At 62.9% G+C, this 88,008-nt stretch carries 84 protein-coding genes and 2 pseudogenes (1 of these 86 only partly in view); 46 read left to right on the forward strand and 40 right to left on the reverse strand.

Annotation, left to right across the window (positions count from 1 at the left end; all coding sequences use genetic code 11):
* The 5 genes from NKH19_RS13285 to NKH19_RS13305 all read left to right on the forward strand — a co-directional run.
* Nucleotides 1–953: the 3' portion of an acetylornithine deacetylase/succinyl-diaminopimelate desuccinylase family protein gene (locus tag NKH19_RS13285; protein WP_352867560.1), read on the forward strand. 328 nt of this gene lie to the left of the window's left edge; 953 of the gene's 1,281 nt are visible here — the last part of the coding sequence; its start codon lies beyond the left edge, outside the window; its stop codon occupies nucleotides 951–953.
* Nucleotides 954–1,115: 162 nt separating this feature from the next.
* Nucleotides 1,116–2,594, forward strand: a complete 1,479-nt coding sequence (locus tag NKH19_RS13290; RefSeq protein ID WP_352867557.1) for an ABC transporter substrate-binding protein — start codon at nucleotides 1,116–1,118, stop codon at nucleotides 2,592–2,594.
* 247 nt (nucleotides 2,595–2,841) lie between these two features.
* Nucleotides 2,842–3,789 carry an ABC transporter permease gene (locus NKH19_RS13295; RefSeq protein ID WP_352867556.1) on the forward strand — a complete coding sequence of 316 codons (948 nt, stop codon included), beginning with the start codon at nucleotides 2,842–2,844 and terminating at the stop codon, nucleotides 3,787–3,789.
* Nucleotides 3,786–4,655, forward strand: a complete 870-nt coding sequence (locus NKH19_RS13300) for an ABC transporter permease (RefSeq protein ID WP_352867554.1) — start codon at nucleotides 3,786–3,788, stop codon at nucleotides 4,653–4,655. The genes NKH19_RS13295 and NKH19_RS13300 overlap by 4 nt, the downstream gene beginning before the upstream one ends.
* On the forward strand, nucleotides 4,652–6,274 hold the full coding sequence (locus NKH19_RS13305; protein WP_352867553.1) for an ABC transporter ATP-binding protein: 1,623 nt from the start codon (nucleotides 4,652–4,654) through the stop codon (nucleotides 6,272–6,274). Before NKH19_RS13300 ends, NKH19_RS13305 begins: the two co-directional genes overlap by 4 nt.
* A 15-nt stretch (nucleotides 6,275–6,289) precedes the next feature.
* Here NKH19_RS13305 and NKH19_RS13310 read toward each other — a convergent pair whose 3' ends face one another.
* On the reverse strand, nucleotides 6,290–6,721 hold the full coding sequence (locus NKH19_RS13310) for a TerB family tellurite resistance protein (protein ID WP_352867686.1): 432 nt from the start codon (nucleotides 6,719–6,721) through the stop codon (nucleotides 6,290–6,292).
* A 116-nt stretch (nucleotides 6,722–6,837) separates the two neighbouring features.
* Between NKH19_RS13310 and NKH19_RS13315 the strand changes: the two genes are divergently transcribed.
* Together NKH19_RS13315 and NKH19_RS13320 are read left to right on the forward strand one after the other, a co-directional pair.
* The gene (locus NKH19_RS13315; protein WP_352867551.1) at nucleotides 6,838–7,623 is read left to right on the forward strand and encodes a TSUP family transporter; all 786 of its coding nucleotides are present in this window, start codon (nucleotides 6,838–6,840) and stop codon (nucleotides 7,621–7,623) included.
* A 53-nt stretch (nucleotides 7,624–7,676) separates the two neighbouring features.
* Entirely contained in the window at nucleotides 7,677–7,847 is a 171-nt protein-coding gene (locus NKH19_RS13320; RefSeq protein ID WP_023757712.1) for a hypothetical protein, read from the forward strand.
* Between the two features lie 239 nt (nucleotides 7,848–8,086).
* Here NKH19_RS13320 and NKH19_RS13325 read toward each other — a convergent pair whose 3' ends face one another.
* Together NKH19_RS13325 and NKH19_RS13330 are read right to left on the reverse strand one after the other, a co-directional pair.
* Nucleotides 8,087–9,562, reverse strand: a complete 1,476-nt coding sequence (locus tag NKH19_RS13325; RefSeq protein WP_352867549.1) for a cobyric acid synthase — start codon at nucleotides 9,560–9,562, stop codon at nucleotides 8,087–8,089.
* On the reverse strand, nucleotides 9,562–10,176 hold the full coding sequence (locus NKH19_RS13330) for a dimethylsulfonioproprionate lyase family protein (protein ID WP_352867547.1): 615 nt from the start codon (nucleotides 10,174–10,176) through the stop codon (nucleotides 9,562–9,564). Before NKH19_RS13330 ends, NKH19_RS13325 begins: the two co-directional genes overlap by 1 nt.
* Before the next feature lie 161 nt (nucleotides 10,177–10,337).
* Between NKH19_RS13330 and NKH19_RS13335 the strand changes: the two genes are divergently transcribed.
* From NKH19_RS13335 to mmsB, 3 genes are all read left to right on the forward strand, one after another.
* Nucleotides 10,338–11,507 (forward strand): isobutyryl-CoA dehydrogenase, encoded by a 1,170-nt coding sequence (locus NKH19_RS13335; protein ID WP_352867546.1) that lies wholly within the window; start codon nucleotides 10,338–10,340, stop codon nucleotides 11,505–11,507.
* A gap of 29 nt (nucleotides 11,508–11,536) precedes the next feature.
* Nucleotides 11,537–11,905 (forward strand): four helix bundle protein, encoded by a 369-nt coding sequence (locus tag NKH19_RS13340; RefSeq protein ID WP_352867543.1) that lies wholly within the window; start codon nucleotides 11,537–11,539, stop codon nucleotides 11,903–11,905.
* Nucleotides 11,906–11,978: 73 nt separating this feature from the next.
* Nucleotides 11,979–12,863, forward strand: coding sequence for a 3-hydroxyisobutyrate dehydrogenase (gene mmsB, locus NKH19_RS13345; protein ID WP_352867540.1), 885 nt, complete (start codon nucleotides 11,979–11,981; stop codon nucleotides 12,861–12,863).
* 303 nt (nucleotides 12,864–13,166) lie between these two features.
* Here mmsB and NKH19_RS13350 read toward each other — a convergent pair whose 3' ends face one another.
* The 6 genes from NKH19_RS13350 to NKH19_RS13375 all read right to left on the reverse strand — a co-directional run bounded on the left by NKH19_RS13350 (nucleotide 13,167) and on the right by NKH19_RS13375 (nucleotide 19,780).
* Nucleotides 13,167–13,811, reverse strand: coding sequence for a cytochrome c oxidase assembly factor Coa1 family protein (locus tag NKH19_RS13350; RefSeq protein WP_352654976.1), 645 nt, complete (start codon nucleotides 13,809–13,811; stop codon nucleotides 13,167–13,169).
* An 82-nt stretch (nucleotides 13,812–13,893) separates the two neighbouring features.
* Nucleotides 13,894–14,259 carry a hypothetical protein gene (locus NKH19_RS13355; RefSeq protein WP_352867538.1) on the reverse strand — a complete coding sequence of 122 codons (366 nt, stop codon included), beginning with the start codon at nucleotides 14,257–14,259 and terminating at the stop codon, nucleotides 13,894–13,896.
* 142 nt (nucleotides 14,260–14,401) lie between these two features.
* On the reverse strand, nucleotides 14,402–15,781 hold the full coding sequence (locus tag NKH19_RS13360) for an aspartate aminotransferase family protein (protein WP_352867536.1): 1,380 nt from the start codon (nucleotides 15,779–15,781) through the stop codon (nucleotides 14,402–14,404).
* Nucleotides 15,782–16,029: 248 nt separating this feature from the next.
* Entirely contained in the window at nucleotides 16,030–18,099 is a 2,070-nt protein-coding gene (locus NKH19_RS13365; protein ID WP_352867535.1) for a prolyl oligopeptidase family serine peptidase, read from the reverse strand.
* A gap of 70 nt (nucleotides 18,100–18,169) precedes the next feature.
* Nucleotides 18,170–19,339, reverse strand: a complete 1,170-nt coding sequence (locus tag NKH19_RS13370; RefSeq protein ID WP_352867534.1) for an MFS transporter — start codon at nucleotides 19,337–19,339, stop codon at nucleotides 18,170–18,172.
* Nucleotides 19,340–19,435: 96 nt separating this feature from the next.
* Entirely contained in the window at nucleotides 19,436–19,780 is a 345-nt protein-coding gene (locus NKH19_RS13375) for a hypothetical protein (protein ID WP_352867533.1), read from the reverse strand.
* A gap of 212 nt (nucleotides 19,781–19,992) precedes the next feature.
* Here NKH19_RS13375 and NKH19_RS13380 point away from each other — a divergent pair, with 212 nt between their 5' ends.
* From NKH19_RS13380 to NKH19_RS13390, 3 genes are all read left to right on the forward strand, one after another.
* Nucleotides 19,993–21,570 carry a trimethylamine methyltransferase family protein gene (locus NKH19_RS13380; RefSeq protein WP_352867531.1) on the forward strand — a complete coding sequence of 526 codons (1,578 nt, stop codon included), beginning with the start codon at nucleotides 19,993–19,995 and terminating at the stop codon, nucleotides 21,568–21,570.
* Between the two features lie 133 nt (nucleotides 21,571–21,703).
* On the forward strand, nucleotides 21,704–24,286 hold the full coding sequence (locus tag NKH19_RS13385; protein WP_352867530.1) for a GcvT family protein: 2,583 nt from the start codon (nucleotides 21,704–21,706) through the stop codon (nucleotides 24,284–24,286).
* 9 nt (nucleotides 24,287–24,295) lie between these two features.
* Nucleotides 24,296–25,651 (forward strand): M24 family metallopeptidase, encoded by a 1,356-nt coding sequence (locus NKH19_RS13390; RefSeq protein WP_352867528.1) that lies wholly within the window; start codon nucleotides 24,296–24,298, stop codon nucleotides 25,649–25,651.
* On the opposite strand, the gene NKH19_RS13395 is transcribed toward NKH19_RS13390, so the two are convergent.
* Together NKH19_RS13395 and NKH19_RS13400 are read right to left on the reverse strand one after the other, a co-directional pair.
* A complete protein-coding gene (locus NKH19_RS13395) occupies nucleotides 25,616–26,443 on the reverse strand; it encodes a phosphate/phosphite/phosphonate ABC transporter substrate-binding protein (RefSeq protein WP_352867527.1) in 828 nt (275 codons plus the stop codon). The two genes, NKH19_RS13390 and NKH19_RS13395, sit on opposite strands and share 36 nt — an antisense overlap.
* An 83-nt stretch (nucleotides 26,444–26,526) precedes the next feature.
* A complete protein-coding gene (locus NKH19_RS13400; protein WP_352867526.1) occupies nucleotides 26,527–27,537 on the reverse strand; it encodes a fatty acid desaturase in 1,011 nt (336 codons plus the stop codon).
* Nucleotides 27,538–27,766: 229 nt separating this feature from the next.
* Here NKH19_RS13400 and NKH19_RS13405 point away from each other — a divergent pair, with 229 nt between their 5' ends.
* Nucleotides 27,767–28,624, forward strand: coding sequence for a helix-turn-helix domain-containing protein (locus tag NKH19_RS13405; RefSeq protein WP_352867524.1), 858 nt, complete (start codon nucleotides 27,767–27,769; stop codon nucleotides 28,622–28,624).
* A gap of 118 nt (nucleotides 28,625–28,742) precedes the next feature.
* On the forward strand, nucleotides 28,743–29,765 hold the full coding sequence (bmt, locus tag NKH19_RS13410) for a betaine--homocysteine S-methyltransferase (RefSeq protein WP_352867684.1): 1,023 nt from the start codon (nucleotides 28,743–28,745) through the stop codon (nucleotides 29,763–29,765).
* A gap of 14 nt (nucleotides 29,766–29,779) precedes the next feature.
* On the opposite strand, the gene NKH19_RS13415 is transcribed toward bmt, so the two are convergent.
* The 3 genes from NKH19_RS13415 to NKH19_RS13425 all read right to left on the reverse strand — a co-directional run bounded on the left by NKH19_RS13415 (nucleotide 29,780) and on the right by NKH19_RS13425 (nucleotide 33,009).
* The gene (locus NKH19_RS13415; RefSeq protein WP_352867523.1) at nucleotides 29,780–30,049 is read right to left on the reverse strand and encodes a hypothetical protein; all 270 of its coding nucleotides are present in this window, start codon (nucleotides 30,047–30,049) and stop codon (nucleotides 29,780–29,782) included.
* 210 nt (nucleotides 30,050–30,259) lie between these two features.
* Nucleotides 30,260–32,446 (reverse strand): vWA domain-containing protein, encoded by a 2,187-nt coding sequence (locus NKH19_RS13420; RefSeq protein WP_352867521.1) that lies wholly within the window; start codon nucleotides 32,444–32,446, stop codon nucleotides 30,260–30,262.
* A 2-nt stretch (nucleotides 32,447–32,448) separates the two neighbouring features.
* Nucleotides 32,449–33,009: an RNA polymerase sigma factor gene (locus NKH19_RS13425; protein WP_352867681.1), complete on the reverse strand. Its 561-nt coding sequence runs from the start codon at nucleotides 33,007–33,009 to the stop codon at nucleotides 32,449–32,451.
* A gap of 157 nt (nucleotides 33,010–33,166) precedes the next feature.
* On the opposite strand from NKH19_RS13425, the gene NKH19_RS13430 reads away from it, so the two are divergent.
* From NKH19_RS13430 to NKH19_RS13455, 6 genes are read left to right on the forward strand one after another with little or no spacing between them, the layout of a single operon-like run.
* Complete coding sequence (locus NKH19_RS13430; RefSeq protein ID WP_023757734.1) at nucleotides 33,167–33,490, forward strand: ArsR/SmtB family transcription factor; 324 nt, start codon at nucleotides 33,167–33,169, stop codon at nucleotides 33,488–33,490.
* Entirely contained in the window at nucleotides 33,487–33,897 is a 411-nt protein-coding gene (locus NKH19_RS13435; protein ID WP_352867520.1) for an SRPBCC family protein, read from the forward strand. Before NKH19_RS13430 ends, NKH19_RS13435 begins: the two co-directional genes overlap by 4 nt.
* Before the next feature lie 50 nt (nucleotides 33,898–33,947).
* On the forward strand, nucleotides 33,948–34,169 hold the full coding sequence (locus tag NKH19_RS13440) for a hypothetical protein (RefSeq protein WP_352867517.1): 222 nt from the start codon (nucleotides 33,948–33,950) through the stop codon (nucleotides 34,167–34,169).
* Between the two features lie 11 nt (nucleotides 34,170–34,180).
* Complete coding sequence (locus NKH19_RS13445; RefSeq protein ID WP_352867516.1) at nucleotides 34,181–34,624, forward strand: DUF1801 domain-containing protein; 444 nt, start codon at nucleotides 34,181–34,183, stop codon at nucleotides 34,622–34,624.
* A gap of 29 nt (nucleotides 34,625–34,653) precedes the next feature.
* On the forward strand, nucleotides 34,654–35,046 hold the full coding sequence (locus NKH19_RS13450; protein WP_352867515.1) for a VOC family protein: 393 nt from the start codon (nucleotides 34,654–34,656) through the stop codon (nucleotides 35,044–35,046).
* Nucleotides 35,047–35,087: 41 nt separating this feature from the next.
* Nucleotides 35,088–35,495 carry a DUF1801 domain-containing protein gene (locus NKH19_RS13455; protein WP_352867514.1) on the forward strand — a complete coding sequence of 136 codons (408 nt, stop codon included), beginning with the start codon at nucleotides 35,088–35,090 and terminating at the stop codon, nucleotides 35,493–35,495.
* A 6-nt stretch (nucleotides 35,496–35,501) separates the two neighbouring features.
* On the opposite strand, the gene NKH19_RS13460 is transcribed toward NKH19_RS13455, so the two are convergent.
* Nucleotides 35,502–36,680: a BaiN/RdsA family NAD(P)/FAD-dependent oxidoreductase gene (locus NKH19_RS13460; RefSeq protein WP_352982257.1), complete on the reverse strand. Its 1,179-nt coding sequence runs from the start codon at nucleotides 36,678–36,680 to the stop codon at nucleotides 35,502–35,504.
* 185 nt (nucleotides 36,681–36,865) lie between these two features.
* On the reverse strand, nucleotides 36,866–37,453 hold the full coding sequence (locus NKH19_RS13465; RefSeq protein ID WP_352867510.1) for a TetR/AcrR family transcriptional regulator: 588 nt from the start codon (nucleotides 37,451–37,453) through the stop codon (nucleotides 36,866–36,868).
* Between the two features lie 140 nt (nucleotides 37,454–37,593).
* On the opposite strand from NKH19_RS13465, the gene NKH19_RS13470 reads away from it, so the two are divergent.
* Nucleotides 37,594–38,151 carry a DUF308 domain-containing protein gene (locus NKH19_RS13470; protein WP_352867509.1) on the forward strand — a complete coding sequence of 186 codons (558 nt, stop codon included), beginning with the start codon at nucleotides 37,594–37,596 and terminating at the stop codon, nucleotides 38,149–38,151.
* Nucleotides 38,152–38,328: 177 nt separating this feature from the next.
* Here NKH19_RS13470 and NKH19_RS13475 read toward each other — a convergent pair whose 3' ends face one another.
* The 3 genes from NKH19_RS13475 to NKH19_RS13485 form a co-directional block, all read right to left on the reverse strand.
* Complete coding sequence (locus tag NKH19_RS13475) at nucleotides 38,329–39,066, reverse strand: dienelactone hydrolase family protein (protein ID WP_352867507.1); 738 nt, start codon at nucleotides 39,064–39,066, stop codon at nucleotides 38,329–38,331.
* Between the two features lie 107 nt (nucleotides 39,067–39,173).
* A complete protein-coding gene (locus NKH19_RS13480) occupies nucleotides 39,174–39,863 on the reverse strand; it encodes a hypothetical protein (protein ID WP_352867505.1) in 690 nt (229 codons plus the stop codon).
* An 89-nt stretch (nucleotides 39,864–39,952) separates the two neighbouring features.
* Entirely contained in the window at nucleotides 39,953–41,527 is a 1,575-nt protein-coding gene (locus NKH19_RS13485; RefSeq protein ID WP_352867503.1) for a trimethylamine methyltransferase family protein, read from the reverse strand.
* A gap of 275 nt (nucleotides 41,528–41,802) precedes the next feature.
* Here NKH19_RS13485 and NKH19_RS13490 point away from each other — a divergent pair, with 275 nt between their 5' ends.
* Nucleotides 41,803–42,501 carry a cobalamin B12-binding domain-containing protein gene (locus NKH19_RS13490; RefSeq protein ID WP_126069400.1) on the forward strand — a complete coding sequence of 233 codons (699 nt, stop codon included), beginning with the start codon at nucleotides 41,803–41,805 and terminating at the stop codon, nucleotides 42,499–42,501.
* Nucleotides 42,502–42,591: 90 nt separating this feature from the next.
* Here NKH19_RS13490 and NKH19_RS33545 read toward each other — a convergent pair whose 3' ends face one another.
* Nucleotides 42,592–42,732, reverse strand: coding sequence for an EncA/B family entericidin (locus tag NKH19_RS33545; protein WP_502910928.1), 141 nt, complete (start codon nucleotides 42,730–42,732; stop codon nucleotides 42,592–42,594).
* A 63-nt stretch (nucleotides 42,733–42,795) separates the two neighbouring features.
* Here NKH19_RS33545 and NKH19_RS13500 point away from each other — a divergent pair, with 63 nt between their 5' ends.
* Nucleotides 42,796–43,428, forward strand: a complete 633-nt coding sequence (locus tag NKH19_RS13500; RefSeq protein WP_352867499.1) for a DUF1638 domain-containing protein — start codon at nucleotides 42,796–42,798, stop codon at nucleotides 43,426–43,428.
* Here the strand turns inward: NKH19_RS13500 and NKH19_RS13505 are convergent.
* Both NKH19_RS13505 and NKH19_RS13510 read right to left on the reverse strand, forming a co-directional pair.
* The gene (locus NKH19_RS13505; protein ID WP_352867497.1) at nucleotides 43,425–43,796 is read right to left on the reverse strand and encodes an NAD-dependent epimerase/dehydratase family protein; all 372 of its coding nucleotides are present in this window, start codon (nucleotides 43,794–43,796) and stop codon (nucleotides 43,425–43,427) included. The two genes, NKH19_RS13500 and NKH19_RS13505, sit on opposite strands and share 4 nt — an antisense overlap.
* Nucleotides 43,730–44,335, reverse strand: coding sequence for an NAD-dependent epimerase/dehydratase family protein (locus NKH19_RS13510; RefSeq protein WP_352867495.1), 606 nt, complete (start codon nucleotides 44,333–44,335; stop codon nucleotides 43,730–43,732). Before NKH19_RS13510 ends, NKH19_RS13505 begins: the two co-directional genes overlap by 67 nt.
* A gap of 114 nt (nucleotides 44,336–44,449) precedes the next feature.
* Here NKH19_RS13510 and NKH19_RS13515 point away from each other — a divergent pair, with 114 nt between their 5' ends.
* From NKH19_RS13515 to NKH19_RS13555, 9 genes are all read left to right on the forward strand, one after another.
* Nucleotides 44,450–45,025, forward strand: coding sequence for a DUF4893 domain-containing protein (locus NKH19_RS13515; protein ID WP_352867493.1), 576 nt, complete (start codon nucleotides 44,450–44,452; stop codon nucleotides 45,023–45,025).
* A gap of 94 nt (nucleotides 45,026–45,119) precedes the next feature.
* Nucleotides 45,120–45,899, forward strand: coding sequence for a formyl transferase (locus tag NKH19_RS13520; protein ID WP_352867492.1), 780 nt, complete (start codon nucleotides 45,120–45,122; stop codon nucleotides 45,897–45,899).
* A 304-nt stretch (nucleotides 45,900–46,203) separates the two neighbouring features.
* The gene (locus tag NKH19_RS13525) at nucleotides 46,204–46,506 is read left to right on the forward strand and encodes a virulence factor (RefSeq protein ID WP_027034742.1); all 303 of its coding nucleotides are present in this window, start codon (nucleotides 46,204–46,206) and stop codon (nucleotides 46,504–46,506) included.
* Nucleotides 46,499–47,110, forward strand: coding sequence for a methylenetetrahydrofolate reductase C-terminal domain-containing protein (locus NKH19_RS13530; protein ID WP_352867490.1), 612 nt, complete (start codon nucleotides 46,499–46,501; stop codon nucleotides 47,108–47,110). The genes NKH19_RS13525 and NKH19_RS13530 overlap by 8 nt, the downstream gene beginning before the upstream one ends.
* On the forward strand, nucleotides 47,107–48,198 hold the full coding sequence (locus NKH19_RS13535; protein WP_352867487.1) for a methylenetetrahydrofolate reductase: 1,092 nt from the start codon (nucleotides 47,107–47,109) through the stop codon (nucleotides 48,196–48,198). Before NKH19_RS13530 ends, NKH19_RS13535 begins: the two co-directional genes overlap by 4 nt.
* An 81-nt stretch (nucleotides 48,199–48,279) precedes the next feature.
* The gene (locus NKH19_RS13540) at nucleotides 48,280–49,254 is read left to right on the forward strand and encodes a methyltetrahydrofolate cobalamin methyltransferase (RefSeq protein WP_352867486.1); all 975 of its coding nucleotides are present in this window, start codon (nucleotides 48,280–48,282) and stop codon (nucleotides 49,252–49,254) included.
* Nucleotides 49,255–49,264: 10 nt separating this feature from the next.
* Nucleotides 49,265–51,358 (forward strand): ASKHA domain-containing protein, encoded by a 2,094-nt coding sequence (locus NKH19_RS13545; protein ID WP_352867483.1) that lies wholly within the window; start codon nucleotides 49,265–49,267, stop codon nucleotides 51,356–51,358.
* A 186-nt stretch (nucleotides 51,359–51,544) separates the two neighbouring features.
* Nucleotides 51,545–51,730, forward strand: a complete 186-nt coding sequence (locus NKH19_RS13550) for a hypothetical protein (protein WP_352867481.1) — start codon at nucleotides 51,545–51,547, stop codon at nucleotides 51,728–51,730.
* Between the two features lie 234 nt (nucleotides 51,731–51,964).
* Nucleotides 51,965–52,918 (forward strand): alpha/beta hydrolase, encoded by a 954-nt coding sequence (locus tag NKH19_RS13555; protein ID WP_352867478.1) that lies wholly within the window; start codon nucleotides 51,965–51,967, stop codon nucleotides 52,916–52,918.
* Between the two features lie 34 nt (nucleotides 52,919–52,952).
* On the opposite strand, the gene NKH19_RS13560 is transcribed toward NKH19_RS13555, so the two are convergent.
* The gene (locus NKH19_RS13560) at nucleotides 52,953–53,852 is read right to left on the reverse strand and encodes a LysR substrate-binding domain-containing protein (protein ID WP_352867476.1); all 900 of its coding nucleotides are present in this window, start codon (nucleotides 53,850–53,852) and stop codon (nucleotides 52,953–52,955) included.
* Nucleotides 53,853–54,071: 219 nt separating this feature from the next.
* On the opposite strand from NKH19_RS13560, the gene NKH19_RS13565 reads away from it, so the two are divergent.
* From NKH19_RS13565 to NKH19_RS13580, 4 genes are all read left to right on the forward strand, one after another.
* Complete coding sequence (locus tag NKH19_RS13565; protein WP_032930657.1) at nucleotides 54,072–54,257, forward strand: hypothetical protein; 186 nt, start codon at nucleotides 54,072–54,074, stop codon at nucleotides 54,255–54,257.
* Nucleotides 54,258–54,595: 338 nt separating this feature from the next.
* A complete protein-coding gene (locus NKH19_RS13570; RefSeq protein WP_013531161.1) occupies nucleotides 54,596–54,730 on the forward strand; it encodes a hypothetical protein in 135 nt (44 codons plus the stop codon).
* 344 nt (nucleotides 54,731–55,074) lie between these two features.
* Complete coding sequence (locus NKH19_RS13575; RefSeq protein WP_352867678.1) at nucleotides 55,075–56,013, forward strand: GlxA family transcriptional regulator; 939 nt, start codon at nucleotides 55,075–55,077, stop codon at nucleotides 56,011–56,013.
* On the forward strand, nucleotides 55,941–56,198 hold the full coding sequence (locus NKH19_RS13580; RefSeq protein ID WP_352867473.1) for a type II toxin -antitoxin system TacA 1-like antitoxin: 258 nt from the start codon (nucleotides 55,941–55,943) through the stop codon (nucleotides 56,196–56,198). The genes NKH19_RS13575 and NKH19_RS13580 overlap by 73 nt, the downstream gene beginning before the upstream one ends.
* Nucleotides 56,199–56,208: 10 nt before the next feature.
* On the opposite strand, the gene NKH19_RS13585 is transcribed toward NKH19_RS13580, so the two are convergent.
* The 15 genes and pseudogenes from NKH19_RS13585 to NKH19_RS13655 form a co-directional block, all read right to left on the reverse strand.
* Complete coding sequence (locus NKH19_RS13585; RefSeq protein ID WP_352867471.1) at nucleotides 56,209–56,991, reverse strand: ABC transporter ATP-binding protein; 783 nt, start codon at nucleotides 56,989–56,991, stop codon at nucleotides 56,209–56,211.
* A pseudogene (locus tag NKH19_RS13590) lies at nucleotides 56,988–57,759 on the reverse strand (ABC transporter permease). The gene NKH19_RS13585 and the pseudogene NKH19_RS13590 overlap by 4 nt, the downstream one beginning before the upstream one ends.
* An 85-nt stretch (nucleotides 57,760–57,844) precedes the next feature.
* Nucleotides 57,845–58,795, reverse strand: coding sequence for an ABC transporter substrate-binding protein (locus NKH19_RS13595; protein WP_352867466.1), 951 nt, complete (start codon nucleotides 58,793–58,795; stop codon nucleotides 57,845–57,847).
* 162 nt (nucleotides 58,796–58,957) lie between these two features.
* Nucleotides 58,958–59,302, reverse strand: a complete 345-nt coding sequence (locus NKH19_RS13600) for a peptidase inhibitor family I36 protein (protein WP_352867463.1) — start codon at nucleotides 59,300–59,302, stop codon at nucleotides 58,958–58,960.
* 156 nt (nucleotides 59,303–59,458) lie between these two features.
* Entirely contained in the window at nucleotides 59,459–60,307 is an 849-nt protein-coding gene (locus NKH19_RS13605; RefSeq protein WP_352867461.1) for a DUF1194 domain-containing protein, read from the reverse strand.
* A gap of 88 nt (nucleotides 60,308–60,395) precedes the next feature.
* On the reverse strand, nucleotides 60,396–62,957 hold the full coding sequence (locus NKH19_RS13610) for a GcvT family protein (protein ID WP_352867459.1): 2,562 nt from the start codon (nucleotides 62,955–62,957) through the stop codon (nucleotides 60,396–60,398).
* Nucleotides 62,958–63,231: 274 nt separating this feature from the next.
* Nucleotides 63,232–63,405, reverse strand: a complete 174-nt coding sequence (locus tag NKH19_RS13615) for a hypothetical protein (protein ID WP_352867457.1) — start codon at nucleotides 63,403–63,405, stop codon at nucleotides 63,232–63,234.
* Entirely contained in the window at nucleotides 63,402–64,634 is a 1,233-nt protein-coding gene (locus NKH19_RS13620; protein WP_352867454.1) for a hypothetical protein, read from the reverse strand. Before NKH19_RS13620 ends, NKH19_RS13615 begins: the two co-directional genes overlap by 4 nt.
* A 23-nt stretch (nucleotides 64,635–64,657) precedes the next feature.
* Entirely contained in the window at nucleotides 64,658–66,088 is a 1,431-nt protein-coding gene (locus tag NKH19_RS13625; protein WP_352867675.1) for an aspartate aminotransferase family protein, read from the reverse strand.
* 104 nt (nucleotides 66,089–66,192) lie between these two features.
* On the reverse strand, nucleotides 66,193–67,200 hold the full coding sequence (locus NKH19_RS13630) for an NAD-dependent epimerase/dehydratase family protein (RefSeq protein ID WP_352867451.1): 1,008 nt from the start codon (nucleotides 67,198–67,200) through the stop codon (nucleotides 66,193–66,195).
* On the reverse strand, nucleotides 67,197–67,631 hold the full coding sequence (locus NKH19_RS13635) for an EamA family transporter (protein WP_352867448.1): 435 nt from the start codon (nucleotides 67,629–67,631) through the stop codon (nucleotides 67,197–67,199). The genes NKH19_RS13630 and NKH19_RS13635 overlap by 4 nt, the downstream gene beginning before the upstream one ends.
* A gap of 126 nt (nucleotides 67,632–67,757) precedes the next feature.
* Nucleotides 67,758–69,110, reverse strand: coding sequence for an FAD-binding oxidoreductase (locus NKH19_RS13640; RefSeq protein ID WP_352867445.1), 1,353 nt, complete (start codon nucleotides 69,108–69,110; stop codon nucleotides 67,758–67,760).
* A 2-nt stretch (nucleotides 69,111–69,112) separates the two neighbouring features.
* The gene (locus tag NKH19_RS13645; RefSeq protein WP_352867442.1) at nucleotides 69,113–70,546 is read right to left on the reverse strand and encodes a UbiA family prenyltransferase; all 1,434 of its coding nucleotides are present in this window, start codon (nucleotides 70,544–70,546) and stop codon (nucleotides 69,113–69,115) included.
* 227 nt (nucleotides 70,547–70,773) lie between these two features.
* Nucleotides 70,774–71,037: a hypothetical protein gene (locus tag NKH19_RS13650; protein WP_352867440.1), complete on the reverse strand. Its 264-nt coding sequence runs from the start codon at nucleotides 71,035–71,037 to the stop codon at nucleotides 70,774–70,776.
* 154 nt (nucleotides 71,038–71,191) lie between these two features.
* Nucleotides 71,192–73,681, reverse strand: a complete 2,490-nt coding sequence (locus NKH19_RS13655) for a mechanosensitive ion channel family protein (RefSeq protein ID WP_352867438.1) — start codon at nucleotides 73,679–73,681, stop codon at nucleotides 71,192–71,194.
* Nucleotides 73,682–73,888: 207 nt separating this feature from the next.
* Here NKH19_RS13655 and NKH19_RS13660 point away from each other — a divergent pair, with 207 nt between their 5' ends.
* From NKH19_RS13660 to NKH19_RS13675, 4 genes are read left to right on the forward strand one after another with little or no spacing between them, the layout of a single operon-like run.
* Entirely contained in the window at nucleotides 73,889–75,148 is a 1,260-nt protein-coding gene (locus tag NKH19_RS13660) for a sarcosine oxidase subunit beta (RefSeq protein ID WP_352867436.1), read from the forward strand.
* 9 nt (nucleotides 75,149–75,157) lie between these two features.
* A complete protein-coding gene (locus NKH19_RS13665; RefSeq protein WP_352867434.1) occupies nucleotides 75,158–75,469 on the forward strand; it encodes a sarcosine oxidase subunit delta in 312 nt (103 codons plus the stop codon).
* Nucleotides 75,466–78,459 (forward strand): sarcosine oxidase subunit alpha, encoded by a 2,994-nt coding sequence (locus tag NKH19_RS13670; protein ID WP_352982265.1) that lies wholly within the window; start codon nucleotides 75,466–75,468, stop codon nucleotides 78,457–78,459. The genes NKH19_RS13665 and NKH19_RS13670 overlap by 4 nt, the downstream gene beginning before the upstream one ends.
* Nucleotides 78,452–79,039 carry a sarcosine oxidase subunit gamma gene (locus tag NKH19_RS13675; RefSeq protein WP_352867429.1) on the forward strand — a complete coding sequence of 196 codons (588 nt, stop codon included), beginning with the start codon at nucleotides 78,452–78,454 and terminating at the stop codon, nucleotides 79,037–79,039. The genes NKH19_RS13670 and NKH19_RS13675 overlap by 8 nt, the downstream gene beginning before the upstream one ends.
* 162 nt (nucleotides 79,040–79,201) lie before the next feature.
* On the opposite strand, the gene NKH19_RS13680 is transcribed toward NKH19_RS13675, so the two are convergent.
* Nucleotides 79,202–79,906 carry a nitroreductase gene (locus NKH19_RS13680; protein ID WP_352867427.1) on the reverse strand — a complete coding sequence of 235 codons (705 nt, stop codon included), beginning with the start codon at nucleotides 79,904–79,906 and terminating at the stop codon, nucleotides 79,202–79,204.
* Between the two features lie 178 nt (nucleotides 79,907–80,084).
* On the opposite strand from NKH19_RS13680, the gene NKH19_RS13685 reads away from it, so the two are divergent.
* From NKH19_RS13685 to NKH19_RS13705, 5 genes are read left to right on the forward strand one after another with little or no spacing between them, the layout of a single operon-like run.
* Nucleotides 80,085–80,672, forward strand: coding sequence for a helix-turn-helix domain-containing protein (locus NKH19_RS13685; RefSeq protein ID WP_502910932.1), 588 nt, complete (start codon nucleotides 80,085–80,087; stop codon nucleotides 80,670–80,672).
* A gap of 21 nt (nucleotides 80,673–80,693) precedes the next feature.
* Nucleotides 80,694–83,147: a GcvT family protein gene (locus tag NKH19_RS13690; RefSeq protein ID WP_352867423.1), complete on the forward strand. Its 2,454-nt coding sequence runs from the start codon at nucleotides 80,694–80,696 to the stop codon at nucleotides 83,145–83,147.
* On the forward strand, nucleotides 83,144–84,049 hold the full coding sequence (locus NKH19_RS13695; RefSeq protein ID WP_352867421.1) for a homocysteine S-methyltransferase family protein: 906 nt from the start codon (nucleotides 83,144–83,146) through the stop codon (nucleotides 84,047–84,049). The genes NKH19_RS13690 and NKH19_RS13695 overlap by 4 nt, the downstream gene beginning before the upstream one ends.
* Nucleotides 84,042–85,223 (forward strand): pyridoxal phosphate-dependent aminotransferase, encoded by a 1,182-nt coding sequence (locus NKH19_RS13700; RefSeq protein ID WP_352867418.1) that lies wholly within the window; start codon nucleotides 84,042–84,044, stop codon nucleotides 85,221–85,223. Before NKH19_RS13695 ends, NKH19_RS13700 begins: the two co-directional genes overlap by 8 nt.
* Nucleotides 85,220–87,670 carry a GcvT family protein gene (locus tag NKH19_RS13705; protein ID WP_352867415.1) on the forward strand — a complete coding sequence of 817 codons (2,451 nt, stop codon included), beginning with the start codon at nucleotides 85,220–85,222 and terminating at the stop codon, nucleotides 87,668–87,670. The genes NKH19_RS13700 and NKH19_RS13705 overlap by 4 nt, the downstream gene beginning before the upstream one ends.
* 150 nt (nucleotides 87,671–87,820) lie before the next feature.
* Here NKH19_RS13705 and NKH19_RS13710 read toward each other — a convergent pair.
* A pseudogene (locus NKH19_RS13710) lies at nucleotides 87,821–88,008 on the reverse strand (hypothetical protein); the annotation flags it as partial.

An 88,008-nucleotide genomic window follows, 5' to 3' on the forward strand; every position in this document is an offset into this window, starting at 1 on the left:
TCGTCAGGGACGGCAAGGTTTATGGCCGCGGCGCCTGCGACATGAAGGGCGGTCTTGCCGCCTCGATCATCGCCGCCGAAGCCTTCCTGGAAGTGTTTCCCGACTTTCCCGGCGCCATCGAAATATCCGGCACCGTCGACGAGGAGTCCGGCGGCTTCGGCGGCGTCGCCCATCTGGCCAGGCTCGGCTATTTCTCGAAACCCAGGGTCGACCACGTCATCATTCCCGAGCCGCTGAACAAGGACCGCATCTGCCTCGGTCATCGCGGCGTCTGGTGGGCGGAGATCGAGACCAAGGGCGAGATCGCGCACGGCTCGATGCCGTTTCTCGGCGACAATGCTGTACGCCATATGGGTGCCGTGCTCAGGGCATTCGAGGACGAACTGTTCCCTGCGCTCGACCGCAAGATGACGCGCATGCCGGTCGTGCCCGAAGGAGCAAAACGCTCGACCATGAACATCAATTCGATCCATGGCGGCCAGACGGAGGATTTCCGGCCCGGCCTGCCCTCGCCCAACGTGCCCGATTCCTGCCGGCTGACCATCGATCGTCGCTTCCTGCTCGAGGAAGATCTCGATACCGTCAAAGGTGAAGTAACCGGCATTCTCGACCGCCTGAAGCGCGAGCGGAACAAATTCGACTATGAAATCCGCGACCTGATGGAAGTGCTGCCGCTGATGACGGAGCGCGACGCGCCGGTGGTCAAGGCGGTGGCGCAAGGCATCATGGCGGTCTTCGACCGCGAACCCGACTACGTCATTTCGCCAGGCACCTACGACCAGAAGCACATTGCCCGCATCGGCCATATCTACGATTGCATCGCCTATGGCCCAGGCATTCTCGACCTAGCCCACCGGCCGGACGAATGGGTCGGGATATCGGACATGGTGGAATCGGCCAAGGTGATGGCGATCGGGCTCAACGTGCTGTTGCGCGGCACAGCCACGGGATAGCCCCACATCGCGACAAGCTTCGACCTGCCGATAGGGCTGTCAGGACAAAAACATTCCCAGCTACGGCAACGGGCAGAACGAAACGCAATTTACTCCGCGGCAAAATCACGCTTCTATCGCCCGGGTTTGAGCACGTGTCTGAAACGCATGGGGAGTTGCACGATGAAATTGTGGAAAACCATTCTGGCCGCGACGATCCTTGCACTAGCCGCTGACTGTCAGGCGTTTGCCGCGCGAACCGACCTCGTCATCGGCATCCCGCTCGAACCCCCGCATCTCGATCCGACCGCGGGTGCCGCCGCGGCGATCGACGAGGTTCTTTACGCCAACGTGTTCGAGGGCCTGACCCGCATCGGGCCGAATGGCGAGGTGCTGCCGGATCTGGCCGAAAGCTGGACCATTTCCGATGATGGCAAGGTCTACACCTTCAAGCTGCACACCGGCGTGAAATTCCACGACGGTACCGACTTCGATGCCAGTGACGTGAAATTCTCGCTCGACCGCGCCCGCGCCGACAATTCGGTCAATGCGCAAAAGGGCCTGTTCGCGGCTATCGACACGGTCGAAATCGTCGACCCGGCAACGGTCAAGGTCACGCTGAAGAACCCGCAGGGCTCCTTCCTCTACAATATGGGCTGGGGCGACGCGGTGATCGTGGCGCCTGAGACAGCCGACACCAACAAGGAGAAGCCGATCGGCACCGGCCCGTTCAAATTCCAGGGCTGGGCCAAGGGATCCTCGATCACCCTGGTCAAATCGGACAATTACTGGGGCACGCCGGCGTCCCTCGACAAGGCCGAATTCCGCATCGTGCCGGATGCCGCGGCCTATGTGCCGGCACTGCTCTCGGGCGACATCCAGGCTTTCCCGTTCTTCGACGCCGACAGCGTCGCGCAGGTCAAGGACGACCCGCGCTTCAAGGTGGTGATCGGCGCGACCGAGGGCGAAACCATCCTGTCGATCAACAACAAGAAGCCACCCTTCGACAAATTGCAGGTGAGACAGGCGATCTCCTATGCGCTCGACCGCAAGGCGATCATCGACGGCGCCTCCGCCAGCCTCGGCGTGCCGATCGGCTCGCACATGTCGCCCGCCAACAAGGACTATGTCGATCTCACCGGCCGCTATCCGCATGATGTCGCCAAGGCAAAGGAACTGCTGAAGGAAGCGGGGCTGGAGAACGGCTTCAAGGCAACGCTGAAATTGCCGCCGCCCTCTTACGCGCGGCTTGGCGGCGAGATCATCGCCTCCGAGCTTCGCGACATCGGCATCGACCTCGAAATCATTCCTGTCGAATGGGCGCAGTGGCTGGATCAGGTATTCACCAAGAAGGACTACGACCTGACCATCGTCTCCCACACCGAACCCAACGACATCGATATCTATTCGCGCAAGGATTATTACTTCAACTACGACAACCCGGCCTTCGACAAGGTGATCGCCGATCTGAACCTCACCTCCGGCGAGGCCAAGCGCAAGGAATTGCTGGGACAGGCACAGAAGATCCTGGCCGACGACGCCGTGGTCGGTTTCCTCTACGAATTGCCGAAGGTCGGAGTATGGGACGCCAAGCTGCAAGGGCTGTGGGAAAACGCGCCCATCCAGGCGAACGACCTGACCAAGGTGAAGTGGTCGGATTGAAGACTCAGGCTGCCTGGCGGAATTTGCGCTCCGTCACACCCCCCTCTGCCCTGCCGGGCATCTCCCCCGCAAGGGGGGAGATCGGCAGTTTCTGCGTCGCCGACAACCATGCCATTTCGGCGATTGGCGAGAGCGTAAATGAGAGCTCAATCTCCCCCCTTGCGGGGGAGATGTCCGGCAGGACAGAGGGGGGTGGGCGGGAACGGAACCTTCGCCCGGTGGGCAAAACAACAGTGCCTCACCTTCCATGACCGCCTACCTCCTCAAGCGCCTCGCCATTGCGCTCGCCACGCTGTTGCTGGCTTCCATGGTGGTGTTCGCCGTGCTGGAGATCCTGCCCGGCGATCCGGCACGGCTGATGCTGGGCATGAACGCCAGTGCCGATCAGGTCGAATTGCTGCGCAACCAGATGGGCCTCAACGCGCCGCTGGCCTGGCGCTATCTCCACTGGGTCGGCGGCCTGCTCAGTCTCGATTTCGGACGCTCCTACACCTATTCGGTGCCGGTCATCGATCTGGTGCGCGAGCGGCTTGCCGTCTCGCTGCCGCTGGCGCTGATTGCGCTTGCGCTCTCCACCATGATCGCCATTCCCGTCGGCCTGTTTTCCGCCAGCCGGCGTGGACGCGCCGGTGATACGATTTCCATGGGCGCCGCCCAGCTTGGCGTCGCCGTGCCGAATTTTTGGTTCGCGCTGATGCTGATCTATGTCTTCGCCGTCTGGCTGCGGCTGGTTCCGGCCGGCGGCTTTCCCGGCTGGAGTGCCGGCATCTGGCTGGCGCTGAAATCGCTACTACTGCCGGCAGTGGCTCTCGCCTTGCCGCAAGCCGCGATCCTGGCGCGCGTCACCCGCTCGGCGCTGATCGAGGTGCTGAACGAGGATTATGTCCGCACCGCCCGCGCCAAGGGTCTGCCCTATCGCGCCGTGCTGTGGCGGCACGCGCTGCGCAACGCCATGATCCCCGTGCTGACCATCCTGGGCCTGCAATTCGCCTTCCTGCTTGCTGGCACCATCATCATCGAGAATGTCTTTTACCTGCCCGGCCTCGGCCGGCTGGTGTTCCAGGCGATCACCCAGCGCGACCTGATCGTCGTCGAATGCGTCGTCATGCTGCTGGTCGCCGCCGTCATTACCGTCAACCTCCTCGTCGACCTTTCCTATGCGGTCGTCGATCCGCGCCTGAGAAGCCGGCAATGACGCTCCATATCGACATCCCCGAGGAGACGCTCGGCAGCATCCTGGCCAAGGCATTCAGGAATACCGCCTTCGTTGCCGGTTTCGTCATCACCTTGCTGATCCTGGCAATGGCCATCGTCTCCTATGGCTGGACGCCCTACGACGTCACGAAGCTGGTGATATCGGACAAGACACAGGCACCCTCGCTGGCGCACTGGTTCGGCACCGACCATTTCGGTCGCGACATCCTGTCGATGGTCATGGTCGGCGCCCGCAATTCGATTGCCGTGGCGTTGGTCGCTGTCGGCATCGGCATGGGGGTCGGCGTACCGCTCGGCGCCTTTGCCGCGGCACGCGGCGGCCTCGTCGACGAGGCGCTGATGCGGCTGAACGATCTCGTCTTCGCCTTCCCGGCGCTGCTGTCGGCGATCATGATAACCGCCATCTTCGGGCCGGGCGCCGTCAACGCCATCATCGCCATCGGCATCTTCAACATCCCGGTCTTTGCCCGTGTCGCCCGTGCCGGCGCACTGGCGATATGGCCGCGCGAGTTCATTCTTGCCGCGCGCGCCGCCGGCAAGAGCAGCACGCAGATATCAATCGAACATGTGCTGCCCAACATCGCCACGCTGCTCCTGGTGCAAGGCACCATCCAGTTCGCGCTGGGCATCCTGGCGGAGGCCGGGCTTTCCTACCTGGGCCTCGGCGCCCAGCCGCCAATGCCGAGTTGGGGCCGCATGTTGTTCGACGCACAGACCCGCATGGTGGTGGCGCCATGGATGGCAATCTTTCCCGGCATGGCGATCGTTGTCACCGTGCTGGGGCTGAACCTCCTGGGCGACGGCATCGCCGACATCCTCGATCCGAAATCGCGGCGGCAGCGATGAGCCTGCTCGACATCGAGAACCTGTCGCTGACCATCGGCGACACACCGATCCTCAAGGGCATGGAACTTTCCGTCGCGCCCGGCGAGGTGACGGGGCTGGTCGGCGAATCCGGTTCGGGCAAGTCGATGACCGCGCTGACGGTGATGCAGCTTCTGCCCCATGCCGCGCGCGCCACCGGACGCGTCTCGTTCGACGGCATCGACCTCCTCGCGGCAACCGAGGACCAGATGTGCGCGCTGCGCGGCGACGACATCGGCATGGTGTTCCAGGAGCCGATGACGGCACTCAATCCGGTCAAGACCATCGGCGAACAGGTCGCGGAAGGCATTCGCTGGCACACCAAGGCAAGCCGCGCCGAGGCCGAAGACCGGGCGCGAAAAATGCTCGACCGGGTCGGCTTGCCGCAAGCGAAATTCCCAATGTCGCGCTATCCGCACGAACTGTCGGGCGGCCAGCGCCAGCGCGTTGTCATCGCCATCGCCTGCGCGCTGAAGCCGAAGCTGCTGATCGCCGACGAGCCGACCACGGCGCTCGACGTGGTGCTGCAGGCGCAGATACTCGACCTCCTGCGCGACCTCGTCGCTGAAAGCCGCATGGGGCTGCTGCTGATCTCGCACGACCTTGCCGTGGTGACTGAGATGGCCGACCGCATCACCATCCTGCGCCGCGGCGAGGTCATGGAAACCGGCGACACGGCCCGCACGCTGTCCGAACAGCTTCACCCCTACACACGGCAGCTGGCGCAGGCCTCGATGCATGTTCCGGCGCGCGCGAGGCCGCATGGTATCGAGACGGGCCGACCTTTGCTCCAGGTCGAGGGCGTGACCCGCGACTATGCCGGCCGGCGCACCTCGTTGTTCAGGCGCGCGCCTGATATCCGCGCCGTCGACGATGTGTCCTTGTCGATGGCGCCGGGTCAATCGGTGGCGTTGGTCGGCCGCTCCGGCTGCGGCAAGTCAACGCTTGCCCGGATGATCCTGGCACTGGACCAGCCAAGCTCGGGCACGATCCGGTTTCGCGGCGAGACCATCACCGGTAAAAGCGAGACAGAGCTGAAGCCGGCCCGGCGTAACATGCAGGTTGTCTTCCAGGATCCCTATGGCTCCTTCGACCCGCGTCAGAAGGTCGAAAAGCTGGTCGCGGAACCATTGCATGTACAGGACAAGAAGCCGACGCGCGCCGAGCGCCGCGAAATGGTGGCGCATGCGCTGCACGAAGTCGGGCTCGACCAGCGCGACATGGACAAATACCCGCATGAGTTTTCCGGCGGCCAGCGTCAGCGCCTATCGATCGCCCGCGCCATAATCACCCGCCCGAAACTGGTCGTCGCCGACGAGCCGGTCTCGGCGCTCGATGTCTCGATCCGCGCCCAGATCCTCGACCTGTTCGCCGAGCTCAACCAGAAGCTCGGCATCGCCTATCTCTTCATCACCCACGACCTGACCGTCGCCCGCGCCATCACGGACGAGGTGCTGGTCATGCATGACGGCAAGATCGTCGAGCGCGGCAAGACGAACGAGGTGCTCGATCACCCGCAGTCCGAGGCGGCCAAGGCGCTTGTCAGTGCCGCTCCTGATCTGCACCGGGCTATCGCTCGGCGAATGCAGGAACAGGGGTGAGCGGCCGGCTCGCCCCTACTCTTCCGGCTTCACCGCATCGACCGGGCTGATATCGAGCAGGTCGAGCGTGCGGCGCAGCAGGCGCACCTCGCTCTCGGCCAGCTGCGAATCCGCCTTGGCGATCTCAGCCATATGGCGGGCCAATTGCTTGCGCCGCTCGATGTCGAGATCTCGAAACAGTGCAATCGCCTGCGAGCCATTGGTCTCGTAGCCGAACTCGTTGAGATATTCGATGACGGCGTCGATGCTGGTTTCGGCAATGCCGAAGGCGTCCTTGCAGATGCGCCGGAAAGCAACCATCTCGCTCTCGCTGACCGACCCGTCGGCTAGGATCATGCGAAACAGCATCAGCAGTTCCGCCGACAGGACTGGATCGTCCGCCACCTTGCGCACGCCCGGGTCGCCATCGAAGATCTGACGTATCTGGTCCAGCAATGCGAACGCCATCATGGTCCCTTTCCGATTCCTCTTCATAGAGGTAGCGCGGAATCGGTCTTGCGCAAACAGGGCGGTCGTGGTCGAACGCCTGATATTTCAGCCGGCCGGACACCTCCATACATCACATGATCGAGCTTAGCATCCAGACCGTCGCCATGCTCGCCTTCGCCGCCTTTGCCGCGGGCTTTGTCGATTCGATCGCCGGCGGCGGCGGGCTGATCACCGTGCCGGCGCTGCTGCTTGCCGGCTTCACACCGGTCCAGGCGCTCGCCACCAACAAATTGCAAGGCATGTTCGGCTCGGGCTCGGCGACCATCCACTACGCGTCGAAGGGTCATGTCGACCTGCGCCGGCAATTGCCGTCGGCCCTGCTCGCGCTTGTCGGAAGCGCCATCGGTGCCTTGCTGGCAACGATCGTGCCCGGTGACATTCTGCGGGCTGCCCTGCCCATCGTGCTAATCGCCATCGCGCTCTACTTCGCGTTCAAGCCCAACATGAACGATGTCGATCGTGCCGAGCGCCTGTCACCGTTCCTGTTCGGACTGACCCTGGTGCCCGCCATTGGCTTCTACGACGGGCTGTTCGGACCAGGCGCCGGCTCCTTCTACATGCTGGCCTTCGTGGCACTTGCCGGCTACGGCGTGCTCAAGGCGACGGCGCACACCAAACTGCTCAACTTCGCCTCCAACATCGGCGGCTTCATCGTCTTCGCCGCGGTCGGCGTCGTCTATTGGAAGATCGGCCTGATGATGGGCATTGCCCAGTTCCTCGGCGCCCGCGTCGGCGCCAGCCTGGCCATGCGCATCGGCGCAAGACTGATCAAGCCGCTGCTGGTGATCGTGTGCCTCGCACTGGCGGTGAAGCTGCTGGCCGACCCGGCGAACCCGCTGCGTGCCATGATTGGTGTGTGATCACGTGCACTGATAGACTGTCGCTGTTCGAATCATGTTGCGAGGAGCCAGACATGAATCTTAGCGCACCTACCCAGATCGTTTTTATCATTTCAGTTGTAATCGCCATCATCGGCGTTCTCGCCGCGCTTGGCATTCTTGCGTTTATTCCACTCGCATCGGTGTGGATTGTGCTTATCGCTTTCATCGTGCTTGCCGGCGGCTGCTTGATGCGCGGCGCCTGACATATTCCCTTGAAGTGGGGACGAGAGCGCCCGGCCAAAGCCGGGCGCTTTTGATTCCAGTAGAGATGCAACCCCCAGCAAGAGCAGGACCGATCCGTCCCCGGGCGGTTCCCGCGCAGTGCAGCGGAGCAGAATTCTGTAGCGCAGCAACGCTTTGAAGTCGCGGCATGGAACATCGGGTCTGCGCCGCGTCGCTACCCTCCTTGCTCCGCCCGTGAATGACGAAGTGATGGGCGGATCTAACGCGCCAGCGCAAAGATCGCGTCGCAGTCGAGATGGGTCTCCAACTCGGCCGCGACCTCGTCCAAGGCCCGCTCGACCTCGGCGCGATAGTCGATGCCGCCGCCCTTTATGCCGAGGCTTTCGAGGAATTTCCCGCGAAAGGCATCCGCGCCAAACAGCCCGTGCATATACGTGCCCATCACCTTGCCGTCGGCGGAAACAGCCCCGTCCTCGATGCCATTGATGACTGCGGACGGCCGTAGCGTATCCGAACCGGTGGTGCGGCCGAGATGGATTTCGTAGCCTTCGAGCGGCAGGTCGAATTGTACCGAGCGGGCACTGACATTGCGCACCGTCTTCTCCGGTTCCATCACCGTTTCGATGTCGAGCAAGCTGAGCCCTTCGGCCTCGGTGACGCTGCCTTCGATGCCGTCGGGATCCCGCACGGTACGGCCGAGCATCTGGAAGCCGCCGCAAATGCCGACGACATGGCCGCCGCGCTTGCGATGGGCAAGAAGGTCGCGATCCCAACCGTTCTCGCGGAACTTCAGGAGATCGCCGATCGTCGACTTGGAGCCTGGAATGACCACCAGCCCGGCATCGGCGGGCAGCGGTCTTCCCGGCGGCACGAACACCACCTCGACCCGCGGTTCGGCCTTGAGCGGGTCGAGATCGTCGAAATTGGCGATGCGGCCAAGCATCGGCACGGCCACCTTCAGCGCGCGGGTCTCGCCGGACGCCAGACGTTCCAGCACGACCGAATCCTCCGAAGGCAGCCGTGCCGCTGCCTTGAGCCACGGCACGACACCAAAACAGCGCCATCCCGTGAATTTCTCGATCGACCTGATACCGTCGTCGAACAGCGAAACGTCACCGCGAAACTTGTTGATGAGATAGCCGACGATCATGCGCCGGTCCTCTTCCGGAAGGATCAGATGCGTGCCGGCAACCGACGCGATGACGCCGCCGCGATCGATGTCGCCGACCAGCACTACCGGCACATCGGCGCGCGTGGCAAAGCCCATATTGGCGATGTCGCGGGTGCGAAGGTTGATCTCGGCCGGCGAGCCGGCGCCCTCGACGATGACGAGATCGGCGCCCTCGCCGACCTTGCCCCAGGAGTCCAGCACCGCGTCCATCAGCCGGCCCTTCAGCGCCTGGTAGTCGCGCGCCCGCGCTTCGCCGAACACCTTACCCTGCACGATGACCTGCGCGCCGACATCGGTCTGCGGCTTGAGCAGCACCGGGTTCATATGGACCGATGGCGCGACGCCGCAAGCGATCGCCTGCAGCCATTGCGCGCGGCCGATCTCGCCGCCGCGGGCATTGTTGTCATCCGGAATGTCGGCGACGGCGGCATTGTTCGACATGTTCTGCGGCTTGAACGGCCGCACCTTCAACCCACGCTTTTTTGCCGCGCGGCACAGGCCGGCGACCAGCACCGTCTTGCCGACATCCGAGCCCGTGCCTTGCAGCATGATCGCCCTGGCCATCAGCCCCTGCCCTGCGCCACGGTTCCGGTGATGTTCGATTTCTGCGCCAGCGGCCCGCCGCGCCAGATGTAGAGCGCCAGCAACGGCTCCCTGCCGGTGCGCATGGCGTGGTTGACGTTGGAAGCGTGGTGGACCACCTCGCCGGCCGTACGCATGCAAAACCCGCTCTCGCCCATCCGCCATTCGGCGCCGCCGGTCAGCGGAATGTAGATTTCCTCGGCGACGTGATGGTGGTCGGGATAGACGATATCGGGCCCCAGGATCAGCAGGCCGGCGGCGACCTCGTCATTGGCGAAGTGGCCACGCGTGCCGAACACTTCCAGCCAGCCGTAATTGTCGATGAACTCCGCTCCGAAATCCGCCTCGCTGTAGGTCTGCCCCCAGCGGAAATCAAATCGACGCTCGGCAAGCAATTGCACCAGCGGCTTGGCATCCGGCGGCGCCAGTTCGGCGGCACGATCGAGATGGCGCAGGCAGGCAAGCGGATGCGGCTCCAGCGTGCGGGCGGGCATCTCCCAGGCGATGCGCGCCACGGTATCGCGCACCAGAGCGCTATCCACGGAAGCGAGATAGGCGCGGAAGCGTCCCAGCAGTTCATCGAATTTTGTCGTCACATCTTGCTCCGGACATGCATTGGTGCACAGCCGCTCCCCAAATGGGCGGGTTGATGGGGTCGGGTTGCGCGGCGGCATCATTGGTCTAGATTGGTGCGCGCGCAAAGCCAAAAACGACAGGCCAGCGAGGTAGCAGCTGGCCAGCACATAGGGAGCACGCCATGGACGCCGCGGTCGATGCGAGCACCAGCCAATTCGAACTCAATGAAGAGCAGCGTGCCATTCAGGAGATGGCGCAGGCCTTCGCCGCCGACCGCGTCGCACCGAATGCGCTCGACTGGGACCGCAACAAGCATTTCCCGGCCGACGTGATCCGCGAGACCGGACCTCTCGGGCTCGGCGGCATCTATATCAGGGACGATGTCGGGGGTTCGGCACTTGGCCGGCTCGATGCCGTGCTGATTTTTGAGGCGCTGTCGCATGCCGATCCGGCTTTTTCGTCCTTCATCTCGATCCACAACATGGTGGCGTCGATGATCGACCGTTTCGGCAATGACGAACAGCGCCAGCGCTTCCTGCCGAAGCTCACCTCGATGGAATGGCTGGCGAGCTACTGCCTGACCGAGCCCGGCTCCGGCTCCGATGCCGCGGCGCTCAAGACGCGCGCGGTGAAGAGCGGCGGCGACTATGTCCTCAACGGCACCAAGCAGTTCATCTCGGGCGCCGGCGACAGCGATGTCTACGCCGTCATGGTGCGCACCGGCACGGAGGGGCCGAAAGGCATTTCCACCATCGTCGTGCCGAAAGATGCACCAGGCCTCTCCTTCGGCGCCAACGAGCACAAGATGGGCTGGCATATGCAGTCGACCCGCCAGGTCATCTTCGAGGATTGCAAGGTGCCGGCGGAAAATCTGCTGTCCGGCGAAGGCGCCGGCTTCGGCATCGCCATGGCCGGGCTCGATGGCGGCCGGTTGAACATTGCCGCCTGTTCGCTTGGCGGCGCGCAGTCGGCGCTCGACAAGGCGCTCGCCTACACCGCCGAGCGCAAGGCTTTCGGCTCGAAGATCAACCAGTTCCAGGCTTTGCAGTTCAAGTTGGCCGACATGGAGACCGAGCTGCAGGCGGCACGTATTTTCCTTTATGCCGCCGCCTCGAAACTGGACCGCAAGGCGCCGGATGCCGGCAAATGGTCGGCGATGGCCAAGCGTTTCGTCACCGACACCGGTTTCAATGTCGCCAACGACGCGTTGCAACTGCTCGGCGGTTACGGCTACCTGCACGACTACGGCATCGAGAAGCTGGTGCGGGACCTGCGGGTGCACCAGATCCTCGAAGGCACCAACGAGATCATGCGCGTCATCATCGCGCGGGCATTAATTGGAAGGCAGTAGGCAGTAGGCAGTAGGCAGTAGGCAGTGAGATGACCGGCAAGATCAATTCGTACAAGGATCTTATCGTATGGCAGCAGGCGATGGATCTGGCTGTCGCCACCTATTCCTTGAGCAAGACATGGCCAAAAGAGGAGTTGTATGGGCTGACCAGCCAAATCCGCCGTTCAGCGACCTCTATCCCTGCAAACATCGCCGAAGGTTATGGTCGAGACAATAGAGGCTCTTATCAGCAGTTTCTCCGGATAGCCCAAGGCTCGCTGAAGGAGTTCGAGACACATCTCCAGCTCGCCGAACGCATTGGGCTTGCCACGCATGATCAAGCTAATCATTTGCTGACATCCACCGAGGGCATTGGCAAAATGCTTCGCCAACTCATTGTCAGACTTACGCCGGAATAGACAGCCCTACTGCCTACTGCCTACTGCCTACTGCCTACTGCCTACTGCCTACTGCCTATCTCGGAGCACCACTATGACCACCATCGCCTTTATCGGCCTCGGCAACATGGGCAATCCAATGGCCGCCAATCTGGTCAAGGCTGGACATCAAGTGCATGGCTTCGACCTGATGCCGGAGAATTTGACCGTCGCGCGCGAGCATGGCGTCGTCGTCATGGCCAATGCACCGGCCGCGGTGAAGCATGCCGACGTGGTGATCACCATGCTACCGGCCGGCAAGCACGTGCTGTCGGTCTATGAGGACATAGTGCCCAAGGCGAAAAAGGGCGCGTTGTTTATCGATTCCTCGACCATCGACGTCGAATCGGCGCGCAAGGCGCACGCCCTTGCCGCCAAACACGGCCTGCTGTCCATCGATGCGCCCGTCTCGGGCGGCACCGGGGGTGCCGCGGCCGGCACGCTGACCTTCATGGCCGGAGGCTCCGGCGATGCCTTCGCCGCCGCCGAGCCGGTTCTCAAGCCGATGGCCGGCCGCATCGTCCATTGCGGCGGCGACGGCGCCGGCCAGGCGGCAAAGATCTGCAACAACATGATCCTCGGCATCTCGATGATCGGTGTCGCCGAAGCCTTCGTTCTGGCGGAAAAGCTCGGCCTCTCGCACCAAGCACTGTTCGACGTCGCCTCGACCTCGTCGGGGCAATGCTGGTCCCTGACCACCTATTGCCCGGTGCCCGGCCCGGTGCCGACTTCGCCCGCCAACAGGGACTACAACCCAGGATTTGCAGCCGCACTGATGCTGAAAGACCTGAAATTGTCCCAGGAAGCCGCGCAAAGCGCCGGCGCGGTGACGCCGCTTGGCGCCGAGGCAGCCCAACTCTATGCCTTGTTCAACGCCCAGGGACATGGCGGCGCCGATTTCTCCGGCATAATTAATTTTCTGCGCGGTAACTCAGCGTAACCAACGGATTTGGCACGCTTTTTCCGACTTCTTTCTGCAGAAAGAATGTAAATTTAGATTTGCTTAAGCTCTCGATAACTCTGCGGTAACGATGTCCCTATAAAACGGATTTCGAGGCGGACATATCGCATCCGCCCGGCGCTCCGGATCAGGTCTCGCGTACCGGAGCCCGTAAGTTTCGACAAGTGCCTGTAGGTTTCGCAAAGTGTTTGAGTAGCGAAGCGCCATGCGTATCTGGCAAAGCCGCGTTCCCGATGGAGCGCGGTTTTTGCGTTTCCGCCGGTTTATCCGCGCAGTCTGGTTTTATATTCCGATTGCCGCATTCGGGATCGGGACATGATCTTCGTTGATCAGCACGATCGGTGCATCGGCTCCCTCGAGCCTGACGACCAGCAGGCGCAGGCCCCACATGCCGGCGGTGCGGACAGCGGTTGAGTAGGCGGTGCCCTTGCCCTTGGCGCCGTGGACCGGAATGCTGAACTGGGCGTCACCAGCCCCATTCGCATTCACATTAAGATGGCCGCCGACCCAGAAACTGTCGGTCACATCATCACCGAGGGCGGCCTTGACGCGGTCGTCGGCGCGGAGCCTGTCCATCGTCATGTGATAGGCATCGCTGCCTTTCAGGACGTAGGGGATGCTGCCGACCATCGTCGCACAGCCGCCGATCCCGACCACCCACACGACAAGGCCGGCGATTGCCCAGTTGCGTTGCGTCTTGCGAAACTGTTCCGCGTCGCGCCAGGCGCGGTTCCGCCATGCCCAGCGACTGCCGCGCGCGCCCAGCACGATGATCATGATGATGTTGACCAATGGGATCAGCGCCAGCAGCGCGATGAACGTGCTGTTGCCGATACCCCAGATCCAGTTGAGGAAGAAGGCGCCCCAGTTCCAGCGGTCGAGTTCGGCTGGAATTTCAGCCGGCTGGTTGAGCGGTTGTCCGGCCATCGTGTCCCCCTTCGGTAACTGTACCGACTGGTTCTAGCGCATGCGCTGCTTGATGCGCAAAATCAAAGTTCTGCAACGTCAGTCAGGTCTTGTCGGACAGCCGGCGAAAGTTCGCCTTCACGGCACGGCTCGCCGGCTTCAGCGCGGCGCTGATCGAGCGTTCCGCCGCAACGCCGTTGAACAGAGACGGGGTGCGACCGGAATATATCTCCGGCCAGAACCGCGATGCCGACTGCAGGAAAGACATTTGCGCCGCGAACGCGCCTTCGGCCATCGCGACGGTCTTCTCGTTCACCGCACGCGCCGTCTCCGTATTCCATGGCTGGCTGCTCCCGCCATCCATCGCCATCAACGGCAGCCGCATCATCGCCACCAGAGGCGCCAGCATCAGGTCACCGCCGATGCTGGCCGCGTCTTGCGTCCGTCGGCTGTTGCCGGTCTTTCTCATGAAAACAAACCCCTTGTCGCGGCCGAATCAGCCGCTGCCCCACACATTACGCGCTGGGGATGGAAATTCGTTCCCTTATCGCTTGATCAAGTTGTCGAGGCCGGGCGCTCCCGCCGAGGAACGCCCGGTCGGGGCTCGAGCCCTACCGCTTGCGCAGATCGGCTTGCGCCAGATCCAGCGCCTTCGAGATACGGTCGCAAGCCATATCGATCGTATCGCGGGTCCAGATCAGCGGCGGCGACAGGATCATCGTGTCGCCGGTGGCTCGCAGCATCATGCCGTTCGCGATCGCATGGTCGCGCACGGTCACCGCCGCACTTCCCGCCGGCCGGAAGCGCTCCTTGGTCGCCTTGTCCTTGACGATCTCGATCGCCCCCATCAGCCCGATCGAACGCACCTCGCCGACGAGATCATGCCCGGCAACGCGCTCCTGCAACGCCTTTGCGAAATAGGGGCCGGTATCGTTCCGGACGCGGTCGACCAGCCCTTCCCGCTCGATGATCTCGAGGTTCTTCAGCGCCACGGCGCAGGCCACCGGGTGACCGGAATAGGTGTAGCCGTGATTGAACTCGCCGCCCTTCTCGACCAGCGTCGAGGCGATACGGTCGCCGACCAGCAATGCCGACAGCGGCTGATAGCCCGAGGTCAGCGCCTTGGCCGTGGTGATCGTGTCCGGCTCGATGCCGAGCGTCTGCGCGGCGAACCACTCGCCGGTGCGGCCATAGCCGGTGATGACCTCGTCCAGCATCAGAAGGACATCGTATTTGCGGCAGATGCGCTGCACCTCCGGCCAGTAGCTGGCCGGCGGTATCTTCACGCCGCCCGCTCCCATGACCGGTTCGCCGATGAAGGCAGCAACCTTGTCGGCGCCGGCTTCGAGGATCGCATCCTCGACGGCCTTTGCCGCGCGCAGGCCGAAATCATGATCGCTCTCGCCAGGCAACGCCAGCTCATAGGCATAGGGCATCATGACATGGACGATGTTGGGCACGGCGCCGCCGAGCTGCTTGTGCATGGGATCCATGCCGCCGAGCGAGGTGCCGGCAACGGTCGAGCCGTGATAGGCCATCTTGCGCGAAATGATGCGGTTCTTCTCCGGCCTGCCTTCCAGCACCCAATAGTGGCGGACAAGGCGCAGCGCCGTGTCGTTGGCTTCCGAGCCGGAGGAGCCGTAGAACACCTGGCTGACGTTCTTCGGTGCGATTTCCGCCAGCTTCTTGGACAGCAGCACGGGCGTCGGCGTCGAGCATTTGAAGAAGGAGTTGTAGTAAGGCAATTCCTTCATCTGGACATAGGCGGCCTCGGCCAGCTCGTCACGCCCATAGCCGACGTTGACGCACCACAGCCCGGCCATGCCGTCAAGGATTTCAGCCCCTTCGGAATCGTAGATGAATGGTCCGTTGGCGTGGGTGATGATGCGCGAGCCGGCCTCGCGCAGTTCCTTGTGATCGGTGAACGGATGGAGATGATGCGCGGCATCGATCTGCTGAAGCTGCTTCAGCGAATAATTCTGATAGGTCATGGATGTGATCTTTCCTCTGGATTCTATCCGGCCCAAGCCGGGGCGAATGCATCAGAGGCAAGCAGGCGGCGAATAACCGATGCGGGCGCACAGCCGCAAAAGCTCGGCGCGCAGCGTGCGCGATGACGGTGTCACCGCGATCCGGAATGCACGAGCTGATAGCCTAGCGAGAGCCATGGCAGACACCTTAGAGCAAAGGGCGGTCGAGGTGAACCACTCCTTTGCTCAGGCGGCGCCATGGAAAGAGGTCAGGCTTCGCCGCTCAACGCCCTTTGTAGAAACACATATTTCATCGCGGTCTGCGCCGCCTGCGGCCGGCGGTCGCCGCGACCGCCATGGCCGCCTTCTGTCTCCTCGAAGAACATCGTCTTGGCATGACCGGCTTCCTGCAGACGCGCGGCCATCTTGCGCGCATGGCCGGGATGGACCCGGTCATCGGCGGTCGAGGTGGTCAGCAGAACCGGCGGATAGGCGGCACCGGCATCGACATGCTGGTAGGGCGAATAGGCGGAAAGCCACTTCGCGTCTTCCGGTTTCGACGGATCGCCATACTCGGCCATCCAGGAGGCACCGGGCGGCAATTCGGTGTAGCGCAGCATGTCGAGGAGTGGCACCTCGATGATGACGGCACCGAAAAGTTCGGGGCGCTGCGTCAAGGAAACGCCGGTCAGCAAGCCGCCATTCGAGCCGCCCTGGATGCCGAGCGAGGCTGCTGTCGCAATCCCGCGTCGAACGACATCCTGCGCAACCGCGGCGAAATCGTCGAAGCCATTCTGGCGATTGCCCTTGAGCGCCGCCTGATGCCAGGCCGGGCCGAACTCGCCGCCGCCGCGGATGCAGGCCTGCACATAGGCGTTGCCCTTCTCCAGCCACAGCCTGCCGCGCACGCCGGCATAGCCAGGCAGCAACGGCACTTCGAAGCCCCCATAGCCATAGAGCAGCGTCGGCACCGGACCTTTCTGGTCGCGCCGCCTGACGACGAAATAGGGGATCATCGTGCCGTCCTTCGAGCGCGCCTCGAACTGTTCCGAGATCAGCGGCGAGGCATCGAAACGCGCCGGCTGCGATTTCACGGTGGCCAGCGTCTCGCCATTGTCGTCCGACCAGATGATCGAGCTCGGCGTCAGGAAATCGGTGAAGGAGAAGGAAACGCTCGAGCCGAACTGTTCGGCATGGCTGATGCCGACATTGCCGTTTTCGGGCAACGCGACCGGTTTCAGCGACCAGCCTCGATCGGTCCGCTCGCAGACGACGACCTTGCCGCGCACATTGTCCATCAGGTTGATGAACAGCCGGTCCTGCGTGCGGGCAATGCCGGCGATGGAAACGCGATACGCCGGCTCGAACAAAGTCTCCACCGGGCCGAGCGCGTCGGTCTTGACCCAGTGCGCCAGATCCAGCGAATAGAGGCCGTCAGGCTTGCACAACGTGCCGTCGGGCGCCGTCCACGGGCTGCGCAAGCCGAAGACGAGCTGATCCCTGAAGATCGCGGTGTCGGTCATGTCGTCCGGCAAAGGCAGACGTCTGTTTTCACCGGAAGGCAGCCGGAGGAAGATGTGCGAAGCGAAGAAATTCAGCGTCCGGGCCAGGATCAAATAGCGCTTGTCGCCGTCGAACTCGACAGCTGCGCCAACGGCCAGATCCTCTTTCTGCGCCTCGAAGATCGGTGTCGCGTCTTCGAGCTTCGTGCCGCGCTTCCAGAGCTTGACCACGCGCGGATAACCGGACTCAGTCTTGTCGGCTTCCTCGAAGGCCGCCGAAACGATGACCATGTCCTTGTCCAGCCAGCTGAAACCCGACTTGGATGCGGGCGCGCGAAACCCATCTTCTACAAAGGATTTGGTTTCGATGTCGAACTCGCGCATCTCGCTGGCGTCCCCGCCATCGGGCGACATCGAGACAAGGCAGCGACTGAAGTCCGGATAGAGCCGGCTGGCGCCGCTGAACACCCATTTGATCCCCTCCTTCGCCGCAAGCTGGTCGAAGTCGATGATCGTTTCCCAGTCGGGCTTCTCGGTCTTGTAGGACGCGACCGTCGTGCGACGCCAGAGGCCGAGCAAATTGGTCTTGTCCTGCCAAAAATTGTAGACATGGCCTTTGAGTGCGGCGCCGACCGCGATGTTGTCCTCGGCCGTCATCAGGTCGAGCGCGGTCTGGAACGACGCCTGATAGGATGGATCACCCTGCAGCTCGCCAACCGTGACCTCGTTCTGGCGATGCACCCAGTCGAGCGACTGCGTGGCTGTCCTGTCCTCCAGCCAGAGGAAGGGATCGTTGGTCTCGGTGGCGGATCTTGGTTTTTGGCTGGGCTTGGTCATGAGGTCTCCGATAAACGCGTCGCTTTTGGCATTGCCAACATCGATATGCCATGTCCGATATTCAATATGTTCAACGCACGATTGAGGCTTTCCGCCGGCCAGCCAGGCTCGCGATCGCCAGCGCCAGGCACATCAGGCCGAGCGTGATCGGCAGCCCGCCGGCGCCCAGAATATCCATGGCGCCGCCCGCCAGCGGCGGCACGGCGATGCCGCCGACGCCCCACATCAAGGAGAACGCTGCGTTGCCGGCGACCAGTGTCGAGCCTGTGAAGCGCTCGCCGAGCTCGATGATCGACATCGTGTAGATGCCGTAGGAAACAGCACCCCAGATGAAGATCATCGGCCAGACCAGCGGCGTCTCGATGAGCGGCGGCAAAAGCGCGCAGCCGAGCACCGTCAAGGCAACACAGACAAGCCGCACCAGGCGCGCGGAAAGCCTTTCCGCCAGCAAGCCAAGCGGCACCTGCATGGCGATGTTGCCGGCAATCATCACCGACAGCAGCGCCGACATGCGGGTTTCAGTGATGCCGTGATGGGTGCCATAGACCGGCAGCAAGGCCAGCGCCCCCTGTTCAAAGCCGGCGGCCACGATGACGGCAAACAAAAGCAGCCAGGCCAGCGGCACGAAGCCAAGCACCGAAACCTGGTTCCCCGCCTCGTCGACCTTTGGCAGGCGCTGCAGCACCGAGGCCAGGCAGATGCCGCACAGCACGAAGGCGAAAATGCCGACGAGGAAGGGCGGCCAGCCTTCCGTGCCGACGGCAAGCAAGCACAGCGGCCCGGCCGCGAAACCGGCCGAGATGATCGTCGAATAAACACCCATGACGCGGCCGCGCCGCGTCGGCGGCGCCAGCGCGATCACCCAGATCTCGCTCAGCACATAGAGCGGATTGGTCACCACGCCGATCAGGAAGCGCAGCGGAAACCAGAGATAGACGTTCTGCGTCCAGCCGATCAGCGCCAGCACGATTGCCGACAGAGCAGCACAAATGAGCGCCGTGCGCCCTGCCCCGAACCGCCGCGCCAGCGCCGGGATCAGCGGCGACGACACGATGAAGCCGATCGGCGTCATCGCCGCAGACAGGCCGATCATCGCCGGCGAAACGCCCTGACGCTGCAGGATGAAGCTCAGCAGCGGATAGGACAGCCCCTGCGCGATGGCGAACACCGAGACGGTCGCGATCACCCCCGTGATCGCCGCCCACTGCATCGTCTCGTCGTTCGATTCCGCCAGGTTCATTGTGCGCACCGCTATCGGGGTTGCAGGATTAGCGACTGCGTCATCTGGTGGTAAGTCCCCTGGCGGGAGAAAACTGCTTGCTCCAGACAATGCCTGTCAGGAGGCTCGGCCTGTCAGGAGGCTCGGCGCCCGGACGAGCGATACAGCGCGAACATCACCGGCACCGCGTCGAGGCCGGCGGTAACGACCGGCAGTCCGAGCGGAAAGGCCGAGCGGGATCTGCAGCGGGATGTTGCCCAGCGAAAGCGCCATCATCAGCGAGGCCAGTACGGCTTGCGCCAGGCCGTAACTGGCGCCGAAGACCGGGATCAGCGCATAGGTGCTCTGCTGGACCGCGGCCGAGATCAGCACGGCAAGCAGCAGCGCCGGCGCCAGCTTGGCAAACCCGATAAGGCCGCTGGCCGTCATCCTCGAAACGGGTGAGCTTTGATGAGACGGCATGCAGGATCACCGCACAGAGCGTAAAGCCGGCGACAGCGACAAGAAAGGCCGGCCAGCGAAATCCGCTTGCGCCAACGGGGCAATGCAATCGGGGCCGCGCAACTGCCGTTCCGGTATGTCGCTTCCCTCGCCCTAGTGGTCGCCGCCTCCGCAATGGCTGGACAGCCGCCGGTCCATTATGCCGCCCGCTATCGCATCGTACGAGGACCACCATGACCGCCGCCCTACAACCAGCAGAACCGGCATTGGCCACCGATCGCGCCCGTCGCGGTGGCCGCGCCGGAAAGCGCGCCGGCGGCTCGGCCGCGTTCGAGCAGCCGGCTTTCCGCCAGCTGAAAAACCCGCTGACGCCGACCAGGCTGGTCTCCGACGACGAGCTGGAATCGATCCACCTCGCTTCGTTGCGCGTGCTGCGGGAAATCGGCGTCGACGTGCTGCATGACGAAGCCCGCCGCATCATGAAAGCGCATGGCGCCGACGTGCGCGATGGCAGCGAGCGGGTGCGCTTCGACAGCGACATGATCCTGGAACTGGTGTCGCATTGCCCGTCGGAGTTCACCATCCATGCCCGCAACCCCGCGCACAATGTGCGCTTTGGCGGCAATAATGTGATCATCTCGATGATGGCGTCGGCGCCCAATTGCTCCGACATCGATCGTGGCCGCCGGCCTGGCAATCAGCAGGACTACCGCAATTTCCTCAAGCTCGCGCAGATGCACAATATCCTGAACTGCACGGGCGGCTATCCGGTCGAGCCGACCGATATCCATCCATCCGTCCGCCATCTCGAATGCATCCGCGATCTCAGCGTGCTCACCGACAAGGTGTTCCACATCTATTCGCTCGGCAAGGAGCGCAATGTCGACGGCATCGAGATCGCCAGGATCGCGCGCGGCATCAGCCACGAGCAGCTGCTCGAAGAGCCGTCCGTTTTCACCATCATCAACACCAATTCGCCGCTCAAGCTCGATGTGCCGATGATGGAAGGCATCATCCAGATGTCGAGCAAGGGCCAGGTCGTGGTCGTGACGCCGTTTACCCTATCGGGTGCCATGGCGCCGGTCACCATCGCCGGCGCGCTGGTGCAGCAAAACGCCGAAGCACTTGCCGGCATCGCCTTCGCGCAGATGGTGCGCAAGGGCGCGCCCGTCGGCTATGGAGGCTTCACCTCCAATGTCGACATGAAGTCCGGTTCACCGGCCTTCGGCACGCCGGAATACATGAAGGCGCAGCTCGTTGGTGGCCAGCTTGCCCGCCGCTACAACATACCCTACCGCACCTCCAACACCTGCGCCGCCAACACGGTCGACGCGCAGTCGGCCTACGAAAGCGTGTTCTCGCTGTGGGGCGCCATCCAGGGCGGCGGCAATCTGATGATGCACGCCGCCGGCTGGCTCGAAGGGGGCCTGCGCTGCTCCTACGAGAAGACCATTCTGGACATCGACCTGCTGCAGATGGTGGCCGAATTCCTGACCCCGCTCGACCTTTCCGAGGAGGCGCTCGGCTTCGACGCCATCCAGTCCGTCGGCCCTGGCGGCCATTTCTTCGGCACCCAGCACACGCAGGACCGCTACAAGACCGCCTTCTACTCGCCGATCCTGTCCGACTGGCGCAATTACGAGACCTGGGCGGAAGCCGGCTCGCCGACAGCGCTCGAAAAGGCCAACAAAGTCTGGAAGGAACGGCTTGCGTCCTACGAAGAGCCCTACATGGATCCGGCCATCCGCGAGGAACTCAACGCCTTCGTCGCCAAGCGGCGGTCCGAAGGCGGCGCGCCAACCGATTTTTGATCATTGCCTTGATGAATAGCCGACCCCCACTCCGTCGAGCTTCGCTCGACACCTCTTCCCCGATCGACGGGGTTGAGGAAGGGTGCACACCGCGCCCACTCGATTCAATTCCTTCAAAAACGGACCTATCTTGATGAAATCTCATGTAAAAGCGGTTGTCATCGGCGGCGGCGTCGTTGGCTGCTCGGTTCTCTATCACCTGGCCAAGGCTGGCTGGACCGACATCATGCTGATCGAGCGCTCGGAGCTAACCTCCGGCTCGTCCTGGCACGCGGCGGGCGGCTTCCACACGCTGAACGGCGACCCCAATGTCGCCAAGCTGCAGGCCTATACGGTGCAGCTCTACAAGGAGATCGAGGAAATATCAGGCCAATCCTGCTCGCTTCACCTGACCGGCGGCGTGATGATGGCCGATACGCCGGAACGAATGGACTTCCTGCGCCTTGCCCACGCCAAGGGCCGCTATCTTGGCATGGACACCGAGCTGATCACCCCGTCCGAAGCCAAGGCGATGTTCCCGCTGATGGACGAGACCAATTTCGTCGGTGCCATGTGGGATCCGGTCGAAGGCCATCTCGACCCGTCCGGCACGACCATTGCCTACTCCAAGGCGGCGAAGAAGCTCGGCGCCGAGATCGTGCTGCGCAACCGCGTTGTCGAACTGACGCAGGAGGTCGACGGCACCTGGAATGTCGTCACCGAACAGGGCACGGTGAAGGCCGAGCATGTCGTCAACTGCGGCGGCCTGTGGGCGCGCGAGATCGGCCGCATGGTCGGCGTCGAACTGCCGGTGCTGGCCATGGAGCATATGTATCTCCTGACCGAGCCGATGCCGGAGGTCGAGGAATTCAACAAATCGACCGGGCGCGAAATGATCGGCGTGCTCGACTTCAAGGGCGAGATCTACACCCGCCAGGAGCGCAACGGCATCCTGCTCGGCACCTATGAAAAGGCCTGCAAGCCGTGGTCGCCGATCAACACGCCGTGGGATTTCGGCCACGAACTGCTGCCGCCGGACCTCGACCGCATCGCGCCGTCGCTGGAAATCGGTTTCAAGCATTTCCCCGGCATCGAGAAGGCCGGCATCAAGCAGATCATCAACGGCCCCTTCACCTTCGCGCTCGACGGCAACCCGCTGGTCGGCCCGGTGCAGGGCCTGACCAATTTCTGGTGCGCCTGCGCGGTCATGGCCGGCTTCAGCCAGGGCGGCGGCGTCGGCCTCGCTTTGTCGAACTGGATGGTGCATGGCGATCCCGGCTTCGACGTCTGGGGCATGGATGTCACCCGCTTCGGCGAATGGGCCGGCCTGCGCTACACCAACGCCAAGGTGCGTGAAAACTATTCGCGGCGCTTCTCCATCCGCTTCCCCAATGAGGAACTGCCGGCGGCGCGCCCCGCACAGACGACGCCGCTCTACGACACCATGCTAGCCAACAACGCCGTCATGGGCGACTCCTGGGGCCTCGAGACACCGCTGTGGTTCGCACCGAAAGGCAAGGAGCCCAGGGATATCGTCTCCTTCCATCGCTCCAACTATTTTGGGCCGGTCGGCGAGGAAGTGCGCGCCACGCGGGAGCGCGTCGGCGTCACCGAGATCGCCAACTTCGCCAAATACGAAGTGTCTGGGCTAGCGGCTGAGGATTTCCTCAACCGGTTGATGACCAACCGCATGCCGAAGACCGGCCGCATCGTGCTGACGCCGATGCTCAACGAATTCGGCAAGCTGATCGGCGACTTCACCATCGCCAAGGCCGCCCCCAGGGGTGGAGAAGACCGCTTCATGATCTGGGGTTCGTCGGCCGCGCAGAAATACCACATGCGCTGGTTCGAAAAACATCTGCCGAAGGATGGATCGGTGCGCATCCACCGCTTCGACCAGACATTGGTCGGCCTTTCGATCGCCGGACCGAAATCGCGTGACCTGCTGCAAAAGCTGGTCGACGTCGACATCTCGACAAAAGCCTTCCGCTTCATGGATTTCCGCGAAATGGCGGTCGGCGGCGCACCTTGTCTCGTCAACCGCATCACCTACACGGGCGACCTCGGCTACGAGATCTGGATGGCGCCTGCCTATCAGCGCCTGGTCTACCAGGCGATCAAGGACGCCGGCAAGGAATTCGGTCTCGTCGATTTCGGTATGCGCGCTCTGCTCTCCATGCGCCTGGAAAAGAACTTCCCGACCTGGTTCCGCGAGCTGCGGCCGATCTACGGGCCGTTCGAAGGCGCGATGGACCGCTTCATCAAGCTCGAGAAGAACGATTTCATCGGCCGAGAGGCTGCCGCCAAGGAGCACGCCGAGGGACCGAAACTGCGCCGCGTCTCCTTCATCGTCGATGCAGCCGATGCCGACGTCATGGGCGACGAGCCGATCTGGGCCAAGGTCAGCAAGGACTATGGCACGGTTGAAAAGCCGCATGGCTATGGCGCGCCGCGCTTCGACACGGGCGGCAAGGAGATACGCGGCTCCAAGGCCGCCGAAGGCGCTTCGGCTGTACGTGGCATCGTAGACGGCGACTGGCGCGTGGTCGGCTGGGTTACGTCGGGCGGCTATGCCCACTATGTGCAGAAGTCGATGGCGCAAGGCTATGTACCAGCAGCACTTGCCGAGGACGAAAGTGCCGGACTGTTCGAGATCGAGATCCTCGGACACCGGCGTCCGGCCCGCATCAATGTCGAAGCACCATTCGATCCGAGCGGCGAGAAGATGCGGACCTGAGGTTCGACCATGGACAGCGCGGGGCCAAAGGGCAGCTTTGGCCGGCATCGCAAGATCATGCCGTTCGAGCCGGGCTCGATCGAGGCGCTGCGCGACGCCTCCCGCCAGAAGGCGGCTTCGCTCAACCAGCATGTTCTGGGCTATGGCGCGCAGGCGGAAGCCGAATGGGCCGCGGCGGGCATTGCCGCTCCCGACCTGCCGGCGATGCGAAAATACCGGCTGGAGCGCATCCGCGCCGAGCTGAAGCGCCGCGGCTATGCCGGTGCCCTGCTCTACGACCCCGTCAACATCCGCTACGCCACCGACAGCACCAACATGCAGCTGTGGGTGGCGCACAATCCGACACGGCATTGCTTCGTCGCCACCGACGGACCGGTGATACTGTTCGACTATTTCTCCTGCGAACACCTGTCCGATCATTCCGGCGTCGTCGACGAGGTGCGGCCGGCGGTGTCGTGGATGTATCTCTATAGCGGCGAGCTTACGGAGCAAAAGGTCCGCCGCTGGGCCGCCGGCATCGCCGATCTGGTCAGGGAACATGGCGGCGGAAACAGCCGCATCGCCGTCGATCACATCAACCCTGAAGGCGTCGAGGAACTGGCACGCCTTGGTGTTTCGATCGGCAATGGCGAAGCGGTGATGGAGAATGCGCGGCTGATCAAGTCGCCGGACGAAATCCTCGCCATGCGCCGCGCCATCGTCGCGTGCGAAGCAGCGATGGGCGAGATGGAACAGGCCCTGAAGCCTGGCATTTCCGAAAATGAGCTATGGGCCGAACTGCATCGCGGCAACATCGCGCGCGGCGGCGAATGGATCGAGACCCGGCTGCTGACGTCAGGGCCGCGCACCAATCCATGGTTCCAGGAATGCTCGTCTCGAAAGATCGAGGCCGGTGACCTCGTCGCCTTCGACACCGACCTGATCGGCCCCTACGGCTTCTGCGCCGACCTGTCGCGCACCTGGCTGTGCGGCGACGCAAAACCGTCTGACGAGCAGCGAGAGCTGTTCCGCATCGCCGCCGACCAGATCGCGCACAACACGGCATTGATGCAACCGGGCATCTCGTTCCGCGACCTCGTCGAACGCTCGGCGGTGCCGCCGGGTGACTGCTTCCCGACGCGCTATGGCGTGCTCTATCATGGCGTCGGCCTGGCCGATGAATACCCGACCTTGCCGCATGCCTGCGACTGGACATCAGATACGCCGGACGGCGTGCTGGAACCGGGAATGGTGTTGTGTGTGGAAAGTTACATCGGCAGGCTTGGCGGGCGCGAAGGCGTCAAGATCGAGGAACAGATCCTGATCACCGCGGCCGGCAACGAGCAGCTTTCAACCTATCCGCTTGACGAGCGGCTGCTCGGCTAGGCCGGCAAGGACCTCGCGCAGCGCGGTTACCGTCTTTTCCGGCGTCGTTGCGGCGGTGATGTAGGGCAGGCCCTTGCGCCGTCCCGTCCAGCCAACGACCCTTACTTTCCGAGCTGCCGGCTCGAAGCGCTGCGCCAGCACCCAGCTCTCGCAGTCGATGGCCGCGACATCGGCCTTGCCCTCGGCAATCGCGACGATCGAGGAACGGTGCCCGCCGCTTTCGCTGCGCGAGGCAAAGAGGTCAAGGCTCTCGCCCATTGCCTCCAGGTCGCGCGTCAGTCCGATCAGGCCGGACATGGAATCGAGATTGTTGAAGGTGAAGCGCCTGCCACGGATGCGATCGAGCGGGATCAGCGGGCTGCCGTCATCTGGCGAGGCAACCGACGGCGCGCCATCCGCCAGCATAACGATGGCGCTGGAGTAGAGCTCACCCTGCCCGCCTTCATAGGCGTCGTAGCTCGGCTGGCCGACCACTTGCACATGCCTGGACAGACCTAGTTCCATCGGCCCCCAGCAGGTCTGCGAGAAAAGCAGCGCCGGATGCAGCCACAATTTGAGAAAGTCGAGTTCGTCCGGCGACAATGTCGCCCGATCGGATGCAATCAGTTTTCCCTGGGCATCGTGAATGCCGCCCGGCACCGGCGGCAGGTCACCATTGCGGCGCGCGATGGTTTGCGGCGCGTCGATACCCTTTTGCCGGAAGGCATCGCGCAGCAGCGCCCATTGCGCGTCGACGTCATCGCGCACTTCAGGCCAGTCATACATCGGCAACGCCGCAACCAATTCGCTCATGTCGGAATTCGACCGCTATGCCCGGGATTGAAGGGAACCGACCGCAGCCAGTCTAGCACGCAGCACCTGCCTGCCACAAAAACTCATTCCTTGGGCGGCTCCGCGGGAACCGGCGCACTGCCAAGCCCGCTGATGCTGCGCGCCCTGACGCGTGGCTTGAACGCCCTGCCGGGCTCCGCTTGGCGCCGCAGCACCGGGTGCACGACCGGCTCCTTCGCCTTGAACGCATAGGCTTTGATCAGCGCGAAATAGTTCGGATAGGCATAGCCATTGTTCATCCGCAGCCATTCCTCACGGCGGTCACGAAACAGGTTGGGCAGCTTGTACCAGGCTACTGTCGGGCTCTTGTGGTGGACGAAGTGCAGATTGTTGTTGAGGAACAGGAACGACAGCGGCGAGCGCTCGACGATCACCGTGCGGCCTTCCGGATGTTCCGACCATTGATGCTCGGCGAAAGTACGGATCGAGATCAGCGACTGGCCGAGCCAGACCGGCACCAGAATGTAAAGCCACAGCGGGATGCCGAAGCCGGACTGGACGATCGGCACCACGATGGCAAGGCCGATCGCATGCAACAGCCAGGCCTTGCGGATCGCCTTGTCGCCGGCGATCATCTGCTTGGCGTCGTCGATGAAGAAGCCGATGCAGGACAGCCAGGGGCCGAGCACGAACCGGCCGGCCATGGTGTTGTTGATCTTGAGCACGAATTTCATCGTCGGCGGCAGCTCGTGATGCTGCCACAGCGCCTGGTAATAGCTTTCCGGATCGTCCAGCGGATCGGTCAACCGCTCGTCGGCGTGGTGGCGCAGATGGATGGTCTTGAAGCGGCGGAACGGCCAGACCAGGCCGATCGGCAGGAAGACGAAGGCTTCGTTGACCCGCGCGTTGCGCGTCGGATGTCCGTGCAGCGCTTCGTGCATGATCGAGGATTGCAGCGCGGCGGTGAAGGCGAGGACGGCGAGCGCCAGGATGGGGTAGGATGGCCAGAGCAGGAAACCGGTGGCGAGCCAAGTTGCGTAACAGAAGAAGGCGAGTACCACGGTCGGCCACTCGATGGCCGGTACTCTGTGTCGCCTGATGCTCTTGCTCGTCATGCTATCGACCACTGCCCCTCAGTCGCCGGAGCCCCAATTGGTTCCTGACAGCATTGTGTCAGGAGAATTGATTCCTCTCAACGAGACAAAGTGCACAAACTGTTGCGATTGCGCATTTTTGACCGCACATGTTATACATTGTAAACAGACTTAGGGATTTATTTACGCCTGAGAAGCACGTGAAGACGCTTCAGCGCAAATTTTTCCTCAATCGGACCGGAGCACCGATATGGACAAGCGCGACCTGTCGACCATCTTCCGCGAGCGCCTGAAAATGCTCTTGACACGCTCCGACCTCAACCAGTCGGCCTTCGCGACGGCGGTCGGCATCGACCGCTCGGCGCTGTCGCAGCTGCTGTCGGGCGCCTCGACCCGCCTGCCCCGCGCCGAAACGCTGCTCAATATCGCCGCCGAGTTCAAGGTGTCGCTCGACTGGCTTCTCGGCCTCAGCCAGGATGAGGGCCTCACCGGCGAAATCCGCGAGAGCCTTGAGATCGAGGAGGCACCGGACGGGTTCGACCGCACGCTGCTGGCCAAATGGCACGCCGAGGCCGCCGGCACCAAGATCCGCTACGTGCCCGCCGGCATTCCCGATCTTCTGCGCACCGAGGCGCTGATCGAGTATGAGGCGGGCATCGCCAACAAGAGCCGCCTGGCGCAGGCCGGCGAAACACAATACCGCATCGACTACAACAGGCGGCCGGAAACCGACATGGAAGTCTGCATGCCACGCCACACGCTGGAGATCTTTGCACGCGGGCTGGGCGTCTGGGATCGTTTCCCGGAAGCCGACCGCCGCGCCCAACTCCTGCACATGGCGACGCTGCTCGACGACCTCTATCCAACCTTCCGGCTGTTTCTCTATGACGGGCGGATGCGCTATTCGATCCCCTACACCATCTTCGGACCCTATCGCGCCGCCATCTATGTCGGCGACATGTATCTGGTGCTCAACGCCACCCAGCCGATCCAGACGCTGATCCAGCATTTCGACAATCTGATCCGCGCCGCCGACATCAACGCGCACGAGGCGGCAGGCTTCGCGCACAGACTGGCCGGCATGTCGTTCCCAACAGGCACTGTCTGAGCTTGGGCGATCACGATCCTTTGGGCGGGCGGGGTGCCGCCGCCACTGCTATTTCATTGACTACACATAAAGACTTCTTTATATCCTTATTCGAATTCGAAACATGAAAGCCAATCCGATGACGACCACCAACCCAATCGACGCGCTGCTGGCTGAAAAGGGCGTGCTGCTGGCCGATGGCGCCACCGGCACCAATCTGTTCGCCATGGGTCTGGAGGCCGGTGAGGCACCCGAGCTGCTGAATGAGACGGCGCCCGACACCATCACCAGCCTGCACCAGAATTTCGTCGATGCCGGCGCCGACATCATCCTCACCAACTCGTTCGGCGGCACCCGTCACCGCTTGAAGCTGCACCATGCGCAGGACCGCGCGCATGCGCTGAACAAGCGCGCCGCCGAGCTCGCCCGTGCCGTCGCCGACAAGGCCGGCCGCAAGGTGATCGTCGCCGGCTCGGTCGGCCCGACCGGCGAATTGCTGGTGCCGCTTGGCGCCATGACCTATGACGAGGCGGTCGACGCCTTCGCCGAGCAGATCGAGGGCCTCAAGGCCGGTGGCGCCGAAGTTGCCTGGATCGAGACGATGTCGGCTCCCGACGAGATCCGCGCCGCGGCCGAGGCTGCCATACGCGTCGGCCTCCCCTACACCTACACCGGTTCCTTCGACACCGCCGGCCGCACCATGATGGGCCTGCTGCCGAAGGATATCCACGGCGTCACCGACGGACTTTCGCAGGCACCGCTCGGTGTCGGCGCCAATTGCGGTGTCGGCGCCTCCGATATCCTGGCCTCACTGCTCGATATGACCGAAGCGAAGCCGGAGGCGACGGTTATCGTCAAGGGCAATTGCGGCATTCCCGAATTCCGCGGCACCGAAATCCACTATTCCGGCACGCCCGAACTGATGGCCGACTATGTGCGCCTCGCCGTCGATGGCGGCGCCAAGATTATCGGCGGCTGCTGCGGCACCTCGTTCCAGCACCTTGCCGCGATGCGCAAGGCGCTCGACGCCCACACCAAGGCGGATCGTCCGACTGTTGCCGCGATCGTCGAGCGCATCGGTCCGATGCGCAACAAGGTGGCGACGGAAAACACCGCCGAGACCAGCGAAGCCCGCCGCGAGCGCCGCCGCGGCCGGGCCTGACCCATGGTTTTCGACTATTCGCTGTTGTCGGCGTAGCTCGACTGCGCCGACTTGAAGTCGACCACATTGTCGCCGCGCATCGTCATCAGCGCGCCGGATGAAACCGGATCGGTTATCTGCTCCAGCATGATGCGGAAGCGGTCGTTGGTCAGCGCCGACATGGCGGTGTCGCGCGCCTGCGCGACATCGTCGCTGATGCGCCTTGATTCGGATGATGGGGCTGATGAAACCGCGGAGGCGTCGCGTGCTGGCGGTATCGAGTTGACGATAGTCCTGATCTGCAATTCCGGCTCCTCAAGCCCCGTAGACATGTCCCGTGTAGCAAGGAGGGGGTTGCGATCCAGTACCGGAAATGCGGCGCAATTTAACGACCCGGGAAATTGCAAAAAAGGCCGGCAAGGGAATGAATCCCTCGCCGGCCTGCCTCACCCGCCCGTAGGTCGGCTTCCCCTATCAGAACGATCCCATCTGAAAGAAACCGGCCGTTATCACCACTACCGGTTACCGCCCAGCGCCGAGGCAAGGCGCACAAGCGAGAGGAACTCGGACCTGTACCCAAACGGGTCGGCTCCTCGAGCGGCAGTGGCGATCTCCATGATCTTGTCATAACCGAACTTCGCGGTCGCATCCTCGTCGCGCAGCTTCTGGCCGAAGGCCGCGACCGCGACGGAGAAACGCTGGTCGGTGCTGGCCTGGTCGAACGACGAAATCTCATTGGCCGAGGTCACCGGTGTGGTGATCAGCTTCGAGACGTCCTCGTTGGGCAGCTTGTAGCGGATCTTGACGAAGGCATATTCGTCCGCATTGGCGACACCGCCATTGTTGACCGACGCCTGGCCATAGCGCAGCGGATCGATCTGTTCCCCGCCGCCGCCCTTGGGTGTGATCTCGTAGATCGCGGTGACCGAGTGGCCCGAGCCGATATCGCCGGCATCGACGCGGTCATTGTTGAAATCCTCGCGGTTCAAGGCGCGGGTCTCGTAGCCGATCAAGCGGTATTCGGAGACCTTGTTCGGGTTGAACTCGACCTGGATCTTCACGTCCTTGGCGATGGTGAACAGCGTCGAAGAGGCATCCTCGACCAGCACTTTCTCGGCCTCGGCCAGCGTGTCGATATAGGCGGCGGTGCCGTTGCCGTTCTGGGCAATGGTCTGCATCATCTGGTCGTTCAAATTGCCTCGGCCGAAACCGAACACCGACAGGAAGACACCGGTCTTGCGCTCGCTCTCGATCAGCCGCTTCAGATCATCGTCATCGCTTTGGCCGACATTGAAGTCGCCGTCGGTGGCGAGCATCACCCGGTTGACGCCGTCCTTGACGAAGGATTTCTGCGCCAACCTGTAGGCTTCATTGATACCCGCCTCGCCGGCCGTGCTGCCGCCTGGCCTCAAATTGTCGATGGCACTGAGAATCTTGTCCTTTTCGGACGCCTTAGTCGGCTCCAGGACCGTACCGGCATCACCGGCATAGGTGACGATCGAGATGGTGTCGTCCGCCTTCAGCTTGCTGACCAGCAGCCGGAATGCCGACTTGAGCAGCGGCAGCTTGTCCGGCTCGTCCATCGAGCCCGAGACGTCGATCAGGAAGACCAGATTGGCCTTCGGCTGCTCGGCCGGCTTGACGTCAAATCCCTTGATGGCGACGTGCATCAGCCTGGTGTGCGTGTTCCACGGCGTCGGCATGACGCTGACGGTCGAGTTGAACGGCGTCGAGGCCGAATCCGGCCCCTTCCAGTCATAGGGGAAGTAGTTGATCATCTCCTCGACGCGCACCGTATCGGCCTGAGGCAGGGTGCCCTGTTTCAGCGAACCGCGCACAAAGGAATAGGAAGCCGTGTCGACATCGATCGAGAAGGTCGAGACCGGATCCTCGAGCGCGGCATGCACCGGATTGGTCTTGAAGTCCTCGACGCGGTCGCGGTTTTCCTGTTGCGGCTGCATCTGGTCGGCCGGCAAGGTCGACGGCTGCGGCACCATCAGCTTGGACTCGGCCCCTTGGACGCGACTGGCCCGCGCGGCATGGGGCGCGCTCGGCATTAGGCCAGCACTCTCCCGCGAAACCTCGCCGCTGGGCGCAGGCGCCGGCCTGGGAGCTGGCAAAGTTCCATACTCTGTCTCTTTGCCACTATAGGTCTTTAGGTCAAACCTCGACGACACGGTGGGAGTCGCCGACGCGTTCGGTTGTGCCGCACCGCCGGTAACGGTCGATTCGGATTTCGGCGGCGATGCCGGCGCCACGAGCGCATCGGTGGCATCGCGGCTTTCCACATCGGCGTCGGCCTTCTTGTCCTTCGCCAATTCGGTGGGAGCCGGCTTCGGCTCGGCGGTGGTCGGCTTCAGGGTCGCCGGCTTGTCGGCCAGCGTCTCGCTGATCTTCTCGTCGCCGCCGAATTTAGGCGGCTGCTCCCTCAGCATATGGAAGGTGGCGTATCCGGCGATCGGCAGGGCGACGAGCCCGGCAAGGGCCGGCGTGGCAATGAGTTTCTTTTGCATGATCTCGCTCCAGAGCTTTTGTGCTCGCTCTGTGAGACGAAGCCCGCCAACCGATCCTTGGGTGACGGCAGAAATATTTTCCTGATCATAGGCGCGCAGGGCGGCCTCAAAAGCACGTGCCTTCGCGCTCCCGCCCGGCGCCGGTGCCGCGATGTCGCGCAGTTTCTTGAGTTCGTTGTCGTCGACCATGGTCACACTTCCCCGGCCGTGCGCATCAGCGTCTTCAGCCGTTTCTTCGCTTCATGGATGTGCCAGGAAACCGTCGTCTCCGAGATCGCCATCGCTTCGGCGGCGGACGCGTGGCTCAACCCTTCGCCATAGACCAAAAGCACCGCGTCACGCTGCTTATCCGGCAATTGCCGAACCGCTGCCCATAGGGCGTCGGCCGGGTCTTCCGGTTCGGCCGACGCATCGCCCGTGATCAGCGCATGGATGCCGTAGGCCTCGGTCTTGACCGTCTCACGCGCGGTCTTTCGCATCGTGTCTCGCGCGGCGTTCATCGTCACGGAATAGAGCCATGTCGTGAAGGCGCCGCCGCCGCGATAGTCGCGGATCGCCTTGCCGAGCCGGACGCAGACCTCCTGGGCGATGTCTTCGGCGTCCGCCTTCCTGCCGCACCATCGATAGGCGGCCCGATAGACAAAGTCGTAATGGCGCTCCAGCAATGTGCTGAAGGCCCCCCTGTCTCCGCCCTTCGCCCGCCCGATCAATTCGGCGTCGGAGGCTTCGCTCTCATCCAGCATCATCGCCATCATTTGCCTGTTGGACGAAGGCTAATGGCTAATCCTTGGGGTAATGGAAAGATTTTTTCGGAAACGGCCGGATCGTGACCATCAACGCCCCTGCTTGACACATCCATATCTCGGTGGTTATACGTTAAACCAATAGCCGCCGGGTTATCGATCCCAAATGACGAACGCTCACGATGTCCTCTTCAGAACGCTCTCCGATCCGACGCGTCGTGCGATCTTCGAGCGCTTGTGCCGCGAGGGCGAACAGACGGTGGGAGCGTTGACGGCTCAATCCGGGGTCTCGCAGCCCGCGGTGTCGAAGCATCTCGGTCTTCTCAGGCAGGCCGGACTGGTGCGCGATCGCCATGAAGGACGGCAGACCCATTACAGCGCCCAGCTCGCAGCACTTTCCCCACTAACCGACTGGACGAACCAGATGAACGCGTTCTGGCAGAGCCGGTTCGACGACCTCGAAAATTTGCTCAAAAGAATGGACCAATGACCAGCACAGCGACCGAAACGCGCTCCGTCATCGTCGAACGTGATATCCCCTATCCGCCGGAGAAGATCTGGCGCGCCCTCACCCAACCGCATCTGATCGAGGAGTGGCTGATGAAGAACAACTTCAAGCCAGTCGTGGACCACCGTTTCAATCTCAGCGCCGACTGGGGCGGCGTCGACTGTCGGGTCCAGACGGTCGAGCCCAACAAGACGCTATCCTACACCTGGGATACCAAGGATCTCGAGAGCGTGGTCACCTGGACGCTCACCGCTACGAGCACGGGGACCCATCTGCGCATGGAGCAGACGGGCTTCCGGTCGGACCAGCAGCCCTACTTCCGCGGCGCCACCGTCGGCTGGCAGAGGTTCCTCGCTGCCCTGGAGGATGTCCTGGCGCGGCTGGATTGAAAGCCGCCGGCAAGCGGATCGCTGGGTCCGCTTCGGCCCGTTGACAGGAGGTGCCATTGGACAAGTGGATTCGGCAAATTCATCGCTGGCTGTCGATCATCTTTACGCTGACCGTCATCGCCAACTTCGTCACCATGGCATTCGGGCAGCCTCCCGCCTGGGTGGTCTACTCTCCGCTGTTACCGCTCGTCCTGCTGCTGTTCAGCGGCCTGTACATGTTCGTGCTGCCCTATGCCACCAAGGGACGCGACGCGCAGCGCGCGGACGGATAGGTGTGGGCAGAATGGCCAAGACGCTGGGACAATCCATCAAGGCCAAGGCTGCACCGGTGCTGCTCTCGGGCGGCAACCCGCAAATCGCCAAGGGCGACGGCGACGCCCCCGTGCAGGCATACATCGCCGCAATGCCAGGCTGGAAGCGCGATCTCGGCGAGCGCCTCGACGCGCTCATCCAGCGCAGCGTGCCTGACGTGCGCAAGGCCGTGAGATGGAATTCGCCGTTCTACGGCATCGAAGGCCAAGGCTGGTTCGTGACGTTTCATGTCTTCACCCACTACGTGAAGGTGACCTTCTTCAGCGGCATGTCGTTGCGGCCGATCCCACCCGGCGGCACGGCGAAGAGCAAGGATGTGCGCTGGATCGACATCCGCGAAGACGACCAGTTCGACGAGGCGCGGATGGCGGACTGGGTGAAGCAGGCCGCCGCCCTGCCCGGCTGGGTCCCGTAGCGACCGAATACGACAGAGGAGAAATAGCCATGAAGATCAAGCTGACCAGTGTGCACGTGGACAACCAGGAGAACGCACTGCGCTTCTATACCGACGTGCTCGGCTTCACCAAGAAGGCCGATTTCAGCAATGGACCCTATCGCTGGCTGACCGTGACCTCGGCCGAAGAGCCTGACGGGACCGAGCTGCAGCTCGCCCTCAACGACAACCCGGCGGCCAAGGCTTATCAGGAAGCCATCTTCAAGCAGGGGCAGCCCGCGGTTATGTTCTTCACCGACGACGTCAAGGGCGACTACGAGCGCATCAAGGCCAAGGGCGGCGCGTTCACCATGCCGCCGACCGAGGTAACCGGCTCGACCATCGCTCAGCTGAACGACAGCTGCGGCAACCTCGTTCAGATCACCCAGCTGGCGCGCTGGTAAAGGACGGCGGTTGAACGCGTCGAGGCACAGGAAGGCACCCAATGAACCCATCCGAACAGATCGACCAGCTGATCGCCGGCCTCAAGGACTGGCGCGCCGAGACGCTCACCGGCATCCGCAAGACCATTCTTGCAGCCGACCCGGACATCGTCGAGGAGTGGAAGTGGATGGGCAGCCCGGTATGGTGCCTGGACGGGAACATCGTCGTCGGCAATGCCCACAAGGACAAGGTGAAGCTCACCTTTTTCCATGGCGCCAGCCTGCCCGATCCCGACAAGCTGTTCAACAACGGTTTTGGCGGCAAGGTGTGGCGGGCAATCGATATCCTTGAGGGCGACAAGCTCGATGAGGGCGCCCTGAAAGACCTTGTCCGGGCCGCCATCGACTACAACCGGGCCAAAAAGAAGAAGAAAGCGCCGGCGGGTGCTCGGGCGAAGGCGCAGAAGTAACGGGTCCTAGGCAGCCTGGCCCGCCACCCATCCCGACGACCATGCCCACTGGAAATTATAGCCACCCAGCCAACCTGTGACATCGACGACTTCGCCTATGAAGAACAGGCCCGGCACGGATCTGGCCTGCATCGTCTTCTGGTCCAGTCCGTTGGTGTCGACCCCGCCCAGCGTCACTTCGGCGGTGCGGTAGCCCTCTGAACCGGCCGGCTTGATACGCCAGTCATTGATCGCGGCGGCGACGGTCTTGATCTGGGCATCGGAAAGATCGGCGAGGTTGCTCTCGATCCCGGTTCGTTCAGTGATCGATTGGGCAAGCCGCTTCGGCAGATGATTTGCCAGCACCGTCTGCACCGCCTGCCGTCCATTGCCGCGCTTGGCGGCACGAATGAGGTCCGCCACATCCACCCCCGGCAGCATGGCGATGCGGATTTCATCGCCCTCGCGCCAATAGGACGAGATTTGCAGGATGGACGGTCCGCTGACGCCGCGATGCGTGAACAGCATCGCTTCGGAAAACCGCGTCTTGCCGCAAGCGACTTCCGCGTCGACGGCGTTGCCGGCCAGGGGCGCCAGCCGTTCGAGCGTGTTGGCGTCGAATGTCAGCGGCACCAGCGCCGGCCGCGTTTCGACAATGGCTAGGCCGAACCGTTCGGCAAGCTCATAGCCGAAACCGGTCGCCCCCATCTTGGGGATCGACTTGCCGCCGCAGGCCACAACAACGGACTGGCAAGTGACCGTGCCGGTGGAGAGGGTGAGCACAAACCCCTCGGCCGTTTTGCGGACATCCGCAACGCTGGTCAACAGGGCCAGCTCCACGCCCCTGCCCTGCATTTCCGAGACCAGCATGTCGATGACCTGGCGGGCGGAGCCGTCGCAGAACAATTGCCCCAGCGCCTTCTCGTGGTAGGCGATGCGATTGCGTTGGACGAGCGCGATGAAATCGCGCTGCGTGTAACGGCTGAGCGCCGAAATGCAGAAATGCGGATTGCCTGAGAGAAAATTCTTCGGGCTGGCGTGGATGTTGGTGAAGTTGCACCGGCCACCGCCCGAGATGCGGATCTTTTCGCCCGGCATCGCCGCGTGATCGAGGATCAACACCGAACGGCCACGCTTGGCCGCCTCCACGGCGCACATCATTCCGGCGGCACCCGCGCCGATGATCACGACATCATAGAATTGCATCAGGCTATTCGTTCCCGCTCGACCCGCTCATCCGGGGCCGCGCCATTTGTGCTGCCTGATACCGCGAACGGGACGGCAGCCAACAGGCAAGAATAGCCGCGGAGAGGTTTGGGGGACAGGAACCAAGCGAAGACCGGACGTCGGCTTTCGACCTGAGCAGTTGACCACTTTGGCCTGACAGTTCTCTAGCAATCCTGTCCCAGCAGTTTGGTGATCTGGGGCGTAACGATTTTGGTGAACAGCCCGGGATCGCTGAAAGCCCTCGCAGAGAGCATGGCCCCATGAACCGATGCCATCAACATTTGGGCCTCCTCCTCCGGCCGGTTGTTCAACCGGAACAAGCCCTGCTCCACTCCAGCCCGCAGCACCGACGTAAGCCATCTCGCCAGGTTATGGAAATGAGCACGAATGCGCGATGCGACCTCTTCCGGCAGCATCTGCATCTCGCCAGCGAGCATCGCGCAGACGCAAAATGACGGCGAGGCATCGCGAATGCATGTCTGCCAGTAGTTCAGATAGGATCGCAGTTGTTCTGCAGGGCTTGAGAACTGCTTCCGGACAGATTCCAAACCGGATTCAGCCTGCCGCTTGTAGCGATCCACCAGCACCGAGACCAGTTCGGCCTTCGTCGGAAAGTGATGGTGGATGCTCGCCTTCCTGATGCCGATCGCAGCCGAGATATCGGCATAGCTGAACCCGTTATAGCCGCCTGCGACGATGAGCGACTGCGCGATGTCGAGAATTTTTTCGGACGTCGAAGTCTTTGATTCCATACCTTCGCCTACCTTCTGGTAGGAAGATTGTCAAGTATGTGCATCGCTCCTGCTTCTCACGAAGAGGTGTCCGAGCGCCGGGTTGACTCATGGGAAGATGCCTCCCTACTGGTAGGTAGACAACAACAAGGAGCCTGCCAATGCAAAGCCAATCTTCGACCCGGCCCAACTGGTTGCGATCCTATTATTTCGGACGCGCTATATTCTCTATCGCCTGGATTGCTGCCGCCATTCTCTTCAGCGGGCGACCCGGTCCCGCCGCGTTTCTGCTCGTGATCTACCCGGCATGGGACGCGTTCGCCAACCTGGTTGACGTCAGGGTAAATGGCGGCCTGAAAGCCAACTCGTCTCAAGCATTGAATGTCGTGGTCAGCCTGATAACGGCGCTCGCCGTCATCGTGGCGATCCGCAACGGCATGTATGCCGTTCTGGCCGTGTTCGGGGTTTGGGCGATCCTCTCGGGCCTGCTGCAGCTGAATACGGGACTAAGGCGTTGGCGCTACTATGGCGCGCAATGGGCGATGATCCTGAGTGGTGCGCAATCGGCCCTCGCCGGCGGCTTCATGATCAGCCTATCCCTCGGCACTGTTGCGCCGACGATTCTAGACATCGCCCCCTATGCTGGGTTCGGCGCGTTCTACTTTCTGCTTTCCGCCATTTGGCTTGTCGTCGCAGCCTATCGCAAGGCAGGCGCATAGGCGCTGCCTGTCCGGCGGTGGCAAAGTGAAAGTCATTTTGCCGCCGCAGCAGCGACAGCATCACTCATTCCCCGCAAGCACCCAGCAATCTCACCGTGCGAACGGGTGCGCACGCCTTCTTCAGCGCGATGTGTATCGCCACGAGTCATCCTCTGGCCTGGCAAACGAGTCCTGACCTCAGATCAGTGTCTCGGCGAAAAGCGTCGTCAATCGCTTCCAGTGGCGCTCGGCGCCCGCGGCATTGAAAACGCTGTGGTCTGGCACGCACCAGCCATGCGCCACACCGACATAGTTTTCGATGACGTGGTCGACTTCCGCAACTCTGAGCGCCTCGGCCAGCCGCGCCGATTGTTCCGGCGGAAAACTTCTGTCGACACCGGAAGTGCCGACATAAACGCGCGCCTGGATGGACGCTGCCTTGCGGTGCGGGCTGTCGGCGGCGTCGCTGGCCAAATTGCCGCCATGGAAACTCGCGGCTGCCTTTATCCTGTCTGGATAGGTCGCGGCGGCATTCAATGCCCGGCCGCCACCCATGCAATAACCGACCGTGCCGACCGGTCCGGTGACGCCCTCGGCAGCGAGAGCGTCGAGGAAAGCATCGCTGTCGCTGATGGTCATCTCCTGCGTCGTGCCGCTGACCAGCGCCGTCAGCGCCGCCTTGGTCTTTTCCTCGACGAAGGCGGTCTTGGCGTCGAACGGCCGGTAAGGCGCATTGCGGTAGAACAGGTCCGGCACCAGCACCGTATAACCTTCATTCGCCAGCCGCTCGGCCATGCTGTCGAGCGCCGGCCGCGGACCGAAAGCGTCCTGATAAAGAATGACGCCGGCCTTGGTCGAAGATGCCTTTGCCGAGCGGAAAAGCCCCGCCTTGGCAACGCCATCCCTGGTCTCGATGTGAAGCTGTTGTTTCGTCATCGCCCGGCTCCGTTCGTCAGATGCGCGATACATATCCGGCCGAACCGATACGGCAAGGCGTTCCCTGAACCCGGCGGTCAACATTTCGTGCAGGATTGCGTGTCGGTTTACAGTCCCGCGAATGCCGCCATGTGAAACGCCTGGACCTCCGGCGGATAGCGATAGGTTGTGCCATAGGGACAGGCGTTTCGATCGAGGCAGCCGCCGCTGCGGCACGGTTCGCCGTCCGTTCCCCGCACATGCGCAAGACAGCCCTGATAGGCAAATCCTTGCGCGGAATAGGCGTAGACTGGGCAAGATTTCAGGCATGGTTTCTCGACACAGGTATCGCAAAGGTGAGGCGCTGCCTCGGCGGCGCGAACCGGAAGCGTGTCCTCGAACAGCAGTGCACCGCGATAGGCGTGCCACAGCCCGTATCGCGGATGCATGAGGATGCCGAGCGGTGACGGCCTCAGCCCCTCCGCCCGCATCGCCCATTGCTGGAACGGCAGATAGGGCTTGTCCGATGGCGAAACGGCCCGCGCCCCGAATGCCTCCGCCACGGCACCGATCACTTCGCGCGACCACGTGTCGAGCGGATTGGCGATGCTCCGTGGTTGCTTTTCCCGCCAGCGCAGGAAATGCGGCCAGGGCGCGGCACCCCCCTGCCCCACCAGCAGGACGGCTCTGGCCGGCGCGCCCGATGATCCAGTTGGCGACGCTTCGCCGGGCGCGAAATTGAAACCGCCGCGAAGGACAAGGCCGTTGGCGAGAAGCGCCGCAGAGATGCGGTCAACGCTGCAGGCAGGCGCAATCATTCCTTCTTGACCGGATCGGAGAACGCGCTCCGCCAGACTTCCTTGTGGATGATGCTGGCGACTTTAGCCCCGCCTGACTCGGGCTCCTTTCAAGTGAAGGCGTCGGGCATCGACCCCTTCTTCCTGGCGATGAAGTCCTTCAAGGCCTCGTCGATGCTCGGATCGAGATGCGGCGCCTCGTAGCTCTCCAGCCAGCGGCGGGCAAGCTCGTTGGCGCGCTGCGGCGCGGTCTTCTCGCCTTCGGCCAGCCACTGCTCGTAGGAATTGTTGTCGGCGATGTTGGAGCGGTAGAAAGCGGTCTGGAAATTCGCCTGGGTGTGGTCGCAGCCGAGATAGTGGCTGCCCGGACCGACCTGGCGTATGGCATCCATCGCCTGGCCGTTTTCCGATAGATCGACCCCCTCGGAGAATTTCTGCGTCATGCCGAGCTGGTCGATGTCCATCATGAATTTTTCGTAGCAGGACGCCAGCCCGCCCTCGAGCCAGCCGGCCGAATGCAGCACGAAATTGGTGCCGGCCAGGATGGTCGAGTTCAGCGTGTTGGCGCTTTCATAGGCCGCCTGAGCATCCGGGACCTTGGACGCGCAGAGCGAGCCGCCGGTACGGAACGGCAGGCCGAGACGGCGCGCCAGCTGTGCCGCGCCATAGGAAACCAGCGACGGCTCCGGTGTGCCGAAGGTCGGCGCGCCCGACTGCATGGAGATGGACGAGGCGAAGGTGCCGAACAGCACCGGCGCGCCCGGCCGGATCAGCTGCGTGAACGAAGCGCCGGCCAGCACCTCGGCCAGAACCTGCGTCAGCGTGCCGGCCACCGTCACCGGGCTCATCGCGCCGGCAAGGATGAACGGCGTGACGATGCAGGCCTGGTTGTGGCGCGCATAGACTTTCAGCGCGCCGAGCATGGTCTCGTCGAACACCATCGGCGAGTTGGCGTTGATCAGGCTGGTCAGCACCGTGTTGTTCTCGACGAAATCGTCGCCGAACACGATCTTGGCCATGGCGACAGTGTCTTCGGCACGCTCCGGCGCGGTCACCGAGCCCATGAACGGCTTGTCGGAATATTTGATGTGGCTGTAGATCATGTCGAGATGGCGCTTGTTGACCGGCACGTCGACCGGCTCGCACACAGTGCCGCCCGAATGGTGGATCGACGGCGCCATATAGGCGAGCTTCACGAAATTCCGGAAATCCTCGATCGTCGCGTAACGCCTGACACCATCGAGGTCACGCACGAAGGGCGGACCGTAGACCGGCGCGAAGACCGTGGCATTGCCGCCGATCTGCACCGAGCGCTCGGAATTGCGGGCATGCTGGGTGTAGACGGACGGCGCGGTCTTGAGCAGCGAACGGCAAAGCCCCTTCGGAAAGTGCACGCGCTCGCCCTTGACGTCGGCGCCGGCCTCTTTCCACAGCTGCAGCGCTTCCGCGTCATCACGGAAGATGATGCCGATCTCCTCGAGCACCGTGTCGGTGTTCTTCTCGATCAGCGCCAGGCCTTCCTCGTCCAGCACCTCATAGACGTTGATCTTGCGCTTGATATAGGTGAGCTGCGTGCCCGGGCCACCGCCCGAACGTGCTGCCCGCCGGGCAGCGGCTCCGCCGCTGGCGCCGCGCCCACGTCGCGCGTTTGACGCTTCCTGATCGACTGCCGCGTGTTCGCTCATGGTGATTCTTCCCTGAATCTGTTCTTGTCTGGAATCCATAGCGGCTGCCTCTCGCCGCTTCTTGCCAGATCGTAGCCATGCACCCTATTCGAAACGGCCCGCCAGCGCCAACGCCTGTCGCAAAATCGACAAGAATTCCTAGAGAGTTGCGGTCGCTTTCCTTTTGCGGGAAGTCGCAAATCAGCTATGGATACATGCCCCTAGCGGGTTAGGAATGACCGTGAATATTTTGTGCTTTGCGACATGGTCGCGATGCCGGCAGGAGCTCGATACAAATGTCCGACGACGAGATCATCCTTTCCGAACTTTCCGACGACGAGTTGGTGCAGCAGATGCACGACGATCTCTATGACGGGCTGAAGGAAGAGATCGAGGAAGGCACCAACATCCTGCTCGAGCGCGGCTGGGTGCCTTACAAGGTGCTCACCGAGGCGCTGGTCGAGGGTATGCGCATCGTCGGCGAGGATTTTCGCGACGGCATCCTGTTCGTGCCGGAAGTGCTGCTGTCGGCCAATGCGATGAAGGCCGGCATGTTCATCCTGCGTCCGCTGCTCGCCGCCACCGGCGCGCCCAAGCAGGGCAAGATGGTCATCGGCACCGTCAAGGGCGACATCCACGACATCGGCAAGAACCTCGTCGGCATGATGATGGAGGGCGCGGGCTTCGACGTCATCGACCTCGGCATCAACAATGCGGTCGAGAAATATCTCGATGCCATCGAGCAGCACCAGCCCGACATCATCGGCATGTCGGCACTGCTGACCACGACCATGCCCTATATGAAGGTCGTCATCGATACGATGAAGGAAAAGGGCATCCGCGACGACTATGTCGTGCTGGTCGGCGGCGCGCCGCTGAACGAGGAATTCGGCAAGGCCGTCGGCGCCGATGCCTATTGCCGCGACGCGGCGGTGGCGGTCGAGACCGCCAAGGATTACATGAAGCGCAAGCACAACGTTCGCGCTTCGGCCTGAGCCGGCCGGCCCCGAAATGCCCCATGAAAAAAGCCGCGCCTTGCAGCGCGGCTTTTTTGTCCCCAGATGATGAGGAAGGCTGTGCGTGGATCAGGGCTTGGTAACGGTGTCCTCGACTGCCTTGGCCGTCGATTTGACGTCCTTGCCGACGCCACGGACGGTGTTCGCGCAAGCCGCAAGGGTCAAGGCGCAAGCCAGGATGGCAATCGGCGTGATGCGTAGCAGCTTCATGAACGGTGTCTCCCTCAACAGATAAATTAGCGCCACAACAACGAAGGCCGCTCGACTGGTTCCATGGCCAAGACGCAAAAAACGAAACCGAATCAAGACGACAGGCTGCTCGTTATCGCCTGTGGGATGATTGCGCGCGAAGTTCTGGCCGTCAAGGAACAGCTCGGACTGGATCACCTCGACCTGACCTGCCTGCCTGCGGAATTCCATTTCTATCCGGACCGCATCGCCCCGGCCATGGACAAGGCGATCGAAAAGGCCAGGGCGGAAGGCTACACCAACATCTTCGTCGGCTATGCCGATTGCGGCACCGGCGGCCTGCTCGACCGCATCTGCGAGAAGCACGGCGTCGAGCGCATGGCCGGCCCGCATTGCTTCGCCTTCTATCAAGGCATGGATGCCTACGCGAAGATCGCCGACGACGACATGATGTCCTTCTACATGACCGACTTCCTGTGCCGGCAGTTCGACGCCTTCTTCATGAAGCCTCTCGGCCTCGACAAGCACCCCGAGTTGATCAAGGACTATTTCGGCAACTACGAGAAGCTGATCTATCTCGCCCAGACCGATGATCCCGATCTCGACAAGGTCGCCGAAAAGGCCGCAAAGATGCTCGGTCTCGTTTACGAACGCCGCGCCACCGGCTATGGCGACCTGACGGCCGGAATGGCGCAGGCCGCCGCCGTCACCGGCTAGGCCGCCCGCAGTTCCGTTAGCACATCGGCAAAGCTCGTCTTGCAGACGAAACCCAGCCTGTCCCTCGCCCGCGACGCGTCGTAGACCCGGTCGATGGAGGAAAACATCGTCCAGCCTTTTCGCGCGTAAAGGGCCGGAAAATCCGGAAAATAGCGCGCGACGACGGATGGCGCATCGGCGATTAGCTCAGTGCAGTCTTCCGGTCGAAATGGCGTTGGCGCCGATACGATGAAAATATCAAAGCCGAGCTGTGGCGCCTTTTCCAGGGCAAGGATGTGGGCATCGGCCGCGTCCTCCACCGTCAACCGGCGAAACAACAGCTCATTGGCCTTGGTGTTGGCATCCGACTGCTCGATCCCATGCGCCATGTCGTCGGCTTCGGAAAGAAGCGCGCCGTGCGCAGCACCACCACCGGCAGCCCGTGCTGGACGTGATAGAGGCGGCAGAGATGCTCGGCCGAAAGCTTGGTGACGCCATAGATGTTGCGTGGCTCGGCCGACATTGCCTCCGTCAGCCATGCCGCCTTGCGCGCGCCACCGCTTAACCCGTCGCGTATCGCTTGCGAAATCATCAGCGAGGTCGTCGAGGTGAAAATGAAGCGCTGCACGCCGGCCGCCACCGCCGCGTCGAGCAGGTTCAGCGTGCCTTGCACATTGGTGGCGACGAAATCGCTGTTGGCGCGGCTCTCTATGTTGGGCTTGTGCAGCGCGCCGCTGTGGATGATCGCGTCGATCTGGTTGTCCCTGACCGTCCGCATGACAAGGTCGCGGTCGGCGATCGAGCCGATCATCCGCGTTTCCGCCGATGGCACCGGATCGAGCCCGGTGACATCGTGCCCAAGCGCGCGCAGCCGCGGCGTCAGCGCGCTGCCCAGCCAACCCGACGATCCCGTGAGCAAGATTCGCATTCGTCACACCATGATTTTTGACCGTGACGCTGTTAAGCACGGATGACAGGCGCCAACGACCCGATAAGTTATGCACCAGCCGGCGCTGCGCCAGACTTCAACCGGAGGCTTCCTATGACCCATCGCCCGCTGTTCGCCCTTGTCGGCTTGCTCTGCTGCACTCTTCCCGCCCTTGCCGATGGCGAGATACAGAAACTCATCACCGCCGCCGACAAGGCGCGACTTGACAAATATGGCGAGACCCGCAAGGCGGCGCTCGCCGAGGCGAAAGCGGGCGACCCCGCCGAGGTTAGACAACTCGACGCCTTGCTGGCGAAGCCGCTGGTGGCCTTCTCCGACAAGGATCTGACCGGCAACTGGCAGTGCCGCACCATCAAGGCCGGCGGATCTTTGCCGCTCGTCATCTATGGCTGGTTCAAGTGCAAGGTGATCGACGACGGTTCGGGCTGGCGGCTGGAAAAGATCAGCGGCTCGCAGCGCACCAAGGGGCGCTTCTTCGACGATGGCGAGAAACGTGCGATCTATCTCGGCTCCTTCTATGTCAACAGCGATCCGGCAAAGCCCTATGGCAGTGGTCCGCAAACCGACCAGATCGGCTATGCCTTCCGCAACAACGCCAAGGAATGGCGCATCGAATTCCCGGCGCCCTACTATGAATCGAAGCTCGACATCATCGAGTTCAAACGCTGACCGTGTATCGAAGAGCTGATCACCAAGGATTAACCCGAACGCCCTAGCATCCCGCCCATTGTCGAGAACGGGTTGCTTGGAGGGGGCAAGATCCATGGCAGCATCGGAATCCAGTACGCGGATCGTGGTCGTCACCGGAGGAGGCCAGCATGTCTGGGCGATCGTCAATGCGATCGCCGACCGCGTCGGCCCTGTCAGCGTTATTCTCGAAACGCCTGAATCCAAAAAGGAATTGCTGATTGGTCGCGCTCGCCGCCAAGGCTGGATCTCCGCCATCGGCCACCTCGGCACGATGGTGCTGAGCAGGCTTGGCAAGCGGCTCCTTGCCGGCCATGCCGCGCGGCTGATTGCTGAGGAGAGGCTCGAGGTCGAGCCGCGGCGAGGCCAGGAAATCATCCATGTTGCTTCCGCCAATGGGCCGGAGTGCCTCGAGGCAATCGAGAAGATCCGGCCTGGCGTTGTCCTGCTTAACGGCTGCAGACTGTTGTCGAAGGACATGTTGGCCCGGATGCCGTGCCCGGTGCTCAACTATCACGCCGGCATCACGCCGAAATACCGCGGCATGAATGGCGGCTACTGGGCGCTGACTTCAGGCGATCCGCAGAATTTCGGCACCACCGTGCATCTGGTCGATGCCGGCGTCGACACGGGCGGCGTGCTGAAACAGGTGCACGGGCGGCCGAAACGCGGCGACACCATCTCCAGTTACGCGCTTCGTCAGGCCGCGTTCTCGCGCGACATCTGCGTCGAGGCAGTCAGCGACGCGCTGGCCGGAAAACTTACCACCATCGACCCGGGCCTGCCGTCGCAACAATGGTATCACCCAACGATCTGGTTCTACCTCTGGACTGGCCTCAGAACCGGCATCTGGTAGCGCCTCCTTCTCCCGGATCCGCATGCCGCGCGCCGGCTTTTCCGACGCGTCGAACCTGCCGCCGGCTCGCGCCGCAAACGAATAAACCCACCTTTCATTTTACGACATCCAAATGCGTCGCTTTTGAATGCGCGCGCGTCGTCCCATAACAAGCGGCCCCACCGCGCTTCCGGCAATGCTCCGACACTGCATCGGCCCGAAAATCGGAATCGATCTTCGGAAAGCTCGACGCAGCAGATTGAAGTGGTAGAGCGTCCTTTGTGCGTCCAAGTGGACACAGGGCGCTCTACGGGAGTGAGAATTCATGGCCGATCTGATCGTCGTCTACTGGCGCGACATCCCTGCCCAGATCATCGTCAAGAAGGGTCGGCAGAATGCCAAGCGCGAACTGCCGCTGCGCTTCACCGAGGCGATCGACATGTGCGCCATGCGCACCGGCGCCGGCGGCACCGACGATTATCTGGCCGAATGGCGCAAGGCCGATCCCATTCCGGTCGGCGACGACCTCGAAGCCGAGGTCGAGAAGGCGTTCAACGACATCGACACCAAATACGACCGCGAGCGGCTGGTCGCTCTGGTCAAGGCGGGCGGCAAAGAAAATGTCTGACACCACCCCGGCGGTTACCCAGGCCACTTTGGTCAAGAAGGCAGCGCCGAAATCCGACTACAAGCCGGCCGACGTGTCGCCGCAGCGGCGCGTGCAGCGTTCCTTCGCGGTTCGGCTGTGGTCGATCAGGCATTCGCGATTGCTCGAATGGTTCTACGCCAAATTCGCCGACATGTTCCTGCTCCTCCATCCCCTGTGGAAGGGCATTGGCTACGGCCGCGTCGAAGGGCCGATCAAATTCGTCGAGAAGCGCGTCAAGGGCTTCATGTTCGACTGCCGCATGTGCGGCCAGTGCATATTGTCGTCAACCGGCATGTCGTGCCCGATGAACTGCCCCAAGCAGCTGCGCAACGGCCCTTGCGGCGGCGTCCGCGCCAACGGCAATTGCGAGGTCGAGCCCGACATGCCCTGCGTCTGGGTCAAGGCTTGGGAAGGCTCGCAGAACATGGTTCACGGCGACAAGATCCTGACGGTACAGAAGCCGGTCGACCAGTCTCTGCGCGAAACCTCGGCCTGGCTGCGGGTGACCGCGCAGGCCGCCGCCGCGCGCGAAGCCGCCGCTGCCGCCAAGAATGGCGCGGCGAACACCGGGGCATCGGCATGATCGGACGCCAGCGCGACGAGAACCCGGCTGGCATCCACCTGCCGCTCGAGCCCCTGCCCGGCCACACCTCGCGCGGCCGACTGGAGCGCGTGCTTCGGCGCGGCGAGTTCGCGGTGACGACGGAGCTCAATCCGCCCGACAGCGCCGATCCGGAGGACGTCTATAATCGCGCAAAAATCTTCGACGGCTGGGTCGACGCCATCAACGCCGTCGATGCGTCGGGCGCCAACTGCCACATGTCTTCGGTCGGCATCTGCGCACTGCTCACCCGCATGGGCTACGCGCCGATCATGCAGATCGCCTGCCGCGACAAGAACCGCATCGCCATCCAGGGCGACGTGCTGGGCGGTGCCGCGATGGGCGTCGCCAACATGCTGTGCCTCACCGGCGACGGCGTGCAGGCCGGCGACCAGCCCGGCGCCAAGCCGGTGTTCGACCTCGACTGCATGTCATTGCTCGAGACCTGCCGCATCATGCGCGACAACGGCAAGTTTCTGTCCGGCCGCAAGCTGACGACGCCGCCGCAGCTGTTCCTGGGTGCTGCGATCAATCCGTTCGCGCCGCCGATCGACTTCCGCCCGCATCGGCTGGGCAAGAAGATCGCAGCCGGCGCTCAATTCGTGCAGAGCCAGTATTGCTTCGACGTGCCGATGTTTCGCACCTACATGCAGAAGGTGCGCGATCTCGGTTACACCGAAAAATGCTTCATCCTGGTTGGCGTCGGCCCGCTCGCCTCGGCCAAGACGGCCAAGTGGATCCGCTCCAACGTGCCGGGCATCCATATCCCCGATTCGGTCATCAAGCGGCTGGAAGGCGCCCAGGACCAGAAGAAGGAAGGCAAGCAGCTCTGCATCGACATCATCAACGAGGTGAAGGAAATATCAGGCGTTTCCGGCGTCCATGTGATGGCCTACCGGCAGGAGGAATACGTCGCCGAGATCGTCGATGAATCGGGCGTGCTGAAGGGCCGCCAGCCATGGAAACGCGAGATCCGTCGTGACGACCAGATGGTTGCCGACCGGCTCGAAAGCATATTGCACGACGACATTACCGAAACGCAGGTGGACATGGTGAAGACCGCGCACTGACGGCGCGGAAGGCCCCCATTCGCTTGAACGAAAACAAACAACGATATAAAGAAATCTTTATATCATGGCGGAGAAGAATTCATGACCCGTACCATCGTCGCCTCGGCGACCCGAGAAATCATCATCGGCTTCGACCAGCCGTTCTGCGTGATTGGTGAACGCATCAATCCGACAGGCCGCAAGAAGCTGGCCGCCGAGATGATCGCGGGCAATTTCGAGACCGTCATCAGGGACGCGCTCGAGCAGGCAGCCTGTGGCGCCACCATGCTCGACGTCAATGCCGGTGTCACCTCGGTCAACCCGAACGAGACCGAACCTGGCCTTTTGGTGCAGACGCTGGAGATCGTGCAAGGGCTGGTCGACCTGCCGCTGTCGATCGACTCGTCGGTCACCGCCGCGATCGAAGCCGCGCTCAAGGTCGCCAAGGGCCGCCCGCTGGTCAACTCCGTCACCGGCGAGGAAGAAAAGCTCGAAGCCATCCTGCCGCTGATCAAGAAATACAATGTGCCCGTCGTCGCCATCTCCAACGACGAGACCGGCATTTCGATGGATCCGGATGTTCGGTTCGCCGTCGCCAAGAAGATCGTGCAGCGCTGCGCCGATTTCGGCATTCCGGCGCATGACGTTGTCGTCGACCCGTTGGTCATGCCGATCGGCGCGCTGGGCGATGCCGGCCGCCAGGTGTTCGCGCTGCTGCGCCGCCTGCGTGAAGAGCTCAAGGTCAACACCACCTGCGGCCTGTCCAACATCTCCTTCGGCCTGCCGCATCGCCACGGCATCAACGCCGCCTTCATCCCGATGGTGATCGGTGCCGGCATGACATCAGCCATCATGAACCCGGTGCGTCCGCAGGAAATGGAAGCCGTGCGTGGCGCCAACGTGCTGAACGGCACCGACGAGAACTGCACCAACTGGATCAGGACCTACAAGGACTACAAGCCGGCCGAAGGCGGCCAGGCGGTAGCTGCCCCTACGCAAGTCAATGCGCCGGGCGAAGGCGCCAACAACGGTGGCCGCCGTCGTGGTGGCCGTGAAGCCCGTATGGGTCGAGGATAAGCGCGCAATCGTGAATTCACCTGCAAACATCACCGACCCGCTCGTGCTGTTCATGCCGTCGGGCAAGCGCGGGCGGTTTCCTGTCGGCACGCCCGTGCTCGATGCCGCGCGCCAGCTCGGCGTCTATGTCGAAAGCGTCTGCGGCGGACGCGCCACCTGCGGACGCTGCCAGATCGAAGTGCAGGAAGGCAATTTCGCCAAGCACAAGATCGTTTCCTCCAACGACCACATCACGCCCAAGGGTGCCAAGGAAGAGCGCTATGAGCGCGTCCGCGGCCTGCCCGAACGGCGCCGCCTCTCCTGCTCGGCGCAGATCCTCGGCGACCTCGTCATTGACGTGCCGCAAGACACCGTCATCAACGCGCAGACCATCCGCAAGGATGCCGATACCAGGGTGATCGCCCGCGATTCAGCGATCCGCATGTGCTATGTCGAGATCGAAGAACCCGACATGCACAAGCCGCTTGGCGACCTCGACCGCCTGAAGATCGCGCTGATGCACGACTGGGGCCTGAAAAGCCTCGATTTCGATTTCTATCTGCTGCCGCAGGTGCAAGGCATCCTGCGCAAGGGCAACTGGACCGCCACCGCCGCCATCTACAAGGATGCCGACAGCGAGACCGCGCGTGTCGTGGCGCTGTGGCCCGGCCTCAAGAACGAAGCCTATGGCCTCGCCTGCGACATCGGCTCGACCACCATCGCCATGCATCTGGTGTCGCTGCTGTCTGGCCGCGTCGCCGCTTCGTCCGGCACGTCGAACCCGCAGATCCGCTTCGGCGAGGATCTGATGAGCCGTGTCTCCTATGTGATGATGAACCCGGACGGCCGCGAAGGCATGACGGTCGCCGTGCGTGAGGCGATCTCGGGTCTGGTCGACAAGGTCTGCGCCGAAGGCAATGTGCAGCGCAACGACATCCTGGATTCCGTCTTCGTCGGCAATCCGATCATGCACCATCTGTTCCTCGGCATCGATCCGACCGAGCTTGGCGGCGCTCCCTTCGCGCTGGCCGTTTCGGGTGCGGTTCACATCAAGGCATCCGATATCGGCCTGAAGCTAAACCAGGGCGCCAGGCTCTACATGCTGCCTTGTATAGCCGGCCACGTCGGCGCCGATGCGGCGGCCGTCACGCTGTCGGAAGGCCCGCACCGCCAGGACGAGATGATGCTGATCGTCGATGTCGGCACCAATGCCGAGATCGTGCTCGGCAACCGTGCGCGGGTCGTGGCTGCTTCTTCTCCGACCGGCCCGGCCTTCGAGGGCGCTGAAATATCCGGCGGCCAGCGCGCAGCACCCGGCGCCATCGAGCGCGTGCGCATCGATCCCGACACGCTTGAGCCGAAGTATCGCGTCATCGGCTCGGAGCTGTGGTCCGACGAGCCTGGCTTCCTCGACAGCGTCCAGGCGACCGGCGTCACCGGCATCTGCGGCTCCGGCATCATCGAAGTGGTGGCCGAGATGTATCTCGCCGGCATCATTTCCGAGGACGGCGTTATCGACGGGGGACTTTCGGCCCGCTCGCCGCGTGTCACCGCCAACGGCCGCACCTTCTCCTACGTGCTGAAGGAAGGCTCCGCCGTATTGAAGGAAGATGGGCCGAAGATCACCATCACCCAGACCGACGTCCGCGCCATTCAGCTCGCCAAGGCGGCGCTTTATGCCGGCACCAAGCTGCTGATGGAAAAGCAGAACACCGACCATGTCGACCGCATCCATTTCGCCGGCGCCTTCGGCTCCTTCATCGATCCGAAATACGCCATGGTGCTGGGCCTGATCCCGGACTGCGACCTCGACAAGGTTTCGGCGGTCGGCAACGCCGCCGGCGCCGGTGCCCGCATGGCGCTGCTCAATCGCGGCTATCGCCGCGAGATCGAGGACACGGTCAGCAAGATCGAGAAGATCGAGACGGCGCTGGAACCGAAATTCCAGGAGCATTTCGTTTACGCCATGGCGCTGCCCAACAAGGTCGACCCGTTCCCGAAACTGTCCGCGGCGGTGAAACTGCCGCCGCGCAAGACGGTCAGCGAGGATGGCGTTGCCGGCGACGCCGCGCCGCGCCGGCGCTCGCGCGAAGGCCACGAGGGGCGGCGGCGCGGGCGGGAATAAGCGGACGCGCCCAGACCGCCGCCTTCCAAACTCATTTGTATGCAAATGTTTCCGGATCGCCAGATCCGGAAACCGAAACACTGTTTTCGCGAAATCCATCCGATACATGGCAGGTGCATTTACCCGGGCATCGAACGGCGGCCGAAGATAATCCTCGGCCGCTGCCGTTCTTCAAGGGAGATGAAAATGTCGATGTTCGGAAATCTCGGTCGCTTCGGTGTGACCATCAGGCAGACCCACGCCAGGAACAAGGCGATCCGAGCGCTGAACAGCCTGCCGGCGCATGTCCAGAAGGACATTGGTTGGCCGGCATCGCCACCGAACGATCCGCAAGCCGGGCTTACCTCGCTGCTTCTGGGTACGCCGCGCTGATGACCTTCGCCGACAAATGCAAATTGCTTGGCATGCGCCGGGGATATCGCATGTCCCCGGCGACCACCGGCAACCGGCTGCGTGCCGCACTTCTGCCGCGCCGCTGACCACTGCGGCGCGGATCACACCACCGTGTAGACACAGCGCAAATCTTGACATTTTCCGCCACGGCACGATCTTCGGAGATAGCGGGGTTCTCTTAGTCGGCTTTAGCCGAAGTTCGTGTATCCGTGTATGCCAAGTTTGAAAAGCCACGTGGTGTCGTTTGTCCTCAGGCACAGCCGCAAGCAGGCGTTTGCCAGCCCGGAGAACCTGCAGCGCTGGATCGTTGCCGCGCGCAAGACCGAGAACCACCAGCCGCCTGCCTCATTGCATCAGCGTCTCGACATCGGGATGCATACGGTCGATGGCTTCCCCGTCTATGAAATCGCCCCCAGGGCCGGCGCGCAGAAGCGGATTTTGTATCTGCACGGCGGCGCCTATGTCTTTGAAATCACGCCCTATCATTGGCATCTGATTGCCGACATGGCCGATCGGCTGGGCTACGGCATCACGGTACCGATCTATCCCATCGCCCCCGAACATGACTTCCATGCCATGTTCGGCATGGTCGGCGACGTCTACCGTCAGATGCTCGACGAGACGGAGGCCGAAGACATCGTCTTCATGGGCGATTCCGCCGGCGGCAATATGGCCGTGGTGCTGACCATGATGGCTGCCGAAAAGGGCTTGCCGCCGCCGTCGCGGCATGTGCTGATTTCACCGGGCCTCGATATGTCGCTCTCCAATCCAAAGCTGTTCGAGGCCGAACGCAACGACCCGTGGCTCGGCATTCCCGGCGGCTTGGAAGCGATCCGGATGTACAGCGCCGGCATCGACCGCAGCGACTGGCATATCAGCCCGGTCTATGGCGATCTGTCGGTGCTGCCGAAAACGCTGCTCCTGACCGGCTCGCACGACCTGCTCAGTCCCGACAATCTTATCTTCGCCGAGAAAGCGCGTGCCGCCGGCATCGAAGTCGATGTCGTCTATGAGGAAGGCATGTTCCACGTCTGGCCGTTGATCGATATGCCGGAAGCACGCCGCGCCCGCCAACACATCGTCGCGTTTCTCAGCGAGAGCCGCTTGCCGGTCAGGCAAGATACGGAAACAAGGTTCGAGGCGCCCTCCGCCGAGGCGGCGCAATAGCGCTTTTCTCCTTGGACCCGGCGCTGCTGGCGGATCAGAACTTGCCGGTTTCCCGGAACACTTCGAAGGTCGCGCGGATGTGGTCGGCAACGGCCTTCACCGGCGCGCTGGCATCCGGTGCCACCACCATCGCCAGATTGTAGGTGCCGATGTCGGGCATGCCGTCCTTCGGGCAGAGTTCGACCATGTCGTTGCCGAGGAACGACTTCGGCAGTGGCGCCACTGCGAGATCGGACATGATCGCGGCGCGCTGGCCGGCCGTGTGCGCGCTCATATAGGCGATGCGGTAGTTGCGGCCCTCGCGGCCAAGCGCGTCAAGCGCTCCGGCGCGCCAGGCGCAGCCCTCTTCCCACAGCGATACCGGCAAGGGCTCACGCAGATGCGCGCAGCCGCCCTTGGCGCCGGCCCAGACGATCGGCTCTGTGAGCAGCACTTCGGCGCCGAGCGCGCTGGTCTTGTAGGAATTGGTGAGCAGCGTGATGTCGAGCGCGCGGTCGTCCATGCGCCGGCGCAGATTGCTGCTCTGGTCGATGGTGACGTCGACGGCGATCGACGGATGCGACTGCGCGAAGCGCTTCAGCACATGCGGCAGCACACGCTCGCCGTAGTCGTCCGGCGAACCGAGCCGCACCACACCGACAATCTCGGGAATGATGAACTTCGACACCACCTCGCGGTTGATCGACAGCAGCCGGCGGGCATAGCCGAGCAGCATTTCACCGTCCCTGGTCAGCGACACCGAGCGGGCATCGCGCGCGAACACCGAGCGGCCAAGGATATCCTCCAGCTTCTTGATCTGCATGGAAACGGCCGACGGCGTGCGGAAGACCGCATTGGCGGCAGTGGTGAAGCTGCCGGTCTCGGCAATCGCCACGAAAGTGCGCAAAACGTCGAGATCGAGCAATGGCAGTGGATGATTGAGCGGGGCGTTCATGGGAACCGACCTTCAATTTTTCTGATGCAAAACATCATTCCATTTCGTTTGATTGAACATCAGATTGAGAAGATAGTCAACTCCATCGAAGCAGGTAGCTGCCATGAGCGGCCATGACCACCACGACACAGACCTGCATTCGGCACGAAATGAAGTTGAAACAGACCCGACGTAACCAACTCGCTGTCTGGCACCCGCCAGCCGCCAAAGGAGAGTGAAATGTCTATCCTGTCGTCTCTTGGTCGCATCGCGACCGAATTCAGCGCGGCCCGTGCCCGCTACCAGACCGAACGCGCCATCCGCTCCCTGCCGATCGAACTGCAGAAGGATATCGGCTGGCCTGAAGCTTCCGACACCAAGACCGGTACTCGCAATGGCGTCGGATCATGGGCTGGAGCAAAGTAGATCGTGTGTACCATGTGCTGAAGGCCTGCCGCGCAACCCGCCCGGCAGGCCTTCTCTATTTTATTTGTATTCAAATGAGTTTCGGAGTCATGTCGCTCGCGCATGACGCATATGAGAAAGCCGCATAGCAGCTTCTGTTTCTAATTAGTTCATTGTAAACAATGGTAAATTTCGGGCATCTTGCCCAAATTTATCGCAATCGGTGTCGCATTTCATATCAAGCGCTTCGCATTTGCGATTTAGTTTTTGCTTACACAAGCCTATATCAGCGCCAGCAAACGAGCTGCCCCACTCCATCAAGCGAAGGCGACCCGTCTGAGCAACAAATGGAGATGATCATGAAGCTTTTTGCACGCCTCTTCGCCCGCCGCGAAATGAACCTGACCACCGCTCTCGAGCGCCAGCGCCTTGCCAACACCATGCCCGGCCAGACCGGCGCCATGAACGCGGCGCGCCTCGGTTTCGTCGCCTGAAGATTTCAAGGCAGCGCATCCCTGCCGCTGCTTTAAAACTGTAACGCCGCCTGGCTCCAGCCAGAGCGGCGTTTTTGTTCTGCCGCCGGCCGCACGCTGCCTGTCCTTTGACCAGCGGGATGCCACTTCCGGGGCTCGCTGCACGCCGATTGCCCATTTGCGACCCATGTCGCAAATTTAATCTTGTCCGGGCGGTGTAGCCGATTGACAGACATGGTTTTTCCTGATGTCGCTATGCTATTCGCGACATCCTGTTCGCGCCATGGCTGAGTGAGGCTCCCTTGAACGCCGTAAAGCATCCGATCAAGCGATCGTTTGTATTCTTCCTTGTTCCCGATTTCACCATGATCGCTTTTGCGACCGCGCTCGATCCCCTGCGCTCGGCCAACCGCATGCTCGGCTACGAGGCCTATCGCTGGCGTCTCGCCAGCATCGACGGCAAGCCGGTGCGCGCCTCGAACGGGGTCGAATGCGCGGTCAACACCTCGCTGGAGGATGAGCGCAAGAAGATGGCAGGCCCCGACCGGCCGAACATGGCCATCGTCTGCAGCGGCATCGATGTCGAGCGCTATCATAACAAGTCGGCCTTCGCCTGGTTACGCGAGGAATACAATCGCGGGGTCGCCGTCGGCGGCCTGTGCACCGGCGCGCACATCCTCGCCGCCGCCGGCCTTTTGTCCAACAAGCGCTGTGCCATCCACTGGGAGAACCTGCCGGGCTTTTCCGAGGCGTTCCCGAAGGCCAATGTCTTTGCCGACCTCTTCGAGATCGACCAGAACATCTATACCTGCGCCGGCGGCACCGCCGCGCTCGACATGATGCTGAAGCTGATCGGCGACGACTTTGACGAGAACCTCGTCAATCGCGTCTGCGAGCAGGTGCTGACCGACCGCGTGCGCAGTCCGACCGACCGCCAGCGCCTGCCGCTGCGCGCGCGCCTCGGCGTCCAGAACTCGAAAGTGCTGACCATCATCGAACTGATGGAAGGCAATCTGTCAGAGCCGCTGTCGCTGATCGAGATCGCCGACCATGTCGACCTGTCGCGCCGTCAGATCGAGCGGCTGTTCCGCACCGAGATGGGCCGCTCCCCTGCCCGCTATTATCTCGAAATCCGGCTCGACCGCGCCCGGCATCTGCTGATCCAGTCGTCGATGCCGGTGGTCGAGGTGGCGGTCGCCTGCGGCTTCGTCTCGGCCTCGCATTTCTCGAAATGCTACCGCGAACTCTACGCCCGCTCGCCGCAGCAGGAACGCGTCGACCGCAAGCAGTTGCTGGCGGCCTGATCAGGTGTCACGTGAGTAAGAGAACGACCCGATCCGAAAAACTGGCCGACCGGCGCAGCTTTCACCTCGACGCGAAGAAATGGGCTGCGTTTATGGCGGCTCTGGATGCCTCGACGCGTGACCTTTCACGCCTGAAACGCCTGTTGAGCGAGCCGAGCATCTTTTCCGATCGCGATCCAGCGTGAGCCAGGCGAACTACACCTGCGCCGTGCGCATCGCCTCGACCCGAATATCCTCGGTCAGCCGCGCCTTCAGCGCCGAGAATTCCGGGCTGGTCTTCAGCGTGTAGTGGCGCGGGTGCGGCAGGTCGATGGCGACATCCGACTTGATGCGGCCGGGCCGCGCCGTCATCACGATTACGCGCGAGGCCATGAAGATCGCCTCCTCGATGTCATGGGTGACGAACAGCACCGTCTTCTTGCGGCGTTCCCAGATGCCGAGCAGCAGTTCCTGCATCAGACCGCGGGTCTGGTTGTCGAGCGCGCCGAACGGCTCATCCAGCAAGAGTATCTCGGGATCGTTGGCCAGCGCCCGCGCGATCGCCGTGCGCTGCTGCATGCCGCCGGAGAGCTGCTTCGGCCAATGGTTCTCGAACCCCTTCAGCCCGACAAGGTCGACATAGGAGGCGACGATCCCATCCCGCTCCTTCTCCAGCATGCCGCGTTCGCGCAGGCCGAAGGCGATGTTTTCGGCAACCGTCAGCCAGGGAAACAGCGTATAGGATTGGAAAACCATGCCGCGATCCGGCCCAGGCCGGGTCACCGCCTTGCCGTCGAGCAGCACGCGGCCTTCGCTTGGCGCTTCGAGGCCGGCGACGATCCGCAGCAATGTCGACTTCCCGCATCCGGATGGCCCGAGGATGGTGATGAAGTCGTTGGCGGCGACCGCAAGGTCGATCGGCATCAACGCCTTGACCGGCTCTCCGCCGCTCACGCCGGCAAAAGTGCGCGAGACGCCCTCGATGAGAAGCTTGCTCACGCCAGGCTCCACGGAAAGAGCCAGCGGTTGAATGCCTTGAAGGCGAAGTCGGACAACAGCCCGATCAGCCCGATGACGATGATGCCGAAGATGATCTGCCCTGTCGCCAGCCGCGACTGGCTGTTGATGATCATGTAGCCGATTCCGGAGGACGAGCCGATAAGCTCGGCGACGATGACGTAGGTCCAGGCCCAACCGAGCACCAGCCGCAAAGTCTCGGCGATCTCGGGCGCATTGGCCGGCATGATCACCCGTTTGACGATGCCGTTGTTGGTTGAGCCAAGCGTATAGGCCGCCTCGACCAGGTCACGTCTTGTGCTGCCTACCTTGACCGCGACGATCAGGACGATCTGGAACACCGAGCCGACGAAGATGACGAGCAGTTTTTCCAGCTCGCCGATGCCGGCCCACAGGATGAGCAGCGGAATGAAGGCCGAGGCCGGCAGGTAGCGGGCGAAGGAGACGAACGGCTCCAAAAACGCCTCCACCGGCTTCGAGGCGCCCATCGCAATGCCGATCGGCACCGCGACGACCGACGCCAGCAGGAAGCCGCCGAAAACCCGCCAGATGGTGATCAGTATGTCGAGCCAGAAACGGTCCTCGACCAGCAGCCGCCAGCCATCCTTCAGCATCGACAGCGGATCCGCGAGGAAGATGCGGTTGACGTGGCCGCCGCGTGATCCACGCCCAGAAGGCGACGAACAGCACGAAGAAGGAAATGCCGAGCACGGTTCGGATGCCCGGCGAGACTGGATGCAAGGGGCGCATCGTCAAATCGTCCCCATCTTCGTCACTTGTCCATGAGAAGGCGACGGCGCCAGGCGGCGCCGCATGATGGTCAAAGGCAGCACCGTCAGTTCGACAACGCGCTGGTGTCGGCCAGTGTGGCGACGTCGGGCGCTTCCTTGATCAGCCCCATCTGCAGCAGAAGCTCGCCGGCGGTCTTGGAAAAATCCTGGAATTCCTTGGTGAAGAACTGCTTGTTCTCCGCCCTGTCGGCCCATTTCAGGTATTTCGCCGAATCCTCGAACTCCTTGGCCGACTGCTTCACGTCGGCGCCCATGGTCTCATAGGATTTCTGCGGATCACTCTTGATCAGGTCGAGCGCGTCGAAATAGCTGTCGGCCAGCGCCTTGGCGGCATCCGGATTGGCTTTGAGGAATTCGGGCGTACAGCCGACCGTGTCCAGCACCATCGGGTAGTCGAGCGTGGTTGCCAGGATGTGGCCCTGGTCGGACTTGTCGCGCACCGCCGAAATGAACGGCTCATAGGTCACCGCCGCATCGTTCTGCCCGGCGAGGAAGGCCTGCGCTGCCGCATCCGGCTCCAGATTGACGACGGTCACATCCTTGGTCGACATGCCGGCCTTGTTCAGCACCCAGGCGAGCATGAAATAAGGTGACGTGCCCGGCGCCGAGGACGCGACAGTCTTGCCCTTGAGGTCGGCGACGGTCTTGATGTCGTTGCGCGCGACGATGCCGTCGGCGCCATAGGATTTGTCGAGCTGGAATATCTGCTTTGTAGTAACCCCGCTGGCGTTCCACACCAGCCAGGTCTCGACCGTGGTGGCGGCGCATTGCAGGTCGCCGCTGGCGATGGCGAGCGGCCGGCTCGCCTGCGGCACCTTCTTCAAGGTCACATCCAGACCGTGCTTCTCGAAGATGCCTGCCTGCTTGGCAAGTGTCAGCGGCGCGAAGCCGGTCCAGCCGCTGATGCCGATGGTAACCGAGGTGGCGGCCATCGCCGGTGCGGACAAACCGGCGGCAAGCGTCAATGTTGCGGCGATAACGGCGATCCTAGTCATGTCAGTTCCCCTTTTGTTTTCGCTGAGGAAACTGTCTCACAGACGCCAATCGGCTTGTCAATGAACAGCTTGGTGAGGCAACCGCCGAGCCGGCGGCTGTAGTCAACTCTATCGGCGGCCCATCCCCGAAACGGGGCGGGCTGCCCGAAATCCAAATAGCCTTCAGTAGCCGTCGCAATAGCACTCCGCCGAGGAGATGCGGTCGTTCCAGTCGCTGCCGCCGAAATCGCGGATTCTGCGCCGGATCTCGATCGAACGGCCCCCCATCCGGGAATCCTCATAGGCAACGAGCGTGCAGCCGCGGCGAACGATCACAGACGAGACACGGTCGTTCCAGAACTGGCCGCCGCGAAAGTTCACGGAATCGTCGGACCCCATACCGATGGACCGCCCGCGAAAATTCGCGTGCTCGAACATCATGCAGGCGGGCTCGTCATTGTATTGGGCGCTGGCGCCGTCGGCAAAAAGCAGGGACGCGACAGCAGTTAGGATGGCTAGACGTTTCATCTTATGTTTCCTCCGTTTCGACCGCGGGTCCCTCCGGCTGGATAGCGCGGTCCGGCCAATTTGCCAATGCTTCGGCCGGCGTGGCAAGCCTGAAGCATGATCCCGAAAAGTGGAACCGGTTGTCGGAAAAAGATCATGCTCAAACTGAAAAGAGCTTTAGCGGCTGTCGAACATCCAGCTGCGGTTGCGCCACATTCTCTCACCGACCAGGCAGTCGGTGGCGGGTTCCGCCTGCGCCGGGACCACCGGCGGATGCGCGGCTTCTTCCGCCGCCCATTGCTGCGAGGCCGGACCGGCAAGTTCCAGCACCAGCTTGCGGCGGATGGCTTCGGGAAACTGCGTCCAGTCGTTGACCGGGATCATGAACGCTCCGGGGCCGCCGATTACGCAGTCGCTGTAATAGCGATCGAGATTGTTGACATCGTAGGCGCCTGTGAAGCCGCCTCGGGTCATTAGCGGCAGGCCGTTGATGACGATCCCTTGCTTGACCAGCCCGTCGCGGGTGAGGTTGACCGGCGCGCCCTGGTTGTTGGGACCGTCGCCTGAAATGTCGATCACCCGCTTGGTCCCCTGGTAGCCACTCTCGGCGAACAGGTCGTTGCCGAATTCCAGCGCGCCGGAGATCGAGGTGCGCCGTGCACTGTTGGGCGGCCGCGCGGATAATTGCGCAACCACCCGCTCCGCGTCAGCGCGGCTGGCGATCACAGTCCATGGCACGATGACGCGCTGCCAGTTGGTGCCGGCCCATTCGACATAGGTGACCGCGATCTTGCCATGGGCGCCATCGGCAATGGCCTGCAGCACATTGTCGTGCGTCAGCGCCGCTGCGTAGCCATGACGCTGGATCTCGAGCTCGTCCGGCGACATCGACAGCGAAACATCGACGGCCAGCACCAGCTCGACATCGACCGGCTCATCCGCGGCGGATATTGGCGTCAGCCAGAGCGTCAGCGCGAACGCGGCGCAGCCTGAAAGGAAATGTCTTGCGCGGGCAAAAGCAGACATTCCCCAAGGGTAAGCGAAAACAGCCCGTTTAAAAAGAGCAAAGCCCGGCCGATAGCCGGGCTTTGCGTTCGTTCACGGTCCTGCAGCATCAGCTGCGCGGCTTGAGGTTCTCCGGGTCGTAGAGCGGCTTGTAGCCGACAGCCGCTACTTCGACCGGATAGGTTTCGCCGAAATACTCGATGGTAAGCTTGCGGCCTTCCTGGGCGTACGCCCACGGCAAATAGGCGAGACCGATGTTCTTGCCGATGGTCGGGCCATAGGCCATCGAGGTGGTGAAGGACCGCCGACCGAGTTCGTCGACCAGCGTTTCGCCGGTCTTCGGATCCATCACCGGCATCGTGCCGACGGGATACCGGGCAACGCCTTTGGAATCGACGTTCTCGGTCATCACAAGCGTGCACAGCATGGCCGGCTGATGCTCGCGGGCGCGGTACTCGACATGCTTGGCCTTGCCGCAAAAGTCGTTTTCCTTGACCTTCGGCCGAGCCAGATCGGCTTCGAGCAGATTGTACTCGGTCAAAAGGTCGGCGTTCTGCAGGCGCAGGCTCTTTTCCATGCGGCGGGTGTTGGCATAAGTCTCGACACCGAACGGCATCACGCCGGTCGAGCGCAGGGCATCCCAGACGGCCAGGCCATCCTCGTAGCGCATGTGCAGTTCCCAGCCTTGCTCGCCGACATAGGAGATGCGGAAAGCGGTGACATCCTTGCCGCCGATCCTGACCGGCTTGATCGCCGCGAACGGGAAATTCCCATGCGAGAGCCCGTCCGGATTCTCGACAACTTTCTGCAGGGTCGCCCGGGCGTTCGGTCCCCAGATGCCGATGGTGACGTATTTCTCGGTCACATCGGTGATGGTAACGTCGAAACCTTTGTCCTGCGCGGTGCGGCGCATGTACTGGAAGTCGCGCGGGCCGGCGTCGGCGCCATCGATCAAACGACAGCGGTCGGCCATGCGGATGACGGTGAAGTCGGCGCGCACCATGCCTTCCTCGTCGAGGAAGTGGGTATAGATGCCCTTGCCGATGTTGTTGTCGCCGCCGATCTTGGCCGCGCAAAGCCATTCCAGCAACGCGACATGGTCCGGACCTTCGATGTCGTACATGGCAAAGTGAGACAGGTTGACGATGCCGCAATCCTCGCTCATGGCGAGATGTTCGGCATTTGAAACGCGCCAGAAATGTCGGTTGTCCCACTCGTTCTCACGCACCGGCACGCGGTTGCCGTATTTCTCCAGCAGATGCTCGTTGGCGGCATAACCATGGGCGCGCTCCCAGCCGCCCAGTTCCATGAAGTAGCCGCCGAGTTCCTTCTCGCGCTCCCAGAACGGCGAGCGCCGGATGTTGCGGGCCTTGGAGAACGGTTCGCGCGGATGCACGGCCGGATTATAGACCTTCATCGCCGTCTCTGTGCAGCGATCCCAGATGAACTGCTCCTTCGTCTGGTGCGGATAGAAACGCGCATAGTCTATGGCGTGATGGTCGATCGCGGTGCGGCCGTCGGTCATCCAGTCGGCGATCAGCTTGCCCATGCCGGGGCCGTCCTTAACCCAGATGGCGACGGCATACCAAAGGCCCCGCACCTTCTGGCTTTCGCCCATGGACGGGCCGCCATCGGCCGTCACCTGGAGAAGCCCGTTGAAGGAGTGGCTTTCATTGTAGCCGAGTTCGCCGAGGATCGGCGTCAACTCCATCGCGCGCTCGAGCGGCGCCAGGATCTGCTCCATGTCGAGATCGCGCTGCGAAGGTGAAAGCCGCGCCTGGTCCTTCTCCAGCAAATCGCGCGGGTGGCAGAGACGCGGATTGGTCTCTTCGTAATAGCCCCATTCGATCTGCCCGCCCTCGGCTGTCTTGGGGTCGCCGGTGTCGCGCATATAGGCAGAATTGCCCTGGTCGCGCAGCAGCGGCCAGCCGATCTCCTTGCCGGTGCCGGCAAACTCGTTGTACGGGCCGAAAAAGGTCAGCGGATGGTCGATCGGCATGACCGGCAGATCCTCACCGACCATTTCGGCGATCAGCCGGCCCCAGATGCCGGCGCAGACGACGACATAGTCTGCCTCGATGGTGCCGCGATCGGTCACGACGCCTGATATGCGGCCGTCCTTGACGATGAGCGACCTGGCGGGCGTGTTGGCGAACGACTTCAACTTGCCCGACGCTTCCGCCTGGTCGACCAGCTTGCCGGCGACGGTCTGCGAGCGCGGGATGACCAGACCAGCGTCGGGATCCCACAGACCGCCCTGCACCATCGCTTCTTCTATGAGGGGAAATTTTTCCTTGATCTCGGCCGGTTCGATCAGGCGCGCGCGCGTGCCGAACGCCTTGGCCGAAGCGATCTTGCGCTTGATTTCTTCCATGCGGCCATCGTCGCCGACGCGGGCAACTTCAAGACCGCCGATGCGCGCGTAGTGGCCCATCTTCTCGTAGAAATCGATGGAGTAGAGCGTCGTCCAGCACGACAGGAAATCGTGGCTGGTCGTGTAGCAGAAGTCGGAGGCGTGCGCCGTCGAGCCGATATCGGTCGGGATGCCGGATTTGTCGATGCCGACGATATCGTCCCAGCCGCGTTCGATCAGATGATGGGCGATCGACGCGCCGACAATACCGCCCAGGCCGACGATGACGACCTTCGCCTTTTTCGGAAACTCTGCCATTGTCCGCGACTCCAAAGTGATAAAGCGGGCGGACTATAGGGCGGAGCGGCAGGGCGAATGAAGCCTGTTTGCGACATTGGCAAAAAGCCGAGCGACCATAGGGTGAAATGGTTCACGTCGGGCGCCTTGGACGGTTCGCTTACCGAGCTGGGGCTAACTCAGGCGAACGCCCAGATGTCCTCGGCCTGGAAGCCGACCTGATAGCCTGAGGTCTTCAGCTTGACCACGACCTGGCCGACCTCGGCGGCCGAAAGCGCGCCGACCTCGACCTTGATCATGCCGGGGCGTTAGCGCTTGAGGTCGAGCTGTTCGAAGACAATCCAGTCGGCGCCTTCAGCGCCGCCCTGGCCAGGAACTTTGTGCCGCGCAGCGACGGCCCGCGATCGAGAACTCCCTTGGGAAGACCAAGCGACAGGGCAATTCGCGCCAGGCTGGATACCCAACTCATGACTTGTCTCCGGGAATGATTGGCAAGGCGACGCGATGCTGGCCATGCCCCAATGTTGCCCACAGAGCCATGAACGGTGTCGCCAGCAGCAGGAAGGATGGGATCAGATGCGGGAAATAGATGCGGGTGTCGTGAATCGGGAAGACGGTGAACTTCGCCAGCGCACCGAGCACCAGCGCCGCAAACAGGATGCCGGCGCGGCGATCGAGGCGGAAGCCGGCACGGCCGGCCGCATACCAGCCCGCCAGTGCCAGCACCGACACCCCGACCCAGCTGTTCAGGCTGACGGCGCGCAGCAGTGACGTGGCGAACGCCTTGAGATAGGCAGTGACCGAGAATGGCGGCGCGAACCCGTCCATATTGTACTGCTGCTCGATGCTGGAGAACCACAGATGCGGCCACCATCCAGGATGATGGGCCCAGTGCGAAATGGCGAAGTAGGCGACGAAAGAAGCCGCAAAGCCGGCCAGCGCGCCCCATGCCTTCTGCCGGAACACGACCAGCAGCACAGCGAAAATAGCAAGGAAAACAACGTTGTCGGGCCGCACCATGAAGGCGAGGAAGAGCAGGATCGCCGTTGCCACCTCGCGGCCGCGGACATAGGCGTAAAGCCCGCCCAGCAGCAGCGCCGAGCACAACAGGTCCGGCGTCGAGGCGCGCGCCGCATCGCCGAAATCGGCCATGATCAGCACCGCGCCGACCAAAGGCGCCAGGGCCAGAGCCCGCTCGGAGCGCAGCCAAAGCAGCGTGATCGCGCCAAACAGCAGCACGGAGAACACCGATACCAGGCGCATTGCCTCGACCGGCGACATCACCGCGCTCAGCGTCGACAGGATCTCGGCGTAGAGGAATTTGATCCGGTACATGCCAAGCAGCGAATGGAAGTCGGCGGCATTCTCCGTCATATGGCTGCGGAAGCCGCCGCCATCGTCGGTCAGCGCCTCGTAGTCAGCAGCCGAAACACCTGATTTGACCGTGTTGTAGGCGTAGTCATGCCGCGCCTGCGCATCGGGATAGGTGCCTTCCTCTGATATGGCGAGATAAGGCAGCATGTCCCAGTTGGCGTCTGGCATCACCCAGGCGGTGAACGCCGTCAAAAGGATGTAGAGCGCGAAGGCCGCCGCGCCAATCGGTGCCGCCAGCCGCGCATAGGTCCCCTCGCCCCACGCCAGACCGGCCCCGGCGAGCCGGTCGAGTGGGTTTTGCGGAGCGGGCGACTTGGTCAGCATCGTTGTACTCAGCGAGCTTCCTTTTAGCGGACTTGGCTTTTGACGAAGTCCTTGACGATCGACACGATGCCGCGCGACAGCAGGCTGTCGAAAGCATCGACGAAGCGGTCGACATGCTCAGGCCGGCAGATCAGCGGCGGCTCCAGCCGGATGACGTTGCGGTTGTATTCGGTGAAGGCGACCAGCACGTCATAGTCGCGCAGCAGCAGCGCACCGACAAAGCCCGACAGCGAGCCCTTCAGCTTGTCGTCGAGCACGCTGACGATAGGCCGCAGCACCATCGGCAAGGTCTGCGAGAAGTCGTGGAACTCAAGGCCGACCATAAAGCCTTTGCCGCGCACATCCTTGATGATCTTCGGGTATTTTTCCTTGAGCGCCTGCAGGCGCTGCAGCAGATAGTCGCCGGTGACGGCGGCGTTGTCGATCAGCCCCTCGTCATAGAGAACGTTGAGCCCTTCGATCGAGGTGACGCAGGCCTCGCCCATGCCGCCGAAGGTCGCCATGGCGTGGATCATTGCCGTCTTCGGCGTGCCATAGGCCTTCATGTAGACCTCGCGCCGCGCGATCATCGCGCCGACCGCTGCCTTGCCGGCGCCGAGCGACTTGGCCAGCGCGGTCACGTCGGGAATGACGCCGTAATGCTCGAAGGCATAGAAGCGGCCCGAGCGGCCGTAGCCGCACTGCACTTCGTCGGCGACCCACAGCACGCCATACTGGTCGCACAGCGCGCGCAGCTTCCGCCAGTATTCGGCCGGCGCCTGGATGATGCCGCCGCCGCCCTGGATGGTTTCGAGCACGATGACGCCAACCTCGGGGTCGGAACGGAACAGGCGCCCGACGGCTTCGATGTCGGCGAACGGAATGCGGACCGTGTTGTCCGCCACCTTGAAGTCGGCGCGATAGAGCTGGCCGTCGGTAATGCCCAGCACGCCCTTGGTCTTGCCGTGGAAGGAATTCTCGGCATAGACGATTTTCGGCCGCTTCGGGCCGGCGGCGCGCTCGGCGAGCTTCACCGCCGCTTCCATGGCTTCCGAGCCGGACGAGCCCAAAAACACCATGTCGAGATCGCCGGGGGAGCACTTCGCGATGTTGTGCGCGAGGGCCGCCGCGTATTGCGACATGAAGGCGATGGCGATTTCCTGGCGCTGCTCCTCCTGGAATTTTTTCCGTGCTTCCAAGATGCGCGGATGGTTGTGGCCGAAGGCCAGCGAACCGAAACCACCGAAGAAATCGAGGATCTTGCGGCCGTTCTGGTCGATGTAGAACATGCCTTCGGCGCGCTCGATCTTGATCTTGTGGAAGCCGAGCAGCTTCATGAAATGCAGCTGGCCGGGGTTGAGATGCGCCTTGAACAGGTCGGTCATACGGGCGACATCCATCGCCTTGGCCTGCTCGACGCTGATCAAATCGGGCTTGGCGATGGTGGCGGGCGACAGCGACGGCGCGCTGACCATGGTGCGCACGTTGGTCTGCTCGGGCTTGGCCATGACGGTCATTTCAATCTCCTGTCTGCGCGCACGACCAGGATCGGGCGCAACGAAAGCTGTTTTGCGAGCCGCTATTCGGCAGGCACATGTTTGGTGGCCACAGTGGGACCGGCTTTCCTGGCGCGGTACTCGCTGTAGGCGGCGATCAGCATGTCCTCGTCGCGATATTGCGGCACCCAGCCGAGCTGGCGCCCGGCCTTGGACACGTCGAGCACGCACTCCTCGTCGGCGATCAGATATTGTTCCGGATCCATGATCGGCATGTTCATGAGGTCGAGCAGGTCGAGCGTGCGCTTGACCGCCCACCCCGGTGTCGGGATCAGGATCGATTTCGAGCCGGCATGCCTGATCAGGTCGCCGAGCAATTTCTTGACGGGGGGCGGGTTGAGCGAACCCAGATTATAGGCCTCATCAGGCACGCCGGCTTTCCAGGCCGCGCGGGCAGCTTCCGCACAATCGAAAACAGAAATGAACTGATAGGGGTTTTTGCCCGAGCCGATCATCGGCACGGGTAAACTCCAGTCGATCAGCTTGAACAGTTTTTCGAGAATGCCGAGACGGCCGGGGCCGATGATCAGGCGCGGGCGAAACAGCGAGATCGACATGCCGCGCTTGCGCCATTCGGCGGCCAGTTCCTCGGTCTTCTGCTTCGACCAGCCATACTCGCCAAGCGGCGCGACCGGATGCTCCTCGGTCATCGGCTTGGTGACCGTGTGGCCGTAGATCATATCGGTCGTATAGTGGACGAGCTTGGCTGCGCCAGCTCTGTCCATGGCCTGCAGGATGTGCTCGGTACCGTGGAAATTCACCGGGAAGAAGAAGTCGTGCCGCTTGGCGCGCACCTGGATCGGCGACAGCATCTTGGCCGACAGATTGTAGACCATGTCGTCGGCCTTGAGCCCGACAGCCGCGATCGAGGCCGGATCGGTGACGTCGCATTGGATAAAGCCGACATTGCGGTAATGCGGCAGGTCGTTCTTGACGATGTCGGCGACGACAACCTCTTCACCATCGGCCACCAGCTTCGGGGCAAGGTGGCGGCCGACGAAACCGTCGCCGCCGAAAATCACATGTCTCATCGAACAGTCTCGTTTGCTTGGATCTTGTCGGGCGTGATGGAAGCCGTCTGGTCCGCATGTCCTCGCCCACTTTGGGCGATCAGCACCGTGCCGACGCAGATGCAGGCGATGCCAGCGATGCGCCAGCCATTGAGGTCCTCGCGGAAGACGAAATAGGCGAAGATGGCGACGGCCACATAGGCGAGGCTGAGGAATGGATACGCGAAGGAAAGCTCGACCTTGGACAGCACATAGAGATGCGAGGCCATCGAGATGACGAAAGTACAGAGGCCCAGGAACACCCATGGGCTGAAGACGATCTGCAACAGCTTGATGAGCGGATTGACGCCCTCGAACGAGATCGGCCCGAGCGACATCATGCCTTGCTTCAGCATCAGCTGTGCGGCAGCATTGGTCATGACCGTAAAGAGAATGAAGACGATGTATTTCATGTGTTCCAAGCCACCCCTTCGCGCTTCCTATTACAAACCCGCAAACATTTCGTGAAGCCGCAAGAATGTTTTGAGTGAACCGTGTATTTTTAACGGTCCGATAACCATGAATTACTCGAAATTTATCTATTCCGCGGCTTCGACGACACCCCGCCGCAGGTCCAGCTTCCTTGCCGTCCGCGCCCAGAAACTCGATAGGAAGGCGGGATCGCGCAGCGCCTCCAGCCGTGGCCATTCGGGAAAGGACGACGCGAAGATGTCGGCGCCCATGCGGGCGTCCTTGTAGGGATTGACCGCGCCACCCGCCTCGACCGTGATGCGATCGAGTTCCCGCAGCAACGCCAGCGTCGCCGCGCCCCTGTTGGGGAAATCCAGCGTCAGCGTGTAGCCGGGACGCGGGAACGACAGCAGCGCCGGCGAGCGGATGGAGCCGAAGCGTTTCAGCACGGTGAGGAACGAGCCCTGCCCGGCTTGCCTTGCAGCCGCCAGCAGCGCCGGCACCGCCTCGCGCGCCGTCTCTTCCGGCACCACGCTCTGGTGCTGGAAAAGCCCTTTAGGTCCATAAAGCCGGTTCCAGTCGCGCACGCCGTCGAGCGGGAAAAAGAAGCCCTGGTAGCCAGTCTGGCGCGGTGCAGTCGAGCGCCCTTTCTTCCACCTGTAGGCGGCGCTGAAGGCGGTCAGGAATGGCCGGTTGAGCACATTGAACGGCAGCTGGACCGGCACCGAGAGCTTGCCGCCGGCGCGTGAGGCGGTATGCGAACCGTGCTCGGCATGATTGCCTGACAACAGCAGGCCGCGACCGCTGTTGCGGCCGCCGGCAAGCTGGTCGATCCAGGCGACCGCGTACTCATTGGCCTGATCGGCCGCCTCGGCCAAACCGAAGAACTCGTCGAGATCGCGAAACGGTGTCGCCTTTTCGACGATGTCGAGGGAAGGAACCCGCATCAACCGGATCGAGGCCGACAGGATGAGACCGGTCAGCCCCATGCCGCCGATCGTCGCCCGAAACAGCCGCGCATTGTCCGTTGTCGAGCAGCGACGGGTCTTCCCGTCGGATTTGAGCAGCGTGAGTGTCTCGACATGGCAGCCGAATGTTCCGCGCCGGTGATGGTTCTTGCCATGCACGTCATTGGCGATGGCGCCGCCGAGCGTGACGAATTGCGTGCCTGGAACAACCGCCGGGAAGAAGCCGTAAGGGGCGGCGTGGGCGATGATGTCGGACAGCAGCACGCCAGCATCTGCTTCCAGAACACCGGTCTCGGCGTTGAAGGCGCGGATCCTGTTCAGCGACCGCATGTCGATGATCGCGCCGGCCTCGTTCTGACAGGAATCGCCATAGGAGCGCCCGTTGCCATAGGCAAGCAGCGACGCCGGCCCGGCCTGCCCACCCTTCAGCAGCGCGATCGCCTCATCGGTACCGATGACGCGCGTCGCCGGCGATGTGGCAAGGCCAAAGCTTGGGAAGCGCTCAGTGGCCATGCCTACCAGCCCCCGATGACCAGCATCACCGCGCCGATCAGCACCACGATCTGACTGCGCCAGTCGCGAATGATGAAGACGACCGGATCGTCATGCATCTCGTCGCGGCGCGCCAGGATCCAGACTCGCATGGTCAGATACAGCACGATCGGCGCCAGCGGCCAGATCAGCCACGGATGCGGATAAAGCTCCCGCACCGCGACGCTGTCCATGTAGAGCGCCAGCACCAGGGCCGAAGAGAAGGCCGAGGCCATGCCGGCCTGGGCAACGATCTCCTGGTCTTCGGTGCGATAGCCGCGGCCGGCAATGCGCTCGCCATGCGGGATGGCGGTGATGCGCAGTTCGACAAAACGCTTCACCAGCGCCAACGACAGGAAGAAAAAGATCGAGAAGGCGAGCAGCCAGAACGAGACATCGACGCCGGTCGCCGCCGCACCGGCCAGGACGCGGATCGTGTAGAGGCCGGCGAGCGTCAGCACGTCGACCAGCAGCATGCGCTTGAACGACAGCGAATAGGCCGTGGTGACCACGATGTAGCCGCCGAGCACGGCCAGGAATTCGGGCGATAAAAACAGCCCGGTGCCGACGCCGATCGCCAGAAGCACGGCGATCGCGCCAAGGCCGAACGGGATCGACAGCGCACCGCTGGCGAACGGCCTGTTGCGCTTGGCGAGGTGTTTGCGGTCGAGCGCGAGGTCGAAGAAATCATTGAGGATATAGATGGCCGATGCCACCGCGCTGAACGAGACGAACGCCAGCAGGCATTCCCAGATCATATCGATGTTGAAATATTCATGCGAGAGCACCATCGGCACCGCGATCAGCGAATTCTTCAGCCATTGATGGACGCGCAGCATCTTTACGATGGTCCGCAAGGTCGGCTTTGGCGCCAGCATCGTCTCGGCGCCGTGCGCTGCCTGCCAGCGTGCGGCATGACGGTCGGGCGCGACGACAATCGCGTTGCGTGCGGCATCGAAGACCTGGAGGTCATGGCGGCTGTTGCCGGCGTAGTCGAAGCCGCCATCGCCATAGGCCGCGATCAGCGACGCGCGCTTCCTGCTCGAGGTGAGATTGGCGAGACAGTCGGTGTCCAGCACCCGGTCGAAGATGCCGAGGTGGGCAGCGATGGCGTCCGCGAACTTGCGCGGCGTGCCGGTCGCCAGCACGATCTTGCGGCCTTCGGCGTGTTCTGAACGGAGGCGGCAAAGCAGCATCTCGCGATAGGGCAGCGATGCCGGGTCGATGTCGATGCGCTGCGCGATCGCCTGCTTCAGCCGCCCCGGCCCGCCGGCGGCCCAGAAAGGCACGAGGAAGATATAGAGCGGGTTCTTCTTGAGAAGGATGAACAGGCCTTCCCACAACAGGTCGGTCGCGATCAGCGTGCCGTCGAGATCGACCGCAAGCGGTATTGCGTTCCTGTCCGACCGCGCATCCATGTCCGTCCTGCCCCGCCCGCGTATGATCCGGGAAACCGGAATCTCGTTGCGCGCCGCTATTCGGCGTCTTGAGGGCAGGTATAGCGGGGGATGGCGTAGCGAACGTTAAAACGCACGGTTGTAGACGGCTGCCGTGGCGGTATTTCCGGCCTCATTGTTAAACAATCGATACCGGAAACGATAAAAGGCCGAGCAAATGCCCGGCCTTTCCTGTCATGCCGTCGAAATTACTTGATGCGGGCGACACCACCCGAGATTTCGACCGTTTCCGAGCCGGTCAGGGCTTCGAGGTCGCCATTGGGCAAGGTGACGAAACAGCCATTCGGGCAGAATTCAACGGTTTCGCCAGCAGCCAGCGCCAGATCGCTTTTGCTGCCACCCTCGGTCACGATCAGCGTGCGGGTCTCGGCGTCCTTGTTGACCGCGCTTGCGGCATGGGTCGAGCCGCTCACGGCGAACAAAGCGGCGGCAGCGACGAGAGACTTCCACATGGTGCAATATCGGTGTTCCCACCGCCTCTGTTGCATTTCGCAAGGCATTTTCGCCTTTGCATGGGAGCTTATATGAGATGGAAGCTGAACCGCAACTGAATGCCGCATTCATGCCGCAATTGGCTTTGGCCGGTCCGAGCGCGTCAATCGGCACCTAGTCGGGATCGGGCTTGCGCAGCTTGCGCCCTGTCTTGGCGGTCCGTTTCGCTTCGGCCGCGGCTTCCAGCTTGGCCTGCTCCTGTTCGGCGAAGTCGGCCTCGATCTTGTCGTCGTCGGTCGGCCAGGCTTTGGGCTTGTGGGCATCGACGACGGCGCGCGGCGTCGATGGAATTTCGATGTGCTCGCTGCTGAATTTTTCGAGCACGGCAAATCGGATGTCGTTCTGCGCGATGTTGCCGTTCATCACGTCGGCCAGGAACACGCGGATCTCGAATTCGAGTGCGGCAGGCCCGAAGTTGGAAAACAGCACGAAGGGTTCGGGGTTTTTCAGCACCATAGGATGGCCGCGTGCGATGTCCAGCAGGACGGCATGAACCTGCTTGACGTCGCTGCCATAGGCGACGCCGACCTTGATGTCGACGCGGCCGAGCTTGTTGCGGTGCGTCCAATTGCCGACGGCGTTGTTGATCAGGTTCGAATTGGGCAGGATGACCGATTGCCGCTGGAAGGTCTCGATCTCCGTGGCGCGCACGCTGATTTTCTTCACGGTACCGCTGACATCGCCGGCGACGATCCAGTCGCCGACCTTGAACGGCCGCTCGGCCAAAAGGATCAGGCCGGAGACGAAATTGGACACCACATTCTGCAGGCCAAAACCGATACCGAGGGAAAGAGCGCCGGCGACCAGCGCCAGACTGGAGAGGTCGATGCCCGCCGCCGATATGCCGACCAGTGCCGCCAGCGCGACGCCGGCATAGCCGACCGCCAGCCGGATCGAATTGCGAACCCCGGTATCGACCTTGCCGCGCGCCATCACCGAACCGTCGAGCCAGCCCTGGAACCAGCGCGTCAGGAAATAGCCGATGATGAAGACGACGATGCCCGAAAGGATGCCGGTGACCGAAATCGTCACCGAGCCGAGATTGATCCCGGTTGCCAGTTTGTAGGCCCAGGCCTCGATATCGCCGGGCTGGAAGCCCCACATCAACAGGATCAGCGGCAGGAAGACCAGCACGATCATCACATTGATGGCGACGCTGACGACGAGGCCGAGCTGGTCGAGTGCGGTGTCCTCGTAGCTCGAATTGGCCGACAGCCAGCGTCCGACGGAGGTGTCGGCGAAAGCGCCCTCCTCGCCGATCGCCCGCGCCGACAGGAAGCCGATATAGGCGGTGATCAGCGCGGTGCCGGTGACGACGACCTGTAGCGAGACGAACAAGGCGAGGCCGATATAGCCGAGCAGCGCGGCGACGATGGTGAAAAGACCGAGCGCGAGCGATGTATAGCGCAGCCATGCCGGCCACGGCCGCCAGCTTCCGTCACGCGCCTTGAACGGCCTCAGCATCGCCATCAGGATCAGGATGATGCCGACGATGATGGTGGCGCCGAAACTGCGGGCGATGGTCAGCGACAGCGGCGAGCCCATCTTGTCGTTGATCACCGACAGGAAATAGTTGACGCCGATGACCACGGCCATGGCTGTCGTCAGCCGCACCAGCCAGCGCGCCGGCCCCGTCTCGACGGGAATAAGGCGCCAGTTCGGCAGCCGCGGCTCAAGCGCCGCATTGGTCAGCCGGTTGACGCAGAACACCACGCCGATGACGGCCGCGAGCGCATTCAAGAAGAGGCCGATGTCGCCGCGCAACACATTGTAATAATTGAAAAAGAACACCGTGGAGGCCAGGAACACGCCGACCGCCAGCGTCGGCAGCAAGGTAGACCAAAAGGCCACCGATAGACGGCTGAGATAGGATGGATCTTCATTGGCGGGGTCGGCTTCGAACACGCGCCCGAACAGGCGCCTGCCACCGACCAGCAGCACCAAAGCCAGCCCGAGCGCCACGAAGGTAGCCGCGAGGATGGCCTGGAACTTGAACTTGAAGGCGAAGCTCAGCCAGGACGACACGGCCTTGTAGAAATTGCCGAATTCGTCCCTGGCGTCCGAAAAAACCTGCGGGCTCAGCGCGTCGGACAGCACGTAGCGCTTGGTGAGCACATTGCGGAACAGCTCGCTGCGCATGTTGCCGATCTTGTCGATCAGCCCGCTGATGCGGATCGACAAGGACTGGGCTTGCGAGATAACGGCGTTGATCTCCGCCTTTTCCGATGTCAGCGCCTGGCGTTCGCCGCTGACGATATCGGGCTCCGGCGGCTGGCCGGCGGCGGGCGCGGGCCCGATCTGTTCAAGCCGGCTGTTGATCTCGCCAAGGCGCGTGCGGAAGGCCAGCGCGCTGGTCAGCGATTGGCGCGACAGTTCCTCGAGCTGCAGCCGGATATCGACGAGGCTGCCATCATCCTCGGCGTCCTGCTGGATCTGCTTCTCGAAATTGTCGGTCTTGGTCGTCAGCCCCTGAATGATCTTCTGCTGGTCGGCGACCAGTCCGGCTGGCGCCTGGCCAAGCCCTTGCGCCGCCGCGTCGAACGACAGCGTCGCCGAAACGACAAGCGCGAGAATCAAAATGAGGCGAAACAATCGGAAGATCATGATTTTGACGGCGACTCACGGGCGGCGAGGCAATTTGAAAGCCTGTCCTTGATAAAGACGGCCATATCACGGGGCAAGCCGTCGCAGTCATCGCTGGCCCATCCGATCACACAGGCGTCGGCCAGTCGAAAGGCAATGGCGCAATATTGGCTTTGCGGATGCGGCCTGCTCTATAGTCTGCCGCATCGCCCGAACCGGATGACAATGATGGCAGAGTACTCGGCCTTTTCGCTGCTCGCGAACGCGCTCAAGGGAAACAAGGACTGGAAGCCGGCCTGGCGCAAGCCGGACCCGAAGGCATCCTATGATGTCGTCATCATCGGTGGCGGCGGTCATGGGCTGGCCACCGCCTACTATCTCGCCAAGGAACACGGCATCACCAATGTCGCTGTGCTGGAAAAGGGCTGGCTCGGCTCAGGCAATGTCGGCCGCAACACGACGGCCGTGCGCTCGAACTATCTGCTGCCTGCCAACACCCGCTTCTACGAACACTCGATGAAGCTGTGGGAGAACCTCTCGCACGAACTCAACTACAACGTCATGTTCTCGCAGCGCGGCTGCCTGAACCTGGCACACACGCCGGCCCAGTTCGACGACTATGCAAGGCGCGGCAATGCCATGCGCCATCTCGGCGTCGACGCCGAGCTGATGACGCCGGCGCGGATCAAGCGCCTGATACCGGCGCTCGATATCTCCGACAGCGCACGCTTTCCGGTGGTCGGCGGCCTGATGCAAAGGCGCGCGGGCACCGCCCGTCACGATGCGGTGGCCTGGGGGTACGCGCGCGGCGCCGACCGACGCGGCGTCGACATCATCGAGAATTGCGAGGTCACCGGCTTCCTGCGCGATGGCGACAGCATCACAGGCGTCACGACGTCGCGCGGCGACATACGCGCCAAGAAGGTGGCTGTCGCGGTCGCCGGCAGCACCGGACGCGTCATGCAGCTGGCCGGCATCGAGAGGATGCCAATCGAAAGCCATGTGCTGCAGGCCTTCGTCACCGAATCGCTGAAACCCTTCATCGATACCGTCGTGACGTTTGGCATGGGCCATTTCTACATGTCGCAGTCGGACAAGGGCGGTCTCATCTATGGCGGCGACATCGACGGCTACAACAGCTATGCCCAGCGCGGCAATCTGCCTATCGTCGACGAAGTGATGAGCGAGATGCTGGCGCTGTTCCCGGGCCTTGCCCGCGTTCGCATGCTGCGCTCCTGGGGCGGCGTCTGCGACATGTCGATGGACGGCTCGCCGATCATCGTCACCGGCCCCCTGCCCGGCATGTATCTCAACTGCGGCTGGTGCTATGGCGGCTTCAAGGCGACGCCGGCTTCCGGCTGGTGCTTTGCCTGGACCATCGCCAAGGACCAGCCGCACGACCTCAATGCCCCCTTCACGCTCGACCGCTTTCATCGCGGCCTGGTGATCGACGACAAGGGCCAGGGTGCAAACCCGCGGCTTCATTAGGAGCATTCCGTGCTGATCACCTGCCCCTATTGCGGCCCGCGCGACGTCATCGAGTTCACCTATCAAGGTGACGGCAACCGCGAGCGTCCCGACCCCGCCTCGCAGAATTTCGAGGCGTGGAACGCCTACGTCTATGACAGGCTGAACCCGGCCGGCGACCACAACGAGATCTGGCAGCATTCCGGCGGTTGCCGCGCGCATCTGAGGGTCGTGCGCAACACGCTGACGCATGAGATTTTGAGCGTCGCCTTCATACGGGGTGATCATGGGCGCGGCGATCACACCTCGGCCGCGCGCCGCAAGGCGGAGGGCAAGTCATGAGCCCGCGCCGCACCGACATCGGCGGTCGCATCGACCGGGTGAAAACCATCCGCTTCACCTTCGACGGCGCGCCCTATACCGGCCATGCCGGCGATACGCTGGCATCGGCGCTGCTGGCCAAGGGCGTCACCGTCTTCGGTCGCTCGTTCAAATACCACCGCCCGCGCGGCCTGCTGACGGCTGGCGTCGAGGAGCCCAATGCCCTGGTGACGGTGCTGAAGGGCGAGGTCCGCGAGCCCAACATTCCGGCGACCATGGTCGAGATCCATGACGGGCTGGTCGCCATCAGCCAGAACCGCTTTCCCTCGCTTGCTTGGGACATCAACGCCGTCAACCAGCTCGGCGGCAAGATCCTGTCGGCCGGCTTCTACTACAAGACCTTCATGGGACCGGCGTTCGGCCCGCTGAAGGGCACGCGCTTCTGGATGTTCTGCGAACATTTCATCCGCCGCGCCGCCGGTCTCGGCAGCGCCGGATCGGCGAAGGACCCGGCCCGCTACGAGCGCATGAACGCCTTTTGCGACGTGCTGGTGGTCGGCTCCGGCCCGGCCGGACTGATGGCCGCCAAGGCCGCCGCCGATCAGGGCGCGCGCGTCATGCTGGCCGATCTCGAGCCGCGTTTCGGCGGCTCGGCCAACTGGTCCGACGAAACGATTGACGGTGCGCCGGCCGCCGATTGGGCCCGCCGCATCGTCGCCCAGCTCGAAGGCCGCGACAATATCCGGCTTTTACCGCGCACCACGGTGTGGGGCTATTACGACAACAACACGCTTGCCGCGCTCGAACGCGTCAGCGACCACAAGGAGCAGCCCGGCAAGGGCGAGCCGCGCCATCGTTACTGGGCGATACGCGCCAAATCCGTGGTTCTGGCCACCGGCGCTTTCGAGCGGCCGCTGGTATTCCCGGGCAATGACCGGCCAGGCGTGATGCTGGCGCATGCCGCCGAGCGCTATGCCAACGAGTTCGGCGTGCTGCCGGGCGAGCGGATCGCGTTGTTCACCAACAACGACAGCGCCTATCGGGCGGCGGTCGCCTTGAAGAGAGCCGGAGCCGCGGTCGTCGCCATCGCCGATATCAGGCCGGAGCTTTCGCCAGAGATGCGCAAGCTGGCCGCGGAGGCCGAGGCAGAGATCTTCGCCGGCCATGCCGTCGTCGCCACCGAAGGCGGCAAGGCGCTGTCCGGCCTCAAGCTGCAACGCTTCGACATGACCAACGGCGCGCTCATCGGCGACGCACGCAGCATCCATGCCGATTGCCTGCTGATGTCCGGCGGCTGGTCGCCGACCATCCATCTGGCCAGCCAGGCCGGCGCCAAGGCGGAATGGAACGCCGCGCGGCAAGCCTTCCTGCCGCCGAAGCCGACACAGAAATGGATCGGCGCCGGCGCGTTCACCGGCAGTTTCTCGACGCTCGAAGCACTCGCCGAAGGCCGCGCCGCGGGCCTTGCCGCCGCCGGCGGGCAGAGCACACCGTCCGTGCTGCCGACCGTCGAAGCCGTACCCGGCGATCCCGATCCGGCTCCGGTGTTCGAGATCAGGGCCAAGGGCAAGAGCTTTGTCGACTTCCAGCACGACGTGACAGCAGAGGACGTTCGGCTGGCGCACCGCGAAGGCTTCGTCTCGGTCGAGCATCTGAAGCGCTACACCACGCTGGGCATGGCGACCGACCAGGGCAAGAGTTCCAACGTCCCCGGCCTTGCCATCATGGCCGAAGCGCTGGGCAAGCCGATCCCCGAGGTCGGCACGACACGCTTCCGGCCGCCCTTTGCGCCGGTTTCGATCGGCTCGCTGGCGGCGGAGCGTTTTGGCGACCTGAAGCCAGAGCGGCTGACGCCGATGCATGACTGGCATCTCGCCAACGGCGCGACCATGTATTCCGCCGGCCTCTGGTACCGTCCGATGATCTACGGCCTTGCCGGCGAGACAATCGAGCAAGCCTATGTCCGCGAGGCCAAGGCGACGCGCGAGACCGCCGGCATCGTCGATGTCTCGACACTGGGTAAGATCGCTGTGCAAGGGCCCGACGCCGCTCAGTTCCTCGACCGCGTCTACACCAACATGTTTTCGACGCTGGCCGTCGGCAAGGCTCGCTATGGCCTGATGCTGCGCGAGGACGGCCTCGCCTTCGACGACGGCACCACCTGGCGCCTCGGCGAGCAGGATTTCCTGATGACCACCACCACCGCCAATGCCGGCAAGGTGATGCAGCATCTGGAATATTTTCTCGACGTGATCTGGCCGGACCTGAAAGTCCACGTCACCTCGGTGACCGACGAATGGGCGGGCGCCGCGATCGGCGGGCCGAAGGCCAGGGAGATCCTTGCCGCTTGTGTCACCGGCACATCGGTCGACAATGCCACCTTGCCGTTCATGGGTATCGTTCGCGGCGAGATATCAGGCGTGCCGGTGATGATTTGCCGGTTATCGTTCTCCGGTGAAATGGCGTTCGAGGTCTATTCCGGCGCCGGCCATGGCACGCATGTCTGGGAAGCGCTGATCGAGGCCGGCAGACCGTTCGGTCTGGTCACCTACGGGCTCGAGGCGCTGGGCACGATGCGCATCGAGAAGGGCCATGTCACCGGCGCCGAGATCGATGGCCGCACCACTGCGCGCGATTTGCATCTCGACTGGATGCTGTCGAAGAAGAAGCCGTTCATCGGCTCGGCGATGATGGACCGCGAAGGCCTGATAGCGGCTGACCGGCTGGAACTGGTCGGCCTGATCGCCCTCGACAACCGGCCGCTCAATGGCGGCGCGCACATCGTCGAGGAGGTGGACGAGGCCAATCCGCACGACTCGATCGGCCACATCACCGCGTGCTGTTATTCGCCGGCACTCGGCAAGCATATCGCGCTGGCGCTGGTCAAGGGCGGCAAGGCACGGCGCGGCACGCGCGCCCATGTCTCCGATCCCTTGCGCAACCGGTTCGGACCGGTCGAGATCGTCTCCAACCACTTCTTCGATCTGGACGGGAGCCGCATGCATGGTTGAGCGCCAATCGCCCCTCGATCCGGAATTTCATGTCGGTTCGCACGGCAATTTCGAGCATGGCGTCGAGATCATCCTGACCGAGACGCGGCCGGGCTCGATCGTGCAGCTCGCCGCCTGGCCTGGCGAGGAGAAGAAGCTGATATCAGCCATCCGCACCGTTACCGGGCTTGCGCTGCCGGACGGCGCCGGCGGCGGAGTGAGCGACGGCGTGAAGTCGGTATTCGGCTTCGCGCCTGGGAAGTTCACCGTTGCCGACGAGGCCGATGGGTTGGCCGCCGCCTTTGCCAAGGTGGTTAGCCCGGCCATCGGTACGATCACCGACCTTTCGCATGGCCGCACCGCCATCCGCATTGCCGGGCCGAAGGCCGAATGGGTGCTGGCAAAGTTCTTCGCCATCGACTTTTCGCTGCCGGCCTTTCCGGTCGGCGCCGGTCGCTCGACCGCCCATCACGATGTCTTCGCCCAGATCCAGCGCACCGGCGCCGACCAGTTCGACATCTATGTCTTCCGCTCGTTCGCGCGGTCGTTCTGGAAGGCGCTGTGTCACGCGAGCGAGGAAGTCGGCTACGAGGTGCAGTAGACCCCGCCTTGTCGGCTACGACTGCTGCACAACGGCGCGCCAAAAGCGGATACCGCCACCAGCTCGTTCATTGGACGCTCCACACGCAGGATGACTTCAGGTTTCGTTCTGTTTGGGCCGCGGCATAGAGTGTGTCGCTCAAGGCGCACCCGGTTTCCTTGCTTACTCGCTGAACGTTACCCACTCTTCCAGCGGCACGCGGTCGGTGCGGAAGGTGTTTTCCGGTTTGGATATGTCCTCATGGCCAAGCGCCATTCCGCAGACGACGATCTCCTCGTCGGGAATGTTGAGCACCGGCCTGATCTGCCGGTGGTAGGGTGCAAACGCTGCTTGTGGGCAAGTGTGCAAACCCCTGCCCCGCGCCGCGACCATGATGTTCTGCAGGAACATGCCGTAGTCGATCCACGAGCCCTGGTTGAGCCGGCGGTCGATGGTGAAGATCATGCCGACCGGCGCATCGAAGAAGACGAAGTTGCGGTCGTGCTGGGCGCGCATCTTGTCGACCTCGCGGCGGCCGATGCCGAGCGCACCATAGAGGCCGAAGCCGTTGGCGCGGCGGCGTGTCAGATAAGGCTCGAAGAACTGGGTGGGATAGTAGCGGTATTCGTCCCAATCGGCTTTTTCGGCGCGAATTCCGGAATTGAGAATGGCGTCGGTGATCCGCTGCTTGGTCTCGCCCTTGGTGACGTAGACCTTCCATGGCTGCATGTTGGTACCGGACGGAGCGCGCGCCGCAACCGCCAGAATGGCGCGGATCGTATTGTCGTCGACCATGTCGGGGAGGAACGCGCGCACCGAACGGCGCGACAGAATTGCCTCGTCGATAATCTCGGCTTCGCTCGCGATTCGAGTGTTGTTTTCCAGCATGGGCCGTCCTTACCCTCGTCTCGACCAGACGTCCCCACTCGCCGTTCGTGCCCGAGCCTTTGCATGAACCGTCAAAATCGTGCAAGCAAATCTTCTGCATCTGTGAAAATCCACTTGATTTTTTCATGCGCTTGACTTCTCATGAAATTTATCTGGAATTTTTCACGAAGTGAGCCCTTTGCCTTCGCCTGCCGCAAGAACATTGCAGGGACCTGACGAACGCGTGCTGGCCGGCGATATCAGGGCCTTGCGCAAACTGCGTGGTCTGACGTTGGCCGAGATCGGCCTGAAGCTTGACCGTTCGGTCGGTTGGGTCAGCCAAGTCGAGCGTGGCTTGTCGACGCCATCGCTCAGCGACCTCAGGGCCTTCGCCGAACTGTTCGGCGTGCCGATCAGCCTGTTCTTCAGCCATGACGTACCTGTCGAAAGCGAGCGCGGCGTGGTTGTGCGCGCCGGCAGGCGCCGCACGCTTGGCACAAGCGAATCCGGCCTGGTGGAGGAGCTTCTGTCGCCCGATCTCGGCGGTAGCTTCGAGATGGTGCGTTCGGTCTTCGCACCGGGCGCGGAACTGAAGGCCGAGGCGCAGCGGCCGACCGAGGAAGCCGGATACGTCGCATCCGGACTGTTCGACATCGAGATAGCAGGCGTCTGGCATCGGCTTGGCGAGGGCGATTCCTTTCGCTTCGAAGGCAAGCCTTACCGTTGGCGCAATCCGGGGGCCGAGCCGGCAATTGTCATCTGGGTGGTTTCGCCGCCGGTCTATTGAGTTAAAGTTTGGGAGAAGAACATGGCGGGTTTGCCGAGCACGGCGCGCGTGGTGATCATCGGAGGCGGTGCCGTCGGCACCTCCTCGCTCTATCATCTCGCCAAGGCGGGGTGGACCGACTGCGTGCTTCTGGAAAAGAACGAGCTGACCTCCGGCTCGACCTGGCATGCCGCCGGCAACGTGCCGACCTTCTCCTCGTCCTGGTCTCTGATGAACATGCAGCGTTATTCGACCGAGCTTTATCGCGGGCTGGCCGACGCGGTCGACTATCCCATGAACTATCACGTCACCGGCTCGCTGCGCCTTGCCCATACGAAAGAGCGCATGCAGGAATTCCAGCGCGCCAAGGGCATGGGCCGCTATCAGGGCATGGACATCGACATCGTCGGCGTCGACGAGATCAAGCGGCGCTATCCCTTCATCGAGACGCATGATCTGAAGGGCGCGCTCTATGACCCGAGCGATGGCGACATCGATCCGGCGCAGCTCACCCAGGCGCTGGCCAAGGGCGCGCGCGACATGGACGCGAAAATCATCCGCTTCTGCCCGGTCACAGGCGTGCGCCGCGAGAACGACGAGTGGGTGGTTGTAACAGCGCAAGGCGAGATCCGCTGCGAGATTGTCGTCAACGCCGCCGGCTACCGCGCCGCCGAAGTGGGCCGGATGTTCGGCCGCGAGGTACCGATGATGGTGATGAGCCATCAATACATATTGTTCGAGGAGATCCCCGAACTGGCGGCGTGGTCGAAGGAACAGGGCAAGAAATTGCCGCTGCTGCGCGACGTCGACACCTCCTACTATTTGCGCCAGGAGAAGAACGGCATGAATCTCGGCCCCTACGAGCGCAATTGCCGCGCGCATTGGGCGACCCACAATGATCCGATGCCGGAGGACTTTTCCTTCCAGCTGTTCCCCGACGATCTCGACCGGCTGGAACATTATCTGGCCGACGCCGTCGCCCGCGTGCCGATCCTTGGCACGGCCGGCCTGTCCAAGGTCATCAACGGGCCGATTCCCTACACGCCGGACGGCAATCCGCTGATCGGCCCGATGCCCGGCGTTCCCAACGCCTTCGAGGCCTGCGTCTTCACCTTCGGCATCGCCCAGGGCGGCGGCGCCGGCAAGGTGCTGGCCGAATGGGTGACTGAAGGCCAGACCGAATGGGACATGTGGTCGTGCGATCCGCGCCGCTTCACGTCCTTTGCCTCGGCGCCGGACTATTGCGTCGCCAAGGGCATGGAGATCTATGGCAACGAATACGCCATCCAGTTTCCGCGTCATGCCTGGCCTGAAGGCCGCGACCGCAAGCTGTCGCCGATCCACGATCGTATCAAGGCGTTCGGCGCGCGCTTCGATGCCTATAATGGCTGGGAGCGCGCCACCTGGTACGCGCAAGACGGCGACGATGTTTCGGAGGAAGCGACGCTGACCTTCCGCCGCGACGGACCGTGGCAACACCGCGTGCGCGAGGAGTGCCTGGCGGTGCGCGACGCCGCCGGCATCCTCGACTTGCCGGGATTCTCGCGCTTCAACCTCGACGGCCCGGGCGCCGCCGAATGGCTGAGCCTGCAGGTCACCGGGCTGGTGCCGAAGCCCGGCCGCATCGGCCTCGTCTATTTCGCCGACGACAAGGGCCGCATCGTCACCGAAATGTCCGTCGTGCGTCACGACGAGAATTTGATGACGCTGATCACCGCGGCGGTCGCGCAATGGCATGATTTCGAGTGGCTGAAATCGCGCATGCCCAAGGATGCGCCTTTCAGGCTGATCGACCGGACCGAGGAATTCTCCACCCAGATCCTGGCCGGACCCAACTCGAGGAAAATCCTCGCCGATATCTGCGAAGCCGACCTCGCTCTGCCGTGGCTGACGCATCAGGAAACGAAGATCGCCGGCCGCTGGGCGAAGCTTGTGCGTGTCTCCTTCGCCGGCGAACTCGGCTGGGAAATTCACACCAGGATCGACGACACCGCCGCCATCTTCGACGTGGTCTGCGCTGCAGGACAACAGCACGGACTGAAGCCGTTCGGCATGTATGCGCTGGATTCGCTGCGGCTCGAAAAGGGCTACCGCACCTGGAAGGGCGACCTGTCGACCGACTATTCGATCCTGCAGGGTGGGCTCGAGCGCTTTGTCAAATGGGATAAACCCGACTTCCGCGGCAAGGCGGCTTTGCTGAACGAGAAGCAGCAAGGCGTGAAGAAACGTTTCGTCACGCTGGTCGTCGAAAACCCCGGCGACTGCGACGCTCCCTACATGTCGACGCTGTGGCATGACGGCCAGATCGTTGGTGAGACGACGTCGGGCGGCTGGGGCCACCGCGTCGACAAGTCGATCGCACTCGGCATGCTGCGCGCCGACCTGGCCGAGCCGGGCACCGCCATCGAGGTCGAGATCTTCGGCGAGCGTTTTCAGGCGATCGTGCAGAAAGATGAGCCACTGTGGGATCCGAAGAACGAGAGGCTGCGCGCATGAAGAAGGTTATTCTCACCGATGGCGGAATGGGACAGGAACTGGTTCGCCGCAGCCAATCCGAGCCGACGCCGCTTTGGTCGGCCAGGGTCCTGATCGACGAGCCGGATCTGGTGCGCGACCTGCACGCGGAATTCATCCGTGCCGGTGCCCGGGTCATCACCATCAACACCTATTCGGCGACGCCCGAACGCCTGGCGCGCGAGGGCGCGGAAGACCTCTTCAAGCCGTTGCAGAAGCGCGGCATCGAATTGGCCAGGCAGGCTCGCGACGAGGCCGGCGACGCGGCGATCGCCGGCTGCCTGTCGCCGCTTTTCGGCAGCTACGCGCCGGCACTGACCATTTCCTTCGAGGAGACGCTCGACATCTACCGCCGCATCGTTGCCGAGCAAGCGGATAGCGTCGACCTGTTCCTGTGCGAAACCATGGCGTCCGCCGAGGAGGCGCGCGCGGCCGTCACCGCGGCGTCGGAAAGCGGCAAGCCGGTATGGGTGTCGTGGACGCTGGCCGATCACGGCAAACCGCGGCTGCGCAGCGGCGAGGCAATAGCCGCCGCGGCAAGCGCGCTCGACGGCCTGGCAGTCGCGGCGCGGTTGGTCAATTGCTGCCGGCCGGAAGCGATCGCCGCGGCCTTGCCCGAGCTGATCGACCTCGGCGGCCCGATCGGCGCCTATGCCAATGGCTTCACCTCTACCGAGGCACTCAAGCACGGCGGCACAGTCGATGTGCTGCATGCTCGTCACGACCTCGGCCCGGATGCCTATGCCGATCAGGCGATCGGCTGGGTGGAGGCTGGCGCCAGCATCGTTGGCGGCTGCTGCGAAGTCGGACCGCCGCATATCGCCGCTCTGCGCGACCGGCTCGAACACGCCGGCTACGAAATTTCAGGAGTTTTGCATGCCTAGACCATCATCGCGCATTTCCGGCATCGTGCCTTCGGGCAAGGACGGCTGGGAAGTCCATTTCGCCGCCTGGACGCGCAAGGAGGCCGGCGAAGACATCATCATGCTGTCGGTCGGCGATCACGACTTCGACACACCGTCGCAAACGATCGAAGCCTGCGTGACCGCGGTTCGCGGCAGCAATCATCACTACACCCCGCTTCCCGGCCTGCCGCGCCTGCGCAAGGCGATGGCGGCAGCCTCGAGCGCCTGCACCGGCGTCGAGACGTCGCCGGATCAGGTCATCGCCACGCCGGGCGGCCAGGCCGCACTCTACGCGGCCGTGCAGGGCGTGCTCGACCAGGGCGACCACGCCATCGTCGTGGCGCCCTATTACGCCACCTATCCCAACACGTTCAGCGCCGCCGGTGCCAGTTTCACCGTCGTCGAAACGCCCGCCGAAGACGGCTTCCAACCGCGTGCCGAGACGATCCGCGCGGCGCTACGACCGAACACGCGCGCCATCCTTATCAACACGCCGAACAACCCGACCGGTGCTGTCTATTCGCGCGAGCGGCTGGAGCAACTTGCCGAGATTTGCCGGGAGCACGACCTCTGGCTGCTGTCGGACGAAGTCTATTGGACATTGGGTGGCGGCGAGCATATCTCGCCGCGCTCGCTGCCAGGGATGGCCGAGCGTACGCTGGTGATCAATTCCATGTCCAAGAGCCACGGCATGACCGGCTGGCGCATGGGCTGGCTGACTGGTCCGGAGGCGATGATCACACTGCTGATCAACCTCAACCTAGTGACGACCTATGGCTTGCCGGCCTTCATCTCGATCGCCTGCGCCGAGGCACTGGAGAATCGTTACGGCGTCAAGGAGATCGCCGAGCGCTACGCCGCGCGCCGCACCGTCCTGCTCGATGCGGTGCGTGGCATGAACGATGTCACCGTGCGCGGTTCGGAGGGCGGCATGTATGTCATGCTCGACATCTCAGCCGTCGAACCGGACGACGAGAAATTCGCCTGGGCCTTGCTCGACAAGGAAAAGGTTGGCGTGATGCCCGGCTCCAGCTTCGGTGAGGCGGCCGCCGGGCACATTCGCATCAGCCTCTGCCAGCCGGAGCCCGTGCTGCAAGAAGCAGCGCTTCGGCTGCGCCGTTTCGCTTCCAGCTATCGTCGCGAGGCCGCATGACCGCCAAGGCCATCCCTGCCAAAGCCCGCGCCGTCATCATCGGCGGCGGCGTCTCCGGCTGTTCGGTCGCCTATCACCTGGCCAAACTCGGCTGGACCGACATCGTGCTCCTGGAACGCAAGCAGCTGACATCGGGCACGACGTGGCACGCCGCCGGCCTGATCGGCCAGTTGCGCGGTTCGCAGAACATGACCCGGCTGGCGAAATATTCAGCCGACCTCTACGCCAAGCTGGAAGCCGAGACCGAAGTCGGCACCGGCATGCGCCAGGTCGGCTCCATCACCGTGGCGCTGACCGAGGAGCGCAAACACGAGATCTATCGGCAAGCGTCGCTGGCGCGCGCCTTCGATGTCGATGTCCGCGAGATTTCACCCAATGAAGTCAGTGAGATGTACCCGCATCTCAATGTCTCGGACGTCGTCGGCGCCGTGCATCTGCCGCTCGACGGCCAGTGCGACCCCGCCAACATCGCCATGGCGCTGGCCAAAGGCGCGCGCCAGCGCGGCGCCACCATCGTCGAGAATGTGAAGGTCACCAAGGTCCACACCAAGGCCGGTCGCGTCACCGGCGTGTCCTGGGCGCAAGGCGAAGAACAAGGCACCATCGAAGCCGACATCGTCGTCAACTGCGCCGGCATGTGGGCGCGCGAACTGGGCGCCCAGAACGGCGTCACCATTCCGCTGCATGCCTGCGAACATTTTTATCTCGTCACCGAACCGATCCCCGGTCTGGGTCGGCTGCCGGTGCTGCGCGTGCCCGACGAATGCGCCTACTACAAGGAGGACGCCGGCAAGATGATGCTCGGCGCCTTCGAGCCGGTGGCAAAGCCTTGGGGTATGGATGGCATCCGCGAGGATTTCTGCTTCGACCAGTTGCCGGAGGACATGGAGCATTTCGAGCCGATCCTCGAAATGGGCGTCAACCGCATGCCGATGCTGGCGACCGCCGGCATTCACACCTTCTTCAACGGTCCCGAGAGTTTCACGCCCGACGACCGCTACTATCTCGGCGAGGCGCCGGAGCTGTCCGGCTACTGGATGGCGACCGGCTACAATTCGATCGGCATCGTCTCCTCCGGCGGCGCCGGCATGGCGCTGGCGCAGTGGATCAATGACGGCGAAGCCCCCTTCGACCTGTGGGAAGTCGACATCCGTCGCGCCCAGCCGTTCCAGAAGAACCGCCGTTACCTCCGGGAGCGCGTCTCCGAAACGCTCGGTCTGCTCTATGCCGACCATTTCCCTTACCGACAGATGGCGACGTCGCGCAATGTCAGGCGTTCGCCCCTGCACGAGCATTTGAAAGCGCGTGGCGCTGTCTTCGGCGAAGTCGCCGGCTGGGAGCGCGCCAACTGGTTCGCCCGCGAGGGCCAGGAGCGCGAATACCGCTATTCCTGGAAGCGCCAGAACTGGTTCGACAACCAGCGCGAAGAACATCTCGCGGTCAGGAACAAGGTCGGCCTGTTCGACATGACCTCGTTCGGCAAGATCCGTGTCGAGGGCCGCGATGCCTGCGCCTTCCTGCAAAGGCTCTGCGCCAACGACTTGGACGTGGCGCCGGGCAAGATCGTCTACACTCAGATGCTCAACCAGCGCGGCGGTATCGAGAGCGACCTGACGGTCTCGCGGCTGTCGGAAACGGCCTTCTTCCTCGTCGTCCCAGGTGCAACACTGCAGCGCGACCTCGCCTGGCTGAGAAAACACCACACCGACGAATTCGTCGTCATCACGGATATCACCGCTGCCGAAGCCGTGCTCTGCCTGATGGGACCGGATGCGCGAAAGCTGATTCAGAAGGTGAGTCCCAACGATTTCTCCAACGAAACCAACCCGTTCGGCACGTTCCAGGAGATCGAGATCGGCATGGGCCTGGCCCGCGCCCACCGCGTCACCTATGTCGGCGAGCTCGGCTGGGAACTCTATGTCTCGACCGATCAGGCAGCCCATGTGTTCGAAGCGATCGAAGAGGCAGGAGCGGATGTCGACCTGAAACTCTGCGGCCTGCACACGCTGGATTCCTGCCGCATCGAAAAAGCCTTTCGGCATTTCGGCCACGACATCACCGATGAGGACAACGTGCTGGAAGCCGGCCTTGGCTTCGCCGTCAAAACGGCCAAGGGCGACTTCATTGGGCGTAATGCCGTGCTGCGCAAGAAGGAAGCCGGACTGAGCCGTAGGCTGGTCCAGTTCCGCCTGAAAGACCCGCAACCCCTGCTCTTCCACAACGAGGCGATCCTGCGCGACGGCGAGATCGTCGGTCCGATCACATCAGGCAATTACGGCCATCATCTCGGCGGCGCCGTCGGACTGGGCTATATCAAGTGCCAGGGCGAGAGCGAGGCGGATGTGCTGGCCTCATCCTACGAGATCGAGATCGCCGGCGAGCGTTTTGCGGCGGAAGCATCGCTGAAGCCGATGTACGACCCGAAGTCGGAGCGGGTGAGGATGTAGTGCGCAGTCCTGTCCTTCTCCCCTTGTGGGAGAAGGTGGATCGGCGCGCAGCGCCGAGACGGATGAGGGGTGTTCCAGCGGAGTGAGGCGTTGGCGCTCCCTGGAACACCCCTCATCCGTCGCCTTCGGCGACACCTTCTCCCACAAGGGCTAGCGTGCGCACACATTTGCTTCGGGTTGATTTTGCGAGGCGAGAACGAAGCCGTCTGTGATGGCGTTGAAGCGTCTGAGGCCGTGGGTGAAGGTGATAGGCCCTGGCGGGCGCTCGCTTTCGTAGCCGTTCCAGCCTCCGAGCCTGGCGATACACCAGGCGGCCCAGGCGAGCGTGTGCGTGGGGT

Source organism: Mesorhizobium sp. M1338, assembly GCF_040318045.1.
Lineage (GTDB): Bacteria > Pseudomonadota > Alphaproteobacteria > Rhizobiales > Rhizobiaceae > Mesorhizobium.

Bases quoted from the DNA above. Each gene is read 5' to 3' on its own strand.
- NKH19_RS13660 (WP_352867436.1), top strand. From the start codon at position 73,889: ATGGCAGAGTACTCGGCCTTTTCGCTGCTCGCGAACGCGCTCAAGGGA.
- NKH19_RS13640 (WP_352867445.1), bottom strand. From the start codon at position 69,110: ATGGCCACTGAGCGCTTCCCAAGCTTTGGCCTTGCCACATCGCCGGCG.
- NKH19_RS13490 (WP_126069400.1), top strand. From the start codon at position 41,803: ATGTCCGACGACGAGATCATCCTTTCCGAACTTTCCGACGACGAGTTG.
- NKH19_RS13525 (WP_027034742.1), top strand. From the start codon at position 46,204: ATGGCCGATCTGATCGTCGTCTACTGGCGCGACATCCCTGCCCAGATC.
- NKH19_RS13430 (WP_023757734.1), top strand. From the start codon at position 33,167: ATGACGAACGCTCACGATGTCCTCTTCAGAACGCTCTCCGATCCGACG.
- NKH19_RS13580 (WP_352867473.1), top strand. From the start codon at position 55,941: ATGCTACCGCGAACTCTACGCCCGCTCGCCGCAGCAGGAACGCGTCGA.
- NKH19_RS13355 (WP_352867538.1), bottom strand. From the start codon at position 14,259: ATGAGAAAGACCGGCAACAGCCGACGGACGCAAGACGCGGCCAGCATC.
- NKH19_RS33545 (WP_502910928.1), bottom strand. From the start codon at position 42,732: ATGAAGCTGCTACGCATCACGCCGATTGCCATCCTGGCTTGCGCCTTG.
- NKH19_RS13555 (WP_352867478.1), top strand. From the start codon at position 51,965: ATGCCAAGTTTGAAAAGCCACGTGGTGTCGTTTGTCCTCAGGCACAGC.
- NKH19_RS13540 (WP_352867486.1), top strand. From the start codon at position 48,280: ATGACCCGTACCATCGTCGCCTCGGCGACCCGAGAAATCATCATCGGC.
- NKH19_RS13320 (WP_023757712.1), top strand. From the start codon at position 7,677: ATGAATCTTAGCGCACCTACCCAGATCGTTTTTATCATTTCAGTTGTA.
- NKH19_RS13595 (WP_352867466.1), bottom strand. From the start codon at position 58,795: ATGACTAGGATCGCCGTTATCGCCGCAACATTGACGCTTGCCGCCGGT.
- NKH19_RS13425 (WP_352867681.1), bottom strand. From the start codon at position 33,009: ATGGCGATGATGCTGGATGAGAGCGAAGCCTCCGACGCCGAATTGATC.
- NKH19_RS13510 (WP_352867495.1), bottom strand. From the start codon at position 44,335: ATGCGAATCTTGCTCACGGGATCGTCGGGTTGGCTGGGCAGCGCGCTG.
- NKH19_RS13670 (WP_352982265.1), top strand. From the start codon at position 75,466: ATGAGCCCGCGCCGCACCGACATCGGCGGTCGCATCGACCGGGTGAAA.
- NKH19_RS13340 (WP_352867543.1), top strand. From the start codon at position 11,537: ATGACCGGCAAGATCAATTCGTACAAGGATCTTATCGTATGGCAGCAG.
- NKH19_RS13515 (WP_352867493.1), top strand. From the start codon at position 44,450: ATGACCCATCGCCCGCTGTTCGCCCTTGTCGGCTTGCTCTGCTGCACT.
- NKH19_RS13370 (WP_352867534.1), bottom strand. From the start codon at position 19,339: ATGAACCTGGCGGAATCGAACGACGAGACGATGCAGTGGGCGGCGATC.
- NKH19_RS13700 (WP_352867418.1), top strand. From the start codon at position 84,042: ATGCCTAGACCATCATCGCGCATTTCCGGCATCGTGCCTTCGGGCAAG.
- NKH19_RS13505 (WP_352867497.1), bottom strand. From the start codon at position 43,796: ATGGCGCATGGGATCGAGCAGTCGGATGCCAACACCAAGGCCAATGAG.
- NKH19_RS13560 (WP_352867476.1), bottom strand. From the start codon at position 53,852: ATGAACGCCCCGCTCAATCATCCACTGCCATTGCTCGATCTCGACGTT.
- NKH19_RS13480 (WP_352867505.1), bottom strand. From the start codon at position 39,863: ATGATTGCGCCTGCCTGCAGCGTTGACCGCATCTCTGCGGCGCTTCTC.
- NKH19_RS13335 (WP_352867546.1), top strand. From the start codon at position 10,338: ATGGACGCCGCGGTCGATGCGAGCACCAGCCAATTCGAACTCAATGAA.
- NKH19_RS13390 (WP_352867528.1), top strand. From the start codon at position 24,296: ATGGACAGCGCGGGGCCAAAGGGCAGCTTTGGCCGGCATCGCAAGATC.
- NKH19_RS13565 (WP_032930657.1), top strand. From the start codon at position 54,072: ATGTCTATCCTGTCGTCTCTTGGTCGCATCGCGACCGAATTCAGCGCG.
- NKH19_RS13420 (WP_352867521.1), bottom strand. From the start codon at position 32,446: ATGGTCGACGACAACGAACTCAAGAAACTGCGCGACATCGCGGCACCG.
- NKH19_RS13485 (WP_352867503.1), bottom strand. From the start codon at position 41,527: ATGAGCGAACACGCGGCAGTCGATCAGGAAGCGTCAAACGCGCGACGT.
- mmsB (WP_352867540.1), top strand. From the start codon at position 11,979: ATGACCACCATCGCCTTTATCGGCCTCGGCAACATGGGCAATCCAATG.
- NKH19_RS13575 (WP_352867678.1), top strand. From the start codon at position 55,075: ATGATCGCTTTTGCGACCGCGCTCGATCCCCTGCGCTCGGCCAACCGC.
- NKH19_RS13610 (WP_352867459.1), bottom strand. From the start codon at position 62,957: ATGGCAGAGTTTCCGAAAAAGGCGAAGGTCGTCATCGTCGGCCTGGGC.
- NKH19_RS13350 (WP_352654976.1), bottom strand. From the start codon at position 13,811: ATGGCCGGACAACCGCTCAACCAGCCGGCTGAAATTCCAGCCGAACTC.
- NKH19_RS13295 (WP_352867556.1), top strand. From the start codon at position 2,842: ATGACCGCCTACCTCCTCAAGCGCCTCGCCATTGCGCTCGCCACGCTG.
- NKH19_RS13535 (WP_352867487.1), top strand. From the start codon at position 47,107: ATGATCGGACGCCAGCGCGACGAGAACCCGGCTGGCATCCACCTGCCG.
- NKH19_RS13365 (WP_352867535.1), bottom strand. From the start codon at position 18,099: ATGACCAAGCCCAGCCAAAAACCAAGATCCGCCACCGAGACCAACGAT.
- NKH19_RS13620 (WP_352867454.1), bottom strand. From the start codon at position 64,634: ATGCTGACCAAGTCGCCCGCTCCGCAAAACCCACTCGACCGGCTCGCC.
- NKH19_RS13315 (WP_352867551.1), top strand. From the start codon at position 6,838: ATGATCGAGCTTAGCATCCAGACCGTCGCCATGCTCGCCTTCGCCGCC.
- NKH19_RS13360 (WP_352867536.1), bottom strand. From the start codon at position 15,781: ATGACCTATCAGAATTATTCGCTGAAGCAGCTTCAGCAGATCGATGCC.
- NKH19_RS13380 (WP_352867531.1), top strand. From the start codon at position 19,993: ATGACCGCCGCCCTACAACCAGCAGAACCGGCATTGGCCACCGATCGC.
- NKH19_RS13680 (WP_352867427.1), bottom strand. From the start codon at position 79,906: ATGCTGGAAAACAACACTCGAATCGCGAGCGAAGCCGAGATTATCGAC.
- NKH19_RS13385 (WP_352867530.1), top strand. From the start codon at position 21,704: ATGAAATCTCATGTAAAAGCGGTTGTCATCGGCGGCGGCGTCGTTGGC.
- NKH19_RS13475 (WP_352867507.1), bottom strand. From the start codon at position 39,066: ATGACGAAACAACAGCTTCACATCGAGACCAGGGATGGCGTTGCCAAG.
- NKH19_RS13450 (WP_352867515.1), top strand. From the start codon at position 34,654: ATGAAGATCAAGCTGACCAGTGTGCACGTGGACAACCAGGAGAACGCA.
- bmt (WP_352867684.1), top strand. From the start codon at position 28,743: ATGACGACCACCAACCCAATCGACGCGCTGCTGGCTGAAAAGGGCGTG.
- NKH19_RS13695 (WP_352867421.1), top strand. From the start codon at position 83,144: ATGAAGAAGGTTATTCTCACCGATGGCGGAATGGGACAGGAACTGGTT.
- NKH19_RS13530 (WP_352867490.1), top strand. From the start codon at position 46,499: ATGTCTGACACCACCCCGGCGGTTACCCAGGCCACTTTGGTCAAGAAG.
- NKH19_RS13470 (WP_352867509.1), top strand. From the start codon at position 37,594: ATGCAAAGCCAATCTTCGACCCGGCCCAACTGGTTGCGATCCTATTAT.
- NKH19_RS13630 (WP_352867451.1), bottom strand. From the start codon at position 67,200: ATGAGACATGTGATTTTCGGCGGCGACGGTTTCGTCGGCCGCCACCTT.
- NKH19_RS13645 (WP_352867442.1), bottom strand. From the start codon at position 70,546: ATGGATGCGCGGTCGGACAGGAACGCAATACCGCTTGCGGTCGATCTC.
- NKH19_RS13310 (WP_352867686.1), bottom strand. From the start codon at position 6,721: ATGGCGTTCGCATTGCTGGACCAGATACGTCAGATCTTCGATGGCGAC.
- NKH19_RS13435 (WP_352867520.1), top strand. From the start codon at position 33,487: ATGACCAGCACAGCGACCGAAACGCGCTCCGTCATCGTCGAACGTGAT.
- NKH19_RS13300 (WP_352867554.1), top strand. From the start codon at position 3,786: ATGACGCTCCATATCGACATCCCCGAGGAGACGCTCGGCAGCATCCTG.
- NKH19_RS13655 (WP_352867438.1), bottom strand. From the start codon at position 73,681: ATGATCTTCCGATTGTTTCGCCTCATTTTGATTCTCGCGCTTGTCGTT.
- NKH19_RS13400 (WP_352867526.1), bottom strand. From the start codon at position 27,537: ATGACGAGCAAGAGCATCAGGCGACACAGAGTACCGGCCATCGAGTGG.
- NKH19_RS13520 (WP_352867492.1), top strand. From the start codon at position 45,120: ATGGCAGCATCGGAATCCAGTACGCGGATCGTGGTCGTCACCGGAGGA.
- NKH19_RS13445 (WP_352867516.1), top strand. From the start codon at position 34,181: ATGGCCAAGACGCTGGGACAATCCATCAAGGCCAAGGCTGCACCGGTG.
- NKH19_RS13500 (WP_352867499.1), top strand. From the start codon at position 42,796: ATGGCCAAGACGCAAAAAACGAAACCGAATCAAGACGACAGGCTGCTC.
- NKH19_RS13600 (WP_352867463.1), bottom strand. From the start codon at position 59,302: ATGAAACGTCTAGCCATCCTAACTGCTGTCGCGTCCCTGCTTTTTGCC.
- NKH19_RS13395 (WP_352867527.1), bottom strand. From the start codon at position 26,443: ATGAGCGAATTGGTTGCGGCGTTGCCGATGTATGACTGGCCTGAAGTG.
- NKH19_RS13405 (WP_352867524.1), top strand. From the start codon at position 27,767: ATGGACAAGCGCGACCTGTCGACCATCTTCCGCGAGCGCCTGAAAATG.
- NKH19_RS13325 (WP_352867549.1), bottom strand. From the start codon at position 9,562: ATGGCCAGGGCGATCATGCTGCAAGGCACGGGCTCGGATGTCGGCAAG.
- NKH19_RS13635 (WP_352867448.1), bottom strand. From the start codon at position 67,631: ATGAAATACATCGTCTTCATTCTCTTTACGGTCATGACCAATGCTGCC.
- NKH19_RS13615 (WP_352867457.1), bottom strand. From the start codon at position 63,405: ATGAGTTGGGTATCCAGCCTGGCGCGAATTGCCCTGTCGCTTGGTCTT.
- NKH19_RS13675 (WP_352867429.1), top strand. From the start codon at position 78,452: ATGGTTGAGCGCCAATCGCCCCTCGATCCGGAATTTCATGTCGGTTCG.
- NKH19_RS13550 (WP_352867481.1), top strand. From the start codon at position 51,545: ATGTCGATGTTCGGAAATCTCGGTCGCTTCGGTGTGACCATCAGGCAG.
- NKH19_RS13465 (WP_352867510.1), bottom strand. From the start codon at position 37,453: ATGGAATCAAAGACTTCGACGTCCGAAAAAATTCTCGACATCGCGCAG.
- NKH19_RS13570 (WP_013531161.1), top strand. From the start codon at position 54,596: ATGAAGCTTTTTGCACGCCTCTTCGCCCGCCGCGAAATGAACCTGACC.
- NKH19_RS13305 (WP_352867553.1), top strand. From the start codon at position 4,652: ATGAGCCTGCTCGACATCGAGAACCTGTCGCTGACCATCGGCGACACA.
- NKH19_RS13650 (WP_352867440.1), bottom strand. From the start codon at position 71,037: ATGTGGAAGTCTCTCGTCGCTGCCGCCGCTTTGTTCGCCGTGAGCGGC.
- NKH19_RS13375 (WP_352867533.1), bottom strand. From the start codon at position 19,780: ATGCCGTCTCATCAAAGCTCACCCGTTTCGAGGATGACGGCCAGCGGC.
- NKH19_RS13705 (WP_352867415.1), top strand. From the start codon at position 85,220: ATGACCGCCAAGGCCATCCCTGCCAAAGCCCGCGCCGTCATCATCGGC.
- NKH19_RS13625 (WP_352867675.1), bottom strand. From the start codon at position 66,088: ATGGTCAGCGCGCCGTCGCTGTCGCCCGCCACCATCGCCAAGCCCGAT.
- NKH19_RS13690 (WP_352867423.1), top strand. From the start codon at position 80,694: ATGGCGGGTTTGCCGAGCACGGCGCGCGTGGTGATCATCGGAGGCGGT.
- NKH19_RS13605 (WP_352867461.1), bottom strand. From the start codon at position 60,307: ATGTCTGCTTTTGCCCGCGCAAGACATTTCCTTTCAGGCTGCGCCGCG.
- NKH19_RS13455 (WP_352867514.1), top strand. From the start codon at position 35,088: ATGAACCCATCCGAACAGATCGACCAGCTGATCGCCGGCCTCAAGGAC.
- NKH19_RS13460 (WP_352982257.1), bottom strand. From the start codon at position 36,680: ATGCAATTCTATGATGTCGTGATCATCGGCGCGGGTGCCGCCGGAATG.
- NKH19_RS13290 (WP_352867557.1), top strand. From the start codon at position 1,116: ATGAAATTGTGGAAAACCATTCTGGCCGCGACGATCCTTGCACTAGCC.